101 protein-coding genes, 1 tRNA gene and 2 riboswitches (1 of these 104 running past the window's edge) are annotated in these 115,343 nt (G+C 41.2%); of the genes, 55 read left to right on the plus strand and 47 right to left on the minus strand.

Going from position 1 to position 115,343, the window contains the following annotated elements; all coding sequences use genetic code 11:
• Positions 1-383 (plus strand): ATP-binding protein (locus tag M472_RS39295; RefSeq protein WP_021071489.1); only part of this gene is annotated, 383 nt, incomplete at its 5' end.
• On the opposite strand, the gene M472_RS44650 is transcribed toward M472_RS39295, so the two are convergent.
• The 8 genes from M472_RS44650 to M472_RS39330 all read right to left on the minus strand — a co-directional run bounded on the left by M472_RS44650 (position 384) and on the right by M472_RS39330 (position 10,118).
• Complete coding sequence (locus tag M472_RS44650; RefSeq protein ID WP_021071490.1) at positions 384-1,283, minus strand: hypothetical protein; 900 nt, start codon at positions 1,281-1,283, stop codon at positions 384-386.
• 177 nt (positions 1,284-1,460) lie between these two features.
• On the minus strand, positions 1,461-2,342 hold the full coding sequence (locus M472_RS39300) for a hypothetical protein (protein ID WP_021071491.1): 882 nt from the start codon (positions 2,340-2,342) through the stop codon (positions 1,461-1,463).
• 224 nt (positions 2,343-2,566) lie between these two features.
• A complete protein-coding gene (locus M472_RS39305) occupies positions 2,567-3,628 on the minus strand; it encodes a dihydrodipicolinate synthase family protein (RefSeq protein WP_021071492.1) in 1,062 nt (353 codons plus the stop codon).
• The gene (locus M472_RS39310; protein ID WP_021071493.1) at positions 3,628-4,650 is read right to left on the minus strand and encodes an NAD-dependent epimerase/dehydratase family protein; all 1,023 of its coding nucleotides are present in this window, start codon (positions 4,648-4,650) and stop codon (positions 3,628-3,630) included. The genes M472_RS39305 and M472_RS39310 overlap by 1 nt, the downstream gene beginning before the upstream one ends.
• A gap of 1 nt (position 4,651) precedes the next feature.
• Positions 4,652-5,854: an Nramp family divalent metal transporter gene (locus tag M472_RS39315; RefSeq protein ID WP_021071494.1), complete on the minus strand. Its 1,203-nt coding sequence runs from the start codon at positions 5,852-5,854 to the stop codon at positions 4,652-4,654.
• Between the two features lie 5 nt (positions 5,855-5,859).
• Positions 5,860-7,407 (minus strand): PQQ-dependent sugar dehydrogenase, encoded by a 1,548-nt coding sequence (locus M472_RS39320; RefSeq protein WP_022829418.1) that lies wholly within the window; start codon positions 7,405-7,407, stop codon positions 5,860-5,862.
• Positions 7,408-7,676: 269 nt separating this feature from the next.
• Positions 7,677-8,744 carry a substrate-binding domain-containing protein gene (locus tag M472_RS39325; RefSeq protein ID WP_021071496.1) on the minus strand — a complete coding sequence of 356 codons (1,068 nt, stop codon included), beginning with the start codon at positions 8,742-8,744 and terminating at the stop codon, positions 7,677-7,679.
• 81 nt (positions 8,745-8,825) lie between these two features.
• The gene (locus M472_RS39330) at positions 8,826-10,118 is read right to left on the minus strand and encodes a dicarboxylate/amino acid:cation symporter (RefSeq protein WP_021071497.1); all 1,293 of its coding nucleotides are present in this window, start codon (positions 10,116-10,118) and stop codon (positions 8,826-8,828) included.
• A gap of 322 nt (positions 10,119-10,440) precedes the next feature.
• Between M472_RS39330 and M472_RS39335 the strand changes: the two genes are divergently transcribed.
• From M472_RS39335 to M472_RS39345, 3 genes are all read left to right on the plus strand, one after another.
• Positions 10,441-11,511 (plus strand): NADH:flavin oxidoreductase/NADH oxidase, encoded by a 1,071-nt coding sequence (locus M472_RS39335; protein WP_022829419.1) that lies wholly within the window; start codon positions 10,441-10,443, stop codon positions 11,509-11,511.
• A 94-nt stretch (positions 11,512-11,605) separates the two neighbouring features.
• On the plus strand, positions 11,606-14,371 hold the full coding sequence (locus M472_RS39340) for a UvrD-helicase domain-containing protein (RefSeq protein ID WP_021071499.1): 2,766 nt from the start codon (positions 11,606-11,608) through the stop codon (positions 14,369-14,371).
• A gap of 124 nt (positions 14,372-14,495) precedes the next feature.
• Positions 14,496-15,464: a Na/Pi cotransporter family protein gene (locus tag M472_RS39345; RefSeq protein WP_021071500.1), complete on the plus strand. Its 969-nt coding sequence runs from the start codon at positions 14,496-14,498 to the stop codon at positions 15,462-15,464.
• A 35-nt stretch (positions 15,465-15,499) separates the two neighbouring features.
• Here M472_RS39345 and M472_RS39350 read toward each other — a convergent pair whose 3' ends face one another.
• From M472_RS39350 to M472_RS39370, 6 genes are read right to left on the minus strand one after another with little or no spacing between them, the layout of a single operon-like run.
• Complete coding sequence (locus M472_RS39350) at positions 15,500-16,741, minus strand: Calx-beta domain-containing protein (RefSeq protein WP_144062760.1); 1,242 nt, start codon at positions 16,739-16,741, stop codon at positions 15,500-15,502.
• 9 nt (positions 16,742-16,750) lie between these two features.
• Entirely contained in the window at positions 16,751-16,945 is a 195-nt protein-coding gene (locus M472_RS39355) for a hypothetical protein (RefSeq protein ID WP_144062761.1), read from the minus strand.
• Between the two features lies 1 nt (position 16,946).
• Positions 16,947-18,311, minus strand: coding sequence for a RagB/SusD family nutrient uptake outer membrane protein (locus M472_RS39360; RefSeq protein ID WP_021071503.1), 1,365 nt, complete (start codon positions 18,309-18,311; stop codon positions 16,947-16,949).
• Positions 18,312-18,313: 2 nt separating this feature from the next.
• Entirely contained in the window at positions 18,314-21,688 is a 3,375-nt protein-coding gene (locus M472_RS39365; RefSeq protein WP_021071504.1) for a SusC/RagA family TonB-linked outer membrane protein, read from the minus strand.
• Positions 21,675-23,939 carry a S9 family peptidase gene (locus M472_RS0122995; RefSeq protein WP_021071505.1) on the minus strand — a complete coding sequence of 755 codons (2,265 nt, stop codon included), beginning with the start codon at positions 23,937-23,939 and terminating at the stop codon, positions 21,675-21,677. Before M472_RS0122995 ends, M472_RS39365 begins: the two co-directional genes overlap by 14 nt.
• Positions 23,926-25,479: a S8 family serine peptidase gene (locus M472_RS39370; RefSeq protein ID WP_021071506.1), complete on the minus strand. Its 1,554-nt coding sequence runs from the start codon at positions 25,477-25,479 to the stop codon at positions 23,926-23,928. Before M472_RS39370 ends, M472_RS0122995 begins: the two co-directional genes overlap by 14 nt.
• Before the next feature lie 525 nt (positions 25,480-26,004).
• Between M472_RS39370 and M472_RS39375 the strand changes: the two genes are divergently transcribed.
• Positions 26,005-27,081 (plus strand): baeRF3 domain-containing protein, encoded by a 1,077-nt coding sequence (locus M472_RS39375; protein ID WP_021071507.1) that lies wholly within the window; start codon positions 26,005-26,007, stop codon positions 27,079-27,081.
• 112 nt (positions 27,082-27,193) lie between these two features.
• Here M472_RS39375 and M472_RS39380 read toward each other — a convergent pair whose 3' ends face one another.
• Together M472_RS39380 and M472_RS39385 are read right to left on the minus strand one after the other, a co-directional pair.
• Positions 27,194-28,315, minus strand: a complete 1,122-nt coding sequence (locus M472_RS39380) for a clostripain-related cysteine peptidase (protein WP_031301920.1) — start codon at positions 28,313-28,315, stop codon at positions 27,194-27,196.
• 5 nt (positions 28,316-28,320) lie between these two features.
• Complete coding sequence (locus tag M472_RS39385; protein WP_021071509.1) at positions 28,321-28,794, minus strand: hypothetical protein; 474 nt, start codon at positions 28,792-28,794, stop codon at positions 28,321-28,323.
• Positions 28,795-29,031: 237 nt separating this feature from the next.
• Positions 29,032-29,134, plus strand: a riboswitch (SAM riboswitch).
• 221 nt (positions 29,135-29,355) lie between these two features.
• Here M472_RS39385 and M472_RS39390 point away from each other — a divergent pair.
• Together M472_RS39390 and M472_RS39395 are read left to right on the plus strand one after the other, a co-directional pair.
• The gene (locus M472_RS39390; protein ID WP_021071510.1) at positions 29,356-29,880 is read left to right on the plus strand and encodes an OsmC family protein; all 525 of its coding nucleotides are present in this window, start codon (positions 29,356-29,358) and stop codon (positions 29,878-29,880) included.
• Between the two features lie 142 nt (positions 29,881-30,022).
• On the plus strand, positions 30,023-30,244 hold the full coding sequence (locus tag M472_RS39395) for a DUF1456 family protein (RefSeq protein ID WP_235049524.1): 222 nt from the start codon (positions 30,023-30,025) through the stop codon (positions 30,242-30,244).
• Positions 30,245-30,262: 18 nt separating this feature from the next.
• Here the strand turns inward: M472_RS39395 and M472_RS39400 are convergent, their stop codons facing one another.
• Positions 30,263-31,027, minus strand: a complete 765-nt coding sequence (locus M472_RS39400) for a hypothetical protein (RefSeq protein ID WP_144062762.1) — start codon at positions 31,025-31,027, stop codon at positions 30,263-30,265.
• Positions 31,028-31,290: 263 nt separating this feature from the next.
• On the opposite strand from M472_RS39400, the gene M472_RS45815 reads away from it, so the two are divergent.
• Genes M472_RS45815 through M472_RS39410 form a run of 3 tightly spaced genes read left to right on the plus strand, consistent with a single transcriptional unit; the run spans position 31,291 to position 35,885 of the window.
• Positions 31,291-31,818, plus strand: a complete 528-nt coding sequence (locus M472_RS45815; RefSeq protein ID WP_235049525.1) for a carboxypeptidase-like regulatory domain-containing protein — start codon at positions 31,291-31,293, stop codon at positions 31,816-31,818.
• Complete coding sequence (locus tag M472_RS39405) at positions 31,712-34,453, plus strand: SusC/RagA family TonB-linked outer membrane protein (protein ID WP_021071513.1); 2,742 nt, start codon at positions 31,712-31,714, stop codon at positions 34,451-34,453. The genes M472_RS45815 and M472_RS39405 overlap by 107 nt, the downstream gene beginning before the upstream one ends.
• A gap of 10 nt (positions 34,454-34,463) precedes the next feature.
• Positions 34,464-35,885: a SusD/RagB family nutrient-binding outer membrane lipoprotein gene (locus tag M472_RS39410; RefSeq protein ID WP_021071514.1), complete on the plus strand. Its 1,422-nt coding sequence runs from the start codon at positions 34,464-34,466 to the stop codon at positions 35,883-35,885.
• A gap of 156 nt (positions 35,886-36,041) precedes the next feature.
• Here the strand turns inward: M472_RS39410 and M472_RS39415 are convergent, their stop codons facing one another.
• Positions 36,042-36,293: a hypothetical protein gene (locus tag M472_RS39415; protein WP_021071515.1), complete on the minus strand. Its 252-nt coding sequence runs from the start codon at positions 36,291-36,293 to the stop codon at positions 36,042-36,044.
• Positions 36,294-36,474: 181 nt separating this feature from the next.
• Between M472_RS39415 and M472_RS39420 the strand changes: the two genes are divergently transcribed.
• The 3 genes from M472_RS39420 (at position 36,475) to M472_RS39430 (ending at position 38,907) form a co-directional block, all read left to right on the plus strand.
• On the plus strand, positions 36,475-37,308 hold the full coding sequence (locus tag M472_RS39420) for a hypothetical protein (RefSeq protein ID WP_021071516.1): 834 nt from the start codon (positions 36,475-36,477) through the stop codon (positions 37,306-37,308).
• A 220-nt stretch (positions 37,309-37,528) separates the two neighbouring features.
• Positions 37,529-37,948, plus strand: coding sequence for a hypothetical protein (locus tag M472_RS39425; RefSeq protein WP_021071517.1), 420 nt, complete (start codon positions 37,529-37,531; stop codon positions 37,946-37,948).
• A gap of 599 nt (positions 37,949-38,547) precedes the next feature.
• Complete coding sequence (locus M472_RS39430) at positions 38,548-38,907, plus strand: hypothetical protein (protein ID WP_021071518.1); 360 nt, start codon at positions 38,548-38,550, stop codon at positions 38,905-38,907.
• Between the two features lie 72 nt (positions 38,908-38,979).
• Here the strand turns inward: M472_RS39430 and M472_RS39435 are convergent, their stop codons facing one another.
• The gene (locus M472_RS39435) at positions 38,980-39,771 is read right to left on the minus strand and encodes a carbon-nitrogen hydrolase family protein (protein ID WP_021071519.1); all 792 of its coding nucleotides are present in this window, start codon (positions 39,769-39,771) and stop codon (positions 38,980-38,982) included.
• A gap of 6 nt (positions 39,772-39,777) precedes the next feature.
• Positions 39,778-40,110 carry a DMT family transporter gene (locus M472_RS39440; protein WP_021071520.1) on the minus strand — a complete coding sequence of 111 codons (333 nt, stop codon included), beginning with the start codon at positions 40,108-40,110 and terminating at the stop codon, positions 39,778-39,780.
• Between the two features lie 136 nt (positions 40,111-40,246).
• Between M472_RS39440 and M472_RS39445 the strand changes: the two genes are divergently transcribed.
• The 4 genes from M472_RS39445 (at position 40,247) to M472_RS39460 (ending at position 43,145) form a co-directional block, all read left to right on the plus strand.
• Entirely contained in the window at positions 40,247-40,687 is a 441-nt protein-coding gene (locus M472_RS39445; protein ID WP_021071521.1) for a DsrE family protein, read from the plus strand.
• A gap of 162 nt (positions 40,688-40,849) precedes the next feature.
• Positions 40,850-41,263 carry an NUDIX hydrolase gene (locus M472_RS39450; RefSeq protein ID WP_021071522.1) on the plus strand — a complete coding sequence of 138 codons (414 nt, stop codon included), beginning with the start codon at positions 40,850-40,852 and terminating at the stop codon, positions 41,261-41,263.
• Between the two features lie 21 nt (positions 41,264-41,284).
• Positions 41,285-41,845, plus strand: a complete 561-nt coding sequence (locus tag M472_RS39455) for a Crp/Fnr family transcriptional regulator (protein WP_021071523.1) — start codon at positions 41,285-41,287, stop codon at positions 41,843-41,845.
• Between the two features lie 73 nt (positions 41,846-41,918).
• Positions 41,919-43,145 (plus strand): MFS transporter, encoded by a 1,227-nt coding sequence (locus tag M472_RS39460; protein WP_021071524.1) that lies wholly within the window; start codon positions 41,919-41,921, stop codon positions 43,143-43,145.
• 35 nt (positions 43,146-43,180) lie between these two features.
• Here the strand turns inward: M472_RS39460 and M472_RS39465 are convergent, their stop codons facing one another.
• Together M472_RS39465 and M472_RS39470 are read right to left on the minus strand one after the other, a co-directional pair.
• Positions 43,181-44,224 carry an NAD-dependent epimerase/dehydratase family protein gene (locus M472_RS39465; RefSeq protein ID WP_021071525.1) on the minus strand — a complete coding sequence of 348 codons (1,044 nt, stop codon included), beginning with the start codon at positions 44,222-44,224 and terminating at the stop codon, positions 43,181-43,183.
• 72 nt (positions 44,225-44,296) lie between these two features.
• Complete coding sequence (locus tag M472_RS39470) at positions 44,297-45,034, minus strand: GNAT family N-acetyltransferase (protein WP_031301922.1); 738 nt, start codon at positions 45,032-45,034, stop codon at positions 44,297-44,299.
• 305 nt (positions 45,035-45,339) lie between these two features.
• Between M472_RS39470 and M472_RS39475 the strand changes: the two genes are divergently transcribed.
• The 4 genes from M472_RS39475 to M472_RS39490 all read left to right on the plus strand — a co-directional run bounded on the left by M472_RS39475 (position 45,340) and on the right by M472_RS39490 (position 48,592).
• Positions 45,340-45,987 carry an NAD(P)H-binding protein gene (locus M472_RS39475; protein ID WP_021071527.1) on the plus strand — a complete coding sequence of 216 codons (648 nt, stop codon included), beginning with the start codon at positions 45,340-45,342 and terminating at the stop codon, positions 45,985-45,987.
• An 85-nt stretch (positions 45,988-46,072) separates the two neighbouring features.
• Complete coding sequence (locus M472_RS39480) at positions 46,073-47,344, plus strand: adenylosuccinate synthase (RefSeq protein WP_031301923.1); 1,272 nt, start codon at positions 46,073-46,075, stop codon at positions 47,342-47,344.
• A 91-nt stretch (positions 47,345-47,435) separates the two neighbouring features.
• Complete coding sequence (locus M472_RS39485; RefSeq protein ID WP_021071529.1) at positions 47,436-48,008, plus strand: Crp/Fnr family transcriptional regulator; 573 nt, start codon at positions 47,436-47,438, stop codon at positions 48,006-48,008.
• Between the two features lie 23 nt (positions 48,009-48,031).
• Positions 48,032-48,592 (plus strand): DUF4256 domain-containing protein, encoded by a 561-nt coding sequence (locus tag M472_RS39490; RefSeq protein ID WP_021071530.1) that lies wholly within the window; start codon positions 48,032-48,034, stop codon positions 48,590-48,592.
• Between the two features lie 69 nt (positions 48,593-48,661).
• Here the strand turns inward: M472_RS39490 and M472_RS39495 are convergent, their stop codons facing one another.
• The gene (locus tag M472_RS39495) at positions 48,662-50,533 is read right to left on the minus strand and encodes a TonB-dependent receptor plug domain-containing protein (protein WP_021071531.1); all 1,872 of its coding nucleotides are present in this window, start codon (positions 50,531-50,533) and stop codon (positions 48,662-48,664) included.
• An 81-nt stretch (positions 50,534-50,614) separates the two neighbouring features.
• On the opposite strand from M472_RS39495, the gene M472_RS39500 reads away from it, so the two are divergent.
• Together M472_RS39500 and M472_RS39505 are read left to right on the plus strand one after the other, a co-directional pair.
• Positions 50,615-52,099, plus strand: coding sequence for an aminotransferase-like domain-containing protein (locus tag M472_RS39500; protein WP_021071532.1), 1,485 nt, complete (start codon positions 50,615-50,617; stop codon positions 52,097-52,099).
• Positions 52,100-52,135: 36 nt separating this feature from the next.
• Complete coding sequence (locus M472_RS39505) at positions 52,136-53,866, plus strand: tetratricopeptide repeat protein (protein WP_021071533.1); 1,731 nt, start codon at positions 52,136-52,138, stop codon at positions 53,864-53,866.
• A 59-nt stretch (positions 53,867-53,925) separates the two neighbouring features.
• Here M472_RS39505 and M472_RS39510 read toward each other — a convergent pair whose 3' ends face one another.
• Both M472_RS39510 and M472_RS39515 read right to left on the minus strand, forming a co-directional pair.
• Entirely contained in the window at positions 53,926-54,570 is a 645-nt protein-coding gene (locus M472_RS39510) for a hypothetical protein (protein WP_021071534.1), read from the minus strand.
• Between the two features lie 45 nt (positions 54,571-54,615).
• Positions 54,616-57,531 (minus strand): FAD-binding and (Fe-S)-binding domain-containing protein, encoded by a 2,916-nt coding sequence (locus M472_RS39515; RefSeq protein WP_021071535.1) that lies wholly within the window; start codon positions 57,529-57,531, stop codon positions 54,616-54,618.
• A gap of 234 nt (positions 57,532-57,765) precedes the next feature.
• On the opposite strand from M472_RS39515, the gene M472_RS39520 reads away from it, so the two are divergent.
• Positions 57,766-58,245 (plus strand): Lrp/AsnC family transcriptional regulator, encoded by a 480-nt coding sequence (locus M472_RS39520; RefSeq protein WP_021071536.1) that lies wholly within the window; start codon positions 57,766-57,768, stop codon positions 58,243-58,245.
• 3 nt (positions 58,246-58,248) lie between these two features.
• The gene (locus M472_RS39525; RefSeq protein ID WP_021071537.1) at positions 58,249-59,346 is read left to right on the plus strand and encodes an EamA family transporter; all 1,098 of its coding nucleotides are present in this window, start codon (positions 58,249-58,251) and stop codon (positions 59,344-59,346) included.
• Between the two features lie 330 nt (positions 59,347-59,676).
• Here the strand turns inward: M472_RS39525 and M472_RS39530 are convergent, their stop codons facing one another.
• From M472_RS39530 to M472_RS39545, 4 genes are read right to left on the minus strand one after another with little or no spacing between them, the layout of a single operon-like run.
• Complete coding sequence (locus M472_RS39530; RefSeq protein ID WP_021071538.1) at positions 59,677-60,954, minus strand: M16 family metallopeptidase; 1,278 nt, start codon at positions 60,952-60,954, stop codon at positions 59,677-59,679.
• Positions 60,944-62,197, minus strand: a complete 1,254-nt coding sequence (locus M472_RS39535) for a M16 family metallopeptidase (protein ID WP_021071539.1) — start codon at positions 62,195-62,197, stop codon at positions 60,944-60,946. Before M472_RS39535 ends, M472_RS39530 begins: the two co-directional genes overlap by 11 nt.
• Before the next feature lie 21 nt (positions 62,198-62,218).
• Entirely contained in the window at positions 62,219-63,115 is an 897-nt protein-coding gene (hemF, locus tag M472_RS39540; protein WP_021071540.1) for an oxygen-dependent coproporphyrinogen oxidase, read from the minus strand.
• A 1-nt stretch (position 63,116) separates the two neighbouring features.
• Complete coding sequence (locus tag M472_RS39545; protein ID WP_021071541.1) at positions 63,117-64,127, minus strand: NAD(P)H-dependent glycerol-3-phosphate dehydrogenase; 1,011 nt, start codon at positions 64,125-64,127, stop codon at positions 63,117-63,119.
• 117 nt (positions 64,128-64,244) lie between these two features.
• On the opposite strand from M472_RS39545, the gene M472_RS39550 reads away from it, so the two are divergent.
• From M472_RS39550 to M472_RS39585, 8 genes are all read left to right on the plus strand, one after another.
• Positions 64,245-64,835: a sugar O-acetyltransferase gene (locus M472_RS39550; RefSeq protein ID WP_021071542.1), complete on the plus strand. Its 591-nt coding sequence runs from the start codon at positions 64,245-64,247 to the stop codon at positions 64,833-64,835.
• Between the two features lie 233 nt (positions 64,836-65,068).
• Positions 65,069-65,163: riboswitch (TPP riboswitch) on the plus strand.
• Positions 65,164-65,237: 74 nt separating this feature from the next.
• Positions 65,238-65,450 carry a sulfur carrier protein ThiS gene (thiS, locus tag M472_RS39555; protein WP_021071543.1) on the plus strand — a complete coding sequence of 71 codons (213 nt, stop codon included), beginning with the start codon at positions 65,238-65,240 and terminating at the stop codon, positions 65,448-65,450.
• Positions 65,451-65,461: 11 nt separating this feature from the next.
• A complete protein-coding gene (gene thiC, locus M472_RS39560) occupies positions 65,462-67,285 on the plus strand; it encodes a phosphomethylpyrimidine synthase ThiC (RefSeq protein WP_021071544.1) in 1,824 nt (607 codons plus the stop codon).
• A complete protein-coding gene (locus M472_RS39565; protein WP_144062763.1) occupies positions 67,286-67,870 on the plus strand; it encodes a thiamine phosphate synthase in 585 nt (194 codons plus the stop codon).
• A gap of 9 nt (positions 67,871-67,879) precedes the next feature.
• Positions 67,880-68,479 carry a thiamine phosphate synthase gene (gene thiE, locus M472_RS39570; RefSeq protein ID WP_021071546.1) on the plus strand — a complete coding sequence of 200 codons (600 nt, stop codon included), beginning with the start codon at positions 67,880-67,882 and terminating at the stop codon, positions 68,477-68,479.
• A 4-nt stretch (positions 68,480-68,483) separates the two neighbouring features.
• Complete coding sequence (locus M472_RS39575) at positions 68,484-69,266, plus strand: thiazole synthase (RefSeq protein WP_022829420.1); 783 nt, start codon at positions 68,484-68,486, stop codon at positions 69,264-69,266.
• Positions 69,263-70,375 (plus strand): 2-iminoacetate synthase ThiH, encoded by a 1,113-nt coding sequence (thiH, locus tag M472_RS39580; protein WP_021071548.1) that lies wholly within the window; start codon positions 69,263-69,265, stop codon positions 70,373-70,375. Before M472_RS39575 ends, thiH begins: the two co-directional genes overlap by 4 nt.
• Positions 70,376-70,386: 11 nt before the next feature.
• Positions 70,387-71,100, plus strand: a complete 714-nt coding sequence (locus M472_RS39585) for a HesA/MoeB/ThiF family protein (RefSeq protein ID WP_021071549.1) — start codon at positions 70,387-70,389, stop codon at positions 71,098-71,100.
• Between the two features lie 400 nt (positions 71,101-71,500).
• Here the strand turns inward: M472_RS39585 and M472_RS39590 are convergent, their stop codons facing one another.
• Complete coding sequence (locus M472_RS39590; RefSeq protein ID WP_022829421.1) at positions 71,501-72,151, minus strand: hypothetical protein; 651 nt, start codon at positions 72,149-72,151, stop codon at positions 71,501-71,503.
• Between the two features lie 98 nt (positions 72,152-72,249).
• Complete coding sequence (locus tag M472_RS39595) at positions 72,250-72,858, minus strand: WbqC family protein (protein WP_021071551.1); 609 nt, start codon at positions 72,856-72,858, stop codon at positions 72,250-72,252.
• Positions 72,859-73,091: 233 nt separating this feature from the next.
• Here M472_RS39595 and M472_RS39600 point away from each other — a divergent pair, with 233 nt between their 5' ends.
• The 7 genes from M472_RS39600 to M472_RS39630 all read left to right on the plus strand — a co-directional run bounded on the left by M472_RS39600 (position 73,092) and on the right by M472_RS39630 (position 81,446).
• The gene (locus M472_RS39600) at positions 73,092-73,964 is read left to right on the plus strand and encodes a lysophospholipid acyltransferase family protein (RefSeq protein ID WP_022829422.1); all 873 of its coding nucleotides are present in this window, start codon (positions 73,092-73,094) and stop codon (positions 73,962-73,964) included.
• Positions 73,961-75,001: a glycosyltransferase family 2 protein gene (locus M472_RS39605; protein WP_021071553.1), complete on the plus strand. Its 1,041-nt coding sequence runs from the start codon at positions 73,961-73,963 to the stop codon at positions 74,999-75,001. The genes M472_RS39600 and M472_RS39605 overlap by 4 nt, the downstream gene beginning before the upstream one ends.
• 100 nt (positions 75,002-75,101) lie before the next feature.
• Positions 75,102-77,123 (plus strand): NAD-dependent DNA ligase LigA, encoded by a 2,022-nt coding sequence (gene ligA, locus M472_RS39610; protein WP_021071554.1) that lies wholly within the window; start codon positions 75,102-75,104, stop codon positions 77,121-77,123.
• 34 nt (positions 77,124-77,157) lie between these two features.
• The gene (gene dapA / locus M472_RS39615) at positions 77,158-78,036 is read left to right on the plus strand and encodes a 4-hydroxy-tetrahydrodipicolinate synthase (protein ID WP_021071555.1); all 879 of its coding nucleotides are present in this window, start codon (positions 77,158-77,160) and stop codon (positions 78,034-78,036) included.
• A 206-nt stretch (positions 78,037-78,242) separates the two neighbouring features.
• Positions 78,243-78,650, plus strand: a complete 408-nt coding sequence (locus tag M472_RS39620; RefSeq protein ID WP_021071556.1) for a hypothetical protein — start codon at positions 78,243-78,245, stop codon at positions 78,648-78,650.
• Positions 78,651-78,687: 37 nt separating this feature from the next.
• Complete coding sequence (locus M472_RS39625) at positions 78,688-80,007, plus strand: type IX secretion system plug protein (protein ID WP_021071557.1); 1,320 nt, start codon at positions 78,688-78,690, stop codon at positions 80,005-80,007.
• 8 nt (positions 80,008-80,015) lie between these two features.
• A complete protein-coding gene (locus tag M472_RS39630) occupies positions 80,016-81,446 on the plus strand; it encodes an amino acid permease (RefSeq protein WP_021071558.1) in 1,431 nt (476 codons plus the stop codon).
• An 86-nt stretch (positions 81,447-81,532) separates the two neighbouring features.
• Here the strand turns inward: M472_RS39630 and M472_RS39635 are convergent, their stop codons facing one another.
• The 6 genes from M472_RS39635 to yihA all read right to left on the minus strand — a co-directional run bounded on the left by M472_RS39635 (position 81,533) and on the right by yihA (position 88,200).
• Positions 81,533-83,095, minus strand: coding sequence for a calcineurin-like phosphoesterase C-terminal domain-containing protein (locus tag M472_RS39635; RefSeq protein WP_021071559.1), 1,563 nt, complete (start codon positions 83,093-83,095; stop codon positions 81,533-81,535).
• 89 nt (positions 83,096-83,184) lie between these two features.
• A complete protein-coding gene (gene cmk / locus M472_RS39640; protein ID WP_021071560.1) occupies positions 83,185-83,865 on the minus strand; it encodes a (d)CMP kinase in 681 nt (226 codons plus the stop codon).
• Between the two features lie 4 nt (positions 83,866-83,869).
• A complete protein-coding gene (locus M472_RS39645; protein ID WP_021071561.1) occupies positions 83,870-84,283 on the minus strand; it encodes a hypothetical protein in 414 nt (137 codons plus the stop codon).
• A gap of 3 nt (positions 84,284-84,286) precedes the next feature.
• Complete coding sequence (gene topA, locus M472_RS39650) at positions 84,287-86,638, minus strand: type I DNA topoisomerase (RefSeq protein WP_021071562.1); 2,352 nt, start codon at positions 86,636-86,638, stop codon at positions 84,287-84,289.
• Positions 86,639-86,719: 81 nt separating this feature from the next.
• The gene (locus tag M472_RS39655) at positions 86,720-87,583 is read right to left on the minus strand and encodes a UbiA-like polyprenyltransferase (RefSeq protein ID WP_021071563.1); all 864 of its coding nucleotides are present in this window, start codon (positions 87,581-87,583) and stop codon (positions 86,720-86,722) included.
• Between the two features lie 2 nt (positions 87,584-87,585).
• On the minus strand, positions 87,586-88,200 hold the full coding sequence (gene yihA, locus M472_RS39660; protein ID WP_021071564.1) for a ribosome biogenesis GTP-binding protein YihA/YsxC: 615 nt from the start codon (positions 88,198-88,200) through the stop codon (positions 87,586-87,588).
• Positions 88,201-88,300: 100 nt separating this feature from the next.
• Here yihA and M472_RS39665 point away from each other — a divergent pair, with 100 nt between their 5' ends.
• The 4 genes from M472_RS39665 (at position 88,301) to M472_RS39680 (ending at position 92,219) form a co-directional block, all read left to right on the plus strand.
• The gene (locus tag M472_RS39665) at positions 88,301-89,227 is read left to right on the plus strand and encodes an ABC transporter ATP-binding protein (protein ID WP_021071565.1); all 927 of its coding nucleotides are present in this window, start codon (positions 88,301-88,303) and stop codon (positions 89,225-89,227) included.
• Positions 89,220-90,554 carry an ABC transporter permease gene (locus tag M472_RS39670; protein WP_022829423.1) on the plus strand — a complete coding sequence of 445 codons (1,335 nt, stop codon included), beginning with the start codon at positions 89,220-89,222 and terminating at the stop codon, positions 90,552-90,554. The genes M472_RS39665 and M472_RS39670 overlap by 8 nt, the downstream gene beginning before the upstream one ends.
• A 36-nt stretch (positions 90,555-90,590) precedes the next feature.
• Entirely contained in the window at positions 90,591-91,769 is a 1,179-nt protein-coding gene (nhaA, locus tag M472_RS39675; RefSeq protein WP_021071567.1) for a Na+/H+ antiporter NhaA, read from the plus strand.
• Between the two features lie 111 nt (positions 91,770-91,880).
• Positions 91,881-92,219, plus strand: coding sequence for a DUF2853 family protein (locus M472_RS39680; protein WP_021071568.1), 339 nt, complete (start codon positions 91,881-91,883; stop codon positions 92,217-92,219).
• 58 nt (positions 92,220-92,277) lie between these two features.
• On the opposite strand, the gene M472_RS39685 is transcribed toward M472_RS39680, so the two are convergent.
• Positions 92,278-92,778: a lipocalin-like domain-containing protein gene (locus M472_RS39685; RefSeq protein ID WP_021071569.1), complete on the minus strand. Its 501-nt coding sequence runs from the start codon at positions 92,776-92,778 to the stop codon at positions 92,278-92,280.
• Positions 92,779-92,893: 115 nt separating this feature from the next.
• Between M472_RS39685 and M472_RS39690 the strand changes: the two genes are divergently transcribed.
• Both M472_RS39690 and M472_RS0123000 read left to right on the plus strand, forming a co-directional pair.
• Positions 92,894-93,775 (plus strand): cupin-like domain-containing protein, encoded by an 882-nt coding sequence (locus M472_RS39690; RefSeq protein WP_021071570.1) that lies wholly within the window; start codon positions 92,894-92,896, stop codon positions 93,773-93,775.
• 11 nt (positions 93,776-93,786) lie between these two features.
• Positions 93,787-94,161 carry a YchJ family protein gene (locus M472_RS0123000; RefSeq protein WP_022829424.1) on the plus strand — a complete coding sequence of 125 codons (375 nt, stop codon included), beginning with the start codon at positions 93,787-93,789 and terminating at the stop codon, positions 94,159-94,161.
• Between the two features lie 301 nt (positions 94,162-94,462).
• Here the strand turns inward: M472_RS0123000 and M472_RS39695 are convergent, their stop codons facing one another.
• Positions 94,463-96,373 carry an amidophosphoribosyltransferase gene (locus tag M472_RS39695; protein WP_021071573.1) on the minus strand — a complete coding sequence of 637 codons (1,911 nt, stop codon included), beginning with the start codon at positions 96,371-96,373 and terminating at the stop codon, positions 94,463-94,465.
• A gap of 113 nt (positions 96,374-96,486) precedes the next feature.
• On the opposite strand from M472_RS39695, the gene M472_RS39700 reads away from it, so the two are divergent.
• Both M472_RS39700 and ygiD read left to right on the plus strand, forming a co-directional pair.
• Positions 96,487-96,714 carry a hypothetical protein gene (locus M472_RS39700; RefSeq protein WP_021071574.1) on the plus strand — a complete coding sequence of 76 codons (228 nt, stop codon included), beginning with the start codon at positions 96,487-96,489 and terminating at the stop codon, positions 96,712-96,714.
• Positions 96,711-97,595, plus strand: coding sequence for a 4,5-DOPA-extradiol-dioxygenase (ygiD, locus tag M472_RS39705; RefSeq protein ID WP_031301925.1), 885 nt, complete (start codon positions 96,711-96,713; stop codon positions 97,593-97,595). Before M472_RS39700 ends, ygiD begins: the two co-directional genes overlap by 4 nt.
• A 21-nt stretch (positions 97,596-97,616) precedes the next feature.
• Here the strand turns inward: ygiD and M472_RS39710 are convergent, their stop codons facing one another.
• A complete protein-coding gene (locus M472_RS39710) occupies positions 97,617-97,955 on the minus strand; it encodes a Rieske (2Fe-2S) protein (protein ID WP_021071576.1) in 339 nt (112 codons plus the stop codon).
• Between the two features lie 126 nt (positions 97,956-98,081).
• On the opposite strand from M472_RS39710, the gene M472_RS39715 reads away from it, so the two are divergent.
• The 3 genes from M472_RS39715 to M472_RS39725 all read left to right on the plus strand — a co-directional run bounded on the left by M472_RS39715 (position 98,082) and on the right by M472_RS39725 (position 100,506).
• Positions 98,082-99,065, plus strand: a complete 984-nt coding sequence (locus M472_RS39715; RefSeq protein ID WP_021071577.1) for a helix-turn-helix transcriptional regulator — start codon at positions 98,082-98,084, stop codon at positions 99,063-99,065.
• A 39-nt stretch (positions 99,066-99,104) separates the two neighbouring features.
• Positions 99,105-99,704 (plus strand): GNAT family N-acetyltransferase, encoded by a 600-nt coding sequence (locus M472_RS39720; RefSeq protein ID WP_021071578.1) that lies wholly within the window; start codon positions 99,105-99,107, stop codon positions 99,702-99,704.
• A 64-nt stretch (positions 99,705-99,768) separates the two neighbouring features.
• Positions 99,769-100,506, plus strand: coding sequence for a class I SAM-dependent methyltransferase (locus M472_RS39725; protein WP_021071579.1), 738 nt, complete (start codon positions 99,769-99,771; stop codon positions 100,504-100,506).
• Positions 100,507-100,518: 12 nt separating this feature from the next.
• Here M472_RS39725 and M472_RS39730 read toward each other — a convergent pair whose 3' ends face one another.
• The 6 genes from M472_RS39730 to rpe all read right to left on the minus strand — a co-directional run bounded on the left by M472_RS39730 (position 100,519) and on the right by rpe (position 109,627).
• Entirely contained in the window at positions 100,519-101,691 is a 1,173-nt protein-coding gene (locus M472_RS39730; RefSeq protein ID WP_021071580.1) for an MFS transporter, read from the minus strand.
• A 122-nt stretch (positions 101,692-101,813) separates the two neighbouring features.
• Positions 101,814-102,287 (minus strand): DinB family protein, encoded by a 474-nt coding sequence (locus M472_RS39735; protein ID WP_021071581.1) that lies wholly within the window; start codon positions 102,285-102,287, stop codon positions 101,814-101,816.
• 169 nt (positions 102,288-102,456) lie between these two features.
• Positions 102,457-103,335: a hypothetical protein gene (locus M472_RS39740; RefSeq protein WP_031301927.1), complete on the minus strand. Its 879-nt coding sequence runs from the start codon at positions 103,333-103,335 to the stop codon at positions 102,457-102,459.
• An 82-nt stretch (positions 103,336-103,417) separates the two neighbouring features.
• Entirely contained in the window at positions 103,418-105,685 is a 2,268-nt protein-coding gene (locus M472_RS39745; RefSeq protein ID WP_021071583.1) for an aconitate hydratase, read from the minus strand.
• Positions 105,686-105,898: 213 nt separating this feature from the next.
• Positions 105,899-108,661 (minus strand): bifunctional aconitate hydratase 2/2-methylisocitrate dehydratase, encoded by a 2,763-nt coding sequence (locus M472_RS39750; RefSeq protein WP_021071584.1) that lies wholly within the window; start codon positions 108,659-108,661, stop codon positions 105,899-105,901.
• 285 nt (positions 108,662-108,946) lie between these two features.
• A complete protein-coding gene (gene rpe / locus M472_RS39755) occupies positions 108,947-109,627 on the minus strand; it encodes a ribulose-phosphate 3-epimerase (RefSeq protein ID WP_021071585.1) in 681 nt (226 codons plus the stop codon).
• Between the two features lie 169 nt (positions 109,628-109,796).
• On the opposite strand from rpe, the gene M472_RS39760 reads away from it, so the two are divergent.
• Both M472_RS39760 and M472_RS39765 read left to right on the plus strand, forming a co-directional pair.
• Positions 109,797-111,935 (plus strand): HD family phosphohydrolase, encoded by a 2,139-nt coding sequence (locus M472_RS39760; RefSeq protein WP_022829425.1) that lies wholly within the window; start codon positions 109,797-109,799, stop codon positions 111,933-111,935.
• Between the two features lie 109 nt (positions 111,936-112,044).
• A tRNA-Ser gene (locus M472_RS39765) sits at positions 112,045-112,131 on the plus strand.
• A 173-nt stretch (positions 112,132-112,304) separates the two neighbouring features.
• Here M472_RS39765 and M472_RS39770 read toward each other — a convergent pair.
• Complete coding sequence (locus tag M472_RS39770) at positions 112,305-112,700, minus strand: hypothetical protein (protein WP_158499929.1); 396 nt, start codon at positions 112,698-112,700, stop codon at positions 112,305-112,307.
• A 58-nt stretch (positions 112,701-112,758) separates the two neighbouring features.
• Here M472_RS39770 and M472_RS39775 point away from each other — a divergent pair, with 58 nt between their 5' ends.
• Together M472_RS39775 and M472_RS39780 are read left to right on the plus strand one after the other, a co-directional pair.
• A complete protein-coding gene (locus M472_RS39775) occupies positions 112,759-113,928 on the plus strand; it encodes a site-specific integrase (RefSeq protein WP_200859640.1) in 1,170 nt (389 codons plus the stop codon).
• A gap of 27 nt (positions 113,929-113,955) precedes the next feature.
• Positions 113,956-115,343, plus strand: the 5' portion of a protein-coding gene (locus M472_RS39780) for a DEAD/DEAH box helicase (protein ID WP_021071589.1). The gene runs 829 nt beyond the window's last position; only the first 1,388 of its 2,217 coding nucleotides appear in the window; it begins with the start codon at positions 113,956-113,958; the stop codon falls past the right edge of the window.

Here is a 115,343-nt window from a genome sequence, read left to right on the forward strand (position 1 = left end):
GACACCAGGCCTGTCTCACTGGAATAAAAACACTCTACACAGTAACTGCCCGGATCATCAAGAGACTGAAACTGAGCAAGGTTGACGGTACATATCTCAAGGAGCTGGAAAAACTGACCAAGTCGGAACTTTTGATACTCGATGACTTCGGACTGCAGGCCTTCGATAACCAGGATCGGGAAACATTGATGGATATCATAGACGATAGGCATGGCAAAAGATCCACCATAATATCTTCCCAGATACCGGTATCAGCCTGGTATGAAATCATCGGCGGTGAAGGGACTATCGCTGACGCAATACTGGACAGGATCGTAAACTCCTCGCATAGGATAGACCTGAAAGGTGAATCCTTAAGAAAAGGAATATTGAAAAAGGAATAATCACAGCTTTTTTATATAATTGTATGATCTTTTGAGTGGCACGGTTTGACCGAAATCACTGGCATCAACACTCCGAAATACCCAACTTTCTACAAGAGGAATAATAATTGCCTGTACATAGTCTGGAACGTACACAATCCTGTGCCTGCCACTTTTGTTTTCTTTAGCTGACAAATGGATTTCAGTAAAATTGTTATGGAAATGTGCTTTTGTAAGCATTCTTACCTCCTGATGTGGCCTTAAAAGACAGCCATAACTGATTAGACAGCACAAGTGTAAGTTTGGATGATGTTCCTTTAAAAAAGCTAATACTGGGTTTAATTGGTCATCGGAATAGATTTTATGCAGATTAGGTTTTGATTTTAGCTTATCTGTAGACTTGACTGATGGAACGGTTATTTCAAAATCCTTAGCCACTTGGGAAAATAATACCCCCAAATCCCGTCTTTTGTTCATGTAATAGGTGCCAGAACTATTAAACTGTAGCAGAAATTCTTGGATTCTTTGCCGTTTTATGAGATTTACAACCGATTTCCTCTCTTTATCAGACAAAAAATCAATAAACGATTCATATATATAACGGAGGTTTCTTATATAGTTATGATTCAGGTTTAAAGATTCTTTTTTCTCAAGGGCTTTTTTAAGTACGTATTCAGTAGTGAGATTAATCTCCTTTTCCTCTAACGGATAAAAGCCTGAATCTATAGCTTTCCTAAAGTCATACTCTAGTTGATTCAACAAAGAAGTTCTCTTTCTATAAGTGGAAGCTAGGTTCGGCTTAATGGGGGAGTTTATTTTGTTGCCATTGTACTCTTTTATCCATTTTCCGTTAATCTTGATATTTATATATCCCCTACTAGATAAATTTTTAGGATTATATATTTTTATTTCAAAGGACATTTTTTACTCATTTTTTACCTCATGAATAAAAAACAATACTTAACTGACTGATAATTAATAGCTCAGTCGGTTAGAGTAGAAGACTCATAATCTTTTGGTCCCTGGTTCGAGCCCAGGTGGGCGCACAAAAAACCCTTAATCTTAACAGGTTAAGGGTTTTTCATTTGAGCTTGCTGCCTATTTAACTTCCTGTATTTCGACTCCGCTCTCTCTTAGCTCCTGCTTGATTGCATTCCTATAGTTTGATATTACATTAGGATTATCCGGTGCCAACTCATAAGCTTTCTTAAAATAATAGATACTAGGATTGTGATCTCCCAAATCAACAGGTAAATATCTCCGAGCTGCGCCCGCATTGAGGTACCCCAAGTAGCCATTTGGGTAAAGTGTTATAGCTTGTTCAAAATAAACTATAGCTTTCCCATATAACTTCTGATTATAAAATGAGAGACCGACGTTATTAAAGGCTGCTTCACGATAACTTTCATCAACTGTTGCCAAAAAACAAAATATAGCATTAGCATGCTTATACTCTTCTTGTCTAAAAAAGGCCTTCGCTCTTTCAAAGAGTTCATCAAACTCGTCTCTAGTTATTCTTTCCTTGTCATACAGTTCTAAAAGATCCATTGCTTCACGTGTGCTCTCACTGTCGAAGAAATCGAATGCTTGATACTTCATAAAATTAGGATCTAATTTACTTCCGTCCTTTAAACAGCTTAATCTTTTATAGAACATCTGAAGCAGAAAAGTGTAATGATAGGAAGTTCCTGTTCTGACCGTGCCATCTCCCATAATCTGATAGCATGGTAAAGGATATTCTTCTGCCTTCTTTGTTATCGGGTAGTATATAGGCGTCGAGTCTATAAGAGCATATTTATCGTACAACGCTGCATATTGGCTTGGTTTGTTCGTAAAGTGATTTTGAAAATCCTGATAGTAGTTAAAATAAGGCGCATGTGACTGATTTTTTACATTCAATAAAGGTAAGGACACTTGAGCGCTGATGTGTTGATATAAAGCTGATACTATAGCTAAAACTAGAACTGCAATTGTTTTCATTTCTTTTTTTAACACTAAAATAAGATCGAATTAACAAACTTTAGATAAAAAAGAACGATATCCTACAAATCGCTACTATTAATTTACGATTCGTTAATGTTATGAATGTACTCGCTTCAAAAAAAACACGCACTTCTAACAGGTTATTGCCACTAGAAATGCGTGCTCGTTTATCCTTTTTTTTGCCAACCATACGGAGACAAAAATAGATGTATTGTGTTTAGTTAATTGTTTTGCTTTAAGAAGTCAGCCACAAACCCATCATCGTTCAACAAGGGGTAATCGTATTGTATACGCGTTAATTCTTCGCTCTGCCCCTCAGAAAGGGTCTCATCGGGATTCAGGCACCAAATACCTTTCATAAGGCCTTGACGGTGCAATACCTCGTGTATACCAGGTATACAACCATGAAAGTCATGTGCAACATCAAATAAGGCCGCATTAGCGTCCGTTGTCTGATTATTTAACACTTGTAGATGTGTCCATTTTTCATAGGTCGGATTGGCTTTGAAATCCTTAACTAATTTAAGTAATTCTACAGCCTTGCTAGTCCAAACTGCCCAATGCCCTAAGAGGCCTCCTTTGAACTCGACAGTCCGTTCCTGGCCGTTCACATTAAATCTATAGATTGACATTAGGTCAGCTACAATATTATCGTCATTTCCAGTATATAGAGCGATATCATTACGCCTAGGCGAATTTGCGATAGCACGTACTACATCAAGTGTTTGATAACGATTAAAGGATGCACATTTAATCGCTATTACGTTATCTATATTTACAAACTTGGCCCAAAAATCATAGGAGAATACTCGGCCACCCACGGATGGTTGTAGGTAAAAGCCAAATACTGGAATGACCTGTGATACCGCTTCTGTCCGTTTTAATATTTGTTCCTCTGTTAAATTCTGAAGTCCGCCCATGCTTAACAATCCCATGTCGTACCCGTATTCTACGGCTAATCTGGCTTCAGAAACGGCTTGCTCTGTAGAGCCCACTATCCCAGCAATCTTAATGAAAGGTCTATCAAGCTCACAGGAATCTACCACTTCGCTAGTGATTCTAAAGACATCTTCGAGTAAATTGTGCTCGGGCAATCGTATCTCAAATTGAGTAGAATGCACGCCAATAGCAATTCCGTCCGCCCCACTTGCAACGTAATATTTTGTCAATAGCCGTTGACCTTCTTCGTCAAGTTGTCGGTGCTCATCCAAACATAATGGATTTGCAGGGAATACCCCGCCTGCGAATAGCAATTCTTTTTTTGCGTTATCAAGTCTTTTCATTAAAATTTACCTTTCCTCTCTTGAAAATGTGTTTCCTTTCCAAATTCACTACCGTCGTTCAATATCCACCGTACGGTAATATCTATAATCTCTAAAATTCCTACCTTAGGAAATCCGAACAAACGGTGGCAAGCTGCCGCGTTGTTCAGTAGCGCCGTGTTTTCAGGCTCATTAACAAACGAAACCTCTTTCCCTAGTCCTTGAGCCAGCTTCTCTGCCAACCATTTGATAGAAAGAATTTCAGGACCTGTAACGTTTAAAACCCTTGCAGGCGCTTCTGTATGTAAAAGACTACGTATAGCTATTTCATTGGCATCGTGTTGCCAGATTACATTGACATTATTACTTGTGAGATCGATAGGTTGCTCATTATAAACCTGCTTTGCTATTTCTCTAATTACACCGTACCTGAAGTCCACTGCATAGTTGAGACGGTAAAGTAATGTTGGCGTATTGTTGAGTTTACTGAAATACGTAAAAATTCGTTCCCTACCTAGCGTGCTTTGTGCATACTCTCCTATTGGTTCAGGTGTGATCTCTTCATCCACACCAGCCGAAGTCACTGGAACAAATGGCAGAACGTTGCCGGAAGAAAGTGCAACAATTCTAGAATTTTTGAATTTATCAGCAACTCGACCTGGTAAATAGGTGTTCATAGCCCAGGTAAAATCTTCTTTTCCTACAGCACCAAACTTAAATCCAGCCAAATATATAACATTCTTTACCTCTGGCAATTGTTGCAAAGCCGCATCATCTAATAGGTCACAGGCGATTGTCTCGACACCTATACTTTCCAGATATTGTCTTCCCGTTTTATCCGAAAACCGAGATACGCCGTATACCTTGCGTGGTAAGCCAAGCTCATTTAATCCATCGATAAGCAATTTGGCCATACTTGGCCCCATTTTTCCACCGATTCCCAAAAAAACAAAATCACCATCAATATTTTTCAAATCTGCTAAAAAGTCCGCAGATGGCCTGGTGTATTTTTTTTCTAAATCTATTAAAATTTGATTCTCCATATTACTTTAAAAACATATCATAAACGTTACTAACCATTAAAATCAATATTACAAACAAACCAAGAGCACCTCCAATTTTGTAGAAGGTGTTGTTGACCTGCTCTCCCATAATTTTCTTACTATTGGCAATCGCATAAATAGAGATACCTATAAAAGGCACCAAGAATATAGTGATACTTTGAGCGATCACTATCAGTTCTAGGGGTAACTTTCCAAACAAAACAGCTACAATAGAACCTAGTATCATTACTACTGAGATCAAGAATTTGACCTTCACGCTACTCAGACTGCTTCCAAACCCTAGCGCATCACCGAGCAGTGCACCTCCAACAGTTGCATTGCCGATTAAAGAAGAAAAAGCAGCACCAAACAAACCAACAAAGAACAACGAGCTAGCATGTCTGCCAAATAATGGTTCCAACGCTTTTCCCATCTCTGCTGCACTGCCAACATGAATTCCTTTCGGAAATAAAACAGCCGCTGCACAAATCATCACAGACATACTCATAAAACCGAGTATTCCTACCCCTACAAAACCTCCGCGTTCCGATTTTTTTATATCCACTGGTTCGGCTGTCATTTTTTTCCTTTCTTGGATTAGATAACTTTGGTAAAAAGCGCCAACTAACGAAAAGCAAGACGCCGTAAAAGCAATAACCAACCCTAAAGATCCTTCCGGTATACTTGGGACAAGCCCTTTAGCAAATTCTCCAAAATCGATATCCGCTAGAAACAATGTCGCAACAAAACATGCCAACATAAGCAGCACCAATGCTATCATCAATTTTTCCATTACTTTATAAAAAGACGGAAAAAAAAGAAGACATATGCCCAATACGGTAAATGTAATCACCCATATGTACGGAGCTGTTCCTGTCGCTTCACCAATAGCGATACCTACTCCGATACTGTTCCCAGCCTGAAAAGATGTGGCCACTAGAAAGACTCCAATGCCTATAGCTATACCAATCGGTTTGCTGAAATAAGTCTTGATTAATGTCAGTAGACTTTTTTCTTGTGAAGCACCAATACGAGATCCCATCGCTGTATATATTCCCATAAAGAATAGTGCTACAAAAACAATCCACATCAACGAATAGGAATAGTCGGCGCCCATTTTTGATGTTATAGTCATCTTACTTGGCCCAAAAACCAGTGCCGCCGTTATAATCCCCGGTCCTAATACATTTAGTAACTTTTTCATATGGTTTAATATTTTTGGTTTCTTAAGTCATTCACTACTTTAGTGTCAATGGTTAGTTTGTTATTGGAAAGTTTTGTTCGGATATAATTAGCTATATCTGTTATTTCATTATCTGTTAAAAAAGAAAAAGAAGGCATGGGTAGATCGTAGACTTGTTTCTCATTTTCAGAACTAGGGGTTATCCCAGAGAGCATTGTAGAAATAAATCTTTTGTCATCACTAACCACACTCGAGTTTATCAACGACGGAAAGCTACCAGTTGTCCCCTTTCCGTCTTCTTTATGACAGGAAGCGCAATAGGATTGATATAAGACTTTTGCATCTTTTTTCTGATCTGTAAGCTCAGCTTCTTTACTGATAAACTCCTTTGGAATATAGTCTATCCTTGATAGCTTCAATATTCTGTCATCTGTCTCTAGAGGAAATTTAGTTTGAGGCTTCCAATCTCTATTACTTGTTGCGATATAGATATTGCCCTTATTGTCGACAGTTATCGCCCGAATTCGTCCATATTTATCTTTTAGAAAGACATCCTCTTTCTGAATTTTATTCTGTCCATTATTGAGCTTTAGTATTCTCAACGATTGATCTTTGAGTGTACCCAATAACAAACTATTTGTCCATTCTGGTATCTGTGTAAAGCTATAGTATTTTAGAGCAGCAGGTGCGATGACAGGCGTCCATGATCTTATAGGCTCCGTTCTCGGACTCTTACTTGCTATGGCTATCTCTTCTGGTGTATCGTGATATCCTTCGATCTGTATCCAGCCATAATTATGCAACGGACGTATCCAATTAACCTCATCTTCGATTGCATCCCCATGTTCAGATGTCAATAAGTTACCATTGGCTGTAAAGGTCATTCCTTGCATATTACGGAACCCCCAAGCGTAGACATAGGATCCTTTGATTGGATTGTCCTTAGGGATACTTCCATCTTCATTTATCCGAAGGATTTTTCCATTCAGTGTGGTCGAATCTTGAGCATGTGTCAGCGAATGTATATCTCCTGTAGCCCAATATAGTATGCGATTGGAATCAAATGAAAGCCTAGATCCATTATGCCCCGTGCCTCCATCAATCTTAAGAAGAAGTTTACTTGAAATGACCTTCCCCTCTTTCAGTTCTAATCGTGTTAATTCACTAAAAAGAGAATCTTGCTCCTTAGTCGTATAGCATATGTACAGATACGGTTTGGTCCTAAAATCAGGATGGATTGCCATCCCTAGCAAGCCTAATGTTCTTTGATGGTATACATTAGGAACCTTATAAAGACTTTTAACCTGATTAGTTGCTAAATCTAATTCTGCGATTTCACCTTTTATCTGTGTAAAAAAAATGGAATTTGTGACGGGATTGTATTGCATATCCCACGGGACATCGAGACTGTCTGCGATTTCTGTAACAGCTAGATAAGTTTGATCAGAGATCTTAATATGATCTACCAATTTTTCTGTTGCAGTTTGTTTACAAGAATAAAAAAACACGACACAAACAACAAATAGGAAATGGAATGTCGCTTTAACAAGTGAGTGAATCAATCTAATATTCATAGGTTCTGAGCTCTCCTTCTATTTAGAATCTAACACTAAGCACTCATAGAGAGATAAAGTCTCCATAGAATAGTAATTTTTCAACAAATAAATCGGTAACGTTAACGAGTTGCCGGTAAAAAAAAAGAACACAAGCAATAACCGACTGATAATCAATTTACTTATATAAAAGGAAAACACTTTTTGAGCCATACTCTAGATTTTAGGATTTATATATTGGATAACAGAAGTTAAATATAAGAAAAGAACACAAAACATCCAATTTATTTTTAGTTTTCATAGAACAAATAATTTTCAATTGTGAGGATATCAATCGGCATAGGCTTAAAATCACCTTTTTCCTCCTTTAGCAAAAAATGTCTGTAAAGATAATTAAGAGCAAGATACCCCTGCTTGTCTGGTCTTTGGCATATTAGAAAATCTACCATCCCATTGGCAAGGAACTCGACATTCTCCGTTAAGAAATCGAACCCAATAATATGTGGTTTTTTTATATGTTTGAACTCGTTGAAAAATCGCCCTACTACCGAGACTCGAGAATTCGTAACAAATATCAAATCCGGATCAAATTCACCAACGTGTCTCAGTAGATCAATAGCTATTTCGTCATAATTATTAGAAGGGATATCAATATTTACGATTTCAAACTCTCTATTGAGTTTATCAAGATAATTCGTGTAACCATCAATCTTTGTGTTTAGGTATGCGTAATTTTGCAATCCTCTTGCAATATTTAGAATAAGTAGTTTTGACTTGGCAGGGACCAGGTATGAGGTGAGGTTAGCCGCCAATCGACCTGTACTATTGAGATCAGGCCCTATGTATCCCAACGAAGAGCACCCTTTGATATCTGAGTTCACAAATATAGTTTCAATCTTTCGCTTTTTACATTCCTCTACAAAACTTGTCGTTTCTGAAATAAAAATCGGAGCTATGACTACGGCATTAAAATTTCGAGATAATACATTCTCTGAGGTCTTGATAAATGTACGAACATCCTCCTGATCGTATAAAAATATATCGATGCTTATTCCAAAAGTACTAAATTCCTCTATCCCCTGCTTGATTCCTTTGAGACAAAGGTCCCAGTAACCAGTCTGTGAAGATGTCTTTGGGATTAATACGGCAAAGCTTAAATTGTTTTTAACGGAAAGGGCTCTGGCATAAAGATTAGGTTGATAATTATGCTCCTTGATAATTGCCTGAACCTTAGCTCTTGTTTTGTCCGAAACATCTTTTCTATTATTCAGGACCCTGTCCACAGTAGCAATGGATACATTAGCCATTTTAGCAATCTCTTTGATCCCAATTTTCTTGTTTTCAGTTTTTTTGTCCATAGTTTTTGAAATAATATTGCCCCTCAAAGATAACGTTCAAAATTTACAACTTAGGCGTAATCACACTGCAAAATAACATATTTAATTATTCAATACCTCATCTAACTGGGGTTTGTCAAGCTGATCTTCCCATTTCGCTACCACGATGGTCGCTACAGCATTTCCAACAAAATTAGTTAGCGCTCTACATTCGGACATAAATTTGTCCACCCCTAGTATTAAGGTCATACCAGCGATAGGCACTTCGGGGACTACAGCCAATGTAGCCGCTAGTGTTATAAAACCTGCTCCCGAAACACCAGCTGCTCCCTTTGAACTCAACATAGCTACTAACAGTAAAACAGCTTGCTGTCCAAAGTCTAAATCTATATCGCATGCTTGAGCAATAAAAAGAGCTGCTAATGTCATGTAGATATTGGTTCCATCCAGATTAAATGAATAACCTGTCGGGACCACTAGTCCTACCACAGACTTAGAACAGCCAGCATTCTCCATTTTTTGCATTAATGAAGGCAGTGCTGATTCGGATGAACTCGTAGCCAATACAAGTAGTAATTCGTCTTTTAGATACTTCAGCAACTTGAAAATTGAAAAACCGTTATACTTTGCAACAGCCCCTAATACTAGACAGACGAACAAAGCGGAAGTAAAATAGAAGGTGAGAACTAGCACGATGAGATTACTCATAGATGCTATTCCATACATCCCAATAGTAAATGCCATAGCACCCAATGCTCCCAATGGCGCAAGCTTCATTAGCATACTCACGACTTTAAATATAGGGTGTGCAAGCGCTTGTAGAAAATCCAGAACAGGTTTGCTCTTGTCTAAGGTCAACGATAAACCAATACCAAACAGTACAGCTGTAAAAAGCACTTGAAGTATGTTCGTCCCTGTTAAAGGACTAACGAGCGTACTCGGGATAATATCAAGTACAAAATTCAAAAGACTGGAGTGTTTCGCATCCTTTACATATTCAGAAACTGCACTATAGTCCAACGTAGCTGGATCAATATGCAATCCGTGTCCCGGCTTGATAAGGTTGCTAACAATTAAACCTATTATCAAGGCTAAGGTAGAAAAAGTCAAAAAGTAGGCAAAGGATTTGCCCGCTACTCGCCCAATTTTCTTCATATCACTCATCGAAGCGATTCCTGTAGATACTGTAATGAAGATTACGGGTGCTATGATCATCTTTATCAGCTGAATAAAACCATCTCCTAGAGGTTTCATCATTATTCCAACTTTGGGATAGTAGTGACCGAGCAATACGCCAATAATAATAGCAAACAAGACCTGCACGTATAATAATTGGTAAAATTTAGGTCTCTTACGATTGTAACTTGCGTAAGCATCATTCTCTTCAATAATCATGTTTTCTTATAGTTTTACACACACTTCCCTTAACTGAGGCAAGTAATTTCCGATGACTCTTTGTAAACGTTACCGAATTGTTCCATAAAATATAGACTAAAAAAACCTTCGCTCGCTAAAACTTTGGATTTAAAGTATATAATCAGTTGTTAGTATAGCTCCATTGGCATTTCACCAATATGCTTTTATCTTTTCACTTTGGTCTCGTAATTCAGGAACAAATCAAATAAAATTAAATTGTAAAACCAAATTATTATTATAAAGTGCCATATTCTAATCGCTAAACTTTCATGTGAAGCCGAAATATCTTATTTTTATAGCTATGAGCATTCTCTTCTCCCCATTAGTTTTAAAACACCAGACATTGTCAAACAGAATAGTTGTTTCACCAATGTGTCAGTATTCCGCCATAGATGGCTTCGCGAATAATTGGCATTTAGTGCACATAGGACAATTTGCTGCTGGTAAAGCTGCTTTAGTGATTCAAGAAGCTACCGCCATAACTCCAGAGGGACGAATAACATATGGAGACCTAGGTCTATGGAAAGACGAACAGATGTCCGCTCTTCAAGATATTGTTAATTTTGTTCACGATCAGGGAGGACTTATTGGAATCCAACTAGCCCATGCTGGCCGAAAAGCCTCCACAGACAAACCCTGGATTAGCCGTGCTCAAATTGCCCCAGAAAAGGCCAATGGATGGCAGACTGTAGCTCCCTCTCCCATTCCCTATTACCCAGAGGAAAGGCCCCCGCTTATGTTGAGCGTATCCCAAATTCAAGAGTTAGTGCAAGCATTTCGATCTGCCGCTGTTCGCGCGGTTGAAATCGGCTATGATGTAATCGAGCTGCATGCCGCTCACGGTTATCTTATCCATCAGTTTCTATCCCCCTTAACCAATCAACGGACAGACGAGTATGGTGGTTCTTTTGAAAATAGAACTCGTTTCTTACTTGAAATCGTAAGTGCCATAAAGCCTGTGGTGGAGAATCGTTCGCTATGGATACGTATCTCTGCTACCGACTGGGCCGATGGAGGTTGGGGGATACTGGAATCCATAAAACTTGTTGATATAGTTAAAACCATGGGCGTCGAAGTAGTGGATGTCTCTTCGGGTGGAGCTGTTAGACACCAGGAAATTATAGTTAAGGAGAATTATCAAGTTCCATTTGCGCATCGGATCAAAGAAGAAACAGGACTTTTAACAGGGACTGTAGGTATGATAAAAAGAGCTGTACAGGCAGAAGCTATTATTGAACAAAAGAAAGCAGATATTGTCTTGATTGGAAGGGGATTTTTACAGAACCCTCATCTTGTACTTCAATTTGCAGATGATCTACGTGTAGATATTCCTTGGCTACCTCAATATGTCCGCGGGAAAGAAACGCTATAACCGTAATGTAACCTATATTTTAGTTTTCCACAGTTGAATGTAAACAGCCACTAAGTTTAGCGAAACTTGTATCTTCGGCGCACACATCGTTTTCATGGTGACATTTTCAGGAACTCTAACAGCAATTTGCATTTTACTTGCCGCTCTGGTAATACGTTACAATTACATAAGGAATAGGCAACAACGTACGCAAGAAGCACTGTCAGCTACGGTATATAATCGCTTTCTTATTCAATATAAGGAACAGATAAATCACATCATTCTAACCGTGATTCCGTTTGCAAATGATTATTGTTCATTTACGGAATTGAGCCACAAATTACAACTTATTAAACAACTCCTACCCAAAGAGGCAATCCCACAGGGATACGCCTCGACAGCTCATCTGCACCAAGCTTATCTTGACATTCTTTATTTTTGCAATAACAGCGATTCTCTTCGAGAAGTACATAATAAAGCATATTTAGATCGACAAAAGTTAAGATTACAGCAATACTTTGCTACCAGTTTATCACATCCCTTAGATCACCAACAGGTTGATGCTATCCTCACGGACGACGATAATACACTCCTTATTGCTGGAGCTGGTTGTGGTAAGACCACGACGGTACAAGGCAAAGTACATTACCTTTTGGACAAGAAGTTGGCTGAACCAAAGGAGATATTATTGCTCTCTTTTGCGAAGAAGAATGTTGAAGACTTGAGAGCGCGTGTGGGGCAGCTCGGTGTCACTTGTAAAACATTTCATAGTTTGGCTTATCACATACTGAAAGGCAGTGGAAAAGAAGCGCAGGTAATCGCTCCGCAAGAAGTAGAAGAACTTGTGATGAACATTCACCAGAATCTAACAAAAGATCAAAATTACCTCGCCTCATTTAATGATTTTGTTCTCCATGGTTTGCGCCCCATCAGAAGTGAAAATGACTTTTCAACTTTTGCTGATTATATTCAGTTTCTAAAAGACAGCGACTTTGAGTCGATCAAAGATCAACTGAATAAGCGCAAATATTTCATAGATGGCAGACCAGCACTTATTACAACCAATGTGATCAAAAATCCTGAGCATTGCTATATCGCCAATTTTTTGTTTATACATGACGTCCCCTACTCTTACGAACTGCCTTACCCCTATTTAGAAGAAATAAAAAAAGACGAGGCTTACAATAAACATAAGAAAAACTATAGGCCTACCTTCACGATATATCTAAATGGGTATGACGAGCACAGTATCAACTTTTGCCCTACCCCAAAGGACTATACAATCTTTCTCGACCACAGCGCTATATTGAATATGCAGGGAGCTCCTCGTTTTTTTGAATGCACCAATAATCCTAACAAAACAGAAATCTATCAGGATTTGGTAAGTTGGAAACAAGAACTACACCAAGGAGCACATACCAGATACATACAGTCTTATAGCTTCGAATTTAAGAATCAGACAATCGAGGAAAATCTAATTGCCAATCTTCAGCATCATGGTATCCGTTTATCTCGCAAACCCAATGTTGAAGTCTATAAAATATTGGAAGAAGTCTACGGCAAGGAAATCGATGCTGCGCTCCACTTAGTATTAACTTTTATCAATCTTTTTAAATCCAACCGTAAAAAATTGAAAGAGATTATCTCGACCAACACGCTGCTCTTCAAAAACGCTCCCGAGCTAATCGATCGAAATAACGCTCTCTTGGCTATTATTTCCAGTGTTTACAAAGGTTATCAAGAGGCGTTGTCTGTATCAAAAAAAATGGATTTCAACGACATGATTAATGAGGCTGAGATGGTTACCTCACAAAAACTTTTTCAACATTCGTTTCGTTATATTATCGTTGACGAATTCCAGGACATTTCGGTAAACAGACTCAAACTATTACAAGTATTGAAAACCCAAAAGTATTATAAGCTCTTTGCTGTAGGAGATGATTGGCAATCCATATATCGTTTTTCTGGCAGTGATTTAACATTATTCAGTCAGTTCTCGGATTTCTTTGGTCACACCATAATTAGGAAGATAGAAACAACCTATCGTTTTGCAGATCCTTTGCTCAGTATCTCTTCTCATTTTATTCTTAAAAACCCTAATCAAATAAAGAAATCGCTTAGAAAGCTAACTCAATCCAAAACAAAGCTTTTGATTGAGTATAGTAAAGAAGACAAGCAAAGTATTAACCAAAATTTGTTAGGGATCCTGTTGAAACTGTATATAGAATATGGTGAATCGTTAGCTGAAAAGTCAATCCTTCTTTTAGGGCGATATCAGCATGATATAAGCCGAATCGCGAGTACGTCTGAATTGGTTATAAAACGAAAAGAATCTTGTATTCAGGTAGACACCTTATTGCGTGATATCACTATAGACAACAAGGGGGATACTAGACGCAACAATCAGTTTCGATTTAAAAGGGATATACCTTTTTACACCGTTCATAGATCTAAGGGATTGGAGGCTGACATTGTTATCTTAATCAATTGTGAAAGTGGAAAGTATGGATTCCCCCTAGAAGTAAGTGATGATCCTCTTTTACACCTGCTTTTGTCTGGAGACGATAATTACCCCAACGGCGAAGAGCGTCGAACTTTCTACGTAGCAATGACTCGAGCGCGAGAAAAATGTTATTTTCTCGTGAATAAAAACAAACAATCTAAGTTTCTAAGGGAGTTGTTTATTGACTATAGGAAGACCTCCTCTGTTTCTGATGAATGTCCTCGTTGTAACGGTGAACTTCGGTATATAAAAAATGTATTGGGCAAAGCAGGGCTATCCCAAATGTTTGGCTGTGCCAACTTTAAATATGGTTGTGATTATGTAGATTTCAAACAGCAAAAAGTAGAAAGTTCAACTCGGTCCAATCGCGAATCTTAAGATAGAACAAGTCTTCTGCTACACACTCCCCTTATTGGTTTTATTAAGATATTTGTAGATATTCGCAGTTTAAAATCCTGCCTAGAGCGGCACTTAAGCATCCTATCTGAACAAAAGATTAAAAATGTACGAGAATTTCCAGACTATTATCATTATTATTGCTTCCATAGCCTTATTTGTTTTTGCCTTACAAAGTTTCAGCAAAGAGATCGATAATCTTGGAGCCGAACGATTGGCAAAATGGATGACAAAGATTACTAAACTCCCGCTTGGCGGATTCTTTATGGGTGGGATATTTACAGCCATCGTACAATCCAGTACCCTTGTCTCTTCTCTTACGGTATCCCTAGTCAATACGGGTATCATTACTTTTAGAGACAGTATAATGATCTTATTAGGAACCAATATCGGCACCACGTCCACAGCATGGATTGTTTCTATCAACTCAGATTTTATCGGTCCATTTTTCATAGTATTAGGTTCGTTGATGAGTATGTTTCCAGGACGGGTAGCAATCGCTGGAAAATCGGTATTTTTCTTTGGGTTTATATTTTTCTCCTTGGCTTTTATAGGCGATGCTATGGAACCTATAAAAAACAGTCCTTATCTTATAAGTGTACTGTCCAAGGCTTCCAACCCATTGTTAGGAATTGTATACGGCATTGTTATCACCATAATCATTCAGTCTAGCTCTGTAGTTGTTGGGCTGGTAATTGTGCTATTGACGCAAGGCACTATAGGTATCGATGCTGCTATCCCTATTGTAGTAGGAGCCAATATAGGTACGACATCGACAGCATTACTGATTAGCCTCAAATACTCCTCCATGGCTAAACTTGTAGCTTGGGCAGCTTCCGCTTTTAATATTATTGGCGTACTTATTATGTTTCCCTTCTTTGGGACATTACAAAATATTGCAGTTTCCTTCAGCAAGGTTCCGTCACTCCAGGTAGCGATGGCCTACACCCTCAGTAATACCTTTACCTCCGTGTTCTTTTTGCTGTTGATCGAACCGACCCTAAAATGGCTACAGCGTCACCCATGGTATAAGGCCGATTTTACAGAAGGCATTAAAAAAGCGGAGCCTCAATAGAGACTCCGCTTTTTGTTATACGTCCATAATATCTTTTACTTTACACGTTCAAAACGGTAGCGTAGTGGATAGAATTGCATAGCAGGAGTCATGCCCCAGTCTTTCACCATATCGTATGTCTCCAGTAAAAAGTCTATAGGTTCGTAATCCCGGACAGTGACATCTAAATATTCTTTTCCGTTTATAATCCTTAGATTTAAACCTATTTCGGCTTTTCTTTCCTCAATCTTTCTTGCGGAAAAAGGCACATTGGCCAGACCGTCGACTAGCATCATATTCACCCTAGGATAGCCAGGCTCTTCCGATAATACTTCGACAATCTCTCCCTTCTTTACCAACTTCGTATCTCGGAAATAATTTTTTATGTCACCGGTTAACGATACTGTCAGATTGTCATTTTCAAATTTTAAAACATCACTGCTTGAATTATTCTTTGGTAGAGTTGATGGGTCATCGCCCATGTTCACTGTATTGGTGACTGTATAGTCATAATTAGCAAAAGCTACATACCTCCAGTCGCCTGTAAGATTTTCGAAAGATGTTACATAAACCTGTACAGTACTTTCATCAAAGTTACCTACTTTATAATTTTTCGCAGGAGCTTTCACTCGCAGTACAATCTTTCCTTTATCCTTTTCTTCTTTCAGAAGCTTTAGTCGTACAGCCGCTTTATCTTTACCAACAGGAATTGTAATTCGTTTGCCATTTGGAAAACTAAAGTGCTCCCCTTCGATAGCTGTAGATTGTTCGGTATCTACTTCAACTTCAAGCATCACTGGAATCTCTGATTTGAATGTCTCGGATATCCTACTTAATTTCACAAATACGTCTGCAATTTCAGTCATGTAGTACTTAGATGCTTCGAAAGAAAAGATAACAAGTTCTTCGTCTTCACCACCAATCTGCGCTTTTGATAGTGCTAAAGTGGCAAAATCTACGGGTAACAATTTAAAGCTCAGGACAGTTTCCTCCGATATTGCTTTCAAGAACTTGACCTGGACCTTTGCCTCCATGCTATTATCGAACTTAAAACTCTTATCTACAAGTTCGAAATCAACACCTTCTTTTAAATCTCCCGAAGTAGTAAACAAGACTTCCCCTGTAACTACACTGTTTGCCAAGATTGTTAGCTCCGCTTCATTGTTTTCATTTACACCATAAGTTTCATTCGTAAAACCTATTATAGTCATTAGCTTATAGTCTGTTTTCTTCGTACAGGCCACTGCGACGATTGAAAACAAAATCACTAAAATCGTTTTGAATTTATACCTCATCATGTGTATGTATTATAGTTTCTCGTATTCTGCCCGTTCTTCTTTTACTATCTCACGCTCCATATCGCTAAGTAAAACAGGCTTTGGCAAAATATACTCTCTGATTATACTATCGTTTTTCGGTGGTACTTCATCTAGCTTTTTACATGCGGCCAACATCACCACTCCTATTATAACCGCAATTATTATTTTTATCGATTTCATCATTCTATAGTTTATAACCCTCATTTTGAATTAAGCCCCTCACTACTTCAATATCTACCCTAGGTAATGGAAAGGTATACATATACTTCTCTGTGGTATACTTCAGACCGTTTTCAGCAGCCCAAAATATAGGGCGTCCATTCCTTTTTAATTCAAAAAAACGATCTCCCTCAGCGTAAAGTTCTTTACGACGTTCATTCAGTATCAATTGCAATAAAGGAGTTAAAGCTTTTCCTTCTGCATCCGTTAAAATATTTCCCAGTTCATTTACAGCAGGCAAATCATTCGCTGTAAGATTGACATACTGCAAAATTCTTTTACTTCTAAACAGATTAATCTCTGCCAATGCCAAATCATTTTTTCCTAGGTGTGCGTATGACTCAGCCAGTATTAACTGAAATTCGTCTGAACGTACTTTACTAACTAGAACTTTTTGGTTCAATCGCCTTTCGTCAAAAGATAGGACATAACGTATGTCTCTTTCCTTCTCAACAAATAGATCAACAAATTCTTTCGTGAGCGGTCTCGCTTGTATTACTAATTGATTAGAATTGAATTCTGCATCTGCATTTCCTGGAAACAGGTAAGATTTTAACAATACAGTGCCCACTTTTTCATTCTTACTTAGCATCATATCCATGTATGCCTTACCATCCAACAAAGGGTGTTTTTTTACGATTTCATTAGAGACACGGGCTGCATTATCCCAATCCTTAATCCAGAAATAAAATCGAGCTTGATACGCTTTCACCACATCTTCCGTGTAGCGGTATATTTCATCGGATACTTTGAAAGATAATGCTTTTTCAAAATCGTTAGCAATAAATGCAATACTCTGTCCATAGGTTGACCTAACAGGTCTCTCTTCCATATCAAAATCACGAACTATAGGTACTCCCAGTTGACTATCCGAATCGTAAGGTTCACAGTATTCTCGGAGCAGATGATAATAGGCAATAGCCCTGATAGCGTAAGCTGTCCCCATCACGTTGCGATCTTCAGGACTAGAAATCGATGGCATATTATTAATAATAATATTGGCATCACGTATCACGCTATACAATTTTTGATAGCGTCCTTGCTTATTGTTTATCATTGACCCTACATACTTGGGCAATGTAGCCCCACCTGCAGTAGTTAGCGCTACAGAAAAATTATCCGTAATCACCTCTATACTTAGTAAGTCACTAGAGTTATCTATCAAAGGACTAGATAGCCCATAGTCAACATCATTGAGGTGTGTATGTAACAAAGCTGAGAACTCTTCTGAAGTCTGAGGTACAGCTTTGCCATAGGTTTTTACATCAAGATACTTAGTACAACCGCCTAACATCCATGCTATAACAGCGACAAATAAAATCTTCTTCATAATTAAAATCCAATATTTAAACCAAACGAGAACGAACGCGTCAATGGATACACTGCTCCTGGCGTTTCTGGGTCTATTCCGTCATAGTTTGTGATGGTAAATAAGTTACTAGCTGAGAAGTTAAGACCAGCACTACTCAATCTTATTTTTTTCAATAAAGCCTCTCTGAAATTATATCCGATATGAACCGACCCAAAACGTACATAAGACACATTTTTCAACATAGATGCTCTTGTGATTGTACTAGAAGTTGGATTCGTCTGCTCCAAGCCCAGTGGTGCAGCATAGTGGTCTATAAGACGAGGATAAGCATCAGTAATTGGGTTCTCCGCTGTCCATACATTCGCTCGATCCTTATTTACATTCAAATGATGTAAGTATAAGTCATTATAGCTCGTAGGGATGGGTTCACGAGTATTAGATCCAGTCTTCTCGATTGAATTGTAGTTAGTTACCGGATTAACCTCATCTAAGATTTTATTTCCAAAACTGAAGTTTCCACCCACTGAGATAGACCATTCTTTATACTGTGCCCCAGTACTAAATCCTCCGGATACGGGAGCTGTACTCGTACCTAGGTAGAAAACGTAGTTATTAGGATCTCTTAAATCGGAAAATGACTCGATAACTGCGTCTGGTCTTACAGCATACTTGTATATTCCAGTGTTTGGGTCAATACCAATAGTCTTACCAGAGAAAATACTATTTAATGGATAATTGATCTGCTGGTTTGAGGTTGCACTAATTGCCCCTGTAGCTGTAGTGAACTTAGTTAATTTATTCTGATTGTATGCTCCATTGACCGATACTGTCCACTTAAAGTCTTCTTTCTTTATTAAGACACCACCTAACGTAAGTTCTAAACCCGAGTTCTCTACAGCAGATGTGTTGAAATTTTGAATCGTAAACCCTGTTGTTGAAGCAACTTGTAATGTCGTAACTAAGTCGGTACTATTACGTTTATAATACTCGAACAAACCAGTAATACGATTCTTTAAAAGTCCAAAATCTAAAGCTACCTTATAATCTTGTGTTTTCTCCCAACGCAAATTTTTGTTCGGGGCATTACCGATAGAGCCCATACGGTAGTAATCGTTATAAGATTTGCGGTAGCTGTTGAGGTAATCCATAATCAACTGTGGGTATACTGTACGATTGATATTACCCGTAAATCCAGTTGCCGCTTTCAAGCTCAAACTGCTAAAAACAGAAGAGATAGACTCGAAAAAATCTTCTTGATCGATGTTCCATGCCACACCCGCAGACCAAGTTGGGTTAAACTGTTGATTAGATCCAAAGTTGTTCGAGCCATCGGTACGTCCTGTTAGGCTCAATGTATACTTACGATCATAGTTATAGTCGGCAGAGACATAGAAGGAAGCAAATGCATCCTGAACACGTGTCTGTCCAGATAGTCCGTCTACCATTGCTGCATACGCAATATAGCCATTGTAATCCACCTTGTCGCTTCCTATTGGAGCTGGTGGTATCGGCATAGATGAGTTGCCCGTCACTTCGTCATAGCCATATCGTTTAGCAAAAATAGATTTTGCACGTTGCGAGCGGATTTCCGACCCCGCCAAGGCAGAGATATGGTGCTTACCTTTTAAGAAATTGCCTATCTCAAACTGCCCCCGTAGCATATAACTCGAGTTGTTGGAGGAGGTCTGTGTTATTGAGCCGTATTGACGTTTCGACGGATAGGAGTCAAAATAAAGACGATCTCTAAATGCTGCACCTGTGTAGCGACCATTGATATTATCTGATTGGTTATTCGTATACGAATATGAAGCAATTCCAGAAAAACGCAGTAAGTCTGTGATTTTATACCCGACATTCGCTGTGATTGTTCCGGAGTAATTGTCCGTCTTACCATGCGTCTCGTTAATCTCCCTCATGATATTATAACCATTTGGTGGAGTATAAATATCGTATCCACCACCATTGTATTCTTTTAGGCTATAGAAAGTGCGGTCATTGCGATAGGATCCATCTTCATTATAAAGGCGTTCATAGGGGTTGGCAAAATAAGCATACTTGAATAAATCCTGTCCGACAGAAGGTTCTTTAGAGGTCTGTGCTGCAAGATCTGTATTTAAGCCAATAGACAAACGGTCATTTGGTGTGATATCAATCTTTGCAGATAGGTTATAACGATCGTGCGAAGTCTTCTTTACTAGACCATTATTTGTTCCATAACCGGTTGATATATAATATCTGTTGCGCTCATTACCTCCAGACATACTTAGGTAATGGCTTTGTGATAGCGAGTTCTGGAAAAGCTCGTCAAACCAGTCCGTGGTATGAGCTCCAGCTTTCTGTAATACTTCGTTTTGCTCTTCCAAACTCAACCCAGCATACTCTCCTTTACCAGCTCTGACTGTACCTACCAATCCAATTGTGGGATACTGTGTGTTATTTTCAAAACCAGTTTTCGAAAAGCGTTTCCATAGCTCCTCTTCCCACGCAATCTTCTCTTCCGAATTCATCAGATCCATCATGCGTTGTGGACGGGCATTCACCGAGAAGTAGTTTGAGTAGCTCGTCTGCATCCGTCCGGCTTTACCCCTTTTGGTCGTTACCACGATAACTCCGCCCGCTGCACGCGAACCGTAAATTGCCGCTGCAGAAGCATCTTTTAACACCGTCACACTCTCGATATCATTGGCGTTTATTCCTGCCAACCCACCAGAGAAAATAGCATTAAAATCACCATTTTTGATCTGTGATGAAGAAATCGTTGGTATATCCTTTTGCAAAGGCACACCATCGACAACCCATAGTGGTTCCGCATTTCCGGTAATGGTATTTGCACCACGTATACGCACTTGCGAACTTTCTCCAGGTCTTCCCGACACCGATTTAATACTTACCCCTGCTACCTTACCTTGCAGTAGCTTATCAACGTTAAATAAAGGTTGATCTTTCAGTTTATCGCCATCCACAACAGCGACAGACCCTGTAGTGCGTCGGGTTGTCGTTTGCCCATATCCCGTAACCACCACCTCACCGATATTGATATCGTAAGAGCGCATTCTAACTTTAAGTGTCTTGTCAGAAGCGACAGTAATTTCTACAGGCTCCATGGTGATAAATGACACACGCACCTTAGTCCCTTTCGCTACGGTTACAGTAAAGTTTCCATCTGTATCGGTAACTAATTGCTGATTGCTACCGAGCACCGTAATTGTTGCTCCAGGTATAGTATTGTCATATTCATCGACAACTTTTCCTTTCACCGTAATCTGCTGTTTCTGTACAACAGTACTGTTCTCTTGAGCATAAGCTATTCCAGTACCGACCTGAGCGATCGATCCCCACAGCAGCAAAGCCATGAGTTTACTGGGATAGCGCCTCGTTTGGCTACTCTTCTTCATTCTTTGTAGTTAAATGGTTTTTAAAGTAATTATGAATTAGGTTCTGATAATAAGCATCTCCTAGACCGTGATCTTTCCCCGGAAGTACCATCATATCAAAATATTTGTTAGCTTTTATTAGTGCATTGGCCAACCTAAAAGTATTTGCTGGGTGCACATTGATATCGACATCGCCTGTGATCAACAGCAGCTTTCCTTCCAACCTAGAAGCTAGTTCCACAGCCGTCGGGATATACCCCTTTTTGCCGTCAGGGCTCAACCCATGATACGTTTCTCCCCACCATTGCGTGTAGATATTAGGATCGTAATTGCCAGATGCAGCCACAGCAACCTTGTAAAACTTGGGATAAGTCAATATAGCCGTCGCCGACATAAATCCTCCTCCCGAGTGCCCAAATATACCTACACGATCCAAGTCCATATAAGGTCTATCTTTAGCTAAACTTTCCAAGGTCAATTTATTGTCTTCCAACGCATAATCGCGCATATTCCCATAGCTATAGCTATGGAATTTCAATCCCCTGTAGGGAGAAGATCCCCGCGAAGGCAACTGTACCACCACGTATCCCAAATCCGCCAAACTTTGATGATAGTTGTCGTCTATCACAAAACTATGGGGTACAAAATCATCTTGCGGTCCTGGATAAACAGAAGCTATTACAGGGTATTTTCTGCTTGGATCTAAGTCTTTAGGAGTATATATCAGTCCATAGAGATTAGTCGCCCCATCGGCAGCCTGTGCAGTCACTTGCTCTGGAGCATGCCAACCTGTAGCTGTCAATGCGTTCATGTCCGCATGTCCCAGGTTCAGTAGCAATCGGCCGGAAGTATCACGTAATTCATAAGCAGCCGCTTTATTGATCGATGAATACTGATTGAGCAGATAACGTTTATTATCCGACAGCGTTATACTGTGCTGAACTCCCGGAGCTGCCGTCAAAACCTTACCACTTTCACTCCTTATGTCAGCACGTAAATATTGTCTGAGATACGGATTGTTGTTAGTCTCGAATCCATACACATCGATAAAGAGTGCATTAGAAACAGTATCAAGGTAATGAATACCGCCCGCCACATAGTCACCCGAGGGGCCCACTCTGTTCAATAAGTTTCCTGACAGGTCATATCTATAGTATTTACCAAAACCAGTGCGCTCAGACCAAAAGAGGATATCATTAGACCTTTCCAATATATGTACACTGAAAAGTTGCTCATTGATATGAGGCGTAGTTTTCTCTTTGATCAACACCTTTACTTTAGCCGATGCAAAATCCAGGCGACACAACTCCACCACATCATTTCGTCTGTTTCTGCGAAGAAAATAAACTCCTTCCGAATCAGTCCCTAGCCGAGGTGCAAAAAGATATGTTCTTCCATTAACGAGTTGTCCTGGTAGTATTAGACGTTGATCCTTTTCTACGATACTATTGACCAATCGTCTTTCTTGCGTTTTCGAGTTCCAGATTTCTATGCTGTACGTTGAAGTCTCTGCGTCGCCAGGCATCGGAAACTTATAAGTTCGAGTTACCGGGGCCGGTTGTTGCAGGCTATTGATCACGCTCATATCATCGATCATGCGCTTGTCTTCCCGTACAGAAACTATATAATCACCGGCCCATATCGCATTCGTACCCGATGGTTTGCTGGAATCCTGAGCGGCAGTGGCCGAAGTGTTAAAGGAAAAGTCTATCTCTCCATCATTGGTCATGCAGACCGCTTCGCTGGCATCCTTTTTCTTTAGGTAAAGCTGATTGCCCTGCGCAAAAATATACATCGAACTGTCAGCGTTGAATTTCTGCCAATACGGAGTAGCGACTATGCTCCGCTTTGTTTTCCCCGACACCTCTTTTTTAAGCATCTCCAACTTCGTTAGAGTTCGCTTCTTCCAGTCATAACGATAAGTTTCCCCTTGGTGATTAAACTGGATTTGGTTACTTTTTTGTGTAGGTTCTATCCGGTATAACTTCCAATTTTTTAGATTTGCTACGCCTTCTTTTTCTAATGCGCGTTTGACGTCAGCTTCATCAAATAGAAATTCTGTAGTCTTCTGTATAGCGCTTCCCCTATAAAAAGAAGTACCATTGGGGGTATCCCAACGGTAGTAAAATGTATTCTCGTACCACTCTAGACTCAAGCTCGAGTTCAATACCAATGAGCCTGCAGACTCATACTTGAACGGTGAAGGAGGCTGTTGCGCCAAGGCTTGGCTAAAAAAAGCCAAGCCTATAATAAATATCTTATTTCCCCACATAGTCTTTTGCTATTTTTAATGCATCCAAAAGATTAGCGGTACCAGGTACTATAGCTTGCCCTTCCAGTTCGCTTGTTGTATTACGCAGTGCCGATGACTTGATGATGTCGGCTACTTCATATGCTTTTAGCTTGGGATAAGCTCCCCATACAACAGCCCCTATACCAGATACAATAGGTGCTGAAAAAGAAGTACCACTTGCAGTACCATACTCATTAGCCGTCATCGTAGAAGTTACTTTATCACCAGGTGCAAATAGATGTACGTTCTTGCTTCCAAAATTGGAGAACTTAGCGCGGCTTCCTGTGCGTGTCGATGCGCCCACCATCAGGTACGAATCTTGTTTCTTCTTGATGACCGATGGTGCTTCCGGATACTTAGTCACCACATCGAGATCTTTAGCATCATTTCCGGCTGCTTGTACAACGAGTACATTTTTTTTAAGAGCATACTGCATAGCATCAGTTACCCATTTTGAATGTGGCGAAAAGTATTTACCAAAGCTCATGTTAATAATATTGGCACCGTGATCTACAGCAAAACGAATAGCAAGAGCTACATCCTTATCAAACTCATCACCATCCGGAACTGCACGGATCCCCATAAGCAAAGCATTCTCAGCTATCCCATCTATACCTATACCATTATTACGCGCCGCACCGATAAGGCCAGCTACAAATGTACCGTGATAGCTGCTCGAATCCACAAGTTGACTGTTTCCATAATATTTGTCTTTGATATTATCCTGTTTATCGCCTATACTATCTCTAGGGTTCGACGTATTATTCAAGCTCTCAATACGTTTCACGGCAGTCAAATACTCACTTTTTTGAAAATCAAATATGGTCCCCCAACTGGTGGTATCAGCGAATTTATAGCTGGAGCGTACAGCAGCGTCGATATATTGTTGTGCGGTCGTATCCGCATTTTTCAAACTACCAACTTCTTTAAGGGGAATTGCATTATGGTTTGATGAAGTCAAAGCCAATAAGGAATCCGTCAAAGCATAAGCCTCATAAGTAAGCTTGATATACGGAAAGAAATTTAGATAGCCCTGAATCTTAGAATCCGCCTTTACAGCTAAGAAATATTCGAATTCCTTGAGGTCTTCAGCTTTTGTAAAGTTTTCACGCTTTTTACCTTCATACTTAGGACGCAGTCTTTTATATTCTCTAAAAGATTCTGTACCAACCTTCGTAATGAGTTGTCCATCCTTCGTTCCCAGGTAATTCCAACCATGATTTGCATTCGGGTAATGTTTGTTATTGGCATTGGGATTCTGCCATAACTTCATTTTAAGATCTTCGTGGTTTACATCCAGGTCACCATCGATCACAGCGACAATGATAGGTTTCAGATTTACATTTTCTTTTTTCAGCCACTGGTAAGCGTCTAGCGTAGATACCCCCCATACTTGAGTTGTATTTCTGTTTTCGTGATGCCAGTTTTTTGAAATAGATGTAGTAGTAGTTTGTGACCAGCCTATCTGTATAGAAAAAACAGATACAAGTACGCAGGCCAAGTTGCGAATCGTATTCATTATATAGTGCGATTGGGTTAAAAACAATCGCTAATGTAAGCAATAAAAAAACCAAAACAGGCATAAAAGCGCAAGGTTTGATTCAAAAAAATAAGCACGAAACACCCATATAGTTGTTTATCAAACCAATAAGATGATGCAAGAGACCTAAATGTTACATTAAAAAGACTTTAAAAACACACAACTCACTCATATAATGCATCATACACTTATTGAAAAACAATAAGTAAATAATCAACTATTGCTATTATAAAACAATTTGTATAAGCATTTTTTAGCCACTGCAACTACTTTTTCACGATCTTACATAAAACTGCACTATTACTGAATCAAGCAGATAGATTAATATCGCGCATACAAATTGCTAAATCAGCCTATTCGAACATCCTCACGACAGCAGAGGTTAAAGGAATAAGTCTTTTTCTTGTATTCGTAGCATAGACACATATAGAGTTTTTAAAACATTTACATTATTTTCATGTTCTATCCTATATATACTAGTATTAACGATTAACTTCTTTATCTATGACATTACAACAACAGCTCCACGAGCTTGCCGAACAACGATCTGAAATCTCCGTAACGTTATCTTTCAATACCCACCGTACACATCCGGATAGCGCCCAGGATTCCATTATGCTAAAAAATATAGTCAACGAAGCCAAACAATCTGTCATCCTACAATTTGACAAAAAAAAAGCGCAACCTATTTTGGATCGTTTAGATCGGTTGATCAACCAGGTCGATGTACGTCACAACTTAGAGAGTCTACATGCCTTCGTCAATGCAGAAAGTACGGCTATAGTTCGGTCTCCTTGGTCCTTGGACAAAAACAGCATTACAATAGGTGAAAGGTTTGCGATTGCGCCTTTGCTAAAAATGGCAAACCGAAACTATGAGTATTATATATTGGTCTTATCCAAAAACACAACACAGGTCTTCCGCGTCATAGCAGACAAAGTGATCGATGAGGTAAAAAATGAGCACTTCCCCTTTGAAAATCCTTTATTCATTCCAGAAGCGGTAAGACGCAGCGATGCTAGAACAGTCGATAATCATGTACGCGAATATTTCAATCATGTGGACAAAGGGGTAGTCGAATTGAACAAAGCAAGTGGGATGTCTTTCCTTGTTGTCAGTCTAGAAGAAAACTACACTGTTTTGCAACAAGTTGCCGACAGAAAGGGTATTTATTTGGGTCACAGCGCCATCGATTACAACCATGTTGCTCCCCATGAATTAGCAAAACAGGCATGGGATAAAGTATCCCAGATCCAGCATCAGGAACGAGCACAGGCTATTGAACAATTAATGAGTGGCGTATCCCAAGGTCGGGTTTTAACAGATCTCCAAGAAATATATAGAGCATCCATAAACGGAAATGCAGAACTCTTAATTGTTCACGAAGATTTTCAGCAAGCAGTGACCAAAATCGGCGAACAAGAGATCAAACTAATCGACAAAAAAGACAGTTCACCTATGGACTATGACATTATAAGTGCTATAGCTTGGAACATACGCTCCAAAAATGGTCGGGTAATATTTACCCAGCAGGATCAACTCAAAGACCTTGGAAACATAGCATTGCTGACTAGATATTAAATAAATACAAAAAAAAGCAACACACTGTGGACTGATCACATGGTGTTGCTTTTCTATTATCTGATATCAACAACTCTCTTATCCCTCGATATCAAAAGATAATACTATCCGTCTAATTCCAAAACATTCGGTGAAATTCCGCATCCCTAGACCATTGCAACGTTTCATAAAAAGGCAATAAGTTATATTCGCGCTGCACAGGGACATAACACGACAGCCCTGAAAAAGCAGTTATCGGAGTACCCAGAAAATGTGACGTACTTGCCTTAAAGATCACCGCCTCACCTATCGCCTGCTTCAATTCGATCAACTCATTATCGGGGAAACTCTTTTCCAGCATATCGACAAAATCAAATGCTGGCGTGATAGAAAACGGATCCATATCCAGGCGCTGAATCTTCTGACGATCTATTTGAGGGATCATCCCACTATTATCAACCAACAGACGTTTAGTTTCCTGAGCGACCTTTGCTAGGGATTCAGTAGCAACCAAAGAAAAAGTAGCTGACCTTTCCAACCCCTCTTTCGTTTCATAATAGTCTACGTAAGCTTTTGCTACCGACATAAGTCCCTGTTTTACATCTCTTTCAAACAAGAAGGTACTGATATGATGATAAGGCATCCCTACACTCAGCACTTCGGTTGGCGAAGCTAAGATGTAAGGCGTTACCTGACGCAACTCATAAAGAACTTCCACTGAGGCCATGGAACAAGCGTCAAAGATCAAAAAATCCAATCCTTGAGGCAATGCCGTTTTAAGATCCTGAACATCCATACTTTCCCGGTTATCGTCACCAAATGAACGGGTGCGCGGTGCCGCATAAGCTGACGCTGAAGCCCAATTCGTTGCATGGGACCACAGAATCGCTCCATACGATTCCGCAGGGGCAAGTCTCTTCATGTCGTCAAAAATCATCTTCATCACTGTAGGATCCGAAGAGTTATGATCGCCATAAGTTTTCAGCACCTTACTACGAATATCAGGAGTATTGTCTGCCACCACCTCGTACAATTTAGGAGCCTGACCAAATATCCGCGCATAGACAATCAACTTGCCCTCATTTCCCCTAAAGCTCTCCTCCATCTGATTCAGATTAACATAGGCATCCGATGCTAAATCATTATTAGCGGCCATATACACCATTACCGTTCTGTAATTTGTCGGTATCGGCTCATCCTTTGCACAGCTCCAAAGGAGCAACGTAGTCAAAATAAAAGTATATACAATCCTCATGAGCATTAGTCTTTCTTAAAATGATCCATCTGTCGTTTAGCTTCGGCACGTATTAATGCCAGTTCTCTATCCGACTCTTTCTGTATCTTTTCGAGACTCTCTTCCATGGACTGTCTCAGTGCATCAATATCCTTTTTGAGCTCTAACGACTTTCTCTTGTTAAAACGTTCCAGATAATACCCAGCAGCAGCAATCACGACAGAAACAATAATTCCCATCAAAACCAACAAGTAGTTTAATGTACGATGAAATTCCTCCATCCCCTCTTTATGGAAACTGATAATATCAGCAACATTCTGTTTACTTAGTTCCAGGTTATCTTCTTTCAGATCGAGTTCTCTGATCTTGGCATCTATCTTATGTTCGTACAATTGCATCTGGGCCTCTATAGCATCGCGATTCAAGGGCGAAGATTGTTGTCCGTAAATAGGCGTTGTCATTATAAATGCAACGATCATAACAATATAAAGTTTCTTCATAGTAGGATGCTGTAATGTTTTAAAACTAGTGCTAATATAATAAAACTTTTATTATTCGCTTGGATTACCAACAGGCATAAACCGACACCGATAGTATTGGGAAAGCTCTAAAACACCAATCTAAAAAAACCATTACAAAAAAAACAAGAAAGAAGTAAGCACTAAAAAACTTCTTTTACAGAAAAAAAAAGTATACTTGCAATCTAATCACCGAAAGACCTCCTTAAAAAGAGTCTTGATTTATAAAGAAGTGGCGAGAGACAGGCTCTATGACCCGCTGGCAACCATCAAGAGATTGAACGGTGCTAATTCCTGTCCCAATTAAGGGAAAATATAAATAAAAGACATCATGAAAATCAACAACACTCCATCCTACACAGGATTAGACAGCACAGCGACAATCTGTAATACAGTGTATTACCATCGCATGTATATGCGCGTCTGCTAGTCCCCTATTTGGACACTCCCAGCTCCTGTACTTTACAGGATAACAATTGTTTATTTAATTGTAGTAACGTCATCACGTATGACTATTTCCCATTTAATTATATTTTATTTTTTATGTCAGAATTTGTAAAACAATCATTAGGTTCACTTATTCAAGAATTAAAGAACGATCCTGAGAAAGCAAAAGTCAGTTTTGAAGCCACTTCGGTATTGGAAGAAGGCGTACGCGTAAACAGTAGTGTTAGACAATTTGAATTCAAATTTGATGAGCCAGACTTACTGGGCGGTAAAGACGATGCACCCAATCCAGTAGAGTATGTGTTAGCATCCTTAGGCGCCTGTCAGGCAATTGTATATAGAGCTTTAGCTTCGTTAAAAGGGATACAACTCGACAGTGTTACAGTCAAGACCAGAGGCGACTTGGATCTCCAAGGTTTTTTAGGACTAGACAACACTATACGTCCTGGCTACGAGAGAATTGTCTTTGAAACCATAATCGTATCAAATGAAAGTTCCGACAAACTTGAAAGACTAGCAGAACAAGTAGATGCCATCTGCCCCGTCCTAGACATCGTCTCCAAACCCGTGAAGGTTGAAGGAAAACTAACCATCCAACGTGCCAACGAACTGGTAGGCTAGTGCTGTATTCCTAAGAACGCACCAAACAGATTCATGAATCCAAGGATTCATGAATCTGTTATTTAAAATTCACTTTGTTCTGACGCACTAATGGTTTTTACCATAGTTTTCCTATTTTTGCACGATGAGCAACAATGATATTATGAAAAAGCTGCGAGTAGCTTTAAAGTTTACCGATGATGACATCATTGAAGTACTATCTCTGGTAGACTTCAGGGTAACAAAGACCGAGTTGGGAGCTATATTCCGAAAAGAAGACCATCCCAACTTTAAACCTTGTGGCGACCAGCTGCTCCGCAATTTTCTTAACGGGTTAATTATTTACAAACGTGGTCCTAGGCCCAGTCCTCGCACCAGTTCCTAGAACAATTTACTTCCAATCTTAAATCTTACCTAACACAAAACCTAATCCAGCACCCAAGAAGAATCCTCTTCCGATTCCGTTGCTTTTAAAATCGAACCTAGACGTCTCGACGCCATCTGTAGTTTCGATGAGATGAGCCGTTGCCGCCTGCAAGGGCTGATGATAGCTGGCATGGAGTGCTACAAATGTCTTACGCCCCACATAATAATTGGTAGATAGTCCAACGTGTGCTGTGAACAGCGATGAATTCCTATCATAGGTCAGCTCATGTTTAGGGCCATCGCCTTTTACCTTCGATTTATAGGTATCTTTATCTCCAAGGTAGGTATCATAACCGATTCCTATACTCGGATGTAAGCTCCAGTTTCCCTGTTCTATTCGATATAGCGCTCCCAGTTCTATAGAAGGATTCACATAAGAGATCGGGCCAAAAATAGCATTCCCAAATTCCTCAAAAAAAGACTCCACGACATTTTGTTTATATCCTGTAGGTTTGATTTCCTTATAATAGTTCATATTGACCCCAGCATACCATCCAAACTTAGGAGCGAACAGATGTGTTGCACGGACTCCCAAGAAAGGAGATACCGTAGGTCTACTTCCAAAAATATCCGAATTCGACACATCCGCCCCTGGCGCTATATCAAAATTTGGTCCCAAAGTAAAATCCAACTTAAAACGAGGTTTAGATATCCGTTCCGATTCGATTTGCTGTGCATTCGCATTAGAAAGCATTAAAGCAGATCCTAAAAAAAGAAGTTTTGAAAAATGATTTAGTTTCATATAGTTAAGACATAACTTAATATTGATACGGTATATTGACTTTATGGGATAAAACGGTACCTACGACAAAAAGCTACATTACCTGTAAAAATTTATTGTATTTACTCCACAGCCTACAGCCAGCCGTAGACAGGCTACTAAAAATTGATTAATCAACACACATCAAAGAATTCAAATTAAAAAAATTACTTTTTAAAAATAAATCAACAATTATTGAAATAAATCCCTAACTTAATTGCGTACTAACAAACCTAATTATAAACATGAAGCACAAGCTACTAACAAGTCTAGCTATTTTAGCATGCGCCTCCCCACAGATCACACGTGCACAGCAGGTGGCTCTATCGGGAAAAGTCGTTGATTCTGCTGGCACCCCTCTTGCAGGTGTGACACTCAAAGTCAAAGGAACCAACACCGTTACTTCGACCAATGAAACAGGTCTATTCACCTTCAACGTCCCCCCTCGCAGTACAATTCTGGTTTCCGCTATAGGGTATGTATCACAGGAGTTGACTATTAGCTCCAAAAACACACTGATGGTCACCTTACTGCCCGACAACTCAAGCATCGACGAAGTGGTCGTCACAGCTTTGGGTATACAGCGTAATGCACGCTCGCTTGGCTATGCTGCCCAAAAAGTGAGTGCAGAAGATCTCACCGCCAATAAACAGACTAACGTTGTAAATGCCCTACAAGGGAAAGTTAGCAGGCGTAACCATATCCAGCACAGGAGGTGCGCCTGGACAAGGAGCCAACATACAGATCCGCGGAATCAACTCCATAGATCCTGATCGCGAAAACACCCCACTTTTTGTGATAGATGGTATCCTGATGGACAATTCGACATCAACTTCTGGCAACCGTGCTAAAGAACGCGGGATTAGCAACCGCGCCGTGGATATCAATCCCGATGATATCGAAACCATGAATATTCTAAAAGGCGGTGCTGCAACGGCATTATATGGTCTTAGAGGGGCTAATGGAGTGGTAATCATCACCACCAAATCCGGTAAGGAAGGTAAGCTTAAAATCAACTATTCCGGCCTGGCAGGCTTCGATAGAGCCAACAGATTTCCAGCGCTACAGAATGTGTATACCCAAGGCTGGGCGAATAAATATGATGCAGAATCCTTCTGGCCAGCATTTGGCCCTACGATTGCAGAAGCGAAAGCGATAGATCCGACCCATCCAGACAAATTGCGCAATCACTTCAAAGACGCCTTTGATACGGGCAATCAGTTCAAGAATAGTGTAGACCTTTCCGGCGGCAACGAATATTTGAACACCTTGGTTTCTCTTTCCCATCAGCAAGCAAAAGGCATTATGCCAGGGACAGACTTTAAGAACTTCTCCGGCCGGATGAACTCCAATTTTAAAGCCAGCGACAAATTGAAATTTGGGACAAATCTAAACATCAACAATTCAGGTGGTTTGCGTGGTCGTGCAGGACGATATATGGAGCAGCTGGTCTACTGGTCACATCGGCACGATATCCGAGAAGAGATATTCAAACCAGATGGTACGCCCGGAGGTTATAGTAGCGACAATGTGAATCCTATTGCACAATCAGAAACCAACCAATTTAGAGATGATGTGCTTCGATTTATCGGTAGCGTCAATACATCTTATAAACCCTTAAGCTGGCTCGACTTCAACTACAGATTTGGAGTAGACGCCTACCGTGATAATCGTAGAGTGACAGCTCCAGGAAAACAAGGATTACCAGGTGAATATGAACTTTCCAATAACGGCTTGTCCGCTTCTCCGGGGACAGGAATAATCGGGATATACGACACGCGATTCCGCACCATCAATAGTACATTCATGATCAATGCAACAAAGGACTTCGCTAATGGCCTATCCACCAGCCTACGTCTTGGTCATGAATTATACGACCGATCAAGCAATACCGAGAATAATGAAGGAGGAGATCTAAGCATTTACAATTGGTACAATATGAGCAATGCTAAGATTAGAGACGCTTGGACCGATGCTGAAAAATACCGCTTGATGGGTACATTCGGAGAATTGGCCCTATCCTACAACAACTACCTCTTTATGAATGTTACTGGCAGATGGGACAAAACTTCTTCGCTACTTCATCCTCGAAATTCATTTTTCTATCCCTCTATTACGGGTAGCTACGTTTTCAGCGAACATATGCCCAATAAAGACCTACTGTCTTATGGTAAACTGCGTCTATCCTATGCCAAGATCGGGAAAGATGCACTAGCCTACTCTACAAGCAATGGAAATGCTGTTTATAGAGAACTTCCGACGGGTTACACTGGATTTACCCGCTCGACATTATTAGGCGATGAACAACTACGCCCCGAGTTTACACAAACCTATGAGGCGGGTTTCGAACTGAAATTTTTCAATAATAGATTAGGGTTAGATGCAACATTCTACCAATCAACGAGTAAAGATCAAATACTCAAGATCCCGGTGTCTTCTACGACAGGCTATGTCACTGCAGCCATCAATGCTGGCGACATGCGCAATCGAGGTATAGAACTGACCTTAGATGGCACAGCGATCAATAAAGAGAACTATCGCTGGACATCAAGCTTCAACTTCTCCATGAACAGGAACAAAATCCTATCGCTTAATGCAGGCCTAGACGAAATATTGGTCCATGAAGAAAGTGGATTCCTTAGCAGTAATGTACAGATGAAACTGATACCAGGAGAATCCTACGGTGTACTGTATGGCCGTGCTTTACGTCGCTACTATAGTCCAGAAGAGATAGCTCAAGGGCTTGACAAAGGCACTAAAATAGACCCCAACCGTCCCCTTCTCATTGGCGCCAACGGTTTCCCCGTTCTGGACAATGCAGCGAATAAAAAGAAATTGGGCAATGTACAGCCAGATTGGATAGCAGGATGGAACAACAACTTTTCCTATAAAAACATCAGCGTTAATGTCCTTATCGATGCACGTATAGGTCAAGATCGGTACAATCAATTAGATAATTACTTCGCTGGATTTGGATATGCAGATTATACACTCAATCGGAACGACTATCGGGTATTTGAGGGAAAACTAGCAGACGGAACCTCCAATACAAAAGAGGTATGGCTCGGACAAGGCATCGACCCAAAGTCGAATACAGATTATAAAAACGGTTATTACAGAGATCTATACCGCGGTGTTTCCGAATATTTTGTGGAAGATGCCTCCTGGGTAAGATTACGATCGGTGTCGGTTAATTATAGCTTGCCTAAGAACTGGTTTGCCAAAACAAACTCCATTAAAAATGCTTCGATCGGACTGACGGGTAATAATCTAGCCCTTTGGACTAAGTACTCCGGATTAGACCCCGAAAGCACCTCCACCAATAGTGGTTCAAATATCGAGGGGTTTGCCGGAATGACATACCCGGCCGTTCGTAGTTTTATCATGAGTATCAACATCGGCTTTTAAATTCTAAATTATGAGAAAAAAAATCAACTCTCCTTTATTATATGCACTCCTTTGTCTAGGGCTATCAGCCACAAGCTGTAATTCCTATTTCGATCTAAATGACAATCCAAATCTGGTCAACAATCCCAATATCAATGGTCTTTTGACCACAGCAACTCAAAAGGCAGCGATGAACAGTTATCGCACCGCATATATCACCACCAACTATGTGCAATATACCGCGAGCATGCCCCCCGGTAGCTCGAGTGATAACTATGAACCGACCAACCCTGCAAGTACCTGGGACAATTTATACTATGCATTAGCGGATACCTATGATCTAATAACGCGAGCTGAAGAACAACATGCACCACATCACGTAGCCGTCGGACAGATTCTAATGGCTTACCAAATTGGACTGGTAGCCGATTTTTGGGGAGACGCCCCCTATTCGCAGGCTTTTGGCAAAGTGACGACATTACAGCCAAAATACGATACGGAGGAGGAATTGTATAAAGCCCAGGTCGAGATGCTAGATGCGGCAATCACTAATCTACAAAAGCCAAATACCTTACCCTTTGGCAAGGATGCCGATCTCATCCACCAGAATAAATCAGAAAATTGGTTGAAGACAGCATACGCACTCAAAGCTAGGGTATTGAATAAAGTAAGTAAAAAGTCTTCTTATGATTCAGACGCCGTTTTAGCCGCAATCGATAAAGCATACGAGAGTAACGGCGATGATGCAGGAATGATGATTTTCAAAGGGATCAACCCATGGGCCCAGGTCGCTAAAAACAACGAGAACCTCGAACTAGACGGCTGGTTGTCAACCAACTTTATCGATCACATGAATGGTGCCACATACGGAACTGAAGACCCTCGAATCGGTTTCATAACAGAAAAATCCGTCGTAGGTAATATTTATATCGGTACCCGTAATGGCATGGGCAATATAGGATCCAATACCATAAAAGATGAGTGCTACATCAGTAGAAAGTCGCCTCTCACCTCGGACAAGGCTCCTGTAACTATTATTTCCTATGCCGAGATCAAAATGGTAGAAGCAGAAGCTGCCCTTCGTGGAGGAAAGAAAGAAAGAGCATACAAAGCGTACACGGATGGAATAACGGCACATTTTGAAAAACTCGGAGTTGCCCAGAACGAACTAGCAGCTTACCTATTCCGGAATTATGTGGGAGTTGGAGAAGATAATCTGACCTTATCCGATATCTTCAGAGAGAAGTATACCATCACCTATTTAAACCCCGAAGCTTGGAACGATCTACGGAGGCACGATTATCAACTAAAAGATTTTCAGATGCCGGTCAATGCCAAGTTGCCCACGTTCATCAGAAGGCTCACCTATCCTTCATCAGAGCGCGCAGAAAACGGTAACAATGTACCTCAACAACAATCCCTCGACACCAAGCTGTGGTGGGACAGACCATAAATCGCAAAGCTTATACAGAATCATGCCTACCAGCATGATTCTGTATCAAACTCTATCTGCTACATACCGTTTTCAAGGTATCTCCAAAATATACACTGCCTACTGGAAAACATGATCTTTCCAGTATATCCGGTATCTATTTTAGTATAACAGCTACTACTTCTTCTCTAACGTCGTACGCAATGCGACTCCCATCCCCACCAATACAATCAAAACACTGGTCAATACCATTCCAAGATACTCTACGATCCATGCAAAAAGTATAGCTACAATGTGTATCTTACCATTTTCTGGTTGGAACATCTTACCCGAAAAAAGAAACACCGCCAAATAAACAAACGCAGCCAACCAGACAGCTGCATAAACATAATGCATTGGATTTTTACTAAATGTATAATTCTTGAACATATCTACTTTTATTTTCTGCTAAACATACCCCTTATCAATACATTTTGCCCCCTCCATTTACAATTCGCTTGGCTTCTTTACAATTCGTAACACAAATATTTTCCCGATATTTATATCTTCGGTGGTATCAAAGACTGCATATCTTTAGAGAAACAAAAGATAACGTCTATAAAACAATCAAATGATGACTGCACTTCGAACAATAAAAAAACAGGGAGCAACTCCTTTGCTATGGACATCGATCACCACTATCTTATTGTTTGGAGCATGTCGACAAGATCAGGCTACATCATTAGACTTACAGACAGCTTCCACAAAAGCGGGTATTGGGCTGATACATTTCAATACAGACCATAGCATTCCTTTATACAGATCCTCAACCGACTCGTTGGCTTTCGACAGTTTACAGTTTACAATTGAAAAAAGCGGAAAGAAGCGCGGACAATGCAAATTTGTCACCCAGTACCTTAAAGACAAACTGCAGCCTTATATCATGGATCCTGGAGATTCCAAAGAAGATGGGCAAAAGCATCTCCAGATGGGATTGATACATTTTGCACCCCAATTGACTTTCCGCGTGAGTGAAAAAATGGAAAATGGGGTATCCATTATTATAAATGAGAAAAATAGTGAAACCTGTTTTGTAAGATTAAATCCGAAGAATAATTATGCCCACGGCAAAGATGAAAACTTGATCTTCTTCGACCCCAATTTCCCAGACACCGAGATAGACAATTGGTACCTTTTCGAAACCTGGCCTCAAGCTATATTACGGGCTTTTTTAATTCAGGTGCCCGACTCCACTCCTACCTACGATGCGCCCAACGGCAATCTCCGCTCGTTTAAAGCCTTGGGAAACGCGCTGTTCAATGCGGATTCAATATACAAAGACTGGGTACGGATAGACAATCAGACCTATTTGGCAGAAGGAGATACAGTTATTAAAACCTGGGTCAGATGGATAGAACATGATAGCATCAAAGTTTTCCTGACATTAAATGGCGGATACGAATAATGCCTTTGCCAAAAGACTGTATGCCTCATTTATTGTATTTCTTACCCTAAAAAGCCAACAACCACCCATAAACTACCCTAATAATACTTGTTTATATTGTAAAAAAATAAGAAATTTGCGCTGTTTCTACTCTTCCAATTATTATGAAATATAAAAGCGAGAAGAAATATCAAACTATTTTTAACAATAAACTTTCACCAGCTAAGTGAACCAGTAAAGAATGAAATTATTATTAACAACTTTTTTCTTGTCTATCATAGGCTTTTTCTGTCATGCTCAGAGTATAGAGACAGATATCATCGGAAAATGGAAATGTATTAAATTGATAGTTCTGGATGAAAAAGGACAACCCACAGGAAAGCCTCGTATACCCAAAAATGAAGGAAACGACATTTCTTATGTATTCAGCGCCAACAGGACCGGTAAATATACGGATGAAGGCAAGTTTGATTTGGATGAATTTATGTTTGATTCTAAATTTACAGATGATAGACTTATCATTACCAACCAACAGGACAAAGAACGCACCTATACAATGACAGTCACCTTAGACGATGCTAAAAAAACGATGACTATGAAGGTTCATCCAGAAAACGGCAACACAGGTGGATTGCTTTTAACATTGGTACGTCCACGATAAACCGACAACATCCCCTACTTTTCTTTCTAAAAAACAGATTGTAAATCAGGGGATGAAAATACTTATAACAGTATTATCCTAAGAAGAAACCAGCGCCCGCTCCGAAGTCTTTAATCTACATGGCTCCATACATGCTATTTATCTGTAGTGTAGAACAGTTTGAGATCATTTATGGTAAAATAAACCTACCTTCCCCACCATCAACCCACACAACAAAATTAATCGCCACAAAAAAAATTGTACGAATAGAATTTGTTTATTATCTTTAAACATCACAGATTAAAATGTGAGCCTATGAAGAACCTTTTATTTTTAAAGCCAAGGGCGGTGTAATTCTGGATAACAGTACGCTCCAGCCCAACGATTCGCTTTATCTACTGGTTATTTTTCTTCAATAGTGCAAAAAAAAAAGAGCAGCTAATTACAAGTCAGCGCAATAGTTTATTGCAAAAAAACAAACTCTCTTTTAAGGATGCATCACGAGAAAACCGGTAACAACCGAATCGATGGAATAGATTAAAGTCAAAGGTCTTCTATGATAGAACATCAGAAATTGATTATTAATTATAGTTACAGACTTTAACAAAAAATCAAAAATCATGAATAGATACGGACTTAAAATCAAGATCAACGGAGAAGTAGTATCAAATGCGGGATTTGATAAAGACAACTATGTCCTAACCGGGGGTACAACTTTTGTAAAGCGTGCGAATTGTTGCGAAGACTATTACTTTAACATTGGAGGATTGGATTCTGACGAGGACGAACACGTCGATTGGTACCGGACTGTAGTAAAAGTGGGTGATGTCATCACCATGGAAGTTATTGATGGCCCCTTTGATCCACCCAACCATCGTTACAAAAATGATCTAACTCCAGAAGAAATAATACAAAACAAGATCGACTTCTACAACAAATTAAAAGAAGAATTAAAGGGACATATAGAGATTGCAGTATAGCGATCTCGCCAATCAAGATATAGATTCAGAATTTAAATACAGATATAAAAGAGGGATCGAATGATCCCTCTTTTATATCTGTATGGTATATTTATCATGTTCTGATCGAAAGTCCTTGGTTATTAAACTTCCAAAAGCAGGTCTGTCCACGCGAGCCAAATCAATCTCCACAAAATCCAGCGCTTCCTCTTTTCCCGCTCGGAGCAAAATATCACCATCGGGTCCTACCACCTGACTTTCCCCACGATACTCCTCCAATTCTCCATCAAAATACTCTTCACCTATACGATTACAACTCACGTAGAAACACTGGTTCTCCAGCGCTCTAATGGGAATAATAGTTGGGGTGACAGGTCCACCAAAACAGGCAGAGTGACAGATCACCTCTACCCCATCCGCCTTAAGCAAAGAAGTATGCTGGGGAAACCAACAATCAAAACACACCGTAAGACCGATACGACTATCCCCATCATCATACACCACAGCTTCTGCACCTGATCGAAAGAATCGCTTTTCATAGTCTGGCAAATGGATCTTCCGATAAGAAGCAATCAATCCCGATGCCCCTACCAAGATCGAAGTGTTGTACAATACCCCGTCCTCCACCTCTGGGATGCTGCCCACGATATACCCATTGCCAGTGCGTGACAATAATTCGGATAGGTAGCGAACTGTAAAGCTGTCACTCAGATGTTCCGCAAAAGGCAATATATCAGCTTGCTTATCGATCGCATAGCCTGTCGTAAAAAACTCAGGCAACACTAGCAGATCGAATGTGCTACCATCGATCTTGGACGCGACATAATTCAGATTCGCTTCTATGTCACGCCATATTACAGCATATTGAAAATAACCAACTTTCATAAAAAATTAATGGGCACTGGATTTAGAAAACAGATTGATAATAATAACCCCCACGACAATAAAAGTAATTCCCAATATCGCAGGCAGATCGAGCGACTCCTTATATACAAAATAACCCACGGCCGAGATAATCACGATACCAAAAGCCGACCATATCGCATAAGCTATACCCATAGGCACACCACGCAGCGCATACGAAAGCAGGTAAAATGACAAGGCCAATGAACAGACAAAAAGCACAGAAGGGATAGGTTTTGTAAACTGTTCGGTCTTTTTCAAAAAAGAAGAACCGATCACCTCGAATAAAATTGCTGCAGCTAAAAATAAATAATGCTTCATATATGCTTCACGACTTACGTATTCACAGCAAAGGTAGGAATTTCAATGTATCCTTTGTTACACAAAGATGATGCACCTATCCTTATCTTCGGTTAATTCAAAAATAAGAAACACGTAATCTTAAACATTGGAACACATGAGAAAACAAATTTTAGCCGTCGCATTATTAGTAATCGGGATTACCTTCAGCAACTCTTTATCCGCACAACAAGTACCCGTAGAAGCCGTAGAGAAAGCAGTCAAAGCGGATGGTAAATACGCCATTTTGGTTCAAAACCCAATGCATTTAATGGCTTCAGTAATGACTGGCGAAGCCTATAAAGCAAAAGACAAAGCCGTTCAATTTGAAATCGTTCTTATCGGTCAGGTCGTCAAAGACCTTGCAGAAAACAAAGAATTGGAGAGCACTATCCAAAACGCCGAGAAATGGGGTATCAGATTAGTAGTTTGCGAATTTGCGATGAACAAGCTTGGCGTTAAGAAATCACAGTATCATCCTGCTATTCATACCACACCAAACGGATTCACTTATCTGTTTGGTCTTCAGGAATTAGGTTTCAAGACAATTACATTATAACACACGCACACAGACAATAGAAGTATCAGAGTGCTGATTCAAACCGTCCGCTATAGTATTTTACCGCTATAGATGCGACGGTTTGATTTATTTTAAATAAACCACAGCTCCCATTTTAGTAGCTAATGATTTTCCTTATCTTAGAAACCAGAAACAAAGAAAATGGAAAAAATAGCACTGCCTACAGCCGGCCTTGTTGTAGTCGAGGACAACAAACTATTATTGGGCTACAGCCGTAATAAAAAAGCCTGGTACCTCTTAGGTGGAAAAGTTGATCCGGGAGAAAATTCCTTTCAGGCGCTCTTACGGGAAATAAAAGAAGAAATAAACCTCTCTTTAGCTCCAGAATCACTAACATTCTACTGCCATATCTCTGCTCCAGCCTATGGAGAAAAAACCAATATAATTATGGAACAAGATTGTTTTTTCTATGAGCTAAAAGAGAAAATCCAAGCGAGCAGTGAAATAGAAGATGTTCGTTTTTTTGATTTCAAAACCTATCAAAAAGAACCGATACAAGTCCCTGGTGTAGTGATGCTATACCAGCGCCTGATTGCTGACGGACACCTTCAGTAATAACAAGAGTAGATTCAGACAATGGAAGATTTAATCCCTATACTATGCGAAAAATATGGTATCAGCCCCGAACTGACAAGTCTACTCCTTTCCCGTATGGAAAAGAAATCCTATGGCTACCACGACATCGTTATCGGCCTACAGGAACGTAAGCAGCACTACTATATCATTAATGAAGGCATCTGGAGGGCATACCGTCTATTTGATGGAGAAGAAAGGACTCTCTGGTTTGAGCGATATGGAGACATCTTATACTCCGAAGCATCCGAGGACTACATTATTGAGTCCATTTCGGAAAGCTCTGCCTACGTTATCTCCAAAACAGACCTGGATGCTTTTTGCAGAGAATCACATGAGATATCCAACTTAGTGCGCACCATTCTCGAGCAATACTACTTTCAGATTACCGAGTGGTTGGTCATGTTATGCCAGCCCACGGCACGCGCACGCTACCTTACTATACTCGAAAAAGACCCCGAGGTGTTCCAACTGGTTCCCCAAAAATACATTGCCTCCTGCCTAGGTATGACACCACAGTCGCTCAGCAGGATTCGAAGACAATTGGTGAAACCAGAGCATTAGTTAACAAATGTTCACGTTTCGCCGTTTTTAAGCATCTATTTTTGCCATCTGTTTCAAAAAGAGATTAGAACAGATGGAAATAAACAAGCAACTGCACAACTGGAAAAAAGAATTCGCAATTATATGGTCAGGACAACTATTCTCCATACTGAGTAGTGCGACTGCCCAATTTGCTATCGTCCTTTGGATTGGTATAGAGACCGGCTCTGCCGAAGCTTTGGCTTATGCTACTATTGCAGGGCTATTGCCACAAATCGTGCTTGGACCTTTTGCAGGGGTATTTGTAGACCGTTGGAATCGCAAGTGGACAATGATCGGCTCTGACCTTTTCGTTGCATTCTGTTCGGCTTTAATTGCCCTATTCTTTTACCTGGATAGGGTTGAGCTATGGGCTATCTATATCTTACTGACCTTACGTTCCATAGGTGGAGCTTTTCACGCTCCAGCAATGAAATCGACCGTCCCTCTCCTTGCACCACCATCCGCTTTAGTGCGTATCGCTGGAGTAAACGAGATCATTCAATCCATTTCCATTATATGTGGGCCGATTTTAGGAGCAATAGGATTGCTGCAATTTGGCATGAGTACAGTCATGCTGCTAGATGTCGTAGGTGCTGTCTTTGCTTGTACCGCCCTCGCCTTTGTACATATACCCAAGGTAGCGCAGACGGTGCAATCCACCAAATCCCTCATACGGGAGATGGCTGGCGGCGCGAGCATAATCTTGAAAAACAGAGGAGTATCGTGGTTGATGGGTTGTGAGATAGTTATCAATTTTTTTGTTATGCCCATTGTGGCCGTGATGCCCTTGATGACCCTCCAATACTTTAAGGGTACCCCGTATCAAGTCAGTCTCATAGAAGGTCTATATGGTCTTGGTTTGCTTTTCGGAGGCTTGGCTCTCAGTTTATGGAATCCCAAGATAAAAAAGACCGTACTGATCGTATTTGGCTTTTCCGCACTAGGCATTGCATTAGCCATCTGTGGCGTATTGCCTTCCGCTTATTTTGCCACCTATGCCGTAATGACCATCGTACAGGGACTGGCCGTTCCGTTCTTTACGGGGCCATACACCGTATTGGTGCAAACGCAATTCGACCCCAAATACCTAGGGCGAGTCTTTTCCATCTCTGGCAGCATTGTGCAATTGCCCGCAATGCTTGGGCTTCTTTTTGCTGGGATACTCGCCGATAATATTGGTGTAGAGAAGATATTTCTTATTGGCGGTATTATCGTCACAATGACGGCTATATTTTTAGGATCGATACCAGCTGTACGCCGCTTGGAAAAGCGAACTTAATATAAAAGTTTCAATAGATATATCTGTACACTTTACTAAGAGTAGTACTTGGTCAGACTTGCTAAATATTTATCTTCGGCTTTGTAGTCAAATTGCGGATAAGGGTAGACCGCCAGTTGAGGGTATAACTCTTGCCATGGTCTTTCTGCTCCTGTCTTTTCCAAATGACCGAAATAGCATTGAACCGATGATTCATAATTCGTCAATGTCTGTCCCGAAGCCGCCAGTACACCTGTCGCCTGCTCTGTATTCAGTAAAAAAGGTCTCGGAGTAGACCAAGGCGTCATACCTACATATTTAAAATCACCTTCCTCTTTTGCTATAGGTAATAACCTACCTTCATAGCCTAGATAAGTCGCTATCACCTTTGCAATCTCAAGCACCGACAATGGATCTTTATCGCCTACATTTATAACCTGCTGCCCCTTTAGAGCAGCAGCAGCGAAACCGACTTCGGCGATAGAACGGGCCGAGGTGCTGTGAAACATACTTTCCCCATAGTAGGCTAATGGGATAATCGGGCGTTGATCTATCATACGCTTCACAAACCACCATTCCCTCGGGTGCTGCGAGTGAGTGCCATAGATGGCACAAGGTCTTAAAACGGTCAAGGGATTTGTGCTGCGAGACAACAACTCCTCTTCCAAAGCAATTTTTCGGGTCGAATAAGTCTCATTCCCTGCGTGTACCGTAGCATTGGTCTCCAAAATAGGTGTATCAAACTCGGGGAAACCACAAGTCGCTGCCTCATCCAATGTTCTGCCATGAGCATCCTTGTACACACTGGACGAAGATAACACGATCAGGTGGCTATAATCTGCTTGAGTTTCTAAAAGTTGAAAAGCCTCTCTGTCACTAAAAGCAACTAGATCGATCACCAAATCTGCACCACTGGACATCATCTTTCTAAATTCGCTCTTATCATACCTATCGAACGAAAGTTTTTGCGTCAGTTGCCTATCCACCGTATAAGGCAATTCACGTCTTGACAACAGTACAACTTCCCAGCCTGCTTTATGTAACAATCTGTAAAATGCATAGCCGATTTGTCCTGATGCTCCTATAATGATGGCTTTCATTGTATTTTTAGCTCCTTTTGATAGTGTGCGATTAAATCATTTATCTTGTTCTTTCAATTACCTGTTTAACTCTTAGATAGAAGCAATATCTGGAGCGATCACATCCCATTTAGCAAATAGCGTCAGATTCAGTTTGCTTGCTAACGCAATAGAGGCATCATTGTCCAACTGACAGCGGTATTGTGGTTCATACCCCTTTCTTAATGCTTCTTTACATATAGCCTGTGCAACTCGCAAAGCATATCCTCTGCCCCTATATTCAGCTAGCGTCAATATGCCCAAATCCGCTATTCTGCTTTCATCATCCCACGGATACATACTAGCGACAGCCACTAACTTATCATTTTCAAATGCCCCAAAAACGAGCCAGTGTTCCAAAGAAACCGAAGCGTCATCCAGATCCTGAATACTGGCCGTACGTTCGAATTCTAAAAAACACGAAGTATCAGCTACTGTCAATTGTCGTATCTCCGGCACGACCACATAGCCATCCAGTGCCGACAGTGCCTCTTTAGAAAAATAGTAAAGATAATCGGCACCGTGTAGCACAATCCCCCTCTTCCGTAAAGATTCGATTATATCTTCGTAACTATAATTACGCAAATCTTCATTTTCCAAATCATTCAGAAGTGCCCTGCTCACGACAATATGTTTAACTCCAGTTGGAAAATCCAACACCATAAGCCCCTCCTCCTCCGACAGACTTTCCTTTACCGTAAGCTTCAGATTGGGCCTCTGATACACTGTCATACCACAAAACAGCTTCTTCCAGTAGTCACAGATCACGCCACTTAACTCTTTGCAATCCATACATTCGCTTCTGTTAGTTAAAGAAAGTCCCATCACAAGTATTCCACTTAATCGCACAATTTTTTTTTGTTCATAAACCTCTAACTCCAATGATTTATACATTTGTATCCCGTAAAATTAGGGGGATTTCAGTAAATTAAATGTTCATAAACAAGGAAATTACATGCAATAAATAATACCCGATTGCATGATTGTACCTTTTGATTCAAATATCGCGTGCTATAAAAAATGCTGCTTTGTTATACATAGAAAAGGAGTCCTCTACTTTTTGTATTTTTGATCAGGTAACAACAACTCATGTTAAGATGAAAGCTCTAGTAATTGGCGCAACCGGTGCCACAGGCAAAGACCTATTGGATCTATTATTGAAAGATAGCCGCTTCAATCGCGTGGATGTATTTGTACGCAGACCACTCGCTATACAGCATGAAAAGCTGTCGGTACACCTCATCGACTTCGATCAGGTGGAACAATGGCAAGATCTCGTGCAAGGAGATGTCCTGTTCTCCTGCTTAGGCACCACCCTCAAAGCCGCAGGCAGTAAAGAGGCCCAATGGAAAATTGACTATGACTACCAATATAATTTTGCTAAGGCCGCTCGGCACAACCATGTTCCAAGTCTGGTACTAGTATCCGCAGCCATGGCTTCCCCTTCCTCTATGTTCTTCTACAGCAAGATGAAAGGACAATTGGAAGAAGCCGTAAAAGCATTAGATTTCCCTCATTTAAGCATCTTTAACCCGCCGACTCTGGTTCGAAAAGACAGCGATCGAGGGGGAGAAAAACGGGCCGTAAATATCATCAAATGGTTCAATAAAATCGGGTTATTAAGCAATCAACGTCCACTTCCGACAACGGTATTGGCACAAGCGCTGCTTCACGCCAGCCTAGACCGTAGTTACCGCTATCGCAGCTATGCGGGCCAACAAATTTGGGAATACGCCAGCAAATAGTCACTTTTTGCCAAATGACAATTGTAGGCAATTCCTGCTCGCCTATTTTTGTGCTATAAATCAAAGCACATAAGAAATGGCTAAAATGGATATTCTCGTAGGTCTCCAATGGGGAGACGAAGGAAAAGGCAAGTTTATTGACAAGATATGTCCCAACTACCACGTTGTAGCACGTTATAATGGGGGAGCAAATGCAGGACATACGATTTTATGGAATGGTCACAAGATCACACTAAAACTATTACCTTCGGGTATCTTCTATCCCCACATCACCAATATCATCGGTAGCGGAGTCGTGATCAATCCGACGCAGCTCAACCAAGAGATCGAGCAGTTAGCCAGCATCAGTCCCGATCACGACGTCAAAAAACAACTCCTGATTTCTCAAAAAGCACACCTTGTACTGCCTACCGACAAGTACCGCGATATGTATATGGAAGACTCGGAGCTATTCCGGACCATAGGAACCACCAAAAATGGTATCGGTCATGCTTATGCCAACAAAATGTTGCGCCAGGGTTTTAGAGTCGGCGATATCTATTCCGCAGACTTTGCGCATGATGTAGAGCAGGTAATGCGTCGCGAATATGAACAATTGAGTCATCTAGGCCAGGCTCTGCCCGATTTTAATGAAATACGCCGTGTATTCATGGCTGATATCGAACGATTAAAAGAGCTTGCTATAATAGACACAGAGATCTTTATCAACAAAGCGCTGAAAGAAGACAAGGCCGTACTTGCAGAAGGTGCACAGGCCACCATGCTGGATATCGATCACGGTACCTATCCGTACGTCACATCCTCCAATACCGTTGCTTCAGCCGCCTGTGTGAGCCTCGGCGTTTCTCCTCACAAAGTGGGCGAAATATACGGCGTACTAAAAGCCTACAACACCCGGGTCGGTGAAGGCCCGTTTCCGAGTGAGATTATCGGCGACTTGGGGGATGACCTTCGGATTAAGGGGAATGAATTTGGATCCAATACCAAACGTCCTCGACGTATCGGATGGCTTGATCTGCCTGCGCTGCGGTACGCGATCATGCTCAATGGTATCACCCAATTGAGCATCACCAAATCCGATGTGCTAAACGGCATGGATATCGTTAATGTCTGTACCCACTACCAAATCGAGGGAAAATTGGTCTATGATTTTCCAACTGCACAGCAGATAAATGAAATAAAGCCCCACTGGAAGGTCTTCTCTGGATGGAATACAGACTTCTCCAAAATTAAGGAGCGCGAACAGCTGCCTTATGAACTCGACCAGTATATCAGTTATTTGGAATTGGAACTGGAGACGCCAATCTCCCACCTCTCAATCGGGCCGGAACGAGATGCCATCATCAGTCTGAAATAAAAATATTTAAAAAGAACTAACAGAGCGCTCTATTTATAAGGATTAAACAGGTAATTATTTGTAATTTTCATCCTGAAATCAAATACGTAACATGAAAGAACTTATTGCTTTTGTCGAAAAGTTTGGATCACTCAATGAACACGAGAAAGACATCATCGGTAGTCTATTCAAACATACCCTAATAGCAAAAGGAGAGTACTTTGTAGAATGTGGCAGCATCAGCAAGCGAATAGCCTTTGTGGAGGATGGCGTATTTCGTTCGGTCTACTATAACAAGAAGGGAGACGATTTTACACGTTATTTTATTTATGAAGGCCGCTTTATTGGTGACCTTCATAACTTTCAGCTCCAAGCTCCATCTGATGACTGTATAGAAGCTGTGACGGATGCGAGTATCTGGTATATCGATAGGGAGAATTTTTCAACGCTTGAACAACAAGTCAGTACCTGGCCATTATTGATCAGTAAGCTGTATGCTTTTGTAGCAGAGAGTAAACTGAAAATGGCAAGTACGATGAAAAACCTAGATGCCAGCGAACGGTACGAGCTTTTTTTGGGGCACTACCCTGGCCTGGCCAATCGAGTTCCCCTGAGTATGCTCGCTTCCTACCTCGGTATCACCGCCTCATCGCTCAGCCGAATCAGACGAACGACAGAAAATTAACAGATAAACTATAGATCACTGCAATGAAAAGCAACACCTTATCAGCCGAGCAGATCAGGGAACTGGCGGCAACTTTAAAAGAGCGTTTCGAAAAGAATAGGAATCGTCATGCGTCATTAAGATGGGAAGAGGTATGGAACAAAGTCAGTTCCGATCCACATAAAATCACTTCTTTATATCATATGGAACAGACAGAAGGTCAACCGGATGTAATTGGCTACGATGAGAAGAAATCTGAATACCTTTTCTGCGACTGTGCTCCTGAGAGTCCAAAGGGACGCCGATCTGTTTGTTATGACCACCAAGCGCTAGAGTCCCGTAAGGAACACAAGCCCAAACACAGTGCTACAGCTATGGCCGCAGAGATGGGGATAGCACTATTGACAGAGGCCGAATATCAACAATTGCAACAATTGGGTGAATTTGACCTGAAGACATCCAGCTGGTTACATACTCCCGAGGACATACGGAGCCGAGGAGGTGCTATCTTCGGAGACAAACGTTTTGGCCGCACCTTTATATATCACAATGGAGCCGAATCATACTATGCAGCCAGAGGGTTTCGAGGAATACTTCGCGTCTGATCTGAAAATAAAATTCCTCCCTGCTCTTACTCAAGCCCAGGGAGGAATAAACCCGATATCGGTATTAAACTACTTGTGCTTCCATTGATAACGGAGGCCCGCTGTATACCATCGTCCAGGCATAGGTACAGCTGCTGTTTCTTTATAGCGCTGATTTAATAAATTCGTCCCCTCTACATAAAAGCTCCATTGGCCAAGACGGTATCCCACTCTCAAGTCGGTGATAAAATAAGGGTCATTACGTTCTCTCTTTATCCACCTGTTACCCAAACTGAAATCCAATCTATTGACTTGATACAACGCGCGCAGCAAGGTCTGGTGTTTTAGACTCTCCACCACATACATCGAGGTCACATCTTCAGCATAAGTCATTTCTTTAGGCTTCAGATAACTATAACTCACATCGTACTTTAATCGTTGCTGATCCGCTATAGTAAAGACCTGTCCAAAGCCGACATTCACCCCAAACATCTTATTGTCACCAAAGTTAAAAGGCTTATATGGATCATTCTCATTATCACGGATACGATCTATAAAATTGGAGATATTTCGATAAAAAACTCCTCCCTGCAGGTAGATATCCGGCTTTTCATAGCGCAAAGCCAACTCATACTGCCATGCATTCTCAGACTTTAGCTCCGCATTCCCTATATTGCCCTTTTGCTTAAGGTAGAGATCCGTATAGGTTGGGATCCGCTGGCTAGAACCCAAGCTGAACGATGCCTTCCAAGTATTGGTGATACTGTAGCCTACGTCTATACCTGGAAATACCTGCCAACCATACTGCGTATTATAATTGAGATACGTTCCGATATTCAACAACAAGCGATCGAAGGCTTCTGTCTTATACTCCGTATATACACCATGGTTATAACGGTCATGCTCGCCCAGGTTGGTACTCTCAATCTCTTCATAACGGCTTTCCAATCCAAAACCAAAATCACCAATCCGGGTATGGAGCATACTGTTCAGTTCAAAACTATATACGTTAGTCTCGTGTTCCGATCTCGCTGTCGATAGGTCATTCCTAAAATAGCGATAGTCATCCTTATTCCCTCTATAGCTGATGCGGGGTCTTAGTTGAAAATTGTCACTCAGTTGATGCGTACTTCCCAAAGACAGCATCGCCGTCTTGACTATCTCATAAGATTCTTTGTCCCCCGGAGCAGCATAAAAGCCATTAGCCCCAAATGCATTGTAAAGATAGCCCGCCATAAGGTCCACTTCATCCTTTGCCCCCAATACATACTTGCCCTGATAGAAAGCTTTTACATTTTCTGTTGCCGTATTATAGCGCTGTCCGTTGGATTTGCCGCCCCCTACGGATATCAGATTTTGCACCTGTGCATTGCCGATATTGGCCACAGCTTGCAGATCGCCTCCACCATATATACCTGTTCCATCGCCTTCCTCTTTTCCTGAAAACGAAGAACCTCCCTGAACACGTACTGACACATCTGTACCCGTCTGCGGCCTCGTAATAATATTAACGGCTCCCGTCAGTGCATTAATACCGTACACACGAGCAGCAGGCCCCTTTAAGACTTCAATGCGTTCGACAGCATCCAGACTCACCGGTATATTCATCGAATGATGCGCCGTCTGTACATCGGATACTTTTACACCATTGATCAATATAAGCGCCTGTTCAAAGGATCCCCCATCAATATTGATGTCCGCCTGCGCGCCAAATGGCCCACGCTGCCGCACATCTATTCCAGGAATATAACTCAGCACCTCATTAATAGAACGTACCGGCATCTTGGCGATATCCTCCCGTTGAATAATCTGGATATTACGGTTCCTCTTGTTAAAAGGAATCTGCAATCGATTCTCAGAAATAACAACTTCATGGAGAGATGTGGTGTCCGAAGCTCCTATCTGTGCTTTGATAGATACTGAAAGCGCCGTTAACGGCAGGATTAAAAATAGTCTTTTCATTAAAGTATCGAATTGTATTTGTTTTGTTGAGCGCAAAAGTCATATCTTTCCGGAACATTTGAATAGTCCACTTTCAACAATATGAGTAGTCCGGTTTTACTTTCCTTATCCAGTTTTGTTCAATTAGATCGAAATGCCTCCACCCCACTTTTTATACAACTCGCCCAACAGATCATCAATGGGATACAGCGGGGCTATCTTACGGCCGGAGCAAAGCTTCCAGGAACGCGACTCGTAGGCGATCAACTCGGGCTGCACCGCAAGACGGTTATAGCGGCATACGATGAACTGGAGGCTCAGGGATGGATCGACATCATTCCCAACAAAGGAACTTTTGTTCTCCAACAAAGCCGAGTAAAACAATCTATCCCCTCCACCAAACCTCCTATCTCGACGACACAGTACCCCATAAAGACTGGATATGACATCCAAATATCCAATATCCTGGACAATCCATTTGAGGAAAACCGTGCGCCCTATTTCTTCTCCGATGGCACCACTGATATACGGCTTACACAAGTAAGAAACCTTTCGTTGCAGTACAGCTCATCCATGAATCGTAAAGGCAGTTTACAAAGGATGTCGCAGTACCACGAGAATGGAAGTATCTTCTTTAAAGAACAATTGAGCAATTATCTCAACCTCTCCAGAGGGCTTCATATTTCTAAACATAATCTACTGATCACAAGGAGCTCCGAGATGAGTATATACATCATTGCTAAAGTCATTCTTAAGCCCTTGGATAAGGTCATCGTGGCCGAGCTGAGCAATTTTGCGGTAAATATGACCCTACTGCAAGCCGGTGCCACATTAGAGACCATCCCTTTGGACAAAGAAGGAATTTCGATAGAAGCATTAAAACAGAAATTAAAGACTGGTCGGATACGCATGCTTTACATTACCCCACATCACCATTATCCGACGACGGTCACACTGAGCGCAAAACGCCGTTTGGAACTGCTGCAATTGGCAAATGAATATGGCTTCATTATTGTCGAAGATGACTACGATTACGACTTTCACTATGAAAAAGCCGCAGTCCTGCCTTTAGCCAGTGCCGATACCAACGGAATGGTCATCTACACCGGGACCTTGGGACAATCATTGGCGCCTGCATTCCGGACCGGTTTTGTAGTGGCCCCACAGAACCTCATACAGGAAATGAACAAATATCTAGGCATCATCGATAGGCAGGGCGATATCATTATGGAACAGACCTTGGGTGAGATGATCGAAGAAGGTGAAATACATCGACATTTAAAAAAGTCGCTCAAAGTATATAGAGAACGGCGTGATCACATGTCTGACTTGCTACAGGACATGCTGGAAGACTATGTCTCCTTTGATACGCCCAATGGAGGACTCGCTACCTGGGTACAGTTTCATCAGATCAAGTCGCTGATGACCATAAAGGAAAAATGCCTAAAACAGGGGCTTTTGATACCACGTCATACCCTCTACCAAAACAAACAAATATCAGCCATGCGTATGGGCTTCGGTCATATGGATAATCTCGAAATGGAACAGAGTATCTCGATTCTTAAAAACGCCTTAGCGTCTTTTTGAGTTTTGGTAAAAAAAAAGCTAAATTGCAGCCTGTCTATGTGTATTATCAGAAACATCATAACCTTCATTATACTCAGCTTATTTTCAACCCTTAGAGCCGAAGTGCCTGATTTGAAAATACAGTTGAACAGCATCGCCGACACAAAAAAACAAATAGAATATTGTCTCGCATTAGATACGAGAAAGGATGGTATTGTCGATTCGAACTATCTGAAAGAGTATCTACGCCCCCTTCTTCAGCACAAAAACAAAGGCCTTCAGGTTGCTTACTATCTCCTGTTAGCAGATGCCGCTTCTATTATATTCGACCAGGTAAATCCCGTAACAGACGCTTACTTTAACCAGGCGATGGGGATTGCGGAGCAGAGTGGCGTGCAGGAATACCGCTTATTGCCCCTGATACGAAGAGGATATTATTATTTTACCTATCGAGAGATATCCGCCGCGCTCCCCTATTTTCTCTCGGCATCCAATCTAGTCCAGGAGGCAAACTTGGACCAAGTCGCAATGGCAGCACGTCACCTGCAATGGATGGCTAATTTTTATGGCTATATAGGTAATTCCACAAAAGCTCTTGAATATTACAAGAAGGCCGTTAACTATGCGCCCAAAGACACAAGACAGACTATCGATATTCTGAACGCCATAGGTGTCTATTATTATAGAGACAGTATATATGATAAGGCACACCACTATTACAAAGAAGGGCTGAAAGTAGCAGAACGAACAAAGGATACGGTATGGATGGGTATACTGCAAGGTAATATTGGCAACATCCTTCTGGCCAAAGGAGATACCAGCCAAGCCATTGTGCTATCCGAAATGAATGTAAAAACATCGCTAAAATACGAGGATTTCAGTGATGCTATGCGTACGCTGTTGGGATTGGCCGAGATTGCAGTTGCTCAAAAGCGATGGAACCAAGCGAAAGCATATTTGGCGCAGGCAGAGGTCTACTTCGAGCCCAAACCCTTCTTTTTGATGTATAAAACGGCTGCTTACGAATTGAAAGCCAAAATTGCACAGGCCGAAGGTAATAAAACGGAGGCGATTTACTACCTGAATCAATTTATAACATACAACGATTCTACACAACAACAAAAAGACAGCGAACGCCTTCAACAGGCGACATGGAACTGGGAGGCTGAACGCTTTAACCTCGCCATAACCGAAGCGGAAAATAAAAGAAAACAAGACCGCTTTCGTGACCTCAGTATAAGTATCGTCTTGATTCTGACACTCCTATCCATCACACTGCTGATACATAGATCGAGGCAACGTATTCGGATAAAAACCATAAAGCTGGAAAAGGATCAGCTCGCACTCCTACTAGAGAAAGAACTGCTGGACAACCAACTGATACAAGCTAAAACGGAGATGGAAGACTTTCTCTTACGCATAAAAGAGAACGAGAAGATTATACAAGATCTGGGAAGAAAACTAGCTAACGCTCAAGTGAACCATCAAAATGATCATGTTGACGAAATACAGGAAAGCCTCAACCAGATGCTGGACTCCCATATGATGACCGATGAGCGCTGGTACAGATTTAAATCTTTATTTGACACCACCCATCCTGGTTTTTTTGAAGAGATCACTGTACGCTATCCCAATATATCCGAAAACAACCTTAGATTATTGACATTGAGTAAGCTTAATCTAAATAATCAAAGTATTGCACACCTATTGGGCATATCGCTTGATGGCGTAAAAAAAGCAAAGCAAAGGCTACGCAAAAAGATAAGCCAGACAGCAGCTGACCATTAAATAAAAACAGCTTCGATTCATCTAATCGAAGCTGTCCTATTTCATTCTCAAGTGTACACTTATTTTCCTTCAAAAGCCGCTACAAACTGCTTCCGGAAAGTAGAATCTTTTTCTGAAAACTCGAATGCCTTACGGTACGTATCCACTACCCCAAAGATCTCTGCAGGCTCTCCCGCTCCATTTTCAAAGAACAGCTTAAAACTATATGTGGATGGTTTCGTCAAGTCCACAGCCGTCTTATTGGAAGAGAACACGGTCGGCAATATCACCCCTTCCGTCATTTTATCAGCTGTTGGCAATTTGAACATGGTGCCTAAAGCTTTGACAAATGCATCTGAGGAGCCGCCCAACGATGAAAACTTAATAGATCCTTTCACAAATCCCGCCTTTTGATCGACCTTACCATCGTTGGTAAGACCTGGCTTAATATCCTTCAAGACTTCAATCTTTAAGCCCACGGTATCTTTGTCAAACAACGACTTGGCCGTATAGATCATCGAAGAATCTGTACTGGTTTCTTCTGTAAAGCGTAAAAACAACGTTTGCTTGTCAGCTTCCTTATTATTGGTCAACTGCTCGATAGAAGCCGTATTTTTTGTAGAATCGCCCGTAGTAGATTTATTCTCTTGACTGGCATTATTACAAGAGCCCATTGTTACAGCAAAGGCTACTCCTAGTCCTAAAAACGAATTAAGTGATTTCATAAAATTTCTATTTTATTGTGAAACAATTAAGATACGACATTGTTTTTACTTAATTAGTGCTTTATATAAGATTTCGACCGGATGGTAGGATTTTCTTCCTACCCCATCCTTGATTTGATGACGACATGAGGTACCTGCTGCAGCGATCAATGTATCCGATTGGGCACTCCTTACCGCAGGAAGCAATACCAACTCCGCGACTTTCATCGATATTTCATAGTGCTCTTTTTCGTACCCAAATGATCCTGCCATCCCACAGCATCCTGAAGGGATCACCTCGACCGTATAATTAACAGGCAGCGACAGCAGTTTTTCCGTAGTGCCGACCAGATGAAAAGCTTTTTGATAACAATGTCCATGTAGCTTTATAGCCTGCTTTTCGGAGGTAAACTGTTCGGGATGTATATTTCCCTTTTCCACCTCGCGAAGCAAAAATTCTTCCATGGTCAATGCATTTCTCGCAATGCGTGACGCCGCTTCTTGCTGTTCGTTGTCCACCAAGGACAGATACTCGTCCCTAAAGGTGAGTATAGCGGAGGGCTCTATACCTAACAACGGTGTACCATCATTTATCAGTTGACTCAGGAGTGATACATTCTTGTTTGCCAGCGCCTTGGCTTCTTTGACAAAACCTTTTGACAGGTAGGTGCGTCCGCTCTCTTTATGCGGCGGAACCAAAACCTGATACCCCAGTGCCGTTAACAGCTTATACGCCGTAATACCTATTTCCGTATCGTTATAGTCTGTAAACTCGTCGCAGAATAAATAGACTCTTCGCTGACTCGTATAGGCATCCTGCTTTTTGATCCATTGTTTAAGTGTCGTGCTCGAAACCTTTGGTAATGAACGTTCGGGAGCAAAACCCACCACCTTTTTAATTACCTTAGAAAACACAGCATTCTGTGCAAAAAAGTTATATACAGGAGCGACCATAGCGCCCAACTGCTGGCTTTTTGTAAAATTCGCTATCAGCTTAGAACGAAAAGGAGCGCCATGTACATCATAGTATTGCTGTAAGAACTCTGCTTTCATCTTGGCGACATCGACACTGGATGGACATTCCGTCTTACATCCTTTACAGCTCAAACAGAGGTCCATCACTTCTTTAATCTCTTCATGATCAAAGCGGTTCTTTTTCGTAGAGTTGGTCAAAAACTGACGTAACATATTAGCACGTGCTCTGGTGGTATCCTTCTCATTGCGGGTAGCCATGAAAGACGGACACATCGTACCTCCTGTGATTTCGGTTTTTCGACAGTCTCCAGATCCAGAACACTTTTCAGCCAATCTCAAGATGCTCTCGTCTTTGGTAAAATCAAAATAGGTCTTGATAGCCTGGCCGTCTACCGGTTTATCATAGCGCAAAGAACTATCCATAGGTGGCGCATCGACAATCTTGTTGGCATTGAATATTCCCTTCGGATCAAAAATTCCCTTGACCTCGCGCAGCAACTGATAGACATCCTCACCAAGTACCTTTCCGATGAACTCTCCCCGTAATCGACCGTCTCCATGTTCGCCACTAAGCGATCCATTATATTTCAGGACCAGGTCTGCCGTTTTTTCCAAAATATCGCGAAACTGCTTCTTCCCTTGATCAGACTTCAGATTAATGAAGGGTTCGATATGCAATTCTCCTGCTCCTGCATGCGCATAATACGAAGCGTGCACACCTTGCTCTTGAAGCAACTGCTGCACGTCTGCGACATAAGCCGGCAGATCCTCTGGTGAAACCGCACAATCCTCGATCAGATTGACCGGTTGGCTATCTCCTGGCAGGTTACGGATCAGTCCCAATCCCGCCTTACGGACATCCCATACCAAGTTTGTCTCCTTCGCATCGGTTATCAATGGATAGGCGTAGCCAAATCCTGCTTCGACCAAATCCTGCTTCAGATGGTCCGCTTTTGCTTCAATCTCCTCTTTGGTATCGGCTCTGAACTCTACGATCAGAAGAGCCTGTGGGTCGCCTTCGATAAAAAAGCGATTGTACTGATAGGTAGGATGGCCTACGGTAAAATCCAATATATACTTGTCCACCAATTCGGAAGCCTCCGGATCGTGATTAAGAGCTATCACATTCGCACGCATACATTCAATCATATCATTAAAATGTACACATAACAACCCAATCTCTTTGGGAGGCAAAGGACGCAATTTCAATACCGCTTCGGTCACGATTCCGAGCGTCCCTTCAGAGCCAGCCAATAGGTTACAGAGATTGAACGGCACCTCGCTATCGACCAGATAATCTAAGGCATATCCCGTATTTCGTCGTGTTATGGTCTTCTTCGGAAACCCCTTCTCTATGGCTTCTACGTTTGCCGGCTTAGTCAATAGATCATTCAATGCACGATAGATATCGCCTTCCCTGCCTTTCATAGCGAGTTTTCCAAAATGAGCAGCAGGATCTAATTGTTCAAAAACAACTTCACTGCCATCGTTGAGGACCACGTCCGCACGGATCAGGTTCTCGCGGGTATCGCCCCATACTATAGAATGCAGTCCGGACGAGTTGTTGCCAATCATTCCCCCTACCATCGCTCGGCTCGCCGTAGATGTTTCCGGTCCAAACATCAGACCATAGGGCTTTAGATACGCATTTAAGTCATCCCGGATCACACCAGGCTCGACCTTAACCCATTGTTCCTCGACATTCAACTCCAAAATCTTATTGAAGCACTTCGAGACATCGACCACAATACCACTTCCTACCACCTGCCCAGCCAGTGATGTACCTGCAGTACGAGGGATCAGCGTTACTCTATTTTCATCGGCAAACTGTACCAATTTCAATATATCATCCTTGGTATGGGGAATGACGACAGCAAGGGGCAATTCTTGATACACGGATGCATCCGTAGCATAAGCTAATCGAATGGTCTGGTGCTTAGAGTCGGATGGGTTATAATATAACTCCCCTTCTATCTGATGGCTTAGTTTCGCTAACGTTGACAACATGAACTTCTTCTTTTAAATCTATTAGATAAACAAATCTAATCAATCTTACATTATTTTTAGGTATATTAGAGTCAACGATTGTTATTTTATGCAATAAGATTTATAAATAACGCATAATAACGCAACGCCTATTCTTATTCAAATAGATCCCATCACGCAGACTGATAGAATATAATTCATTTTCTGATAAATAATTATGAATTATATTCTAAAAAAGGTTAAATTTGCAGAATTATGTCAAAAACAGAAATATCATTAGACCATATTGACTATCAGATACTCCGCATCATGCAGAATAATGCCCGGACGAACAACGCTGATATAGCGCGCGAACTCGGCATGGCGCCTTCTGCTATCTTGGAGCGAGTCAAGAAGTTAGAGCAAAAGGAAGTTATATTGCAATACAATGCTAAGATCAATCCTTCTGCATTAGATCAAAACTTACTATCGTTTATATCCATCAAAACGTCGGACATTATCGGAGAGCAGGGCGTTGCCTATCTTTTGGCAGAAATCCCCGAAGTCCAGGAGGTGCATGATATCGCAGGCGATGATGGATACCTTATAAAGGTACGTACGCATGACGCAGCTGGGTTGGTCGATTTAATGCGCAATACGTTAGGGAAGATAGAGGGCATCCTGTCTACCCGTACGACGATCGTCCTGCAAACGGTCAAAGAAGAACAAAAACTAGTAATTCCTTCAAAAGACTAATTAATGAACGAAAAGAATCCTTCAGTAGCGCGCATCGTTTTCGCCTATCTTGTTGTCTATATCGTATGGGGGTCAACCTTCTTTTTCATCGAAAAAGCGCTTCGATCATTTTCCCCATTTGTTTTGGGCTCCATTCGCTTTATCATAGCGGGATCGCTGCTAATGGGATACTGTGGGTTGAAAGGTTATAAAATATTCAACAGAGAAGATGTCAAACAAGCCATATTTGTTGGATTTTTACTTCTCTTTATAGATATGGCGGCCATTATTTGGTCCGAACAATATATATCCAGTGGTATCGTATCTATTCTTTCCGCCGCTACTGCTATTTGGTTTATTGTCTTTGACAAGCCCAAGTGGAAAGAAAACTTCTCTAGCTTACCTATTATTCTTGGTTTGGTTTTAGGCTTTACCGGAGTTATCATGCTGTTCGCAGAGCAAGTTTTTGGCCAAACCGACGATGGCGAAAAGTCGCAAAACCTGATCGCCATGGGGGTTCTTATCCTGGGGACGATCGGCTGGACTATAGGTTCCTTGACATCCAAATACAGTCAAAAGGACAAGTCAGAAAAGCGAAAAGAACAGCCCTTAAATGTTATTGTCAAGACCGCTTGGCAAATGGTGACTGCCGGCGTTGCCTTTACCACTGTTGCTTTACTGAATGGCGAATACAAAGCATTTGATTATAATGCCGTCTATTTGGCCGACTGGGGTGCGATCATCTACCTGGTTACGTTTGGATCGATCCTCGCTTTTAGTTCCTACATTTGGCTTCTACAGGTCAGACCGGCTACCGAAGTCAGCACCTATGCCTATGTCAACCCTATTGTAGCATTACTATTGGTACATTTCTTTACCGATCACCAGGTCACACCTTTACAGATAATGGGGCTTGTAGTAGTTTTATTTTCTGTACTGTTGATGAACTGGAACCTGTACAAAAATAACAGAACAATACGGGCACTTCGTTACAGAAAGAAACTAAAACGTGTTAAGAACATGGCTCCGAAAAGTAGTATCCCTAGAATTATAGAGGTGGCGGAGTTCAGCGCAAAAGAAAAGAAAAAACAAGCCAAAGAAGCGAAGAAAGAGAATAATTAGGACGTATTTAAGAAGTTTACAAGTGTTAACTAAATATGATCTTTTCTTCTCGCTCAAGCCGCGAGTGGCTCGTACTTTTTTCCGCACAAAGTACGCAAAAACTCATCGCTTAAACCACGAAGTGCTCTGCGAAGCAAAACTTTTGACTCAAAGTCCGTGCCTCCCTCTGCAATTGCCAAAATTTTTCAGGCGATACGAAGAGTGTGTGTACAGATTTTGCTTTATTTAGAGCCTCCCATCATAAGTTTCGTTTATAGGCGACATTAATCTAACTTGTAAAGCTACTTCTTATAAAACCATTATTGCTGAAAGATAAAAAAAGGGAAGTATTTAATACTTCCCTACAATTACTTTACTCAGCTTATCATAATCAAAGTAACGTGTTGCGATCTCCTGTACCCTCGCCGGCGTCATGGTCCGCAATACCTCGTGGTAATAATGATAGTAGGACAAATCAAGTCCGCTAAAATAAACGGCTTTAAACTTGTCTACATGTGAAAAGATACTCTCCAAACTGCCGAGAAGATTTCCCTGCATGTAGTTACGGACGAGCTCCACTTCTTCTATAGTCGTAGGCTGTTCGCGCAAATGCTTAAATTCCTTTTCTATTTCTACCAGCGTTGCATTAGTTACATCCGCACCGACCTCCGATCCCAACGTGATAAAGGCGGTGTGCTTTAAACTGACCACAGCCGACCCTATACCATAGGTGTAGCCCTTGTCTTCTCGGATATTGCGCATCAGCCGAGATCCGAAAAAACCACCTAACAACGTATTTACAAACTGTATAGCCGGAAAGTCAGGATGTGCACGGCCTTCGGTAATACCCCCCATGCGAATAGCCGATTGGAGCGCTTCTTCTTTTGGCTCGACCACCAACTGTCCATCGCCAGGCAAGGGCAGGTCAATAGAATTGCCGACTGCTGTTTTGCTGCTCGCCCATTCTTGGCCAAATAAACTATCTACCAGCCCCTGAAGCTCTTCGTCTATCCTACCCGCAATCAGCAACGTACAGTTATTTGGTGCGATCTGTTGCTCAAATAGGGCAATAAGCTTCTCTCTGCTCAGGCTATCGTAATCTTCGAGATCCGCCACAGCACCATATTGGTTAGGCCCAAATAGATTTTTATAAAACAAACGACGAGCCACCACATCATTCTTTTGCAAAGCTATCTGTAGACTTTGTTTATTATTTCGGATATACGTCTCCAGTTCTTCCTCCGGGAAAGTAGAGTGCATTAATATATCAGCAACAATAGGCAGCACTTTATCGACATGCTTTCTTATCGTATACAGCGACAATGCGGTATAATCAAAACTATACTCGGGCATCAGATAAGCTCCATAGAAATCTATTTCTTCAGCTATCTCCGCACTGCTCCTGCTTGTTGTACCTTCTTTCAACATCGACGACAGGGCGACATTCAAAATTGGGAGCGAGGACTTTTCGTAATAGTTCTCAAAAACAAATTCAAACTTAATCAGTTCCAATTCATCGGTATGGAACAAAAAAGTCTTCAATCCGTTGGCATGGCTTAGCGCTACGGGCTGTACCAACTCTAAATCTCCAATCGCCTGGTAAGGTGGCGCTTCTAATCTATTCGGCATGTTTACCTCCTTTTGATTGGTACCATAAAGTCGATGAATTCTCCATTCTAAATATGTCTTTAGCTACACGCTGTACATCTTCAGCGGATACCTTTAAATACTTATCGTTCTCTTCGTTATAGTCTTTCGCATCTCCCAAAGCTTCATAGAATGCTAAGTTCATCGCTTTATCCAAAATAGAAAGCTCAGAAAACAATAACGTCGATTCGATCTTGTTCTTTACTTTCTGCAACTCCGACTCCACTACAAGATCCGATTTTATCTTATTTATTTCCTCCCATATAATCGCTTCCGCTTCTTCCAGACTAATACCTGCCAGAGGTTTTCCCTCGATCACAAACAGGTTTGTATCGATACTCCCCGTTACATAAGCATTGATCTCCGAAAAGACCTGTCTTTCTTTGACCAGGGAACGATATAGTCGCGAAGAAGAGCCTCTTGAAAGGATATCAGACAGCAAATCCATCGTTTGATAATCCTTAGACAACCGGTCATAACCGTGAAAAGCGATATATATACTATCTACTGGCACATCCGCTTCGACCACCTCACGCCTAGCCGCCTCTTGCTTAGGTTCTTGTGGCAGATTACGACGGTAAGTCTGTCCTGCAGGAATCTCATCAAACCACTTCTCCGTTAGCACCTTTATATCTGCCAGCTTCACGTCTCCTGCAACTACCAATACCGCATTTTGAGGCGTATAGAACTTGGAGAAGAAGCCTTTGACATCTTCCATCGTTGCATCTTCGATATGCTTGAGCTCCTTACCTATAGTCGCCCATCGGTAAGGATGCACCTTATAGGCCATAGGTCGCAAATGCAACCATACATCACCATAGGGCTGATTCAGGTAGCGCTGTTTAAACTCCTCGCAGACGACCTGACGTTGCACCTCTAGGCTTTGATCACTAAAAGCCAAGCTCAACATCCGGTCGCTCTCTAACCAGAATGCGGTTTCCAGATTAGAGGCAGGCAGCGTGATATAGTAATTGGTAATATCATTGCTCGTAAAAGCATTGTTCTCACCTCCCACTTGCTGTAGCGGACCGTCATAATTTGGAATATTGACGGATCCTCCGAACATGAGATGCTCAAATAAGTGGGCAAAACCCGTCTGCTCCGGGGACTCATCACGAGCCCCTACATTATATAAAATATTAACAACAGCCATGGGGGTAGTATGGTCTTCATGTACCAATACTTTCAACCCATTGCTTAAAGTAAACCTTTCAAAATTTATCATAAAAGACGTTAAAGCAGAAACTTAAACCCAATTGACTCCTTTTCGTAATAAGGCAATTGTCTTGGCTTCCTCAGAATCTGCTGAAGGTGTAAAATTATAAAACCAATTGGCCTGAGCAGGCAAGCTCATAAGGATGGATTCGATACGTCCATTGGTCTCTAAGCCAAAACGGGTACCCGAGTCGTACACCAGATTAAACTCCACATAGCGACCACGACGCAGCAACTGCCAGTCCTTCTCTGCGGCTGTATAGCTTTTATTACGATGTCGGTTTACCAGTTCCGTATACAACGGTGCAAACGTACGTCCCAAATCACAAGAAAAAGCAAATATTTCGTCATAGCTCAATCCAGTTTTCTCGGGAGTCAATTTGTCGTAAAATACGCCGCCTATACCCCGTGTCTCATTCCTATGTTTGATAAAGAAGTAATTGTCCGCCCAGGTTTTAAACTCTTCGTAGAAGCTATCCTTATGTCGATCGCACACTTCCTTCAATGTCTGGTGGAAATAACGCGCATCGTCTTCCTGCACATAGTGTGGTGTCAAGTCGATGCCGCCACCAAACCAACGAATCTCGTCATTCAACTCAAAATAGCGAATATTCATGTGGATAATAGGTACATGCGGATTATTGGGGTGTATCACAATAGACACTCCTGTAGCAAAAAAGTCTTCAGAGTCGACTCCAAAGGCTTTCTTTATCGTTTCGGGCAACTTGCCGTGTACGGCGGAAAAGTTAACCCCTCCTTTTTCCAGGATATTGCCATTCTGAATAATTCGGGTTCTTCCACCACCACCACCTTCCCGCTCCCAAAGTTCTTCTTCAAACTTAGCACCTCCATCAAGTAACTCGAGTGCCTGACAGATCTCGTCCTGAATACGCTGATAGGTTTCAGCAATCTCTTCTTTCAATATCATCTTATGTAAAGTCTTTTGCCAGCTTAGTCACCTCGGCACTTGCTGACTGGTGATTGTACAATACCTGAAATACCATATTACATATCGGCATGCGAAGCTCAAACCGCTGAATCACGCTTTGGATACAAGCTGAAGCGTAATAGCCTTCTGCAACCATATTCATCTCTAACTGAGCAGACTGCACGGTATATCCTTTACCAATCATATTACCAAAAGTACGGTTACGACTGAATTGGGAATAGGCCGTCACCAACAAGTCACCCAGGTAGGCAGAAGTTTTGATATCCCTGTGCTGAGGCGCTAGCGCTTCCACAAAATAATCCATCTCGCGGATCGCATTCGAAATCAAAACTGCCTGAAAATTATCTCCATAGCCCAGACCGTGACATATCCCCCCGGCCAAAGCATAAATATTCTTTAGAACGGCGCCATACTCGATTCCGATAACATCATCGGATATAATCGTATTGATGTAACGCGAGGCGAATAATGCTGCAACCGCATTAGCTTCATGCTTTGTACTGCTGGCGAAGGTCAAATAAGAAAGTTTTTCCTGAGCGACCTCTTCGGCATGACAAGGACCTCCGATCACAACAATCTTTTCCAAAGGAATATCATACTGTGAGCGCAAGTATTCGCCTACAATCTGGTTTTCGTCCGGAATGATCCCTTTAATGGCAGAAACCACCGTTTTATCTTTAAAATCGGACGCAATAAGCCCTTCCAATGCTGATTTCAAATAAGCTGCTGGTGTATTTAATACGACAATATCACACTGTGATACAATTTCGCGCACATCAGAGCTGATATTTTCGGGTTGAACTTTTACCTCTACGGCGCTTAAGTAACTTGGATTATGTTTGTACGTCCTGATAAAAGTTACATCTTCAGGCTTACGAACCCACCAAAATATTTCTTTAGACAGTGTGCTATCGGTCAGCATTTTGATCATCGCTGTCGCCCAGCTCCCACTTCCAATTACGGCAATCTTTGATTTTGAATTATCTATCATTCCAGGCAAAGATAATTAATAATAAATTAACAGCCCTTTTAGGGTTGGATTAATTATATAAAAATGACTTTTGCTATATTCACCTTTTCAATCCTTATATCAACAGCGAGGGACACTATGTCAGAACAAGAAAAAATGATTGCAGGCGAGCCTTATTATGCCAATCGCAAAGAGCTCACAACGCTTCGGCTAGAGGCCCAGCGTTTATGTTTTAGGTATAATCAGATAGACCCTAAAAACCATAGAGAACGCAAGGGCGTGATCCGCGGGCTATTTGGCAAGACAGGAGGTTTGTTCTGCGTCGAGCAGCCTTTCTATTGCGATTACGGATTTAATATTGAAATTGGAGAATCTTTCTTTTCCAACTACCATCTGACGATTTTGGACTGTGCTCCGGTAAAAATCGGCAATAATGTAATGCTGGGGCCTTCGGTTTCCATTTATACCGCTGGGCATCCGATACACCATGATATTCGCAACACAGGGCTAGAGTATGCTTTACCCGTAACTATAGGTGACAATGTCTGGATCGGTGGCAATGTGGTCATTAATCCAAATGTAACCATCGGCAATAATACAGTTATCGGCTCGGGAAGTGTCGTAACCAAAGATATCCCCGACAATGTTATCGCCGTAGGAAATCCCTGCAAAGTACTTAGAGCTATCACCGAAGAAGATAGGAAGTTCTACTTTCAAGATCGCCAATAGAATTCGATGCAGACTCACTTTAATAAAAAAACCTGAAGCTGGGAACTTCAGGTTTTTTACCAAACCAATTATTAACCTAAATATGAAATTATGAAATTTTTACTTTCTTTTATTACCAAAACGCCCCTCTTCCCTGTTTAGTATAAAACGCGCTCGGTATTAACATTTTTTAACAAAAAGAAACAAATACTTGAAAAATTTTTATTTCACAATAATATCTCTTATCCTTGTACAAAATACTTTAGGGGTGTCTGCAAGGCAGGCTGAGATTTTACCCTTGGAACCTGATCTAGTTCATACTAGCGTAGGGAAAAGTAAGTGTATCTTTCACTTAATGGCTGTCCATCGATAGCTGTCCTTTCGCTGCATTCCTAAAGTATTAATAATAAACTTTTTAATACGATGCAGATAAAAATCAACAATCAATTCCATCAACTTCAGGACGACTTACCGCATTCGCTGGCCGATACGCTGTCGACCTTGATTCCGGATTTAAAAAGCAATGGTATTGCTGTAGCACTCAACAACCAAGTTGTACCTCGTCAAGACTGGCCGGCTACCCCTATCTCCAACCACGACGAAATCCTCATCATTACCGCCACACAGGGCGGATAAACCCAATAACCATGAAAAATCAAGAAAACACAACGATTACGACACAGCCCTTTCCGAATGCCAGAAAAGTCTATATTCCGGGCACACTATTCCCTATTCAGGTGGCAATGCGCGAAATCAGCCTGTCTCCAACACGCTTGAGCACGGGCGGTATCGAGGAAAATCCCCCTATCACCGTGTATGACACCTCGGGACCGTATACAGACTCGAGCAAAGTGATCGATATCAAAAAAGGCATCGACCGTCTTCGCGAATCTTGGATACTGGAGAGAAATGACGTCGAAATTTTGGACAAGATCAGTTCCGAATATGGAAATGAGCGAGCCAATGATCCCAAATTGGAACATCTTCGCTTTGACTACCAACATAAACCCAAGCAGGCGAAAGCAGCGCATAATGTAACGCAGCTGCACTATGCACGCAAAGGTATTATTACGGCAGAGATGGAGTATGTCGCCATTCGGGAAAACCAACGTATCGAGCAATTGGAAAGCGCACAAGCAGCGATGACACAACAACATAAGGGCTATAGCTTTGGAGCCAGGACGCCGACCAAGCGGATCACCCCAGAGTTTGTTCGTGATGAGATAGCTGCCGGACGAGCAATAATCCCCAATAATATCAACCATCCGGAGAGCGAACCTATGATTATAGGCCGCAATTTCTTGGTCAAGATCAATGCAAACATCGGAAATAGTGCCGTAACATCGAGTATCGAGGAGGAAGTTGAAAAAGCCGTATGGGCCTGTCGATGGGGAGCTGATACCATCATGGACCTATCAACCGGAAAAAACATACACGAGACCCGAGAATGGATTATCAGAAACTCCCCAGTGCCTATCGGAACGGTGCCTATCTATCAAGCACTCGAAAAGGTCAATGGTGTAGCCGAAGACCTCACCTGGGAGATCTTTAGGGATACCCTGATCGAACAAGCTGAGCAGGGTGTTTCCTATTTTACGATCCATGCCGGAGTGCTGCTCCGTTATATCCACCTCACCGCCGCACGGGTGACCGGAATTGTATCCCGTGGAGGTTCCATCATGGCCAAGTGGTGCCTGTTCCACCATAAAGAGAGTTTCCTCTACACACACTTTGAAGAAATATGCGAGATCATGAAAAAGTACGATATCGCATTCTCTCTGGGGGATGGCTTACGTCCTGGTTCTATAGCAGATGCCAACGATGAAGCTCAATTTGCGGAATTGGAGACCCTTGGCGAGTTGACCAAGATAGCCTGGAAACACGATGTACAGGTGATGATCGAGGGGCCAGGTCATGTACCGATGCACCTGATCAAAGAAAATATGGAAAAACAATTAGAATGCTGCGACGAAGCTCCTTTCTACACCTTAGGCCCCCTGACGACAGACATCGCACCTGGTTACGACCATATCACCTCGGCCATAGGAGCTGCCATGATCGGATGGTATGGCTGCGCCATGCTATGTTACGTAACCCCTAAGGAGCACCTGGGGCTTCCCAATAAAAAGGATGTCAAAGACGGAGTAATCACCTACAAAATCGCAGCCCATGCTGCAGATCTGGCAAAAGGCCATCCTGGCGCTCAATACCGAGACAATGTCCTCAGCAAAGCCCGGTTTGAATTCCGCTGGGAAGATCAGTTCAACCTGGCTCTGGATCCTGAAACAGCTCGGGAGTACCATGATGAGACCTTGCCTGCCGACGGAGCCAAAGTAGCTCATTTTTGCTCCATGTGTGGCCCTAAATTCTGCTCGATGAAAATCACACAGGAAATCAGAGACAGTGTCGCTGAGGGAATGTTGCAAAAATCAACAGAGTACATCGAATCAGGCAAAGAAATATACCTGTAGATGCGGATCATAACACTACCAGGCCCCATGCCTCATGAAAGCAGATTGATACGGATGTTTGTAAGCTATACCGATGTCATCGTTCATATACGGAAACCAACAATGTCCATACGGGAGATGGACGAGTTTTTAGCAGGGTTTACTCCGGAGGAACGAAAGAAACTGGTGCTACACAGCTATCCAGAGCTAAGTCGTACCTGGGGCTTGGAGCGTTTACACTATCCAGCTTCGTTACGTCCGTCATCTTTGCAGGCTGATGGACATACGGGCTATCGCATCAGCACCTCGGTGCATAGCTGGGCGGAGTTCAATAGTCTCTCGTCCAGCTATCAGGATGCCTTTATCAGTCCCGTATTTTCAAGTATTTCGAAGAAAGGGTACCGGCCGAATGAAGATCTACGCCGTACCGAAAAACGGGAGAACTTCTCGACGAACCTCATCGCCCTAGGCGGTATCGCAACGCATAACATCGAATTGTTAAAGCAAAACGTTGAGGATGTCGCACTGTGCGGAAGCGTATGGCTGTCCGATGATCCTTTTGCACAGTTCAAGACCTGTTACAACCTATGGCACAATCAACTATAAAAAATCAAAATGTATAGCAAAATTCAGTACATATCCTCTGGAACAACAGCAGAAGAGCAACTAGAAAATATTACAGCGGTATTGAACAAGGGAATAGACTGGATTCAGCTCCGCTTTAAAACCGAAGAATCCCGGTCCATTCACCAACTCGCACAACAAGTGAAGCAGCTCCAGACAAGCTACAACTTCACTTATATCATCAACGACCATATCGATATAGCACGGGCTGTCGGAGCTGATGGTATCCATCTGGGTCTTCAAGACGACAGTATCGAGGTAGCTCGGGCGGCGCTCGGAAACAAAAAAATCATAGGCGGAACCGCCAACAGCCTAGACGATGTACTACAGCGAATCGACGAGGGCTGTGACTACATCGGAGTAGGTCCTTTGCGATTTACAGCAACAAAACAGAATCTGAGTCCCACTCTTGGATTTGAGGGGTACCAGCAGCTTATCGACCGACTGAAGGAGATTCCGACCCCGCCCCTATTTGCTATTGGAGGGGTACGCCTAGCTGACATCGACCGCTTAGCTGACATAGGCATATACGGTGTCGCCATGTCCAAAGAATTGAATAACCTCAACCCTGAATTAAAACTTAAAAAATAGCATTATGAACCTATTGACAATCGCAGATCGCACTTTTCAGTCCAGATTCTTTATGGGAACAGGCAAATTTGGGTCTCCAAAACTGATGAGGGATGCTCTTGTCGCCTCCGGAAGCGAGCTCGTGACGGTAGCACTAAAACGCATTGGCCTCCATATAGAAGAAGACGACATCCTATCCTATATTGATCCGGATCAAATGCAATTGCTCCCCAATACATCTGGAGCCCGAACTGCAAAAGAAGCTGTTCTGGCTGCACAGCTCGCCCGAGAAGCTATGCAGACGAACTGGATCAAGCTGGAAATACATCCCGATCCCAAATACTTGATGCCTGATCCCATCGAGACGCTCCTGGCCTGTGAGGAATTGGCCAAGCAGGGATTCGTCGTTCTCCCCTATATACATGCAGATCCGGTTCTGTGCAAGCGCTTGGAAGAGGTAGGCACAGCTGCCGTAATGCCCTTGGGGTCGCCTATAGGCAGCAATCAAGGCTTAAAGACTCTAGAATTCTTATCTATTATCATCGAACAGAGTCAGGTTCCGGTGATCGTGGATGCCGGTATAGGAAGCCCTTCTGATGCCTGTAAAGCCATGGAAATCGGTGCAGATGCGGTATTGATCAATACGGCCGTAGCCGTTTCAAATGATCCTGTAGCGATAGCACAAGCATTTGCCAAGGCTATAGAATCGGGTCGCCTCGCTTACGAAATCGGCATAAACAACTCCGAAGCCAAAGCCATAGGCAGCAGCCCCCTGACCGAATTTCTAACCCAGTCCTACTCCTCATGAATTCGACTTTTACCCCAGTTTTCGAGGCCTGCTCTTGGGAGGAGACGGCTCAGAAAATATACAGCACGACACCACAACAGGTTCAACAATCACTTCATAAGAACCATCGTAATATAGATGATTTTCTGCATCTCCTATCACCAGCCGCCAAACCAATGCTGGAGGAGATGGCACAGCTATCACACCAGATTACGACCCGACGATTTGGTAAAAACATACAGCTGTATGCTCCGCTGTACCTCAGTAACGAATGCCAGAATATCTGCACCTACTGTGGTTTTAGCATGGACAACAAACTACCGAGGCGTACATTGACATCGAGCGAGATACAAATAGAAGCACAAGCGCTCCAGGCCATGGGGTTTCAGCACATTCTTCTCGTGACAGGCGAGTCTAACCATACCGTGGGTACGCCATATTTCCTACAGGCTGTAGAGCAGCTCCGCTCGGTATTTGCCCAAATAGCAATAGAAGTACAGCCACTCGACCGTGAGGACTATAGCGCCCTGCACGAAGCTAAGGTCAATGGGGTGATGGTATACCAAGAGACCTATCACCGAGAGGTATACAAAACCTATCACCCTAAAGGAAAGAAGTCTAACTTTCGATACAGACTGGAGACTCCCGACCGAATAGGCCAAGCTGGCATGCACAAAATCGGACTTGGCGTGCTGCTCGGCCTAGAGGACTGGCGGGTCGACAGTTTTTTTACCGCATTACATATCGATTACCTCCAAAAAAAATACTGGCAGACAAAGTATAGTGTCTCTTTTCCCAGATTACGTCCGGCAACAGGAACCGTTGAACCTAACTTTGTGATGCGTGACGATGATCTCTTGCAGTTGATATGTGCGTATCGCATATGGAATCCAGACCTGGAAATTTCGCTGTCGACCCGAGAGCACCCTGTATTTAGAGACCATATCATCCCACTGGGCGTTACCGCCATGAGTGCCGGATCAAAAACCAATCCGGGTGGCTATGTAATCGCACCGGAGTCGCTGGAGCAATTTGAAATCAGTGACGAACGGCCGCCGGCAGCGATAGCAGCCTTGATTGCAAAAAAAGGCTATCAACCGGTATGGAAAGATTGGCAAATTGAATATTAGACCCGAAAAAGATGAAACTGACGAAAGAACAGATCCTGAGGTATAAAAAACAAATCTCCTTCCCTCCCATAGGTATTGATGGACAAGGAAAGATCTGCCAGAGTCGCGTCCTTGTAATCGGCGCAGGCGGATTGGGAGCCCCAATTCTATTATATCTTGCCGCCGCAGGTATAGGTACGATCGCATGTGTTGACTTTGACCTTGTCGAAATCCACAACTTACATCGACAGGTCATACACCAGCAAACGAACCTGACAGTACCTAAAGTCCTATCCGCCCAGCAGGCCATCAAGGCACTCAATCCAGACGTGTGTTTTGAACCCATCATAGCGAAAATAACCAATGAAAACGTAGACGCGTACGTATCTGCTTATGATATCGTACTCGATGGCACAGATAATTTTACCAGTCGATACATTATTAATGATGCTTGTGTGAGGTTGAATAAGCCGTTGGTATATGGTTCGATACTTAACTTCGAAATCCAGCTTGCTGTTTTCAATCATCAGGGTTCCAAAAATCTTCGTGATATATTCCCCACTCCCCCCGCAGCTGAAGACGTACCGAACTGCGATCTTAATGGGGTCATGAATAGCGTACCTGGCATACTGGGGTTGATGATGGTACAAGAGACCCTAAGAATAATAACCGAGACATCTGATTTCAGAAACCAACTCCTTATTTTAAATACGAAAACCTGGGATATCAATAAAATCAAGATGTAGCACCTTTATAAAAAAATCCTGAAGCGGGGAGCTCCAGGATTTACCAAACCAATTATTAACCTAAATATGAAATTATGAATTTTATATTCATTACAACTAACGCAAACGAGGTACCAAACTAATAGTTGAACAGATATTTAACAGTATTTTAACACAAAAATATTGCAGTACGATAAAATAGGTTTTTCACCCCTGTCAACTGTGCATAAAAAATCCTGAAGCGGGGAGCCTCAGGATTTTACCAAACCAATTATTAACCTAAATTATGAAATTATGAATGTTATATTCACCCTTATAACGCTATCTTTTGGGATTTAATTGTATCGGCAACCAATGCTTAACACTTTTTAACAATTCCTCGTCTTTGTTGCCCACATCTGCCCATAGATCCCCACATAGATTAATGTGGAGCTAATATCTCAACAACTCTGTCACTCAGCCGGGTGATATCCGACTTGAGTCCGACCATTAAGGTCAGCGCATGAAAAGGCTTCCTTTGTACCCGATTCACGTTATACATATACCCCACCTCTGTACCAATAAAAAAGCCATTAAAGCGATAATCGGCGCCTACCCCCAATTTCGTGCCGAAGGCAATAGATTTCAGATACTCGATATGGACCACATTATCGACAAGATTAGACCGTGGCTCATGCACCAAACCAATAGTCGGGCCTAAATAAACATAGGTATTGAGCCGATCAAACTGCCTTCGCGTCCCCGCTGCCATACTCAACATATAGAAGTTGGAGAGCCCATTTTTCAGAATAGTATTAAAGTCGGGATCTGGAGCTTTCTGATCGTACTTGAATGCCAACATATACAGCGCTGGATACAGATAGTATTTGGGATTGTTCAATGCGATATCCAACCCCATGCTTCCCACAAAAAGCTTTGGAGAAAGTACATCTCTGGCTTTTCCCAATGGAATGCCCAAGCCGGTACCGGCAAAATAGTAGACCTTTTTGTAATGAATGGTATCTACCCCCTGTTGTGCAAACAGTACAATAGACAGCAGCAGCATGACAAACACTAATAAAGCTCGATTCATCGTTATATATTATAAGGTACCTGATAGGGTTACGTCCACATATAACAATGATCTCCTTTTATGGTTTTATAAAAGGTATAGATTCTGGCCTTATAAATCTACAGGTACATTTTACTCTGAGGGCCTTGATTGAATAGTAAGTCGATGATGCTCACATTAGGCTGAAAGCCTGTCTTCTCTTCGAAAACCTGATAGTAAACCTTGGGATTGGTATATACCGAAGTCTTTTTCGGATGGATCGATGTCCTGAAGTCCAAACCTTCATAGTTCTTTACGTAACGATCGGTACATTGTATCTCGCGTTGTATCTTCAGCAACCGTAGCATCAATTCAAGCTGCTCGCGATTAAAATCGAAAAGATACTCGAACTGCCGCTCATAAAATGGGGCAAACTCATCTTCATAGTACTCAAAATAAGCCGAACTGCGGTAGGCTGTCTGTATACTTGCCCAATGTAAGCGCTGCCAGTCGTGATCATAACTGATCTTGACTTCCTTCATCGCGACATGCTCCTTGCGTCCGTGCTGTATAGGAATCATCAAGTCCAATATCCCATTAGCGGTTGCGATATGCGTCCTGCTTCTATACGTCTGCTTTGGAAAATGCTCATGCTGGTCCAGAAGAATGGAGTCCGCATGTTGTGAAATAGCATGAAAATACGATACCGGAGGAAGATAATTTGCAGATAATAGGACAGGAATTGACATATTTTAAAAACTAACGTTGAATTTGGCCACAAAAATAATGTTATTAAAGGATATTTCCGACACAAAAACGCAGTAAAGGGATTTCTACATGCTTTATTACGCTTCTTTTTTGAACAGGTGTTCGTGAATGCTGCGCTTTTTATCTAAGTTTGTGTAACTAAAACGTCACAGCCTAACCGAGATGAAATATCCGTGGGATATTCTGTAAGGTTATTAAAAGACAATATGCACGAATGAAAAAAAATATACTGCATTTTATTTTACAGACAATGTCCAGAATGCCATTCTGGATGCTGTATGCGATCTCGGATGTATTGTATATATTAATCTATCATGTACTGGGCTACCGAAAGAAAGTCGTTTATAAAAATCTTCGAAATTCATTCCCTGAGAAAACGGAAGCGGAGATAAAAGAGATCGCCAAGAAATTCTATCGTTACTTCCCCGATATTATTGTCGAGGTCATAAAAATGTTCAGCATTAACCCCAAAGAAGTAGAGAAACGTATCGAGCTCCTTAATCCGGAAGAAGTATACCGACATTTCGATGCCGGAAAAGGTGTAATCGGTGTCACTGCGCATTATGGAAATTGGGAACTGGGAATACATCGCCTATCATTGATGACCGACTTTGACCGTCTGGTCATATACAAACCCCTAAACAATAACGATATCAATCAAATATACAACGGAGTCCGAACTCGATTTGGAGCCACCATGGTGCCCATGAAGCAGATTTTGAGACATATTGTACGTTTGAAAAACACGCCACATATCAGCATGTTTGTAGCGGACCAGACTCCGGTATATCAGGACTCGGACTATTACATGACCTTCTTGAACCAAGAAACCCTGGTATATACGGGGACTGAACGGATCGCCAAAATGACAGGCAACCCGGTGGTTTTCTGTCATATCGGAAGAAAACAAAAAAGAGGTTATTATTTTTGTAAATTTACAACTTTAGTAGAGCAACCATCTGAATATGGTGACCATGAAATAACGCATATACACAATGAGTTTACGGAGCAGATCATCCGTGAACAGCCACAATACTGGCTATGGTCTCATAATCGATGGAAAAGACAGAGAAAAAATAAAGCATGACACAATACCCTAAGGTCGCCGTTGTAATATTGAACTGGAATGGCAAATATTTCTTAGAAAAGTTTTTGCCTTCTATATATAACAGTACGTATCCCAATGTCGAATTCATCATTGGGGACAATGCTTCGACAGATGATTCTATTGCTTTTGTCAAGGAAATCTATCCCCATATTCGAATCGTCCAAAATGAAGATAATTTTGGGTTTGCAGGAGGATACAACAAAATCTTGGAGCAAGTCGATGCCCCCTATTACGTACTGCTCAACTCTGACGTGGAGGTAAGTCCTTCTTGGATCGAACCCGTCATTGAAATGATGATCAGGGAAGACTATGTGGCTGCACAGCCCAAGATCCGCTCTTTCCACAAAAAGGATAGTTTTGAGCATGCCGGTGCAGGTGGTGGCTATATGGATACCTATGGCTACCCTTTTTGCAGAGGGCGGATATTACATTCGGTAGAACTCGATACAGGCCAATACGATGACGAGCAGGAAGTATTCTGGGCAACGGGAGCCGCACTCTTTATCAAATCGGACGCTTGGCGCGAAGTACAGGGCTTTGATGCGGATTTTTTCGCACATATGGAGGAGATTGACCTGTGCTGGCGTTTGAAAAAACTAGGCTATCGAATCGGTTACTGCCCCAACAGCCTGGTGTATCATGTCGGTGGTGGCACCTTGGATACCAGTAATCCTAAAAAAACCTATCTGAATTTTAGAAACAGCTTAGTGATGCTCCAAAAAAACCTTGCCTTTTGGATGGCGGTATGGGCAATCTTTGCCAGGCTTTGGCTAGATCTTGCAGCGCTCCTGCATTTTCTGCTAAAAGGGAAACCGAAAGACGCATGGGCCGTCAGTAGAGCACACCAGTACTTTTTCCTCAACTTCTTCCGAAATGCAGCCAAAAGAAAAAAAAATACAGCCGCTTACAATAAAATGGGGCTTTATAAAAAATGCATAATTTGGGACTATTACATGAACAAAATGCAGCGTTTTTCGGACTTACCTACAAATAATTTTTATTTAAAGAACAAATAACGAATCTCTTAAAAAACAATCCTTTTTTGCGCCATACGATTGCGCAAAATATTGGCATAAAATTATATTAGGCTTACAAAATTTCTTAATTTCGTTGCATATGTTGCAGGATATCCAAACGAAAATAGAAGAATTAACAGCTGAATTAAATACGTACAACTACCAATATTATGTATTGGCAAACTCAGCAATTTCAGATTATGACTTTGACCAAAAACTCAAAGAACTCGAGGCACTGGAATCGGAATACCCACAATATAGAGATCCTAACTCGCCTACCCTAAAAGTTGGTGGAGATATAACATCCAAATTCAATACAGTACAGCATCGTTGGCCGATGCTGTCGCTGAGCAATACCTACAACGAACAAGAACTAATAGACTTTGATGAGCGAGTACGCAAGGCAATAGGTCATGAGGTTGCCTATGTCTGTGAATTGAAATTTGACGGACTGTCTATCTCACTGACCTACGAAAATGGAAAGCTGACCCAGGCTGTAACACGTGGAGACGGAATACAGGGCGATGAAGTCACCAATAATGTACGCACGATACGAAGTATCCCCCATCAACTCAAGTCGAACATCGCCTATCCTGATGTTTTCGAAATCAGAGGTGAAATCTTTATGCACAAATCTGCTTTTTTGAGATTGAATAAAGAGCGTGAAGACAATGGAGAAGCGACATACGCCAATCCACGAAATTTTGCGTCTGGAACGATCAAGTTACAAGACTCTGCAGAGGTTTCAAAGCGTCCTTTGGATTGTTTCCTCTACTTTCTATACATGGAAAACAGAAACCGGGCCTACCAATCGCATTGGGAAAGCCTATGCGCCGTGCGCGACTGGGGATTCCATGTATCAGAACACAGCAAACTATGTAGCTCGATCGAAGAAGTATTAAGCTTTGTCCACTATTGGGATACAGAGCGTCATCAGCTCACCTATGATATAGATGGAATCGTTATCAAGGTCAATGACTATGCTTATCAGGAAGAACTTGGCTTTACCGCAAAGTCTCCCCGCTGGGCAACTTCCTATAAATTCAAAGCCGAGCGTGTCGAGACCACACTGGAAGCCGTGACTTATCAGGTCGGCCGTACAGGAGCAGTCACTCCAGTAGCCAACCTCAGCCCTGTCCTATTGGCCGGTACCACTGTAAAACGGGCATCCCTGCATAACGCCAATGAGATCGAGCGTCTTGATCTCTATGAAAAGGATACCGTGTATGTCGAAAAAGGTGGCGAAATCATACCCAAAGTAATAGGCGTCAATACCGAAAAACGAGATCCTAGTGCAACTCCCATAAAATATCCTGAGCATTGTCCAGAATGCGGAACAATGCTGGTAAGACAAGAAGGAGAAGCGGTGCATTATTGTCCCAATGAGGATGGTTGTGAGCCTCAAATAATTGGCAAGCTCCAACATTTCATAGGCCGTAAGATGATGGATATACAGGGATTGGGCGACGAAACGATAGTGACGTTCTATAAACTGGACCTGTTGCGTCATATTTCTGATATCTATACACTTCAGGAAAAGCGCGATGTCCTGGTGACGATTGAGCGCTTTGGCCAGCGTTCTATAGACAATATGATAAAGGGTATAGCGGACTCAAAAAACAAGCCTTTTGAAAAAGTGCTATTTGCATTGGGCATACGCCATGTAGGCGAAACTGTAGCCAAGAAACTGGCGCTCCATTTCAAATCGCTCGACAACCTGAAACAAGCAAGCATAGAAGAAATCGCATCCGTACAGGACATCGGTATACGCATTGCGGAGAGTGTACATCAATATCTTTCCGAACCAGAACATCAGACCGAACTGGATAAATTGAAGGCTTACGGCCTGCAATTTGAAATCGAGGAAAAGACCGTCGAACTGGCCGGAAGTAGTCTGGAAGGAAAGACGTTCTTAATATCCGGTGTATTTGCTGCACATAGCAGGGAAGATCTGACTGCACTGATCGAATCACATGGCGGAAAAATGCTGAGCAGTATATCATCTAAACTGAACTACTTGGTCGCTGGAGACAAAATGGGACCTTCCAAGCTGGTAAAAGCGGAAAAGCTAAAGGTTCCGATCATATCGGATGAAGAATTGCTAAAAATGATTAATCAATAACAACAATAATATCTAAAAATCAGACTTAAAAACAATGAATGAGATTCAGGGCGCGGGTGTAGCATTGGTTACCCCTTTTAATGCAGATGGAACAATTGATTTTGAAACGCTAGAACAACTGATTGAGTTTCAAATCAAAGAAGGAATGAACTACTTAGTATCACTGGGTACGACAGGAGAGACGGCGACATTAAGCACTGAAGAACGAAAGCAGGTTTGGAAGTTTACAGCAGATAAAGTCAATGGACGCCTGCCGCTTATAGCTGGAATAGGTGGTAATAATACCCTAGAAATCGTACAGCAGATTCAAGATTTTGATACCAATGGTTATTGTGCCATCCTTTCGGTGTCTCCTTATTATAATAAACCTACTCAGGAAGGCATATACCAACATTATAAAGCCATAGCAGCAGCCTCAAAACTGCCGATAATCCTCTATAATGTACCTGGCCGAACAGGAAGTAATATGACCGCTGCGACGACGGTCCGACTGGCAAACGATTTTTCAAATATAGTGGCTATTAAAGAGGCTTCAGGAAGCTTTAGCCAATTTTCAGAAATCTTACGGGATAAACCTGAAAACTTCCAATTGATATCTGGAGATGACCCCGCTACCCTACCCATGATGGCACTAGGCGCTATCGGTGTAATATCGGTCATCGGAAATGCATACCCAAAATTGGTTGCCGACTTGGTAAAAAAATGCCAGGAAGGAAACTATGAAGAAGCACGAACTATACATAGTCAGCTCTTAGACATCACTGATCTATGCTTCGTAGAGGGCAATCCTGCAGGAGTAAAATATATCCTTCGTCAAAAAAACATAGGTGATGACACGGTGAGATTACCTTTAGTTAAAATAAGCGAACCTACACAGGTACAGATACAAAAGGAAATGGCCAAACTGAAATAGCACAAATTGGTCTATAATTACCTATAGATCCCGACTTGACCACCTTAAGATCAAGTCGGGATTTTTTTTTTAGTATTGCTCGGCCGCATACTTCTCTCCCTTTACCCTCCTTCTGACCATGTGCAAAGCGAATTTGTTTAAATTCATTTGCTCATTATATAAACATATCTAGTATCTTTAATCTATCAAGTAATTGTATAACTCGTATGACAGAAGCAAATACTCCTCCAAAGAAAAGAGGTGCAAAGCTAAAAAGCTTTTTAGGTTGGACATTTTTAGTGATTATGTTGGCACTTGCCGGTTTTCTCTATTTCCAGTACTATTTCGTATTTGGAGAGGGCGTAAAGTCGGGCTACCTCAATTATGCTGTAAAAAAGGGAAATCTCTTTAAAACCTATGAGGGTAAGCTGATCCAAGAAGGATTCGGCAGTGGTAGAGCTGGAGCATTAACAAGCAATGAGTTTGTATTTTCCGTAGAGAATGATTCTATTTTTCAGGTATTAGAAACCAATAGCGGAAAGTTCTTTGACCTCCATTATAAAGAGTATCACGGTGTCGTACCATGGCGTGGCAATACCAAGTATATCGTCGATCGCATCGTCCAGATGAAATAGTTAAAAAACTGGCACACCTATTTGCATAAAATCCAATATGTTAAAAACAAAATCGATCACTATCGTTATTATTCTTTTGCAGCTGACGGTACAAGTGTATGCGCAAAAAAAGAAAAAGAAACGGATTGCTATCGAACAATCTCCCAAGCAAGAACTCGTCTATGACAATGTCAATTACCTAGACGCTATAAAGACGGTTCAGCTATTCCCAACGGGAAAAGAAAATCAGCTTCCGATATATACGATCGGAGAACCCGAGCTCTTGGAGCTTTCGTTTGACGATCTACGGGCAGATGTGCGTGATTATTACTACAACATTGAGCATTGCAATGCAGACTGGACCCCTAGTCGCCTATCGGTCCTGGACTATGCGGAGGGATATAATGAGGATCGTATTGTAGATTTCAAACAATCTCAAGGGACTACAACTGCCTATACACACTATAAAACGGTCTTCCCAAATGAATATGTAAAGCCTAAAGTTGCCGGTAATTTTTTACTGAAGATCTATGAAGATTCGGACAAAGAGCGATTGATCTTGACGCGCAGATTTTATGTATTGAAGCCGTTGGTCGTGGTAGAAAGTCAAATATTGGCGTCGAGTTTTACCGAGAAACGCTTATCCAACCAAAAGCTGAATATCACCATTAAAACAGGACTGACTATTTCTAATCCGCATCGGGACATACAATTGCATGTGATGCAAAACCAACGTCCTGATAATATGATGATACTGCGAACGCCTATGTTTATCGGTACGAGCGAAATAAAATACAACAACAGTGAGACGCTGGACTTCATGGGAAATAATGAGTTTCGCTATGCGGACCTACGTTCTTTTAAAGGTGGATCAGCCCAAATCATGGATATACAGATGGATAGTCTTGTCCATATGCGACTGTTTACCGATCAAGACCATTACGATGATACTTATGCAACCACCTATGACGAAAATGGAAAATTCTATATCCGCAACCTGGATTATGACAATGCGGATATCGGAAGCGATTACGCTGATATCGAATTTTCGCTCCAGACTACTCAAAACATAGCTGGTGACATCTACCTCGTCGGAGGCTACAACAATTACCAGCGTAATGCAAATAACAAATTAAAGTATAATCCCAACTCGAAGAAATGGACGGTGAGGCAGAAGCTAAAACAAGGCCTCTATGACTACGAGTATGTATTGGAAACAAAGGAAGGAAAGGTGATTACAAATGCCTTTTCTGGCAGTCATTTCCAGACAGGAAACGATTACCAGATCCTGGTATACTACCGCCGTACCGGTACCTATTGGGACGAACTCCTTGGGATCGGGACAACTTCAATCAATAATAAGCAAAACAAAAACTAACCAAAATCGTGAGCGATAATAATAAAGACCAAAAACTAAAACGGGGACTAACCAATAGACATATTCAATTAATAGCTTTAGGGGGAGCTATTGGAACTGGCTTATTTTTAGGGATCGGCAAGGCCGCAGTGTTGGCGGGTCCCTCTGTTTTACTCGGCTATGCCATTGCGGGCATCATTGCATTTTTTATCATGCGTCAATTGGGCGAGATGGTCGTAGAGGAGCCTGTCTCTGGAAGTTTTTCTTATTTTGCCAACAAATATTGGGGAGGTTTTGCGGGGTACGCTTCTGGTTGGAATTACTGGGTACTCTATATACTCGTGAGTATGGCAGAACTGACCGCTATAGGTGTGTATGTCCAATTTTGGTGGCCTGACGTGCCGCTATGGGCCTCCAGTCTTTTCTTTTTCTTTGTCGTCAATGCGTTAAACCTTTCGTCTGTCAAAGTGTATGGCGAAACCGAATTCTGGTTTTCGATCATCAAGGTTGTCGCTATCATTGCCATGATTATATTCGGTGCTTATCTCCTCCTATCGGGAACCGGAGGTGAGACCGCTACTGTTGCAAACCTCTATAATGATGGTGGTTTTTTTCCGAAAGGCTGGCTCAGTATCACAGAAGATGGCAACTATGAGGGGCTTCTAGCGGCATTGGTTATGATCATGTTCTCATTTGGCGGCCTAGAATTGGTGGGTATTACAGCCGCAGAGGCCGAGAATCCAGAAAAAAATATTCCGCGGGCAACAAATCAGGTCTTGATTCGTATTTTGATCTTTTATGTAGGTGCTTTATTTATCCTATTCTCGCTCATGCCTTGGAGAAATATCACGGCCGACACGAGTCCTTTTGTAGAGGTATTCAATAGTTTGAATTCGTTCCAATTTACGCTGTTCAATAAGACATTCTATTTTACAACGATAATCGCCAACATACTGAACCTAATCGTACTTACAGCGGCACTGTCGGTCTATAACAGTTCGGTCTATAGCAACTCGAGGATGTTGTACGGCTTGGCGGAGCAAGGAAATGCACCTAAATTCCTCAACAAGTTGAACAAAAACCATGCACCTATAGCAGCGATTTTGGTTTCGGCAGCCTTAGTTGCGATCTGTATTGTGGTCAATAAACTGATTCCGGATAAAGCCCTGGAGATATTGATGTCGCTGGTGGTCTCTTCGCTGATCATTAATTGGATTATGATCAGTTGGACGCACCTTTATTTTAAGAAAAGTAAAATAAAAGAGAAAAAGAGCACCAAATTCCCAAGCTTATTTTATCCTTTCAGTAATGTTATATGCTTGTTGTTTTTACTGGCAGTCTTAATCATGATGTGGTTTACGGGATTGAAAATATCGGTAGAACTCATCCCGATATGGCTGGTACTGCTCTATATAAGTTACCTTATCGTTAATGCCAGGAAGAAGAATAAAGTCGCTTAACTGTTAAAAGTATATTTTATCTCCATCTCATCCCAATTTATCGGAGCGAGATGGAGATAATTTTTTATCCTTCCAATTGTATTTTCTTATTTAACAACTTGCAGTTCTTTGGAGGCTTCATGTATTTTACCATACATATCTTTAGCTCGCACAGTTATCTGATACGTACCTACTTTGAGATTCGGTAATTTAAACTCCCAAAGGTGTGACGATTTTACAGCATCTGATGGTCTCCTGCCTTCCATCAGGCTCGTAGCATTATCATATTTGAGGACCTCATAGTGATAACTTGGGTCAGCGATCGTCACGTATTTCATTTTCTTCCATTCCTTGCCGTCCAAGCTGTACTCTACCGTATTATCAGCACTTCCCATAAAGAAGTTTGCATACATTTTATAACGTTTGGCATATTGGCTCTTAACCGTCTCTGGGCCTATCAGATTGATCTGATAACCAGCATCCTCACCTGCTACTTTGTAACCAAATGTATAAGCGTTATCATTTACCTGCATAATAGCATACCCTTTTGGAGTACCATCGCGCATGGTCGAGGTAGGCACCCCTTGCTTGTTGAGCTGACCAGAATACCAATCGCCCGAAGTCGTACCTACATTGTATTCGTGATGCGGCTTGTCTTGATGCCAACCATCTTTCTTGCCATAAAAATTCTGTTGCTGGTAATGTGTATGTGCAGATAGGGATACAGTATTCGGGTAATCTTTCAATATATCAAAAAGACGCTGCCTATCTTCATTCCGGAATACATTGGAGTTTTCATGATACAATGGAATATGGAAAGCCAAAACAATCAGCTTGTCTTTTGAGACAAACTTCAAATCATTCTCTACAAAATCCAATTGATCTTTCCGGAAGCCGCCCAGATACCCTTTGCCTGTGCGTGGATTAGGATAGATAATATTGTCCAATACGATAAAGTGTGCATTGCCGTAATTGAAGGAGTAGTTATTGGGACCGAAATTCATTTCGAAGCTCTCGTCTGAGAGGGAATCCACGGTCACGTCATAGTTCATATCATGATTTCCCATGACATTGTACCAGGGTAAGCCCATATGTGCTATCGTTTGCTTGTAAGGCTCATGGAGACTCAAATCATCGCCCACAAGATCCCCGAGACTGATACCAAATAAGAAGCTTTTTTTATCAGAAATATCGTCTACTATCCCTTTTTTGAAAAAATCGAGTTCTTCTTGCGTATAGGCTTGTGGGTCGCCAAATATCAAGGCGCTAAAGGTATTGGGTTCGGCCTTAGGATAGACTGGAAAATCTAGGGATTTAGGAATAGCGCCTGTTGCACTGCTTGTCGCATACTTCAGTTTGGGACTACCTAGCGGTTTATGTATATAATAAAAAACAGGTTGATTATAGGAGTCTGACGGGAACGAATAGTTTGTGGGTTTGACGACAAAGATAATATTGTCTTTGTCAACGGGCAGTGTATAATTACCATTGCCATCCGTCTGGACTACCTCTCTCCCATTACTGACACTGACTCCTGCCAGTCCCTTCTCATTCTTCTCAAACTTACCGTTTTTATTGACATCAATAAAAACTCTTCCTTTGACCATCTCTTGAGCCTGTACTATCCCCGTACATAGCATGGCCCCTGCTAATAAAATTCTAATATTCATATTTATTCGTTTCTCAAAAATACCTCTAAGAAACGAATAAATGTTTAAGCCTGTATTAAGTAAATATTAAGGAAAATTCAGATAGCCGGTTATAGACTTTTGCGCTTGAGATATTCGTCAACGACCAATGTCAATTGTTGCTCTTGTGTCAAATCGGAGTTGTCTAGCACGACGGCATCTTCGGCTTGCCGTAATGGGCTTTCAGAACGTGTGCTGTCAATATGATCACGATGAGCAAGATTGGCCTTTACCTCTTCCATGCTGATGCTCTCACCTTTTGCAGTGAGCTCGTCATACCGTCGTTGTGCTCTAACATCGGGATCAGCGGTCATGAAAATCTTCAAATCTGCTTCTGGAAATACGGTAGTGCCTATATCCCGTCCATCCATAACGATATCTCGTAGCTGCCCCAATTTCTGTTGCTGTGCTACCATAGCGGTTCGCACTTCCTTAATAGCACTCACTTCGCTGACAGAAGCCGACACCTCCATTTGGCGAATTTCATCAGAAACATCCTCTCCGTTTAACAAAAGCTGGGTCTTCTCTGTATGGGGCACAAAATCAATTTGAATCTGCTCCAATGCGTTAAGTACAGCAGCTGTATCTTGAAGATCGATTTTATGACGTAAGAAAAATAATGTTACAGCTCTGTACATTGCACCGCTGTCTACAAAAACAAAGTTTAGTTGCTTTGCCAGCGCCTTCGCTACGGTACTCTTACCGCAAGACGAAAAGCCATCTATCGCTATAATAAAATTATTCCTAGCCATGGATTTAACTATTCCCTCCAATTAATACTCCAGGTTTATTGACCAAAGGTATTTTCGATAAGTTTTCATCCACGATACTCTCTGGCAAGAAGATGTACTTTTTATCATAAATTGTATCTTCAATATAGTAGCTCAACCAATATTCATTGGTGAGGCCAAATACCTGTTGATCGATAGCCTCGATACGAATAGAGCTGCTCGCAGCGATATCACCCAAAAAATGACGTAAAGTTGTCGTTTTCACATCTTTTTCCTCTTGTGTACCGTATCCTTTGGAGGTTACAAAAACATTTCTCAACGGGACCTCTTTCTCATTGACCAAATAAACATTCCAGGATTTCTGCTCTGGAGATTCGCTTTCCAATACTACGGCTATAGAAATATTCTCAACAATATTAACAGGTAAATCTTTCTTCATCTGTTATTTCTTTTTTGTTGTGGCTCGTTTTGTTACTTTTTTAGCGGACTTCCCTCCTTTGGTATCCTCTTCTGCCCATTTCAAAACATCGGCGTAGGTAATAGCCGATACGTCCGTTCCTTTGGGTATTTTCAGATTTTGCTTGCCAAAGCGAACAAATGGTCCCCATCTACCGTTCTCAATCTGTGCATCAGGATTCTCATCAAATACACGGATTATCTTTTCAATATCTTTTTGCCTTTTTTCCTGAATAATCTGAATTGATTGCTCTTCAGTCACATCCAAAGGATCTAGCCCTTTGGGCAAGGAATAAAATGCCGAATTGTGTCGAATATAAGGTCCAAAACGACCGATAGCTACCGTCATCTCCTTCTCTTCAAATTCACCTACTTTTTTAGGCAATTTGAAGAGCTCCATAGCTTCTTCAAAGGTTATGGTTTCAATCATTTGCCCTTTACGGAGAGATGCAAATCGAGGTTTTTCCTCATCATCTGCCGATCCGATCTGTACCAACGGCCCAAATCTTCCTACACGTACGCTAACAGGCTTGCCGCTGACAGGATCTACCCCCAGTTCGCGCTCATGGGTAGCTCGATCTGCATTTTCAAGGGTATCCTGTACCTCATGATGAAAAGGGCGATAGAAATTCTCCAGCATATCTGTCCATTCTTTGCTCCCTTGTGCTATCTCATCAAATTCCTTTTCGACACTGGCTGTAAAGTGAAAGTCAACAATATCTTTAAAATGCTCCACCAAAAAATCATTGACAAGTACACCGATATCGGTAGGAAACAGTTTATTTCGCTCCACTCCCGTCATCTCGGTTTTCAAAATCTCAGTGATCTCGCTACCGCTTAAGGTCAGTACATTATAATTGCGGGGTTTGCCATCCCGGTCTTCTTTGATCACATAGCCCCTATTTTGAATAGTAGAAATAGTCGGCGCATAAGTAGAAGGTCTACCAATCCCCAACTCCTCTAACTTTTTGACAAGTGAAGCTTCTGTATATCGGGCTGGAGGTCTAGAGAAACGCTCTGTTGCAGTCATTTCTCTCAGCGTCAACGATTGTCCTTTTTCTAATGGAGGGAGTAATGCATTATCCGATTCGCCATCTGCAAGTACATCATTCTCCTCATCGGTGGATTCCATATATACTTTTAGAAAACCATCAAAACGCATAATTTCACCCGTCGCCGTAAGTTCTTCTTTACGTGTGGATACACTGATTTTTGCAACGGTCTTTTCAAACTCGGCTTCACTCATCTGAGACGCTATAGCACGCTTCCAGATCAATTCGTACAGTCGTCTCTCGGACGCATCACCATCGATGCTATGTTCTGAGAAATAGGTCGGACGTATAGCCTCGTGCGCTTCCTGAGCACCAGCAGATTTGGTCTTGTATTTTCTTAACTTATGGTATTTCTCTCCGTAGGCTTTCAGGATTTCGTTTTCAGCAGCTTTAATAGCGGTATCCGACAGGTTGACCGAATCGGTACGCATATATGTAATACGTCCTGCTTCATATAATCGCTGAGCAACCTGCATGGTCCGTGCTACGGAAAAACCAAGCTTACGACTCGCTTCCTGTTGTAGTGTTGACGTCGTAAACGGTGCTGCAGGATTCCTTTTCGCGGGTTTTTTCTCCAGCGATGCAACAGCAAAACTGGCATTTATACTATCATTCAGAAAGGCCGTAGCGTCACTCTTTTTTTCAAAACGCTGTGGTAGCTCCGCTTTAAAAATTTCTTTGCCATTGCCAGTATGGAAAATGGCGACTATCTTAAAAGCAGCCTCTGCATTAAATCTGTTTATTTCGCGCTCGCGCTCTACAATAACTCGAACAGCAACGGATTGAACTCGTCCTGCAGACAAAGAAGGTTTTACTTTTCTCCATAATACAGGAGATAACTCAAAACCGACTAGTCTATCCAAAACACGGCGTGCCTGTTGTGCATAGACCAAGTTATAATCTATTTTACGCGGGTTTTCAATGGCTTTTAAAATAGCGGGCTTCGTTATCTCATGAAAAACAATACGCTTGGTGGCGTCTTCCTTTAATCCCAAAGTCTCAAATAAGTGCCAAGAAATAGCCTCTCCCTCCCGGTCCTCATCGGATGCTAGCCATACTGTATCTGCAGCTTTAGCTAGTTTCTTTAACTCACTGACAACAGCCTTCTTATCAGAAGGAACTTCATATTTTTGTTCAAACTTATTATCAGTATTAATAGCGTCATCCGTTTTGACCAGATCACGAATATGTCCATAACTGGACTTTACTAAAAAATCACTCCCCAAATATCCTTCTATCGTCTTCGCCTTTGCCGGCGACTCTACTATCAATAAATTTTTAGCCATTAACTTTATAAGATTTCTGCAAATATTACTATTTCAAAATGGAATGACAATTATTTTTACTAATAATATTGTAAAACTAATTTATAACTTCCAATGATTTGTCAAAACATCCAACAGGTAGAAGCAGGAAAATACTACTGAAGCTATTCCATTGGTGGTCATAAAGGCCTTATCTACACGACTTAGATCGGTAGGACTTACAATACGGTGTTGATAAATCAATAATGCACCATACAGTGCTACACCAATATAATATAACACTCCCACCTCTATAGTGAAAGCTGGTAGTAAAACAAAAATGAACGAGAAAACATGAAGAAGTTCAGAAATACGCATGGCTTTCTTCACGCCATAATTGGCTGGTATAGATTGCAGATTATGAGCTCGATCAAATTCTTCGTCCTGAAGCGCAAATATAATATCAAAACCACTGACCCATGTCAATACCGCCAATCCGTACCAAATAGGTACGATATTAAACTGGCCCGTTACCGCCAGATAGGCCCCCACTGGAGCAAGCCCTAAGCCCAAGCCTAAAACAAAATGACAAAGTGGGGAGATACGCTTCATATAAGAGTAAAACAAGATCACAAATAAAGCAATAGGCGAAAGCAGCAAACACATCGGATTTATAAAATAGGTCGCTACCGTAAAAATAAGACAGTTGACAATAGTAAAGGTCAATGCTGCCGAAGGGCTGATCCGTCCTGCCGGGATATCACGTACCGCCGTACGGGGATTCAGGGCATCGACATCTCTGTCTAGGTACCTATTAAATGCCATCGCCGCATTCCGTGCGGTGACCATGCACAGAAGCATCAATGCAAACAGCTTCCAATCAAAATCATACGAAGTGGTGGACACCGCTAGAAAAAAACCAATAATTGCAAAAGGCAGTGCAAACACGCTATGCGCAAACAGCACCAATGACATATATTTCTTCATAACTACGGAGCCAAGGGCGGCGTAAAGGTTTGATTTATTTCATCAATTTTCTCTAAAATAGGCTCTAATCCCATCTTGTCCTCAGAAGACGTCAAAAAGCGAGCAGGTACCTCTTCAAACCATTTGAGGAGGGCACGCTTGAATTTGGCCATATTTTGATCGGACTTGACAATAGACTGTTTGTCGGCTTTGGTAAAAACCAACATAAAAGGCAGCCCATTCTGACCCAACCAGCAACAGAAATCCAAATCAATCTTCTGGGGCTCCAGGCGACTGTCGATAAGAACGAAAATACACTGAAGATTTTCTCGATTCAAGAGGTATCGTCGAATGAATTTTTCCCAATCTGCTCTATTTTTCTTGGAGGTCTGGGCATAGCCATAACCAGGTAAATCGACCAGATACCAATTCTCGTCGATAACAAAATGATTTATCAACTGAGTTTTGCCCGGTCTCTGTGAGGTCTTGGCCAGGCCTTTCTTATTGGTCAACGCATTTATTAGCGATGACTTACCAACATTGGAACGACCAATGAAAGCATATTCTGGTAATGTAGGGGCCGGTAATTTATCGACTTGTGTATTACTACATACAAATTCTGCGGATTTGATAAGCATAGACAAAGGTAAAATTTAATTTAAGAAATTAAAAAAGGCTTTCCTACAGCCTCAAAAAGCTATGAAAATTTTACTATTTTAGTCGCTTACTAAAACCTATATGCTAGAAGTTAAAAATATCATCAAACAATACGCCAACCATCGCGCATTAGATGATGTATCATTGTATATACCCGAGGGCAAGATTTTTGGATTGCTGGGACCTAATGGAGCGGGAAAAACTTCGCTCATACGAATCATCAATCAAATTACAGCACCGGATTCGGGAGAGATATTATTTGACAATCAACCGCTATCCAGTCAACATATTGCACAAATAGGGTATCTGCCAGAAGAAAGAGGGCTCTACAAGAAAATGAAAGTCGGCGAGCAGATGATTTATTTAGCTCAACTCAAAGGCCTTAGTAAACATGATGCGCAACAAAGGTTGAACTACTGGTTCGAAAAACTAGCTATCGGAAGCTGGTGGAACAAGCGTATTGAGGATCTCAGCAAAGGAATGCAACAGAAAGTCCAATTTGTGGCAACCGTACTACACCAACCCAAACTGATTATTCTGGATGAACCTTTCTCCGGCTTTGATCCGGTCAATGCGCAGACTATCCAAGATGAACTCCTCGAACTGAATAAGAATGGTGCGACCATTATCTATTCGACACACCGTATGGAGACTGTGGAAGAACTTTGCGATAATATTGCACTAATCAACAAATCAAAAAAAGTTCTCGATGGCTCAGTAAAGGAAATTAAAAATCAGTATAACGACCAGACGTATCTGGTAACATACCGATCGAACCTGATAACCAATGATATCCTGACACATGAAGCACGATATGCAATATTATCGCATACCTACTCGGAGGAAGAAGGACAATTAAAAATAAGGCTCCATAATCATATTACTTTAAATGAAGCGCTTCGATTCTTATTGGATAAAATTCAAATAACACAGATCAAGGAAATAATTCCATCTATCCACGATATCTTCATCGAAAAAGTAGCACAAACCTCTGTACAACATGCATAAAATTGCCCTAATCATACAGCGCGAATATTTGACCCGGGTCAGAAAACGCAGCTTTCTCTTGACCACATTCTTAGTCCCTATATTTTTTATAGGAATGTATGTTGGTATTATATTTCTTACAAAAAAGAGTTTTGAAGACACACACGCTACAGTATATATAGTTGACCAACAAGGCAGTATTGGCCCTTTATTGAAGTCTTCTAAGAACATAGCGTACATCCATAGCAATGAGGATCTCCAAGCGCAACTATCATCCCTTTCCGATGAAGACAAGAACACCAGTATATTAATCATTCCCGAAGACTTCTTAAACAATCCCAATGTAGAATTCCTAGCATCCAGCAAGCCTAATGTAAATACGCAAAATGATGTTCGATCAGATCTCAGTGATATTGTACGGGATTTTAGATATCAGAATCTTGGGATTAATATAGATAGTATTAATAATATCAATACACAGGTCAATATTAATGCAAAAGAGATTACGCCGGATGGAGAGACTAAAGACAGTAATACGGAAATAGCAATGGGAATAGCGCTGGCGCTGTCGATATTGGTATACATCTCTCTATTCTTGTACGGCTCTCAAGTCATGCGAGGTATCATTGAAGAAAAGAGTAACCGCATTATTGAAGTTATCATCTCATCCGTGAAGCCTTTTCAGCTGATGATGGGAAAGATTATCGGTATCGGACTGGTAGGTCTTACCCAGTTTGCACTATGGGCCGTCTTATCCTTTGCCCTTGCGGGGATAGCATCTGCTTTCTTCGTATCAAAAGCCGATTTGGAGCAACAGGTTATCGGTTCAAAAGTGCAAGGTAATAATGGGGCACTCTTGGCACAGTCCGACAATGCGATAGACAGTATCTCGCCCGAGACTTGGGCTATGTTACAGTCTATAAATTTTACAGAAATCATAGTTTGCTTCTTTATTTTTTTCCTGGGTGGTTACTTGATCTACAGTGCACTGTTTGCAGCGGTCGGCTCAGCTGTCGATAGCGAAACCGAAGCATCCCAATTCACGATGCCCATTACCATGCCTCTACTCCTCACCTACGCACTCTCCTTTGGTGTACTGATGAACGACCCGCATGGGCAGGTGGCTACATGGTTAAGTTTTATACCATTCACCTCACCAATAGCGATGCTGGTCCGTATTCCCTTTGGTGTTCCGCTTTGGCAGATTATAGTTTCTGCCTCTCTTCTGATAATTGGTTTTCTACTGACAACATGGATCGCGGCTCGCATTTATCGGGTTGGCATACTGATGTATGGGAAAAAAGCCAGTTATAAAGAGATTGTAAAATGGTTTAGATACAAAAGTTGATTACATTTGTTCCTTCAAAACAAAATTTAGCACTTCATGTCTAAGCTTATCAATCTACGATCCTTTAAAAATTTCTTTGAATCCAGCTCTGGTGGCGGCATCCTGCTCTTTGGCTGTGTTGTACTGGCTATTATCATCGCGAACTCTTTTTATAGCGACGCACTGGCAAATATCCTCAACACCACTATAGGCTTTGAAAATGACACCATTCATCTCAAATATTCCATCAAGCAATGGATTGATGATGGATTGATGGCTATTTTCTTTCTGTTGGTTGGCCTGGAAATCAAAAGAGAGCTGGTAGAAGGCGAACTGGCATCTCCAAAGAAGGCTGCTTTGCCTATTTTCGCTGCTATAGGAGGCGCACTGCTTCCGGCAGGTATATATGCAGCACTTAACTATGGTCAAGCTACAGCCCATGGCTGGGGGATCCCAATGGCTACCGATATAGCCTTCGCGCTTGCTGTCATATCCCTTTTGGGCAACCGTGTTCCAGCCAGTTTAAAGATTTTCCTGGCAGCGCTGGCTATCGTAGATGATTTGTTGGCCATATTGGTCATTGCTCTTTTTTATTCCAGCGCATTGCATTACACTTATTTATTAATCGCATTGGGGCTATTCTTACTTCAGTTGCTTTTTAATAAGATCGGCGTCAAAAATCTGATTTTCTATATCATCCCCGGGATATTAATGTGGTATTTTATTCACCATTCCGGCATACATGCCACTATCGCTGGAGTACTGACAGCTATGACTATCCCTACGACACCGGATGACGAAGAGTCTCCCCTCGAACGCTTAGAGCATTTACTGTCCAAACCTGTCAATTTTATCATTATCCCTTTGTTTGCATTTGCGAACACTGCCATCGTGCTGCACCAGGAAATGATCCAGGGGCTGACTTCTTCGATGGGCTTGGGTATTATCTTAGGTCTATTGGTGGGCAAGTCATTAGGTATACTGTCGACCTGTTGGATATGCGTCAAGATGGGTATATCGTCCTTGCCGGAAGGTGCCAATTGGAAGCACATGTTTGGTGTGGGGCTTTTAGGAGGTATAGGTTTTACCATGTCGATATTCGTAGCCATGCTATCATTTGATGACGCATTGCATATCGAGGAAGCCAAATTAGCGGTATTGCTAACCTCATGTGCAGCGGGTCTACTAGGCTATTTCTATCTTGCTTTATTGGGCAAGCAAAACAAACAGCTATAGTATTAGCGCTACAATCTAGATTTATATTCTCTGGATGTTTGTTTTTATAAGATATTATTGATTAAATTTAAAGTACTATTAATCATTAGTATTAAGTAAACTAAAATCGCAATGAGTAAACTAGATGAAAAAGTAGCAGCATACGTTGCTGAAGCCAAAAAATTGAAACTTGATCTCGACGAAAACCTTATCGCCTCAGTTACAAAAGGATTAGGTCCGTCTATTTACAAAGCCGATGCGGAGACCGTAGCTGCATCAGACAAAGCGGAGATAGATCGCCTAAAACAGAATTTCTTAGTCAAAAAACTTGGACTAAAAGATGATGCGAAGCTAGACGCCGCTATTGATGAAGTGATGACGGCTGTTGGGAAATCGAACAAAAATAAATATAGAGCAATCGTATATGCGCTGCTTGTAAAAAAATTCAAAAAGGAATCTGTTTATAAATAGTTCCAAAAATAAGTAAAGGCGAGGGATGTGTCCCTCGCCTTTATTTTATAACCGCTTTTTATCCCCAAGTATTAACCAACGAATCTTCTTCGTATTCGCTCATATCCACTTCTTTTCCTGTTCGCTTCCAAGTCATGTGTGCATGGACCATTCTTCCATCCGAACGTATGGGATCCAGCGATTTTTGAAATAGTATATCTCCATCAAAGTCGAGCTTACGTACCTGCCGAATACCTTCCCAGTTGGGAAAGAAAGAACTTTCAATATCATAAACCACATGTGCTCTACGATTGTCCACCGTATACCTGCCACTAAATGCCAAATAACCTCTCATACGCTGTTGAGACTCTTCTTCCGAAGGGTGCATACGATCATCAGAGCGATATTTGAGATCGTCAGAAGCTGAAATCTGAACAGACATGTAGCCATCAGGACTATATAACAACAATCCTTTGGGAGTCTTACCAAAAGGAAAAGAAGAGTCTATACCATTAATAGGGACTTCTATATAAGAAAGTAATTCCCATGTGCCGATTATTTCATTTTTTATTGATGTCATGTTAAGGTTGTTTATTGTAAAACGTAGAAACACCCAAAATAGTTTAGATAGATAGTTGGATTTATGTCATAAAAAATTAAATATTTATTACTTTTATACCTAAGCGTACGAGCATATGATTTTATCCCAAGTAGATACCGTCGAAGATATATCCAAAGAGGTATTTCAAAAAAAATACTTCATTCCTCAAAAACCTGTTCTTATTAAAGGCTATGCCAAAAAGTGGAAAGATTTTGACAAGTGGAATCTAGATTATATCTACGATCAAGTAGGCGAACAAGAGGTAGGGTTGTATGACAATAAACCTGCGGATCCCAACAAGGCAACAGATGAACCGGTAACTAAAATGCGTTTTAGAGACTATATCAAGCTTATCAAAAGCCAGCCCTCTGATTACCGCATATTTTTCTATATCATCACCGATCACCTGCCGGAGCTTCTTAAAAACTTCACCTACCCGGATCTTGGCTTTAAATATTTCAAACGGATACCTACCCTGTTTTTTGGAGGTAGTGAAGCCCGCGTATTGATGCACTACGATGTCGACCTCGGGGATTTGTTGCACTTTCAATTTGAAGGAAGAAAAAGAGTGCTGCTGTTTGCCCCGGATCAATCGGCATTTCTTTACAAAGTACCTCTCTCTGTCCATACGGTGTATAATATAGACTACGAAACCCCTGACTACAGCCAATTTCCGGCACTCCAATACGCACAGGGATATGAAATCTTTATGGAACACGGTGATGCCCTCTTTATGCCTAGCGGCTATTGGCATTTTAACCGCTATCTGGAAGCAGGCTTCTCTGTAACGCTACGCTCCTTCCCCAGCGGTCCTGGTCGGTTGCTGAAAATGTTAAAAGAAGTATTCGTCATCCGGTACACGGACAAATTGATGCGAAAGATTCTAAAAAAGAAATGGGTGGATCGAAAGCAAAGAAAAGCCTATGAAAATAGTGAGCAAGCCCTGAACAATTACCTTAAGAAAAAAAATATATAATCTTTCAACTGATGACCTGTTATTGCGGAAACTCAAAGGATTTCAATGCATGTTGTTCCCTCATACACGATGGAACCGTCTCTCCTCCCTCGGCCGAAGTATTAATGCGAGCTCGGTACAGCGCATTTGCCGTTGGCAATATCGATTTTCTGTATGACACGTTTCACCCCTCGACCCGTCGGTATCAAAATAAAAAAGATATCAAAAACTGGGCAACGGAAAATAAATGGCTAAAATTGGAAATCATGGCCTCTACCCTGCAAACGGTAGAATTCAAAGCATATTTTAAAGATCACAACGACAACGTACAGATACATCACGAAAAGTCTAATTTTAAAGAGTTGCAAGGGAGATGGTATTATGTGGACGGCAGATTAACCAAATGATTGTTAACACAAACTTAACATCAGTTTAATCCATGAATAACAAACAGATTCTATATTTGTAATAATAAAAATTAATGTTATGATTAAAGATTTAGAAATCACAAATTTAGAACACATCATCGATAGCATCGAATGGCTTTATGATGGTGATGACTTCGCAATTCTAGAGGACTAGAATTGCCATACTTAAGCAGTCGATGTTTAAGTATACTTCTATCAGAACAATATTCAGTAATTTATTTATATAGCAACAGGTTGAAAAACCAAAAAATCCCCGATTTAATCGGGGATTTTTATTTTATTATCGGCTAAAATAAGCTCTCACATTCTTTCCTTCGACCCAATTCATGAAGGCTTTATTGACGACTTTGTTTCCTCCTGGAGTAGGATAGTCTCCCGAGAAATACCAGTCACCTCTATGATTAGGACAAGCAATATGTAAATTATCCAACGTTTGGAAAATAACAACCAGCTCTGCATTCAAATCATGTGGTCTTACGATCCTTGCGATCTCTGCAGATATTTCCTCGTCTGTAAAAGGTTCATAGATTGCTTTTACATAATTCTCGATTTCGTCTTTCGGCTTCACGATAGAAGCAATACATTTTTGATAAACCTCATCAATAATATGTGACATTCCTTTACGCTTCAATAGGTTTATTGCAGCCTCGAAAGCGACAAACTCGCCCATTCTGGACATATCAATACCGTAACAATCTGGATAGCGTATCTGCGGTGCTGATGATACGATGACAATCTTTTTAGGGTGAAGACGATCCAAGATAGTCAATATAGACTGCTTCAAGGTGGTACCTCTTACAATAGAGTCATCGATAGCGACGATAGTATCCTCGTGATCACGTACGATACCATAAGTCGTATCGTATACGTGCTGTACCATATCCTGTCTATCTGCATCTTGCGTAATAAAAGTACGTAGCTTCGCATCTTTAACATTCAGCTTCTCAAAACGTGCATGTATACTTAAGATATCGTCCAGTTCCTGATCCGAGATTTTTTCATCTCTATTCAATAGGATATTTTTCTGATAATCTCTTACATACTTACTCATTCCTTCCATCATACCGTAGTAAGACACTTCGGCAGTATTAGGAATAAAAGAGAATACTGTGTTTTTGATATCGTTGTCGATAGACTTCAACACTTGATCACATAATAACTTACCCAGCGACTTACGCTCTTGGTAGATATCCGCATCCGAACCTCTGGAGAAATAAATACGTTCGAAAGAACAGGATTTTTGCTCGACAGGTTGTCTAAACATCTCTTGCGAAATGGAACCATCCTTCTTCGCAATCAGTGCGTGTCCCGGTTTGATTTCCTGAACTGCTTCCAACGGAATGTTAAAAGCCGTCTGGATCACAGGTCGCTCAGATGCTACAACCAATACTTCGTCGTCTTGGTAAAAGAATGCAGGGCGGATACCCGCAGGATCACGCATCACGAAAGCATCACCATGACCTAAGATACCAGCTATGGTATAGCCACCATCCCAAGTTTTGGCCGAACGGGTCAAAATCTTAGCGACGTCAAGGTGCTTACCGATCTGAGCAGAAATCTCAATATTAGAATAGCCTTCTTTCTTGAATTGGTCGAACAACTCTTGATTCTCATCATCCAAAAAGTGACCAATCTTCTCCAATACAGTAACGGTGTCCGCTTGCTCTTTAGGATGTTGGCCTAAGTCATAAAGCTGCTGAAGCAGTTCGTCCACATTTGTCATATTGAAATTCCCTGCTACCACCAGGTTACGGGTCATCCAATTGTTCTGTCTCAGGAAGGGATGGCAACTTTCGATGCTGTTTTTACCGTGTGTACCATAGCGCAGGTGCCCTAATAATACCTCTCCGGTAAAGCTAACATTGTCTTTAAGCCACTGCGTATCCTTAGATTCCTTCGGATATGCCTTATTTACAGCTGCAAATTTTTTCTGAACGTATTCAAAAATATCTGCTACCGCTGTAGATCCCATAGCTCTGTACCGGCTGATGTACCGGTTACCAGGTTTTACATCAAATTTAATGGTTGCAATACCAGCCCCATCCTGTCCACGGTTATGTTGCTTCTCCATAAGAAGATACAACTTGTTAATCCCGTAGTAAGGAGTTCCATATTTTTCCTGATAATATGAGAGGGGTTTTAATAGTCTGATAAGTGCAATACCACACTCGTGTTTTATAGCGTCACTCATAGCTTGAATTGATGATGCAAAGGTACAAAAATTAGAGTTCTTACTAAAACGTGCTTGCTTTTTTTTGCGTAAAAAACTTTCAACTGACATAATCACTTTCCTATCTTTAGGCTATGGATCCCCTATGCAAGATTTATAATGTGGATAAAAAGGAAGCTGAGCATGTTTTCAAAGAATTGATGATCGGCATTAACGGGCAATTGTCCCATTTTATCGATTACAAAGAACACCCCCAGGGAGTCTCTTTTATCACTTTTGTTACAAAAGGAAAAATATCCTATGCAGTCCGCTCCATTAAAAACATATACACTACAAAATATCAGAAAGAATGGAAGATATGAATAGAACACAATTTTTGGTTGCTTTGTCAGCGCTTCCTTTAACCGGAGCCATTGCAAAGCCGAGTGCACTGCGTGTCTTTGCCGACACACTGGATAGTACAGACAAAATGCCCGTGCTCTTTCTCGGGCATGGTAGCCCTATGAATGCTATAGAAGACAATGAATTTGTTCGAGGATTTAAAAAAATCGGTCAAGAGATAGAAAAGCCGCGCGCTATTCTGGTCATCTCTGCACACTGGGAGACTCGTGGCACCTATGTTACAGCTATGGAAAACCCCATGACGATCCATGACTTCGGCGGCTTTCCACAAGCTCTGTTCGATGTACAGTACCCTGCTCCTGGCTCGCCCGAACTCGCTTTATTGACCAAAGACATTATTAAATCCACGGAAGTTCATCTGGATGAGAAATGGGGGCTGGATCACGGCTCCTGGTCGGTTATAAAGCACCTCTATCCAAATGCCGATGTACCCGTTATTCAGATGAGTATAGACTATACACAGCCGGCCAGCTATCACTACGCCTTGGCCAAGGAGCTCGCTCAGCTGCGTCGAAAGGGGGTCCTTATTGTCGGTAGCGGAAATATAGTGCACAATCTACGAATGGTCTCCTGGTCACATATAGATACAGCTGGCTATGCCTTCGATTGGGCACAACAAGCTGATGACAGAATGAAAAAATATATTATGGATGGAAATCATCAGGCTTTAATCGACTACAAAAAGCAAGGCCGAGAGTTTGAATTAGCTATTCCAACTCCTGAGCATTATCTACCGCTGTTGTACAGTCTGGCGCTTCAGGACAAAAATGAAGATATTCATATATTTAACGATCAGGCTGTCGCTGGCTCTCTCACAATGACTTCCCTAAAGATAGGCTGATCTGTATCAGAATAGCCGAAGTTATATCCAGGAGAAAAGACGTTTCAGCAAGCCGTCCCGAACATCTATATACCATTTATCCTCCACACATTTTAGAGGGTAAATGGTGATAAAATTACCTTGCCCCTGAAGACCTCTCCCGGTTTTCAGATCAAACTGCTGTCGATGGTAGGGACAGGTTACATAGCCGTCGCTACACCAACCCTGGTCTAAAGGGGCTCCAGCATGTGGACATTTCCTAGAAAAAGCTACCCACCCCCCTTCGCTGTATACCAGGCAGAAAGTCAAACCAGGAACCATTGCCTGCCTTATCCGGCCATCAGCCCGCAAATACTCTGGAGAAATTTCAATCCAAGCCATGGTATAAATTTACACAATATCAACGCAGTGCGGAAAGAATAAACCAGAGGTATTACATTTTTAAGCTTCTATGCAGCAAATACGAAGCTTTTTTTCTAAGTTTAACTGCATTAAAAATGATTAGGTGTGTCCGTTGATTTAAAAAAGAGATTTGACCGTATTGTAGAGATACTGATCCAATTGCAGTCGAAAAAAGTGATTAAGGCCCAAGAGCTTGCCGATCGCTTTGAGGTGAGCTTACGAACCATATATCGAGATATCAAAAGCTTGGAACAGGCCGGTGTCCCTATTATAGGAGAAGCAGGCACAGGGTACTCTCTTATTGATGGGTACCGCCTGCCCCCTGTCGTCTTTACCAAAGAAGAAGCCATGAGTTTTATGGGGGCTGAGAAGTTAATGGAGAAATTTACGGACAAAAAACTGATGTCGGATTATAAATCCGCGATGTACAAAATCAGGTCTGTATTAAAACACAATGAGCGCGATTCGTTGAGTGCTATCGAGAACCATATCATTATGGGTAAGTCAAGCTACGAGACCTTCAATCAATCGGTTCCCCACGCCTTGCAGACCGTCTTTGAAAGCATAGCGCACAAACGGCAGGTAGCACTATCCTATAAGGGTGCTAATGATGAGCATCCCGACGTCCGAACCATAGAGCCGATTGGTTTATTCCACGAAAACAATTTTTGGTATATCGGTGCTTATTGCTTGAAACGTGACGATTACCGTCAGTTTAGAGCAGATCGGATTTTCACCATAGAAATACTGTCGGACACCTTTACAAAAAAACATATTACACTGGCCGAACTGTTAGAAAACCGAAATAGCCAAATCGTAGCGACCCCAGTACATATTCGGGTCGGCCTTGCGACAGCTCCACATTTGGATTGGCAAAAAAAGTATTTTGGCTTTACCCATGAGAAGAAAACAGGCGAATATGTCGATCTTTTCTTCGACCTAAAGAGTTCTCTTGAATATTTTGCACGATGGTTTATGATGTTTGCTGACGATGCTACGATTCTGGAGCCACCGATCCTCCAACAAATGGTAGAAACTATACTGAACGAGAGTATTACCCGTTTTAAAAATCCAATAAAGGCATTATAATTGCAGTGTACGTACCTACATTAGAGCCTACATAACACCATGCAGCACGAAACTCCAAAGCAACCAGTCGAAACGATCAGTCTTTCCGAGGATATATTGCTCATACCAAGCCATGAGGAACAGGCTATCGCTCTTTTTCATGCTATCGATACAAACAGAGCATTTCTGAGCCGATTCCTCCCTTGGGTAGAGTATACACAAGCTCTATCGGATACCGTATCTTATCTTAAACATGCCCTGGAGAACAGTGCAAAAGGTCACGAATTGACGTACAACATTTTTAGAAAAAACACACTGATCGGTCGAATCGGTATCCATCAGATCGATAGAACTAATGACAATGCGTCTATCGGATATTGGCTTGTAGAAGAGGAGCAAGGAAATGGTATTATAACCAAAGCCACTGAAATGATTTTGGAAGTAGCATTTAAAGGCCTTAATCTTCAAAGAGTCGAAATACTTACAGCTACTGAAAATAAAAAGAGTTCGGCTATTCCGCTACGCTTAGGCTTCGTGCATGAAGGTGTGTTAAGGCAAATGGAGAAACATGGAAACGTATATTTTGATCTAAATATCTTCTCCCTATTAAAACAGGAATGGGAAGTTGCCACTATAACTGCCAAGGAAGCTAAAGTCTAATTCGAAAAAATTAATTTAACTTCATCCTATTTTTTTCCTAATTTTATAGAAAAGATATCGCGCCATGAAGGATAACTTTTCTAATATATCGGATCAATACGCAAAGTTTAGGCCTACCTATCCGCAGACGATCTACGATTTTATATATCCGCTATTGAGTCAGCGAGAGAGTGCCTGGGACTGTGGAACAGGTACAGGCCAAGTTGCACTGGAACTGGCAAGAGACTTTGAGACCGTCTATGCAACGGATATAAGCGCTCAGCAATTGGAGAAAGCTCCTCCTGCCGACAACATAATATATTCCGTACAACAAGCGGAACAGACCCACTTTCCGACCGACAGTTTTGACTTGATAACAGTTGCCCAGGCAATACATTGGTTTGATTTTGACAAATTCAATCAGGAGGTGCAACGTGTCGGCAGAGCGAATAGCATTATTGCTTTATTTGGGTATGAGCTTTTAAATATCACACCGGAAATTGACCATATCATAAAAGTACTCTATACCGAGATTGTCGGCCCCTATTGGGATCCTGAACGTAGACATATTGAACAACGATACCAAAGTATCCCCTTCCCCTATCGAGAACTAGAGACTCCGGATATTGTCAATATAAAACTATGGAGTATAGATAATGTCCTGGGATACTTGCATACCTGGTCAGCAGTTCAGCACTTTGAAAAAGCAAAAGGCAATAACCCGGTGCAATTAATAGAACAAGAACTAAGACAAGCATGGGGTGCAACCGAAATGCGAAAGGTTAACTTTCCTATCATTTTTAAAGTCGGGCGAATTAAATAAACGACAAAACTGCTAATACACTTTTTTTGCAAAGACCAAATGTGCCACCAGTGCCAATACACTGAATCCAATACCGACTGTACAGACGCCGGTCCACTGTGCATACTGCCAAGCCCAGGAAGCGACTAAGGTCCCCAAAGAACCACCAATAAAATAAGATACCATGTATACCGTATTCAGTCTATTGGTAGCTTTAGGATCTATTGCAAAGAAATCGGTCTGATTCATAATATGAGTAGCCTGTAATCCCAAGTCAAGTAAAATAATGCCAACAATCAAGCCCCAATAAGTCTCGCCCGCACCAAATGTAAATGCCCAGCTCATTAATAAAATAAGCAATGCTGCAAAAATGATTTTGTAGTTAGACCATTTTCGTGTGAATCGCCCCACTGAAGCGGCAGCCAATGCGCCAACTGCACCAACAAGTCCAAAACTACCTACAACAGTAGCACCGACAAAAAATGGAGGGCCTTCCAAATGGAAAATTAAAGTCGTAAAAACAGCGGACATTCCTGCAAAAGCCATCGCGCCTCTAAAGGATGCCAACCGTAACAACGGGTGCTTTCTAGCTAAAGTGACAACCGAATGAAGCAGAGAACTGTAACTGCCTTTAAAATTGGGTGTAGGATCTGGCAGCAGTTTATATATCCCCAGCCAGGTAAGCCCCATCAAGCCGACAGCTATCAAATACATCATACGCCATCCCCATAAATCCCCCACTACGCCACTGAACATGCGGGACAACAATATCCCCAATAACAATCCGGACATGACCATTCCGATGCTCGAAGATCGCCGTTGGGCAGATGATAGTTCGGCTGCCATCGGTACAAATAACTGTGGAATGACTGATGTAATACCTAAAATAAAATTAGCCACATATAACATCCAAAGATCTCTCGAAAAATAGATCCAAATCAAGCACGATATCACTGCGATCAGATCAAACAAAACAAGCTTGCGACGCCAGACCTTATCCCCTAAAGGCACAATAAACAGCAGACCACAGGCATAACCGATCTGTGTCATCACAGGTATCTTACTAACAGCAAACTCACCGACACCAAAATCTTCTGCTATCAAGGATAACAAAGGCTGATTGTAGTAAATATTAGCTACAACTAAGCCCGATGCGATAGTCATCAGCCATAGCGTTCCTTTTGTCAATGTTGTTGATTGCGTCATGATGAGTTTTTTCGTATGCGAACTTACAAAATGATCTATAATTACGCTATAAATTAGGGGTATAAAATATAAAAGCAGCCTCTTTTTTACAAAGGCTGCTTGTTCCGTAATCTTTCTAAATACTAATATCTTTCCCAGAAGAAAGGAGGTTCGATCCCCAGCGCCCGTAGATATACATATCCCTGTGCACGATGATGCACTTCATTATCGATGAAGTACTGAATATTCTCAACGATCGGGAACTCATACTCTCCAAAAATTTTAAAATTCTCCTTGAATCTATCCACGGGAATCTGATTGAACAATTCATCTATTCTAGGTGTATCCGCATCCCATCGAGCGAGAAGCTCCTCTTTGGTAGCTAATGGCAAATTGTGGTCGTACTTTTCGATTTTGTTGGAGACAATGCTTTCCAAGCCGGGGACAGCGATAGACAGCATCTCCTTAACCATCTCTGCAAACGGACGCATACCTCCAATCGAAAATTCGAATAATTCCTTTTCTGGGAACTTCTCTATAACACGCCTGGCCAATGCACGGTGTCCTTGCCAATTCTTTAAAAATTCCTCCTTTGAAACAATACCTTGTGTGTTCATATCTCTTTATGTTTTTAGTTTATCCAAAGATATCGCCGTCTTTGACAAAGGTGTGTCAGCAGTATAGGGAATGTTCTATTTTTTGTTGCGACCAGCTTATAAAACAAAAAAGGTCTTACTGAAATAGTAAGACCTTACCTTATTCGGTAAACAATTATTAATCTATGTACTAGAATCGAAAACCTAGCACCCAGTAATTTTCAAAAAACCAAATGGTCTGGGAGGCTTTATCGATTCCATTTCTTCCTGTTGTTCTGATTTTACTAAGATCCGTAAAACCGGTCTTAAAGCTTCCTTGCAAATACATCCATTTTAGAAAATGATACTGAACACCTGCCTTCGCAGCAAAACCATAACCTGCAATATTCCAATAATGGTTTTTACCCAAATCAAATATCCGTACATCCGAGCGGGGCACCAAAAGTCCACCTTCCAAGCCGAATTCCGTATTTACCGATTGTTTGCGCGATTGCGATACCCATATATCATCATATCGCTCGATTCCGACGGCTGCAAAGTTATAACCATCGGTATGTTCAAATGCTAAATCCTCATCGTTAAGTGTTATATATTCTCCATCCTTGGCCTCGCCAAAAATACCGGAGGGAACACCGGGGTCAGAAACCAATTTATCCGCATGTCCTACAAATTTTACGGTCTGTGGTATATCTACGACATACTTCATGTGATCCCAACCTAAGGAGATACTGTAGTTGTCTTTTAGGAAATATCCGAAATGCAGGTTAAATTGAGGAATTGTTATTCTTCCGGGATCGATATAAGTCCATCCCAACTTGGTCGGGCGGTCTGAAGCTTTCACATTCTTGAGCGTAAAGTCATATCCTTGTCCTTGAAAACGAATATCACTCTTCGCATAGCTCGAGAAATTATAGCCCCAATGTGCAAAGAACTTACCTTTATTGCTTTTTAATCGATTGTATTTCGGGTTGAATATACTTTTGGCTACCCCATTGTCCTCATTTGAAGTTGCAGTAGTTTCTTGGGCTGTAACAGATAGACTTACGGCCATTGCTCCTAGGAGGAACATCGATATTTGTTTAAACATTACTATTGAAAAAGAGCAAATCCCGATAGCATCTATCGGGATTCTAAATTATTGTTAATAAAAATTATTTTGCTTGATTGGCACGGATTATATTCAAAGCACCACCTGCTTTAAACCATTCGATTTGCTGTGCATTATACGTATGATTTACCGAGATACAATCCTCTGAGCCATCTACGTGGTGCAAGACCAAAGTCAATGGTTTGTTTGGCGCAAACTCTGTCAATCCTAAGATATCGATTGTATCATTTTCCTGAATCTTATCGTAGTCATCCTTATCAGCAAAAGTCAGCCCCAACATACCTTGCTTCTTAAGGTTGGTCTCATGGATACGAGCAAAAGATTTAACCAACACGGCACGTACCCCCAGGTGACGTGGTTCCATCGCTGCATGTTCCCGCGAAGAGCCTTCACCATAGTTTTCGTCCCCTACGACAATTGAGCCTATGCCAGCAGCTTTGTACGCCCGTTGAGTGGCCGGCACCGCACCATACTCACCCGTTAGTTGGTTCTGTACATTATCTGTCTTATCGTTAAAATAGTTTACAGCACCAATTAAAAGATTGTTAGAAATATTATCTAAGTGACCACGGTATTTCAACCAAGGACCTGCCATCGAGATGTGATCCGTTGTACACTTGCCTTTTGCTTTGATCAATAATTTCAAACCTTTCAGATCGGTACCTTCCCAAGGCGAAAACGGTTCTAATAACTGTAGACGATCTGACGTTGGAGACACGTCTACTACCACCGACGAGCCATCGGCAGCAGGAGCCTGATAACCTGGATCTTCGACATCGAATCCCTTTGTTGGTAATTCATCTCCGGTAGGCGGATCTAGTTTTACCTGTTCGCCGTTTTTATTGGTCAATGTATCCGTCACTGGGTTGAAGCCCAAATCTCCAGAGATAGCAATAGCCGCTACCATCTCGGGTGAGGTTACGAATGCATACGTATTGGGGTTACCATCAGCACGTTTCGCAAAGTTACGATTGAAAGAGTGTACAATGGTATTCTTTTCTTGCTTATCAGCACCTGCACGATCCCACATTCCAATACATGGCCCACAGGCATTCGTAAAGATTGTAGCATTCAAATCTTCAAAAGTCTTCAACAACCCATCGCGATCTGCTGTATAGCGTACCTGTTCTGAACCCGGATTAATACCAAACTCAGCCTTGGTAACCAAGCCTTTCTCAACAGCCTGACGAGCAATAGAAGCTGCACGTGCCAAATCCTCGTAGGAAGAGTTGGTACAAGAACCGATCAATCCCCACTCTACCTTAGTAGGCCACCCATTTTTTTGAGCTTCCTCACGCATACGCGATGCAGGTGTGTATAAATCGGGAGTGAAAGGACCGTTTAATGAAGGCTCTAACTCCGAAAGATTAATCTCAATTATTTGGTCGAAATAAAGCTCAGGGTTGGCATATACTTCTGGATCCGCTGTCAAGTGTTCTTTAATGGCATTGGCAGCATCAGCTACATCAGCACGGCCAGTGGCACGTAAATAACGTTCCATAGCTGCGTCATAACCAAATGTAGAAGTAGTAGCACCAATTTCTGCACCCATGTTACAGATAGTTCCTTTACCCGAACAAGACAGAGACTCCGCCCCCTCACCAAAATATTCTACGATAGCGCCTGTACCACCTTTTACGGTCAATATACCTGCGACTTTCAAGATTACATCTTTAGAAGCAGCCCAGCCAGTCAATTTTCCTGTCAACTTAACGCCGATCAACTTAGGAAACTTCAGTTCCCATGGCAAACCTGCCATCACATCACAGGCATCAGCACCACCTACACCTATCGCTACCATACCTAGACCGCCAGCATTAACCGTATGCGAGTCCGTACCGATCATCAATCCACCTGGGAACGCATAGTTTTCCAAAACAACTTGATGGATAATACCTGCTCCAGGTTTCCAGAATCCTATACCGTACTTATTAGAAACCGAACTTAAGAAATTGAACACTTCAGAACTTTCGCTTTTAGCACGAGCCAAATCTTTATCCGCACCTTCTTTAGCTTGGATCAAGTGATCACAGTGTACTGTTGAAGGTACTGCCGCTTTGGCACGACCAGCTTGCATAAACTGCAAAAGAGCCATTTGAGCTGTAGCATCCTGCATCGCTACGCGATCCGGTGCAAAATCTACATACGATCTACCTCGCTCATAAGCCTCTGTGGCGTTTCCGCTCCAAAGGTGCGTGTATAAAATTTTTTCAGAAAGTGTCAATGGTTTATTAACAATCTGACGAGCTGCTTTAATACGCTCATCATACTGCGAATAAACTTTCTTAATCATTTCAATATCAAAAGCCATAATATATTATTTCGTTCTTACTTAAATCAATTTTATACAATTTACTAATTATTTTTAGAATTGATTTTCAAAATATTGTCAACTAATCTATTTAAAATCATTCTAACTAAATCCATACACCTTTTGCCTAACCAAAAGAGACCACTTTTCGGTGGTCTCTTTTGGTTTTTATCAGTAATTTGGAATATCCAAATCACATATTTAGATGTTTGATTACTTCACCGACATTGGCGTAAACTTGGTCAAATTAATACCCTCCACTGCAGCTTTGTACTCTTCTATATTTGGGATACGTCCCAAAATAGCAGACAATACAACTACAGGCGTAGATGCCAATAAAGACTCCCCTTTTTTACCATCTCTATCTTCTACCACACGACCTTGGAATAATCGCGTTGACGTAGCCATTACCGTATCACCCTTGGCAGCCTTTTCCTGGTTACCCATACATAAGTTACAGCCTGGGCGTTCTAAATACATAATATTCTCGTATTCTGTACGTGCAGTAGATTTTGGTAGCGCATCGCTAAATTCAAAACCCGAGTATTTTTGCAAGTACTCCCAATCGCCCTCTTCTTTCAGCTCGTCGATGATATTATAGGTAGGTGCTGCAACAACCAATGGAGCATTGAATTGCACTACCCCTTGTTGCTTCTCTACATTACGCAACATTTGAGAAACAATCTTTAAATCGTCCTTATGAACCATACACGACCCTACGAAACCTAGATCGACTTTCTTTTCGCCGCCATAGAATGTTAAATCGCGGATAGTATCGTGCGTATAACGCTTAGAAACATCCGCATTATTTACATCTGGGTCTGCAATCATCGGCTCTTCAATAATATCTAAGTCGATAACAACCTCTGCATAGTATTTTGCATTGTCGTCAGGCTGTAAAGCTGGCTTAATGCCGGACCTGATCTCTCCGATACGCTTATCAGCTTTGTCAATCAAACCTTGCAACACTTGGTTTTTATTGTCCATACCTTTGTCGATCATGATCTGGATACGAGACTTCGCAATCTCTAAAGACTGAATCAAGGTATCATCTTGAGAAATACAGATAGATGCCTTGGCTTTCATTTCTGCCGTCCAATCCGTGAATGTAAAGGCTTGATCCGCCAACAATGTACCGATATGAACTTCAATAATACGACCTTGGAATACGTTTTCACCGTCAAACTGCTTCAACATCTGGGATTGAGTCGCATGAACTACATCACGGAAATCCATGTGTTCTTTCATCGTACCCTTGAAGGTTACTTTCACAGACTCAGGTATCGGCATAGAAGCCTCACCTGTCGCCAAAGCTAAAGCTACCGTACCAGAATCGGCACCAAAAGCAACCCCTTTAGACATACGAGTATGCGAGTCACCACCGATAATAATAGCCCACTCGTCAACAGTAATGTCATTTAATACTTTGTGAATAACATCCGTCATCGAATGATATGATCCTTTAGGGTCACGTGCTGTAATCACCCCAAAATCATTCATAAACTTCATCAACTTAGGAATGTTGGCTTGTGCTTTCTTATCCCAAACGGATGCCGTGTGGCATCCAGATTGGTATGCTCCATCTACAGTAGGTGCAATAACTGTAGCAGCCATCGCTTCCAGCTCCTGTGAGGTCATTAATCCTGTCGTATCCTGAGATCCTACAATATTTACTTTGACACGAACATCAGAGCCTGCATGTAATACTTTTCCTGGAGTAGAGCCAACAGCGTTATTATTGAAAATCTTCTCAACGGCTGTCAACCCATAACCGTCATTCGAAATTTCCTTTGACGGTGCAAAGACCACGGGAGCTGTAACACCTAGTGTCTGCGCAGCAAATGTTTGGATTTTTTTTCCAAAAACAATAGCGTAAGACCCCCCTGCTTTGATAAACTCCATTTTTTGAGGAGTCAAAGATCTGGAGATATCGATTAATTCTTGTTCGCCATTATATAGCTTTTGAGTCTTGGTATTGATTGTTAAAACAGTTCCTGTTGCGACCGAATAGACTTCCTCTAAAACAGGATCCCCATTTTCGTTACGTACTACGTCACCGTTCGCATCAACTTGTTTCTTCCAGTTTTTTAAATCAATCCCGATACCACCAGTTACATCCACCGTCGTCAAGAATATCGGAGAAATACCATTTGTACCGCCCACGATCGGAGCAATATTTACGAATGGAATATAAGGTGAAGCCTGTCTACCTGTCCATAAAGCCACGTTATTAACTCCCGACATACGCGAAGACCCCACCCCCATTGTGCCTTTTTCAGCAATTAACATCACGCTGGCATCTGGGTATTGTGCTTGTAAAGCACGAATTTCCTCTTGTGCCTCAGGCGTAATCATACATTTGCCGTGTAATTCACGATCCGAACGCGAGTGCGCCTGATTACCTGGCGACAATAAATCTGTAGATATATCCCCTTCAGCAGCGATATAGGTGACTACCTTTATTTCTTCTGCAACAGCAGGTAGTTCCGTAAAGAATTCCGCTTTTGCATAGCTTTCTAAAATATCTTTCGCAGTAGCATTGCCATTGTCATAAGCTTCTTTTAAACGAGCTGTATCGGCATCGTATAAAAATACTTGTGTTTTAAGAACAGTGGCTGCTTGTTTTGCGACAACTTCTTCACTCCCTAGGGCTAAATCCAAGAGAACTTCAATAGAAGGTCCCCCTTTCATATGAGACAACAATTCAAAAGCATATGCTGTCGTAATCTCAGGAACTGTAGCTTCTCCTAAAATAATCTCTTTTAAAAACTTTGCCTTTACACCTGCCGCAGGAGTTGTGCCTGGCAGTGTATTATAGATAAATAATCGTAACGATTCAGCTCTATCCGCATGGTTAGGATCTTTGATCTGTGCAATAACCTCACCTGTCAACTCTGCACTATCAATTGGTTTTGGATGTAATCCTATATTTTTTCTCTCTTCAGTTTCTGATATGTAATCGTTGTAAATACTCATCTTTAGTTTTCTATGTTTTTGAGGCTATTTAGATACAATTTTAAATCCTACTGCCTTTCATTAACTATTTAGCAATAATCTTTATTTTTTTCGAGGCAAAAGTAATAAAAATCAGCCTTTAAATATAATTTAGGCAATTGATTAGGTAATTTGGAATTATTCTAAACACCAAGCTCGGTTTGTTATAAAATATGGCTGTATAAAATAAATACTCCCCTTCAAAAAAAGCAACTCCATTATAAAAGGAATTGCTTTTGACATGATCCGTACAGGCGCAACACTGCCTTATACCATCTGTGCTGGTCCTTCAATATTCTTCAATTCGTGAATTGCGTCTGTAGGACTTGAAGCGTTAAACACAAACGATCCTGCGACCAATACATCTGCTCCTGCCTCTACAAGCTGCGCGGCATTGCTCAAGGTCACCCCTCCGTCGACTTCGATAAGCAAGTTGTCGTTGACCCCTGCTGTCAGCTGCCTGAGTTCTTTTATTTTCGAATAAGTATTGGCTATAAATTTTTGACCTCCAAACCCAGGGTTAACGGACATAATGCACACCATATCGATATCGGCTATAATATCTTTAAGAAACTGTACAGGTGTATGGGGATTAAGGGCGACCCCGGCTTGACAGCCCAGTTCTTTAATAGCCGACAATGTACGATGTAGATGTGTACAAGCTTCGTAATGAACCGTGATAATAGATGCGCCACTATCTTTAAACGCTTGAAGATAACGATCTGGATCTACAATCATCAGATGCACGTCCAAAGGTTTCCTCGCATGTTTGGCCACGGCCTGCATGACCGGAAAACCGAATGAAATATTGGGAACAAACACCCCATCCATAATATCAACATGAAACCAATCGGCATCACTATTATTGATCATAGTGATATCTTTTTCAAGATTCGCAAAATCTGCTGCAAGTATCGATGGTGCTACCAATCGTTTATTATTTGACATTGTATTTATAATATAGTTGATCCTTCTACAAACCTAATTAAAATGCTTTGTATTTGCCAAGACAAAATCGGAGCCGTTCATCAGAATAAGAAACCGACAGGGAATCTAAAGCGAAAATGACGAATAATAATTACTTTTGTACCAGGACTTCAACAAAAACACAATAAAGGTGGCAAAACTCAAGATTAATTACATAACCTCTAAGCTAAACAGTAACTCACTACTTTTTAGATACGGCATGGTCGTTTCTACCGTATTATTGATATGTTTTTTTCTCCCCAAACAACCTCGTTTCGAGTATGAATTTCAAAAAGGGAAACCCTGGAACCACGACAATCTTATTTCCCCGTATAATTTTGCTGTTTTAAAAACCAAAGAAGAGCTCGACAAGGATAAACAACAGATACTCAAAACAGTCCAACCCATCTACAATCTCAACACTTCGGTCAGTAAAGAACAGGTGGATCAGTTCACCACCGATCTTGCAGAAAAATGGCAAAGCAGCCAGATGGACACGGTTCCTTCACTTAAAATAGACGATTACAAAAAAAAGGGCGTTGAATTATTAAGTGCGATTTACAACCGAGGAGTCCTCTCGCTAAATAACCGCTATCAAACTAAGGGCACAGAAAGTGAAAAACTGAACGAGACCGATGCCAATTACAATTTCACCTTACTGAATAATAATGTCGCTTCTCAAAAAAACACAGTTGACTGTTTTACCATCGAAACCGCTTACGAATATGTCAAGTCAAACCTAGACAGAGATAGAGATATCAGCAGAAAGAAATGGTTTGTAGAGGTTCTCAAAAACTATATTACGGTCAACTTGATATACAACGAATCACTGACAGACAAAGTCGAACAAACGGCATTGAGCAATATATCCAGCACCAGAGGTATGGTCCAAAAAGGCGAACTGATTGCCGAACGGGACAAGATTGTAAATAACGACACCTATCAGAAACTCGAGTCTTTACGCAAAGTATTTGAAGATGAAGCCAAGATCACCGGTAACAAGAACTACGTAGCGCTAGGTCAATTTTTACTTGTAGGATTAGCCATGACGCTGCTAATGGTCTTCTTGTACTACTTTAGACGACAAATCTATGATAACAACAGGCTTCTTGTCATTATTTTCATTGTGATCCTCGCTATGCTTGGCGTACTTTCTTGGGCAATCAATATGCGTATATCGAGTCTATATTTTATTCCTTACTGTGGTGTACCTATTATCTTCAGGATTCTATTTGATACCCGCGTAGCATTGAATATACATTTGTTGATGGTATTGATTGCGGCCCTGTTTGTACCCAACAGTTATGATTTTGTCTTCCTACAATTCATGTCGGGTTTGGTTGCGATATACAGTATCCGAACAATGGTCAAGCGCGAACAATTTCTGATTTCGAGCTTGCTCATACTGGCCACTTATATCATTGGATATATCGGGCTCGTGTTGACAAGGAATGGCTCTGTCAGTAACATTTACTGGAATGACATTACACCTTTTATTGTCAGCGTAGGTCTCACACTTCTGGCCTATCCACTCATCTATGCCTTCGAAAAACTATTTGGCATCGTATCGGACCTAACCCTCATGGAGCTCACAAACAGTAACTCCAAACTGCTACGTGAACTTTCGCTAAAGGCACCTGGGACTTTTCAGCATTCATTACAAGTCGCTAACCTTGCAGAAGCTGCTGTATACAAAATTGGAGGAAATCCCCTGTTAATCCGAGCGGGAGCACTGTATCACGATATTGGAAAGATGATCAATCCGCTTTACTTTATCGAAAACCAAAAAAATGGGGTTAATCCCCATGAGGAGCTGACTTCGGAGCAAAGTGCACAAATCATCATTTCGCATGTGATTAAAGGTATAGAAATAGCAAAGCGCAATCTACTGCCAGAAGTAATAATAGACTTCATCAAAACGCACCATGGTACCACACGTGTGGACTATTTCTATAACGAATTTCTTCGTGACAACCCGGACAAGCTGGTAGACGAGACGATATTCCACTACCCAGGGCCCATCCCCTTCTCCAAAGAGACAGCCGTCCTCATGGTAGCAGACTCGGTAGAAGCTGCCGCACGAGCTCTAAAAGAGCCGACAAAAGACTCTATCAGTAACCTTGTCGACAAAATCATTGAGCACAAACTCATGCAAAAGCAATTCGAAAATGCGAACATAACGATGAAGGACATCAGTGATGTCGCGCATATTTTCAAAAACATGTTGATGAGTATTTATCATGTACGCATAGATTACGATTTGAGCAAGAAAAAAGATGTTTTACAATAAATAAATGAGCATCAATAGGTTAATATTTAAAGACTAAAAAATATCAAAAAAACGGCATTTAAAATTTGTATAATGATTTTTTTGCCTTATGTTTGCACTGTCGAAACAGGGAGAGATGCCTGAGTGGCCGAAAGGAACAGTTTGCTAAACTGTCGTACTGGAAACGGTACCGTGGGTTCGAATCCCACTCTCTCCGCTAAGACTAAAAGAAAGTTCAACGAAAGTTGGACTTTCTTTGTTTATAGCAAAAGCCTATCATATAGCACCAGATTTTCTTACTGTACAAAACAAGGGATGAGAACCCGCAGGGTATACTTCCTACTCATGAAGGAATACAAATAGGTGTACATAAAAATTTCTAGGTGTACATTATTTTTCCCTGTCCTCTCCTTTAATATTGAGTATATTTTCCTTTATATACTTTGCGATAAATGCCCTATTGTGATAGATTAAATATATCCCCAACCCTATCCACAAAATATTTTTCATAATTATAGATAGAAATATCCCAAAATATTTGAAGAAGAAAACAGAAAGTGTAATTGCATAGATTATGTATAGCCATTTGAACACTTTCCTAGATTTTATCTTATCTCTAAAAATTATAAATCCAAAAACTATTAAGCCTAGAATTACCAAACCTAAGAAGAAATCAGACAAAACCTCCCCAAAAGGCCTATTTAATAGTTCATCAACACTTTCCTGATGCCTTAGATCACTTTCGTAGTCATCCTCATCATAATATCCCCTTTGCAATAATGTCATAAAATTCATATACGGTTAACTAATAAATTATACAATGATAAAAATTCTATTCCTTTTAATGAAGACCAGAACCAATGTAAAAGGTATCTGCCCAATTAGATGCAGGATAACTTATAATAGCTACAGAAAAGAATTTTCAACCGGATTATTTATTAATCCAAAGAATTGGAACAACAAGAAACAGGTAGCAATTCCAAACAATCAAGAAAATTCAATTATCAACAATCAGCTCAGCATTATTAAAAACAAGATCAATCAAGGTTTTATTTTCCTGCAACTACATAGAAAAGATTCAATAGATGTTGATATGATATATTCACAATTCAAAGGTGAAAATATTAAGGAGGATAAATTCATTTCAGAAGCATTCAACCTACATAACAATAAAATGAAAGCCCTGGTAAATATTGATGTTGCCATTACTACATTAGAAAAATACCAACAAACAGAAAATCACGTTCTGGAGTATATCAAGTTCCAATACTCAAAAAAGGACATTAGGCTAAAAGAATTGAACCTAAACTTTCTATACGACTTTGATTTATATCTTAAAACCGAAAAGTCCTTTAAAACCAATACAATTCAAAAAACTATTCAGAGATTAAGAAAAATTATAAGGCTAGCTGTAAGTATGGATTTTATAGAAAAAGATCCATTTACTTTATATAGGAGTAAACGTCACAAAAAGGACATCATATATCTTAATCAATTTGAGTTAAGGAAACTGGAAGAGTTTAATTTCAACCAAGAGAAGTTGAATTATATAAGAGATCTATTTGTATTCTGTTGCTACACAGGGTTAGCATTTAATGAGATGCAGAATCTATCCGAAGAACACATCATGCAAATACAGGGAAACAGGATCATTAAGATGATTAGGCAGAAAACCAACAAATCTATATTTGTACCCTTATTACCAAGAGCCGAAGAAATTATAGAAAAATATAAAAAAAGCGACTCCGATATCTGTTTTCCTAATATTTCCAATCAAAAATTTAATGTATACATAAAGGAAGTTGCATTCATTGTTGGTATAAACAAAACCTTAACCCATCATGTAGCAAGGAAAACCTTTGCTACTACTGTACTTTTGTATAATGACATACCCATTGAAATTGTATCCAAGTTATTAGGTCATTCCAGAATAACTATGACACAAGAATATTATGCAGAAATCATGGATAAAAAAGTAGTGGAGGCTATAGAAATAGTGAAAAATAAAATATAAACTTGTAATTAAGCATATACTTATTACATGAAAATTCCAGTATCACCAAAAACACATTCTATAAAGTATAAAAAAATAGAAACAGCAGACTTTGACTGTACTCAATTTCACATTAGTAAAGACATTCTTACTCCTAACCCTACTACAGAATTTATAGACTACACTGAAATAACACCAAAATCAGGAAGTATTGAAGATTCTAATACTACAGTATTAAATATCGGGTTAGGATTAGGAAAGTCTTACAGTCTTATTAAGCTTATCGAAAAGCATTTAAATGACCCAACCAATATTGTATTACTTTCAGCTCCTTTCCACTCACTAATAAAAGAATACCACAATAATATACTTAAAGACACGTCCATAACTAAAAAACAAATTTTAACTATAGATGATATAGATAAAGGAGTTAAATTTGATGTAACAACTCATAAAGTTCATCTGTTAACTACACATCTATTGCTTTCTACTGGTATAGAGAAACAAGCTTTTCCATCTGCTAAAAGATTAGATTACCTTCATGATATTTTAACCATTTCAAAAGAAAACGATAGAAAACTAGTACTAATCATTGACGAGATCCATGAGTCTATTGAGTTATTTAATGAAACCAGCATTCAAAAACTGTGGAGGTTTAAAGATATAATAAAGAAAATTTATTGTGCTTCTGCGACATTCTCAGAGGTATCTAAAGTCGTATTGAAATATTTGGCTGAATTAACAGATAACAACATATTAATATTTGAAAATGAAAGAGAACAGAGGAAAAACTTAAGTGATCTACATTTACATATTGTTTCTGACACAAGCATAAAAAGTTTTGATTATGTCATCGAAAAGTTAATAAAATCAATGACAAGTAGTCACATAGACATAATTACACCTACAAAATCTCTAGCTCAAGAAATTAGAAAGAATATTATTGAAGCAAAATTAAAAACATCAAAACAGATTAACATCTGTATTGGTCAAGATAGAAACAAAAAATCATATGATCCTACCCTATTAAATATTGGAACAACTTTTACAACAGGAAACAATATAACACATCCAGATCACGAATTAATTGTCATACTACCTAGCTCAAGAAAAGTGATTCTCAACAATATTTATTCAAGTCAAGGCTATATCAAATTGCTACAAACTATAGGCAGACAAAGAAACAAAGGAAAAGTACATATCATATTTGATGATGCTCTATTTATTGATAGTGTAAAACACAAAGCATTCTTAAAGCCTATTGAAGAACAAATAGTGGATACAGGACTAATAGAAAATAAATATTGTAAATACTCCGATGTCAATAAAGAATTTAAGTTGTTAAAGGACACCTATAACAAATGGTGTACAATCTTTAAGACTGCAACAACACAACACGAAATAATAACAAGAGCAGTAACAATCACAACCCCATT

The organism is Sphingobacterium paucimobilis HER1398 (assembly GCF_000416985.1).
GTDB lineage: Bacteria > Bacteroidota > Bacteroidia > Sphingobacteriales > Sphingobacteriaceae > Sphingobacterium > Sphingobacterium paucimobilis.

Coding starts and splice junctions, on each gene's coding strand:
- M472_RS39685 (WP_021071569.1), bottom strand. CDS start 92,778: ATGACATCAATAAAAAATGAAATAATCGGCACATGGGAATTACTTTCT.
- M472_RS39550 (WP_021071542.1), top strand. CDS start 64,245: ATGTCAGAACAAGAAAAAATGATTGCAGGCGAGCCTTATTATGCCAAT.
- M472_RS39325 (WP_021071496.1), bottom strand. CDS start 8,744: ATGGACAAAAAAACTGAAAACAAGAAAATTGGGATCAAAGAGATTGCT.
- M472_RS39480 (WP_031301923.1), top strand. CDS start 46,073: ATGGATATTCTCGTAGGTCTCCAATGGGGAGACGAAGGAAAAGGCAAG.
- M472_RS39355 (WP_144062761.1), bottom strand. CDS start 16,945: ATGATGAAATCGATAAAAATAATAATTGCGGTTATAATAGGAGTGGTG.
- M472_RS39720 (WP_021071578.1), top strand. CDS start 99,105: ATGCAGCACGAAACTCCAAAGCAACCAGTCGAAACGATCAGTCTTTCC.
- M472_RS39590 (WP_022829421.1), bottom strand. CDS start 72,151: ATGAATCGAGCTTTATTAGTGTTTGTCATGCTGCTGCTGTCTATTGTA.
- M472_RS39315 (WP_021071494.1), bottom strand. CDS start 5,854: ATGAAAAAGTTACTAAATGTATTAGGACCGGGGATTATAACGGCGGCA.
- M472_RS39655 (WP_021071563.1), bottom strand. CDS start 87,583: ATGAAGAAATATATGTCATTGGTGCTGTTTGCGCATAGCGTGTTTGCA.
- M472_RS39380 (WP_031301920.1), bottom strand. CDS start 28,315: ATGAGGATTGTATATACTTTTATTTTGACTACGTTGCTCCTTTGGAGC.
- M472_RS39475 (WP_021071527.1), top strand. CDS start 45,340: ATGAAAGCTCTAGTAATTGGCGCAACCGGTGCCACAGGCAAAGACCTA.
- M472_RS39600 (WP_022829422.1), top strand. CDS start 73,092: ATGAAAAAAAATATACTGCATTTTATTTTACAGACAATGTCCAGAATG.
- M472_RS39320 (WP_022829418.1), bottom strand. CDS start 7,407: ATGAATATTAGATTGATTCACTCACTTGTTAAAGCGACATTCCATTTC.
- M472_RS39440 (WP_021071520.1), bottom strand. CDS start 40,110: ATGAAGCATTATTTATTTTTAGCTGCAGCAATTTTATTCGAGGTGATC.
- M472_RS39400 (WP_144062762.1), bottom strand. CDS start 31,027: ATGAAACTAAATCATTTTTCAAAACTTCTTTTTTTAGGATCTGCTTTA.
- M472_RS39340 (WP_021071499.1), top strand. CDS start 11,606: ATGGTGACATTTTCAGGAACTCTAACAGCAATTTGCATTTTACTTGCC.
- M472_RS39595 (WP_021071551.1), bottom strand. CDS start 72,858: ATGTCAATTCCTGTCCTATTATCTGCAAATTATCTTCCTCCGGTATCG.
- nhaA (WP_021071567.1), top strand. CDS start 90,591: ATGTCTAAGCTTATCAATCTACGATCCTTTAAAAATTTCTTTGAATCC.
- M472_RS39365 (WP_021071504.1), bottom strand. CDS start 21,688: ATGAAGAAGAGTAGCCAAACGAGGCGCTATCCCAGTAAACTCATGGCT.
- topA (WP_021071562.1), bottom strand. CDS start 86,638: ATGGCTAAAAATTTATTGATAGTAGAGTCGCCGGCAAAGGCGAAGACG.
- M472_RS39345 (WP_021071500.1), top strand. CDS start 14,496: ATGTACGAGAATTTCCAGACTATTATCATTATTATTGCTTCCATAGCC.
- M472_RS39455 (WP_021071523.1), top strand. CDS start 41,285: ATGGAAGATTTAATCCCTATACTATGCGAAAAATATGGTATCAGCCCC.
- ligA (WP_021071554.1), top strand. CDS start 75,102: ATGTTGCAGGATATCCAAACGAAAATAGAAGAATTAACAGCTGAATTA.
- M472_RS39730 (WP_021071580.1), bottom strand. CDS start 101,691: ATGACGCAATCAACAACATTGACAAAAGGAACGCTATGGCTGATGACT.
- cmk (WP_021071560.1), bottom strand. CDS start 83,865: ATGGCTAGGAATAATTTTATTATAGCGATAGATGGCTTTTCGTCTTGC.
- M472_RS39415 (WP_021071515.1), bottom strand. CDS start 36,293: ATGTTCAAGAATTATACATTTAGTAAAAATCCAATGCATTATGTTTAT.
- M472_RS39300 (WP_021071491.1), bottom strand. CDS start 2,342: ATGAAAACAATTGCAGTTCTAGTTTTAGCTATAGTATCAGCTTTATAT.
- M472_RS39375 (WP_021071507.1), top strand. CDS start 26,005: ATGACATTACAACAACAGCTCCACGAGCTTGCCGAACAACGATCTGAA.
- M472_RS39335 (WP_022829419.1), top strand. CDS start 10,441: ATGAGCATTCTCTTCTCCCCATTAGTTTTAAAACACCAGACATTGTCA.
- M472_RS39350 (WP_144062760.1), bottom strand. CDS start 16,741: ATGATGAGGTATAAATTCAAAACGATTTTAGTGATTTTGTTTTCAATC.
- M472_RS39305 (WP_021071492.1), bottom strand. CDS start 3,628: ATGAAAAGACTTGATAACGCAAAAAAAGAATTGCTATTCGCAGGCGGG.
- M472_RS39490 (WP_021071530.1), top strand. CDS start 48,032: ATGAAAAGCAACACCTTATCAGCCGAGCAGATCAGGGAACTGGCGGCA.
- thiS (WP_021071543.1), top strand. CDS start 65,238: ATGCAGATAAAAATCAACAATCAATTCCATCAACTTCAGGACGACTTA.
- M472_RS39740 (WP_031301927.1), bottom strand. CDS start 103,335: ATGTTCCTCCTAGGAGCAATGGCCGTAAGTCTATCTGTTACAGCCCAA.
- M472_RS39525 (WP_021071537.1), top strand. CDS start 58,249: ATGAACGAAAAGAATCCTTCAGTAGCGCGCATCGTTTTCGCCTATCTT.
- M472_RS39605 (WP_021071553.1), top strand. CDS start 73,961: ATGACACAATACCCTAAGGTCGCCGTTGTAATATTGAACTGGAATGGC.
- M472_RS39500 (WP_021071532.1), top strand. CDS start 50,615: ATGAGTAGTCCGGTTTTACTTTCCTTATCCAGTTTTGTTCAATTAGAT.
- M472_RS39665 (WP_021071565.1), top strand. CDS start 88,301: ATGCTAGAAGTTAAAAATATCATCAAACAATACGCCAACCATCGCGCA.
- M472_RS39775 (WP_200859640.1), top strand. CDS start 112,759: ATGAAGACCAGAACCAATGTAAAAGGTATCTGCCCAATTAGATGCAGG.
- M472_RS39535 (WP_021071539.1), bottom strand. CDS start 62,197: ATGATAAATTTTGAAAGGTTTACTTTAAGCAATGGGTTGAAAGTATTG.
- M472_RS39360 (WP_021071503.1), bottom strand. CDS start 18,311: ATGAAGAAGATTTTATTTGTCGCTGTTATAGCATGGATGTTAGGCGGT.
- dapA (WP_021071555.1), top strand. CDS start 77,158: ATGAATGAGATTCAGGGCGCGGGTGTAGCATTGGTTACCCCTTTTAAT.
- M472_RS39770 (WP_158499929.1), bottom strand. CDS start 112,700: ATGACATTATTGCAAAGGGGATATTATGATGAGGATGACTACGAAAGT.
- M472_RS39410 (WP_021071514.1), top strand. CDS start 34,464: ATGAGAAAAAAAATCAACTCTCCTTTATTATATGCACTCCTTTGTCTA.
- M472_RS39465 (WP_021071525.1), bottom strand. CDS start 44,224: ATGAAAGCCATCATTATAGGAGCATCAGGACAAATCGGCTATGCATTT.
- M472_RS39670 (WP_022829423.1), top strand. CDS start 89,220: ATGCATAAAATTGCCCTAATCATACAGCGCGAATATTTGACCCGGGTC.
- M472_RS39425 (WP_021071517.1), top strand. CDS start 37,529: ATGAAATTATTATTAACAACTTTTTTCTTGTCTATCATAGGCTTTTTC.
- M472_RS39390 (WP_021071510.1), top strand. CDS start 29,356: ATGTCAGAATTTGTAAAACAATCATTAGGTTCACTTATTCAAGAATTA.
- M472_RS39750 (WP_021071584.1), bottom strand. CDS start 108,661: ATGAGTATTTACAACGATTACATATCAGAAACTGAAGAGAGAAAAAAT.
- M472_RS39745 (WP_021071583.1), bottom strand. CDS start 105,685: ATGGCTTTTGATATTGAAATGATTAAGAAAGTTTATTCGCAGTATGAT.
- M472_RS39520 (WP_021071536.1), top strand. CDS start 57,766: ATGTCAAAAACAGAAATATCATTAGACCATATTGACTATCAGATACTC.
- M472_RS39695 (WP_021071573.1), bottom strand. CDS start 96,373: ATGAGTGACGCTATAAAACACGAGTGTGGTATTGCACTTATCAGACTA.
- M472_RS39495 (WP_021071531.1), bottom strand. CDS start 50,533: ATGAAAAGACTATTTTTAATCCTGCCGTTAACGGCGCTTTCAGTATCT.
- M472_RS39420 (WP_021071516.1), top strand. CDS start 36,475: ATGATGACTGCACTTCGAACAATAAAAAAACAGGGAGCAACTCCTTTG.
- M472_RS45815 (WP_235049525.1), top strand. CDS start 31,291: ATGAAGCACAAGCTACTAACAAGTCTAGCTATTTTAGCATGCGCCTCC.
- ygiD (WP_031301925.1), top strand. CDS start 96,711: ATGAATAGAACACAATTTTTGGTTGCTTTGTCAGCGCTTCCTTTAACC.
- M472_RS0122995 (WP_021071505.1), bottom strand. CDS start 23,939: ATGTGGGGAAATAAGATATTTATTATAGGCTTGGCTTTTTTTAGCCAA.
- M472_RS39510 (WP_021071534.1), bottom strand. CDS start 54,570: ATGAAATCACTTAATTCGTTTTTAGGACTAGGAGTAGCCTTTGCTGTA.
- M472_RS39735 (WP_021071581.1), bottom strand. CDS start 102,287: ATGAACACACAAGGTATTGTTTCAAAGGAGGAATTTTTAAAGAATTGG.
- M472_RS39565 (WP_144062763.1), top strand. CDS start 67,286: ATGCGGATCATAACACTACCAGGCCCCATGCCTCATGAAAGCAGATTG.
- M472_RS39505 (WP_021071533.1), top strand. CDS start 52,136: ATGTGTATTATCAGAAACATCATAACCTTCATTATACTCAGCTTATTT.
- M472_RS44650 (WP_021071490.1), bottom strand. CDS start 1,283: ATGTCCTTTGAAATAAAAATATATAATCCTAAAAATTTATCTAGTAGG.
- M472_RS39680 (WP_021071568.1), top strand. CDS start 91,881: ATGAGTAAACTAGATGAAAAAGTAGCAGCATACGTTGCTGAAGCCAAA.
- M472_RS39585 (WP_021071549.1), top strand. CDS start 70,387: ATGAAACTGACGAAAGAACAGATCCTGAGGTATAAAAAACAAATCTCC.
- thiH (WP_021071548.1), top strand. CDS start 69,263: ATGAATTCGACTTTTACCCCAGTTTTCGAGGCCTGCTCTTGGGAGGAG.
- M472_RS39700 (WP_021071574.1), top strand. CDS start 96,487: ATGGATCCCCTATGCAAGATTTATAATGTGGATAAAAAGGAAGCTGAG.
- M472_RS39445 (WP_021071521.1), top strand. CDS start 40,247: ATGAGAAAACAAATTTTAGCCGTCGCATTATTAGTAATCGGGATTACC.
- M472_RS39530 (WP_021071538.1), bottom strand. CDS start 60,954: ATGCCGAATAGATTAGAAGCGCCACCTTACCAGGCGATTGGAGATTTA.
- M472_RS39370 (WP_021071506.1), bottom strand. CDS start 25,479: ATGAATACGATTCGCAACTTGGCCTGCGTACTTGTATCTGTTTTTTCT.
- M472_RS39545 (WP_021071541.1), bottom strand. CDS start 64,127: ATGATAGATAATTCAAAATCAAAGATTGCCGTAATTGGAAGTGGGAGC.
- thiC (WP_021071544.1), top strand. CDS start 65,462: ATGAAAAATCAAGAAAACACAACGATTACGACACAGCCCTTTCCGAAT.
- M472_RS39310 (WP_021071493.1), bottom strand. CDS start 4,650: ATGGAGAATCAAATTTTAATAGATTTAGAAAAAAAATACACCAGGCCA.
- M472_RS39635 (WP_021071559.1), bottom strand. CDS start 83,095: ATGAATATTAGAATTTTATTAGCAGGGGCCATGCTATGTACGGGGATA.
- M472_RS39430 (WP_021071518.1), top strand. CDS start 38,548: ATGAATAGATACGGACTTAAAATCAAGATCAACGGAGAAGTAGTATCA.
- M472_RS39395 (WP_235049524.1), top strand. CDS start 30,023: ATGAAAAAGCTGCGAGTAGCTTTAAAGTTTACCGATGATGACATCATT.
- M472_RS39485 (WP_021071529.1), top strand. CDS start 47,436: ATGAAAGAACTTATTGCTTTTGTCGAAAAGTTTGGATCACTCAATGAA.
- M472_RS39690 (WP_021071570.1), top strand. CDS start 92,894: ATGATTTTATCCCAAGTAGATACCGTCGAAGATATATCCAAAGAGGTA.
- M472_RS39645 (WP_021071561.1), bottom strand. CDS start 84,283: ATGAAGAAAGATTTACCTGTTAATATTGTTGAGAATATTTCTATAGCC.
- M472_RS39710 (WP_021071576.1), bottom strand. CDS start 97,955: ATGGCTTGGATTGAAATTTCTCCAGAGTATTTGCGGGCTGATGGCCGG.
- hemF (WP_021071540.1), bottom strand. CDS start 63,115: ATGATATTGAAAGAAGAGATTGCTGAAACCTATCAGCGTATTCAGGAC.
- thiE (WP_021071546.1), top strand. CDS start 67,880: ATGTATAGCAAAATTCAGTACATATCCTCTGGAACAACAGCAGAAGAG.
- M472_RS0123000 (WP_022829424.1), top strand. CDS start 93,787: ATGACCTGTTATTGCGGAAACTCAAAGGATTTCAATGCATGTTGTTCC.
- rpe (WP_021071585.1), bottom strand. CDS start 109,627: ATGTCAAATAATAAACGATTGGTAGCACCATCGATACTTGCAGCAGAT.
- M472_RS39620 (WP_021071556.1), top strand. CDS start 78,243: ATGACAGAAGCAAATACTCCTCCAAAGAAAAGAGGTGCAAAGCTAAAA.
- M472_RS39515 (WP_021071535.1), bottom strand. CDS start 57,531: ATGTTGTCAACGTTAGCGAAACTAAGCCATCAGATAGAAGGGGAGTTA.
- M472_RS39435 (WP_021071519.1), bottom strand. CDS start 39,771: ATGAAAGTTGGTTATTTTCAATATGCTGTAATATGGCGTGACATAGAA.
- M472_RS39460 (WP_021071524.1), top strand. CDS start 41,919: ATGGAAATAAACAAGCAACTGCACAACTGGAAAAAAGAATTCGCAATT.
- M472_RS39450 (WP_021071522.1), top strand. CDS start 40,850: ATGGAAAAAATAGCACTGCCTACAGCCGGCCTTGTTGTAGTCGAGGAC.
- M472_RS39625 (WP_021071557.1), top strand. CDS start 78,688: ATGTTAAAAACAAAATCGATCACTATCGTTATTATTCTTTTGCAGCTG.
- M472_RS39725 (WP_021071579.1), top strand. CDS start 99,769: ATGAAGGATAACTTTTCTAATATATCGGATCAATACGCAAAGTTTAGG.
- M472_RS39575 (WP_022829420.1), top strand. CDS start 68,484: ATGAACCTATTGACAATCGCAGATCGCACTTTTCAGTCCAGATTCTTT.
- M472_RS39330 (WP_021071497.1), bottom strand. CDS start 10,118: ATGATTATTGAAGAGAATGATGCTTACGCAAGTTACAATCGTAAGAGA.
- yihA (WP_021071564.1), bottom strand. CDS start 88,200: ATGCTTATCAAATCCGCAGAATTTGTATGTAGTAATACACAAGTCGAT.
- M472_RS39470 (WP_031301922.1), bottom strand. CDS start 45,034: ATGGATTGCAAAGAGTTAAGTGGCGTGATCTGTGACTACTGGAAGAAG.
- M472_RS39385 (WP_021071509.1), bottom strand. CDS start 28,794: ATGAAGAAACTTTATATTGTTATGATCGTTGCATTTATAATGACAACG.
- M472_RS39405 (WP_021071513.1), top strand. CDS start 31,712: ATGCCCTACAAGGGAAAGTTAGCAGGCGTAACCATATCCAGCACAGGA.